General features: G+C 41.1%; 97 protein-coding genes, 1 tRNA gene, 3 pseudogenes and 1 CRISPR repeat array (2 of these 102 cut by a window edge). Of the genes and pseudogenes, 46 read left to right on the forward strand and 55 right to left on the reverse strand.

Going from position 1 to position 115343, the window contains the following annotated elements:
- Together CDG61_RS10670 and CDG61_RS10675 are read right to left on the reverse strand one after the other, a co-directional pair.
- Positions 1-1251 carry the 5' portion of an NCS2 family permease gene (locus CDG61_RS10670; RefSeq protein ID WP_087513865.1) on the reverse strand. Its footprint begins 72 nt before the window's first position, so 1251 of the gene's 1323 nt are visible here — the first part of the coding sequence; the start codon lies at positions 1249-1251; the stop codon falls past the left edge of the window.
- A 342-nt stretch (positions 1252-1593) separates the two neighbouring features.
- Complete coding sequence (locus tag CDG61_RS10675; RefSeq protein ID WP_087550906.1) at positions 1594-1827, reverse strand: hypothetical protein; 234 nt, start codon at positions 1825-1827, stop codon at positions 1594-1596.
- Positions 1828-2879: 1052 nt separating this feature from the next.
- Here CDG61_RS10675 and rpsF point away from each other — a divergent pair.
- The 4 genes from rpsF to dnaB all read left to right on the forward strand — a co-directional run bounded on the left by rpsF (position 2880) and on the right by dnaB (position 5611).
- Positions 2880-3266, forward strand: coding sequence for a 30S ribosomal protein S6 (gene rpsF / locus CDG61_RS10680; protein WP_087513863.1), 387 nt, complete (start codon positions 2880-2882; stop codon positions 3264-3266).
- An 11-nt stretch (positions 3267-3277) separates the two neighbouring features.
- Positions 3278-3505, forward strand: a complete 228-nt coding sequence (gene rpsR / locus CDG61_RS10685) for a 30S ribosomal protein S18 (RefSeq protein ID WP_087513862.1) — start codon at positions 3278-3280, stop codon at positions 3503-3505.
- 9 nt (positions 3506-3514) lie between these two features.
- Positions 3515-3961 carry a 50S ribosomal protein L9 gene (rplI, locus tag CDG61_RS10690; RefSeq protein ID WP_087513861.1) on the forward strand — a complete coding sequence of 149 codons (447 nt, stop codon included), beginning with the start codon at positions 3515-3517 and terminating at the stop codon, positions 3959-3961.
- A gap of 204 nt (positions 3962-4165) precedes the next feature.
- Positions 4166-5611 (forward strand): replicative DNA helicase, encoded by a 1446-nt coding sequence (dnaB, locus tag CDG61_RS10695; RefSeq protein ID WP_087550905.1) that lies wholly within the window; start codon positions 4166-4168, stop codon positions 5609-5611.
- A gap of 72 nt (positions 5612-5683) precedes the next feature.
- On the opposite strand, the gene CDG61_RS10700 is transcribed toward dnaB, so the two are convergent.
- Together CDG61_RS10700 and CDG61_RS10705 are read right to left on the reverse strand one after the other, a co-directional pair.
- Entirely contained in the window at positions 5684-6328 is a 645-nt protein-coding gene (locus tag CDG61_RS10700) for a hypothetical protein (RefSeq protein WP_416240686.1), read from the reverse strand.
- A gap of 8 nt (positions 6329-6336) precedes the next feature.
- Positions 6337-6756 carry a DUF4259 domain-containing protein gene (locus tag CDG61_RS10705; protein WP_087550903.1) on the reverse strand — a complete coding sequence of 140 codons (420 nt, stop codon included), beginning with the start codon at positions 6754-6756 and terminating at the stop codon, positions 6337-6339.
- Positions 6757-7025: 269 nt separating this feature from the next.
- Between CDG61_RS10705 and alr the strand changes: the two genes are divergently transcribed.
- A complete protein-coding gene (alr, locus tag CDG61_RS10710; protein ID WP_087551066.1) occupies positions 7026-8099 on the forward strand; it encodes an alanine racemase in 1074 nt (357 codons plus the stop codon).
- Positions 8100-8287: 188 nt separating this feature from the next.
- Here the strand turns inward: alr and CDG61_RS10715 are convergent, their stop codons facing one another.
- Genes CDG61_RS10715 through CDG61_RS10730 form a run of 4 tightly spaced genes read right to left on the reverse strand, consistent with a single transcriptional unit; the run spans position 8288 to position 11994 of the window.
- Positions 8288-9022, reverse strand: coding sequence for a proteasome-type protease (locus CDG61_RS10715; protein ID WP_087550902.1), 735 nt, complete (start codon positions 9020-9022; stop codon positions 8288-8290).
- Between the two features lie 18 nt (positions 9023-9040).
- Positions 9041-9820 (reverse strand): transglutaminase family protein, encoded by a 780-nt coding sequence (locus CDG61_RS10720; protein ID WP_087550901.1) that lies wholly within the window; start codon positions 9818-9820, stop codon positions 9041-9043.
- Positions 9808-10419, reverse strand: coding sequence for an alpha-E domain-containing protein (locus CDG61_RS10725; RefSeq protein ID WP_087513852.1), 612 nt, complete (start codon positions 10417-10419; stop codon positions 9808-9810). Before CDG61_RS10725 ends, CDG61_RS10720 begins: the two co-directional genes overlap by 13 nt.
- 21 nt (positions 10420-10440) lie before the next feature.
- Positions 10441-11994, reverse strand: a complete 1554-nt coding sequence (locus tag CDG61_RS10730; RefSeq protein WP_087550900.1) for a circularly permuted type 2 ATP-grasp protein — start codon at positions 11992-11994, stop codon at positions 10441-10443.
- 241 nt (positions 11995-12235) lie between these two features.
- Between CDG61_RS10730 and CDG61_RS10735 the strand changes: the two genes are divergently transcribed.
- Positions 12236-13243 (forward strand): helix-turn-helix transcriptional regulator, encoded by a 1008-nt coding sequence (locus tag CDG61_RS10735; protein ID WP_087550899.1) that lies wholly within the window; start codon positions 12236-12238, stop codon positions 13241-13243.
- A gap of 395 nt (positions 13244-13638) precedes the next feature.
- On the opposite strand, the gene mhpT is transcribed toward CDG61_RS10735, so the two are convergent.
- On the reverse strand, positions 13639-14844 hold the full coding sequence (mhpT, locus tag CDG61_RS10740) for a 3-(3-hydroxy-phenyl)propionate transporter MhpT (protein WP_087513892.1): 1206 nt from the start codon (positions 14842-14844) through the stop codon (positions 13639-13641).
- A 400-nt stretch (positions 14845-15244) separates the two neighbouring features.
- Here mhpT and CDG61_RS17575 point away from each other — a divergent pair, with 400 nt between their 5' ends.
- A complete protein-coding gene (locus CDG61_RS17575) occupies positions 15245-15505 on the forward strand; it encodes a hypothetical protein (protein ID WP_087550898.1) in 261 nt (86 codons plus the stop codon).
- A gap of 286 nt (positions 15506-15791) precedes the next feature.
- Here the strand turns inward: CDG61_RS17575 and CDG61_RS10750 are convergent, their stop codons facing one another.
- Together CDG61_RS10750 and mnmG are read right to left on the reverse strand one after the other, a co-directional pair.
- The gene (locus tag CDG61_RS10750) at positions 15792-16487 is read right to left on the reverse strand and encodes a hypothetical protein (protein WP_087550897.1); all 696 of its coding nucleotides are present in this window, start codon (positions 16485-16487) and stop codon (positions 15792-15794) included.
- A 548-nt stretch (positions 16488-17035) separates the two neighbouring features.
- The gene (mnmG, locus tag CDG61_RS10755) at positions 17036-18916 is read right to left on the reverse strand and encodes a tRNA uridine-5-carboxymethylaminomethyl(34) synthesis enzyme MnmG (RefSeq protein WP_087550896.1); all 1881 of its coding nucleotides are present in this window, start codon (positions 18914-18916) and stop codon (positions 17036-17038) included.
- Between the two features lie 233 nt (positions 18917-19149).
- Between mnmG and CDG61_RS10760 the strand changes: the two genes are divergently transcribed.
- The 8 genes from CDG61_RS10760 (at position 19150) to purD (ending at position 27170) form a co-directional block, all read left to right on the forward strand.
- Complete coding sequence (locus CDG61_RS10760; protein ID WP_087513848.1) at positions 19150-19503, forward strand: hypothetical protein; 354 nt, start codon at positions 19150-19152, stop codon at positions 19501-19503.
- Between the two features lie 151 nt (positions 19504-19654).
- Positions 19655-20536: a bile acid:sodium symporter family protein gene (locus tag CDG61_RS10765; RefSeq protein ID WP_087551065.1), complete on the forward strand. Its 882-nt coding sequence runs from the start codon at positions 19655-19657 to the stop codon at positions 20534-20536.
- Positions 20537-20636: 100 nt separating this feature from the next.
- Positions 20637-21524: a bile acid:sodium symporter family protein gene (locus CDG61_RS10770; protein ID WP_087550895.1), complete on the forward strand. Its 888-nt coding sequence runs from the start codon at positions 20637-20639 to the stop codon at positions 21522-21524.
- 105 nt (positions 21525-21629) lie between these two features.
- Positions 21630-22532, forward strand: coding sequence for a 50S ribosomal protein L11 methyltransferase (prmA, locus tag CDG61_RS10775; RefSeq protein ID WP_087550894.1), 903 nt, complete (start codon positions 21630-21632; stop codon positions 22530-22532).
- 23 nt (positions 22533-22555) lie between these two features.
- Positions 22556-23431: a DUF3426 domain-containing protein gene (locus CDG61_RS10780; protein WP_087550893.1), complete on the forward strand. Its 876-nt coding sequence runs from the start codon at positions 22556-22558 to the stop codon at positions 23429-23431.
- Between the two features lie 390 nt (positions 23432-23821).
- Positions 23822-24091: a DNA-binding transcriptional regulator Fis gene (gene fis / locus CDG61_RS10785; protein ID WP_001086304.1), complete on the forward strand. Its 270-nt coding sequence runs from the start codon at positions 23822-23824 to the stop codon at positions 24089-24091.
- 92 nt (positions 24092-24183) lie between these two features.
- Positions 24184-25758: a bifunctional phosphoribosylaminoimidazolecarboxamide formyltransferase/IMP cyclohydrolase gene (gene purH / locus CDG61_RS10790; RefSeq protein ID WP_087551064.1), complete on the forward strand. Its 1575-nt coding sequence runs from the start codon at positions 24184-24186 to the stop codon at positions 25756-25758.
- A 128-nt stretch (positions 25759-25886) separates the two neighbouring features.
- Positions 25887-27170 (forward strand): phosphoribosylamine--glycine ligase, encoded by a 1284-nt coding sequence (gene purD / locus CDG61_RS10795; protein ID WP_087550892.1) that lies wholly within the window; start codon positions 25887-25889, stop codon positions 27168-27170.
- A 45-nt stretch (positions 27171-27215) separates the two neighbouring features.
- Here the strand turns inward: purD and CDG61_RS10800 are convergent, their stop codons facing one another.
- Entirely contained in the window at positions 27216-28166 is a 951-nt protein-coding gene (locus CDG61_RS10800; RefSeq protein ID WP_087550891.1) for a DUF4062 domain-containing protein, read from the reverse strand.
- An 89-nt stretch (positions 28167-28255) separates the two neighbouring features.
- Here CDG61_RS10800 and CDG61_RS10805 point away from each other — a divergent pair, with 89 nt between their 5' ends.
- The 10 genes and pseudogenes from CDG61_RS10805 to CDG61_RS10850 all read left to right on the forward strand — a co-directional run bounded on the left by CDG61_RS10805 (position 28256) and on the right by CDG61_RS10850 (position 41232).
- Positions 28256-28810 carry a GNAT family N-acetyltransferase gene (locus tag CDG61_RS10805; RefSeq protein WP_087550890.1) on the forward strand — a complete coding sequence of 185 codons (555 nt, stop codon included), beginning with the start codon at positions 28256-28258 and terminating at the stop codon, positions 28808-28810.
- Positions 28797-29020: pseudogene (locus CDG61_RS10810) on the forward strand (phosphoribosylamine--glycine ligase); the annotation flags it as partial. The gene CDG61_RS10805 and the pseudogene CDG61_RS10810, both read left to right, overlap by 14 nt.
- Before the next feature lie 874 nt (positions 29021-29894).
- The gene (locus CDG61_RS10815; protein ID WP_087550889.1) at positions 29895-30770 is read left to right on the forward strand and encodes a MetQ/NlpA family ABC transporter substrate-binding protein; all 876 of its coding nucleotides are present in this window, start codon (positions 29895-29897) and stop codon (positions 30768-30770) included.
- 70 nt (positions 30771-30840) lie between these two features.
- Entirely contained in the window at positions 30841-31866 is a 1026-nt protein-coding gene (locus tag CDG61_RS10820) for a methionine ABC transporter ATP-binding protein (RefSeq protein ID WP_087550888.1), read from the forward strand.
- Positions 31863-32558: a methionine ABC transporter permease gene (locus CDG61_RS10825; RefSeq protein WP_087550887.1), complete on the forward strand. Its 696-nt coding sequence runs from the start codon at positions 31863-31865 to the stop codon at positions 32556-32558. Before CDG61_RS10820 ends, CDG61_RS10825 begins: the two co-directional genes overlap by 4 nt.
- Positions 32559-32812: 254 nt before the next feature.
- Entirely contained in the window at positions 32813-36385 is a 3573-nt protein-coding gene (dnaE, locus tag CDG61_RS10830) for a DNA polymerase III subunit alpha (protein ID WP_087550886.1), read from the forward strand.
- Between the two features lie 31 nt (positions 36386-36416).
- A complete protein-coding gene (locus CDG61_RS10835; protein ID WP_087550885.1) occupies positions 36417-37274 on the forward strand; it encodes an RNA methyltransferase in 858 nt (285 codons plus the stop codon).
- A complete protein-coding gene (cysE, locus tag CDG61_RS10840) occupies positions 37267-38076 on the forward strand; it encodes a serine O-acetyltransferase (RefSeq protein WP_087550884.1) in 810 nt (269 codons plus the stop codon). The genes CDG61_RS10835 and cysE overlap by 8 nt, the downstream gene beginning before the upstream one ends.
- Before the next feature lie 111 nt (positions 38077-38187).
- A complete protein-coding gene (locus tag CDG61_RS10845) occupies positions 38188-39105 on the forward strand; it encodes an ABUW_2363 family tetratricopeptide repeat lipoprotein (RefSeq protein WP_087550883.1) in 918 nt (305 codons plus the stop codon).
- Positions 39106-39225: 120 nt separating this feature from the next.
- On the forward strand, positions 39226-41232 hold the full coding sequence (locus CDG61_RS10850) for a lipase family alpha/beta hydrolase (RefSeq protein WP_416240687.1): 2007 nt from the start codon (positions 39226-39228) through the stop codon (positions 41230-41232).
- 66 nt (positions 41233-41298) lie between these two features.
- Here the strand turns inward: CDG61_RS10850 and CDG61_RS10855 are convergent, their stop codons facing one another.
- Positions 41299-42051: a TenA family transcriptional regulator gene (locus CDG61_RS10855; RefSeq protein WP_087550881.1), complete on the reverse strand. Its 753-nt coding sequence runs from the start codon at positions 42049-42051 to the stop codon at positions 41299-41301.
- 290 nt (positions 42052-42341) lie between these two features.
- Between CDG61_RS10855 and CDG61_RS10860 the strand changes: the two genes are divergently transcribed.
- Positions 42342-43547, forward strand: coding sequence for a GGDEF domain-containing protein (locus CDG61_RS10860; RefSeq protein WP_087550880.1), 1206 nt, complete (start codon positions 42342-42344; stop codon positions 43545-43547).
- Positions 43548-43714: 167 nt separating this feature from the next.
- On the opposite strand, the gene CDG61_RS10865 is transcribed toward CDG61_RS10860, so the two are convergent.
- A protein-coding gene (locus CDG61_RS10865; protein WP_223155595.1) for an IS3-like element ISAba14 family transposase occupies positions 43715-44847 on the reverse strand; the annotation gives its coding sequence in 2 pieces (ribosomal slippage) (positions 43715-44595 and positions 44595-44847; 1134 coding nt in all).
- A 242-nt stretch (positions 44848-45089) separates the two neighbouring features.
- Here CDG61_RS10865 and CDG61_RS10870 point away from each other — a divergent pair.
- Positions 45090-45677 (forward strand): DUF805 domain-containing protein, encoded by a 588-nt coding sequence (locus CDG61_RS10870; protein ID WP_087551666.1) that lies wholly within the window; start codon positions 45090-45092, stop codon positions 45675-45677.
- A gap of 91 nt (positions 45678-45768) precedes the next feature.
- Here CDG61_RS10870 and CDG61_RS10875 read toward each other — a convergent pair whose 3' ends face one another.
- The 4 genes from CDG61_RS10875 to CDG61_RS10890 all read right to left on the reverse strand — a co-directional run bounded on the left by CDG61_RS10875 (position 45769) and on the right by CDG61_RS10890 (position 51184).
- A complete protein-coding gene (locus CDG61_RS10875; RefSeq protein ID WP_087551667.1) occupies positions 45769-46872 on the reverse strand; it encodes a patatin-like phospholipase family protein in 1104 nt (367 codons plus the stop codon).
- Positions 46872-47753: a diguanylate cyclase regulator RdcB family protein gene (locus CDG61_RS10880; protein ID WP_087551668.1), complete on the reverse strand. Its 882-nt coding sequence runs from the start codon at positions 47751-47753 to the stop codon at positions 46872-46874. Before CDG61_RS10880 ends, CDG61_RS10875 begins: the two co-directional genes overlap by 1 nt.
- A 27-nt stretch (positions 47754-47780) precedes the next feature.
- Positions 47781-50195 (reverse strand): dynamin family protein, encoded by a 2415-nt coding sequence (locus CDG61_RS10885; protein WP_171405602.1) that lies wholly within the window; start codon positions 50193-50195, stop codon positions 47781-47783.
- A 101-nt stretch (positions 50196-50296) separates the two neighbouring features.
- A complete protein-coding gene (locus CDG61_RS10890; protein WP_087551670.1) occupies positions 50297-51184 on the reverse strand; it encodes a helix-turn-helix transcriptional regulator in 888 nt (295 codons plus the stop codon).
- A 1413-nt stretch (positions 51185-52597) separates the two neighbouring features.
- On the opposite strand from CDG61_RS10890, the gene mutS reads away from it, so the two are divergent.
- The 4 genes from mutS to CDG61_RS10915 all read left to right on the forward strand — a co-directional run bounded on the left by mutS (position 52598) and on the right by CDG61_RS10915 (position 57526).
- On the forward strand, positions 52598-55228 hold the full coding sequence (gene mutS, locus CDG61_RS10900; protein ID WP_087551672.1) for a DNA mismatch repair protein MutS: 2631 nt from the start codon (positions 52598-52600) through the stop codon (positions 55226-55228).
- Between the two features lie 325 nt (positions 55229-55553).
- The gene (gene fdxA, locus CDG61_RS10905) at positions 55554-55877 is read left to right on the forward strand and encodes a ferredoxin FdxA (protein WP_086197921.1); all 324 of its coding nucleotides are present in this window, start codon (positions 55554-55556) and stop codon (positions 55875-55877) included.
- Between the two features lie 130 nt (positions 55878-56007).
- Entirely contained in the window at positions 56008-56727 is a 720-nt protein-coding gene (locus tag CDG61_RS10910) for a D-Ala-D-Ala carboxypeptidase family metallohydrolase (RefSeq protein ID WP_087551673.1), read from the forward strand.
- Between the two features lie 133 nt (positions 56728-56860).
- Positions 56861-57526: an O-methyltransferase gene (locus CDG61_RS10915; protein ID WP_087551674.1), complete on the forward strand. Its 666-nt coding sequence runs from the start codon at positions 56861-56863 to the stop codon at positions 57524-57526.
- A gap of 159 nt (positions 57527-57685) precedes the next feature.
- Here CDG61_RS10915 and CDG61_RS10920 read toward each other — a convergent pair whose 3' ends face one another.
- The 13 genes and pseudogenes from CDG61_RS10920 to CDG61_RS17670 form a co-directional block, all read right to left on the reverse strand.
- Positions 57686-58528: a universal stress protein gene (locus CDG61_RS10920; protein ID WP_087512554.1), complete on the reverse strand. Its 843-nt coding sequence runs from the start codon at positions 58526-58528 to the stop codon at positions 57686-57688.
- Between the two features lie 120 nt (positions 58529-58648).
- Positions 58649-59266, reverse strand: a complete 618-nt coding sequence (locus CDG61_RS10925; protein ID WP_087551675.1) for an acyltransferase — start codon at positions 59264-59266, stop codon at positions 58649-58651.
- Positions 59259-59855 (reverse strand): IMPACT family protein, encoded by a 597-nt coding sequence (locus CDG61_RS10930; RefSeq protein ID WP_087551676.1) that lies wholly within the window; start codon positions 59853-59855, stop codon positions 59259-59261. The genes CDG61_RS10925 and CDG61_RS10930 overlap by 8 nt, the downstream gene beginning before the upstream one ends.
- 112 nt (positions 59856-59967) lie before the next feature.
- Positions 59968-61158, reverse strand: coding sequence for an HlyD family type I secretion periplasmic adaptor subunit (locus tag CDG61_RS10935; protein WP_087551677.1), 1191 nt, complete (start codon positions 61156-61158; stop codon positions 59968-59970).
- Positions 61155-63293, reverse strand: coding sequence for a type I secretion system permease/ATPase (locus CDG61_RS10940; protein ID WP_087551678.1), 2139 nt, complete (start codon positions 63291-63293; stop codon positions 61155-61157). Before CDG61_RS10940 ends, CDG61_RS10935 begins: the two co-directional genes overlap by 4 nt.
- A complete protein-coding gene (locus CDG61_RS10945; RefSeq protein WP_087551679.1) occupies positions 63290-64822 on the reverse strand; it encodes a TolC family protein in 1533 nt (510 codons plus the stop codon). The genes CDG61_RS10940 and CDG61_RS10945 overlap by 4 nt, the downstream gene beginning before the upstream one ends.
- A 147-nt stretch (positions 64823-64969) precedes the next feature.
- Complete coding sequence (gene lptB, locus CDG61_RS10950) at positions 64970-65716, reverse strand: LPS export ABC transporter ATP-binding protein (protein WP_087551680.1); 747 nt, start codon at positions 65714-65716, stop codon at positions 64970-64972.
- Positions 65716-66282, reverse strand: a complete 567-nt coding sequence (gene lptA, locus CDG61_RS10955) for a lipopolysaccharide transport periplasmic protein LptA (protein ID WP_087512547.1) — start codon at positions 66280-66282, stop codon at positions 65716-65718. The genes lptB and lptA overlap by 1 nt, the downstream gene beginning before the upstream one ends.
- Positions 66269-66814 (reverse strand): LPS export ABC transporter periplasmic protein LptC, encoded by a 546-nt coding sequence (gene lptC / locus CDG61_RS10960; protein ID WP_087512546.1) that lies wholly within the window; start codon positions 66812-66814, stop codon positions 66269-66271. Before lptC ends, lptA begins: the two co-directional genes overlap by 14 nt.
- Before the next feature lie 39 nt (positions 66815-66853).
- Positions 66854-67393, reverse strand: coding sequence for a KdsC family phosphatase (locus tag CDG61_RS10965; protein WP_087512545.1), 540 nt, complete (start codon positions 67391-67393; stop codon positions 66854-66856).
- Between the two features lie 3 nt (positions 67394-67396).
- Positions 67397-68374 (reverse strand): KpsF/GutQ family sugar-phosphate isomerase, encoded by a 978-nt coding sequence (locus CDG61_RS10970; protein WP_118847376.1) that lies wholly within the window; start codon positions 68372-68374, stop codon positions 67397-67399.
- 267 nt (positions 68375-68641) lie between these two features.
- The gene (locus CDG61_RS10975) at positions 68642-69466 is read right to left on the reverse strand and encodes a hypothetical protein (RefSeq protein ID WP_087551682.1); all 825 of its coding nucleotides are present in this window, start codon (positions 69464-69466) and stop codon (positions 68642-68644) included.
- Positions 69467-69649: pseudogene (locus tag CDG61_RS17670) on the reverse strand (hypothetical protein); the annotation flags it as partial. It abuts the gene before it with no gap.
- 160 nt (positions 69650-69809) lie between these two features.
- Between CDG61_RS17670 and cysS the strand changes: the two are divergent.
- Together cysS and CDG61_RS10990 are read left to right on the forward strand one after the other, a co-directional pair.
- The gene (gene cysS / locus CDG61_RS10985) at positions 69810-71231 is read left to right on the forward strand and encodes a cysteine--tRNA ligase (RefSeq protein ID WP_087551683.1); all 1422 of its coding nucleotides are present in this window, start codon (positions 69810-69812) and stop codon (positions 71229-71231) included.
- A 72-nt stretch (positions 71232-71303) separates the two neighbouring features.
- Positions 71304-71379, forward strand: a tRNA-Gly gene (locus CDG61_RS10990).
- Between the two features lie 156 nt (positions 71380-71535).
- Positions 71536-74385: direct repeats of the CRISPR family, unit length 28 nt; unit sequence TTTCTAAGCTGCCTACATGGCAGTGAAC.
- Between the two features lie 131 nt (positions 74386-74516).
- On the opposite strand, the gene cas6f is transcribed toward CDG61_RS10990, so the two are convergent.
- From cas6f to CDG61_RS11010, 4 genes are read right to left on the reverse strand one after another with little or no spacing between them, the layout of a single operon-like run.
- The gene (cas6f, locus tag CDG61_RS10995; protein WP_087551684.1) at positions 74517-75107 is read right to left on the reverse strand and encodes a type I-F CRISPR-associated endoribonuclease Cas6/Csy4; all 591 of its coding nucleotides are present in this window, start codon (positions 75105-75107) and stop codon (positions 74517-74519) included.
- 10 nt (positions 75108-75117) lie between these two features.
- Positions 75118-76128 carry a type I-Fv CRISPR-associated protein Cas5fv gene (cas5fv, locus tag CDG61_RS11000; RefSeq protein WP_087551685.1) on the reverse strand — a complete coding sequence of 337 codons (1011 nt, stop codon included), beginning with the start codon at positions 76126-76128 and terminating at the stop codon, positions 75118-75120.
- Positions 76129-76139: 11 nt separating this feature from the next.
- A complete protein-coding gene (gene cas7fv / locus CDG61_RS11005; protein ID WP_087551686.1) occupies positions 76140-77096 on the reverse strand; it encodes a type I-Fv CRISPR-associated protein Cas7fv in 957 nt (318 codons plus the stop codon).
- A gap of 1 nt (position 77097) precedes the next feature.
- Complete coding sequence (locus tag CDG61_RS11010; protein WP_228199567.1) at positions 77098-78825, reverse strand: DEAD/DEAH box helicase; 1728 nt, start codon at positions 78823-78825, stop codon at positions 77098-77100.
- Between the two features lie 62 nt (positions 78826-78887).
- On the opposite strand from CDG61_RS11010, the gene CDG61_RS11015 reads away from it, so the two are divergent.
- A protein-coding gene (locus CDG61_RS11015) for an IS3-like element ISAba14 family transposase (RefSeq protein WP_223155595.1) occupies positions 78888-80020 on the forward strand; the annotation gives its coding sequence in 2 pieces (ribosomal slippage) (positions 78888-79140 and positions 79140-80020; 1134 coding nt in all).
- 60 nt (positions 80021-80080) lie between these two features.
- Here CDG61_RS11015 and CDG61_RS11020 read toward each other — a convergent pair.
- From CDG61_RS11020 to CDG61_RS11040, 5 genes and pseudogenes are all read right to left on the reverse strand, one after another.
- Positions 80081-81355 (reverse strand): annotated as a pseudogene (locus CDG61_RS11020) (CRISPR-associated endonuclease Cas3''); the annotation flags it as partial.
- Positions 81352-82320 (reverse strand): type I-F CRISPR-associated endonuclease Cas1f, encoded by a 969-nt coding sequence (gene cas1f, locus CDG61_RS11025; RefSeq protein ID WP_087549199.1) that lies wholly within the window; start codon positions 82318-82320, stop codon positions 81352-81354. The gene cas1f and the pseudogene CDG61_RS11020, both read right to left, overlap by 4 nt.
- A gap of 137 nt (positions 82321-82457) precedes the next feature.
- Positions 82458-83930, reverse strand: a complete 1473-nt coding sequence (locus CDG61_RS11030; protein WP_087549200.1) for a sulfite reductase subunit alpha — start codon at positions 83928-83930, stop codon at positions 82458-82460.
- 5 nt (positions 83931-83935) lie between these two features.
- Positions 83936-84529, reverse strand: coding sequence for a PepSY-associated TM helix domain-containing protein (locus CDG61_RS11035; protein ID WP_087549201.1), 594 nt, complete (start codon positions 84527-84529; stop codon positions 83936-83938).
- A 28-nt stretch (positions 84530-84557) separates the two neighbouring features.
- A complete protein-coding gene (locus CDG61_RS11040; protein WP_087549202.1) occupies positions 84558-86111 on the reverse strand; it encodes a DUF2271 domain-containing protein in 1554 nt (517 codons plus the stop codon).
- 106 nt (positions 86112-86217) lie between these two features.
- Here CDG61_RS11040 and CDG61_RS11045 point away from each other — a divergent pair, with 106 nt between their 5' ends.
- Entirely contained in the window at positions 86218-87105 is an 888-nt protein-coding gene (locus CDG61_RS11045; RefSeq protein WP_087549203.1) for a DUF4198 domain-containing protein, read from the forward strand.
- Positions 87106-87176: 71 nt separating this feature from the next.
- On the opposite strand, the gene CDG61_RS11050 is transcribed toward CDG61_RS11045, so the two are convergent.
- The 3 genes from CDG61_RS11050 to CDG61_RS11060 form a co-directional block, all read right to left on the reverse strand.
- On the reverse strand, positions 87177-88676 hold the full coding sequence (locus CDG61_RS11050; RefSeq protein ID WP_087549204.1) for a succinate CoA transferase: 1500 nt from the start codon (positions 88674-88676) through the stop codon (positions 87177-87179).
- A 372-nt stretch (positions 88677-89048) separates the two neighbouring features.
- Entirely contained in the window at positions 89049-90224 is a 1176-nt protein-coding gene (locus tag CDG61_RS11055; protein ID WP_171405640.1) for a thiolase family protein, read from the reverse strand.
- Positions 90225-90517: 293 nt separating this feature from the next.
- Positions 90518-92299, reverse strand: a complete 1782-nt coding sequence (locus CDG61_RS11060; protein ID WP_087549206.1) for an acyl-CoA dehydrogenase C-terminal domain-containing protein — start codon at positions 92297-92299, stop codon at positions 90518-90520.
- Between the two features lie 567 nt (positions 92300-92866).
- Between CDG61_RS11060 and CDG61_RS11065 the strand changes: the two genes are divergently transcribed.
- Both CDG61_RS11065 and CDG61_RS11070 read left to right on the forward strand, forming a co-directional pair.
- Complete coding sequence (locus CDG61_RS11065) at positions 92867-93466, forward strand: TetR/AcrR family transcriptional regulator (protein WP_087512532.1); 600 nt, start codon at positions 92867-92869, stop codon at positions 93464-93466.
- A 143-nt stretch (positions 93467-93609) separates the two neighbouring features.
- Complete coding sequence (locus tag CDG61_RS11070) at positions 93610-95688, forward strand: TonB-dependent receptor plug domain-containing protein (protein ID WP_087549207.1); 2079 nt, start codon at positions 93610-93612, stop codon at positions 95686-95688.
- A 64-nt stretch (positions 95689-95752) separates the two neighbouring features.
- Here CDG61_RS11070 and CDG61_RS11075 read toward each other — a convergent pair whose 3' ends face one another.
- Positions 95753-96436 (reverse strand): class I SAM-dependent methyltransferase, encoded by a 684-nt coding sequence (locus tag CDG61_RS11075; RefSeq protein ID WP_087549208.1) that lies wholly within the window; start codon positions 96434-96436, stop codon positions 95753-95755.
- Between the two features lie 238 nt (positions 96437-96674).
- On the opposite strand from CDG61_RS11075, the gene CDG61_RS11080 reads away from it, so the two are divergent.
- On the forward strand, positions 96675-96971 hold the full coding sequence (locus CDG61_RS11080; RefSeq protein WP_087549209.1) for a hypothetical protein: 297 nt from the start codon (positions 96675-96677) through the stop codon (positions 96969-96971).
- Here CDG61_RS11080 and CDG61_RS11085 read toward each other — a convergent pair.
- The 3 genes from CDG61_RS11085 to hrpA form a co-directional block, all read right to left on the reverse strand.
- A complete protein-coding gene (locus tag CDG61_RS11085) occupies positions 96962-97747 on the reverse strand; it encodes a lysophospholipid acyltransferase family protein (protein ID WP_087549210.1) in 786 nt (261 codons plus the stop codon). The genes CDG61_RS11080 and CDG61_RS11085 overlap by 10 nt on opposite strands.
- A gap of 205 nt (positions 97748-97952) precedes the next feature.
- Complete coding sequence (locus tag CDG61_RS11090) at positions 97953-99068, reverse strand: beta-ketoacyl-ACP synthase III (protein WP_087549211.1); 1116 nt, start codon at positions 99066-99068, stop codon at positions 97953-97955.
- A 49-nt stretch (positions 99069-99117) separates the two neighbouring features.
- A complete protein-coding gene (gene hrpA, locus CDG61_RS11095) occupies positions 99118-103053 on the reverse strand; it encodes an ATP-dependent RNA helicase HrpA (RefSeq protein WP_087549621.1) in 3936 nt (1311 codons plus the stop codon).
- Positions 103054-103398: 345 nt separating this feature from the next.
- Here hrpA and ahpC point away from each other — a divergent pair, with 345 nt between their 5' ends.
- A complete protein-coding gene (gene ahpC, locus CDG61_RS11100) occupies positions 103399-103962 on the forward strand; it encodes an alkyl hydroperoxide reductase subunit C (RefSeq protein WP_087512526.1) in 564 nt (187 codons plus the stop codon).
- 87 nt (positions 103963-104049) lie between these two features.
- Here ahpC and CDG61_RS11105 read toward each other — a convergent pair whose 3' ends face one another.
- Positions 104050-104823, reverse strand: coding sequence for a glucose 1-dehydrogenase (locus tag CDG61_RS11105; RefSeq protein WP_087549212.1), 774 nt, complete (start codon positions 104821-104823; stop codon positions 104050-104052).
- 412 nt (positions 104824-105235) lie between these two features.
- On the opposite strand from CDG61_RS11105, the gene CDG61_RS11110 reads away from it, so the two are divergent.
- Positions 105236-105442 carry a KTSC domain-containing protein gene (locus CDG61_RS11110; protein WP_087512524.1) on the forward strand — a complete coding sequence of 69 codons (207 nt, stop codon included), beginning with the start codon at positions 105236-105238 and terminating at the stop codon, positions 105440-105442.
- A 56-nt stretch (positions 105443-105498) separates the two neighbouring features.
- Here CDG61_RS11110 and CDG61_RS11115 read toward each other — a convergent pair whose 3' ends face one another.
- The 6 genes from CDG61_RS11115 to CDG61_RS11140 form a co-directional block, all read right to left on the reverse strand.
- Positions 105499-106092, reverse strand: a complete 594-nt coding sequence (locus CDG61_RS11115) for an O-methyltransferase (protein WP_087549213.1) — start codon at positions 106090-106092, stop codon at positions 105499-105501.
- Positions 106093-106164: 72 nt separating this feature from the next.
- Positions 106165-106380, reverse strand: coding sequence for a DUF1653 domain-containing protein (locus CDG61_RS11120; RefSeq protein WP_087512522.1), 216 nt, complete (start codon positions 106378-106380; stop codon positions 106165-106167).
- 75 nt (positions 106381-106455) lie between these two features.
- On the reverse strand, positions 106456-106812 hold the full coding sequence (locus CDG61_RS11125) for a hypothetical protein (protein ID WP_087512521.1): 357 nt from the start codon (positions 106810-106812) through the stop codon (positions 106456-106458).
- Between the two features lie 38 nt (positions 106813-106850).
- On the reverse strand, positions 106851-107819 hold the full coding sequence (locus tag CDG61_RS11130; protein WP_087549214.1) for a hypothetical protein: 969 nt from the start codon (positions 107817-107819) through the stop codon (positions 106851-106853).
- A gap of 47 nt (positions 107820-107866) precedes the next feature.
- On the reverse strand, positions 107867-108274 hold the full coding sequence (locus CDG61_RS11135; protein ID WP_394357212.1) for a roadblock/LC7 domain-containing protein: 408 nt from the start codon (positions 108272-108274) through the stop codon (positions 107867-107869).
- A 1-nt stretch (position 108275) separates the two neighbouring features.
- Positions 108276-108833 (reverse strand): GTP-binding protein, encoded by a 558-nt coding sequence (locus CDG61_RS11140; RefSeq protein ID WP_087512519.1) that lies wholly within the window; start codon positions 108831-108833, stop codon positions 108276-108278.
- A gap of 671 nt (positions 108834-109504) precedes the next feature.
- Between CDG61_RS11140 and CDG61_RS11145 the strand changes: the two genes are divergently transcribed.
- The 5 genes from CDG61_RS11145 (at position 109505) to CDG61_RS11165 (ending at position 113726) form a co-directional block, all read left to right on the forward strand.
- Complete coding sequence (locus CDG61_RS11145; protein ID WP_087512518.1) at positions 109505-109849, forward strand: hypothetical protein; 345 nt, start codon at positions 109505-109507, stop codon at positions 109847-109849.
- A 256-nt stretch (positions 109850-110105) separates the two neighbouring features.
- Positions 110106-110807, forward strand: coding sequence for a VIT1/CCC1 transporter family protein (locus CDG61_RS11150; protein WP_087512517.1), 702 nt, complete (start codon positions 110106-110108; stop codon positions 110805-110807).
- A gap of 186 nt (positions 110808-110993) precedes the next feature.
- Positions 110994-112205: a YeeE/YedE family protein gene (locus tag CDG61_RS11155; RefSeq protein ID WP_087549215.1), complete on the forward strand. Its 1212-nt coding sequence runs from the start codon at positions 110994-110996 to the stop codon at positions 112203-112205.
- A gap of 185 nt (positions 112206-112390) precedes the next feature.
- Positions 112391-113434 (forward strand): NAD(P)H-dependent flavin oxidoreductase, encoded by a 1044-nt coding sequence (locus CDG61_RS11160; RefSeq protein ID WP_087549216.1) that lies wholly within the window; start codon positions 112391-112393, stop codon positions 113432-113434.
- 94 nt (positions 113435-113528) lie between these two features.
- The gene (locus tag CDG61_RS11165; protein WP_087549217.1) at positions 113529-113726 is read left to right on the forward strand and encodes a hypothetical protein; all 198 of its coding nucleotides are present in this window, start codon (positions 113529-113531) and stop codon (positions 113724-113726) included.
- A gap of 18 nt (positions 113727-113744) precedes the next feature.
- Here the strand turns inward: CDG61_RS11165 and dusB are convergent, their stop codons facing one another.
- Entirely contained in the window at positions 113745-114722 is a 978-nt protein-coding gene (gene dusB / locus CDG61_RS11170; protein ID WP_265936245.1) for a tRNA dihydrouridine synthase DusB, read from the reverse strand.
- A 447-nt stretch (positions 114723-115169) separates the two neighbouring features.
- Between dusB and CDG61_RS11175 the strand changes: the two genes are divergently transcribed.
- Positions 115170-115343, forward strand: the 5' end (the start) of a protein-coding gene (locus tag CDG61_RS11175; protein ID WP_087512512.1) for a DUF1615 domain-containing protein. 1032 nt of this gene lie beyond the right edge of the window; only the first 174 of its 1206 coding nucleotides appear in the window; the start codon lies at positions 115170-115172; its stop codon lies beyond the right edge, outside the window.

Consider the following 115343-nt stretch of genomic DNA (forward strand, 5'->3'; position numbering starts at 1 on the left):
AGCCTTACCAGTAAGGAGTTTAACCAGTGCATAGCTGATAAAACCCATCGCAATACCATCTGCAATAGAGTACGTAAATGGCATGAATACAATCGTCATAAATGCCGGAACTGCTTCAGTGATATCATCCCACTCAATATTGGTGATTCCTTGCAGCATCAGCACACCCACAAATAAAAGTGCAGGTGCAGTTGCAAAACCGGGTACAGACTGAGCAAGTGGCGCCAAAAACAGACAGGCAATAAACAGAATACCGACAACGACAGCGGTTAAACCTGTACGACCGCCTGCTGCAACACCTGCAGAAGATTCAATATATGGTGTTGTTGAAGATGTACCTAAAGCCGCACCCGCAACAATTGCACTTGAATCTGCAAACAATGCCTTTTTCAGACGTGGCAACTTACCGTCTTTCAGTAAACCCGCACGATGCGAAACACCAACCAATGTCCCTGTAGAGTCAAACAGATCCACCAGGAAAAATACAAAGATCACACCGATCAGACTTGCTTCAAACAGTCCTGTGAAATCCATCTGCATAAAAGTTGGTGCAATTGAAGGAATTTCCCCAACCACGCCTTTGAACTCATTGATTCCAAGCAATGTTGAAACTGCTGTAATGGCCAGGATACTGATAATGATAGCACCACGGATTTTGTAGTGATGCATCACCACCACCATAAAGAATCCAAGTAAAGCCAGGATCACCTTAGGATCTTTCAGATCCCCCAGTCCGACCAGTGTTGCAGGATTATCTACAATAATTCCTGCATTTTTCAGCGCAACCAGTGCCAGAAATAAGCCAATCCCACCGCCAATAGCAAATTTAAGTGACATCGGGATGGCATTGACAATTGCTTCACGGATCTTAAACATACTGATGGCAATAAATACCAGTCCTGAAACAAAAACTGCTGCCAGTGCAACCTGCCATTCCACGCCCATTCCCATACACACAGAATAGGTAAAATAAGCATTCAGCCCCATACCGGGTGCAAGTGCAATCGGATAATTTGCCACAATACCCATGACGAAACATCCGATCGCAGCAGCAAGACAGGTTGCTACAAAAACTGCGCCATGATCCATTCCTGTTTCAGAAAGAATCAAGGGGTTTACAATGATGATGTAGCACATCGTCAGAAAGGTTGTTAAACCTGCAAGAACTTCAGTTCTGAACGTGGTCTTGTTTTCACTTAGCTTGAATAAACGTTCAAGCAAACCAGTGGATGTTGGATTAGGAGTCGTCATGACCTAGCCCCTGTTAATGAATTTCCTGTTGAAAATACTGAAAAATACAAAATGCATTCCAGTAATTCACAAATAGATAGGCAATGTGAAGGCAAAAAATATGCCACAGCATCATAAAACTCTGTTTAAAATCCTGAGTGATCAAGAGCATATAAACAGTCGTGTATATTCAGATATAAACAAAAAAGCTGCATAACCTTTTATGCAGCTTCAGTCCATAAAATAAATCAGGATCTCCAGACCAGAGACCGACCTATTATTTGATTGGCAAATTATATCATACTGTTTTTTTTATTTTCAGAAATTAATCATCGGACTGACCGCAAACAGACAGAAGGAAACTCAGAGTTTTTTAGCCTCACCCATCAATGTTCCATTCGTTACGTTACTTGGCTGAGTTGAATCAATCTGAATAATTTTACGATTCGGATTGGACTCAATCTGCTGCAATGACTGTTTTGCATCACTGATGACCTGATTCATTTCTTTTTGCTGTTTAATGACTGACTGTTGATAGGCGATATACCCGACCAGACCAACAGCAGCAATAAAACTTATCGTTAAGGCCTTGCTCATGGTTGACAGCTTATGAATAAATTAAATGCAATATAACAAAAATCCAACCATTTATGTGATCTAAGTCACATTTATTTTATCAATACATCTGTGCCTTTTATTGCTAATTTAAATCAGTCATCAATCTGTAATGAATCACTCGACTGAATTTCGCAATCAGCCCATTATTTCTTTTGACAGCATGCCCGATCAGCACCGCACTCACTCATGCACTTAACAGCACTGATAATTTATAAATACAGGACAGAGCTTAAGTATTAAAAGTACAAGCTATGAATTGACTACAATTTAAAATACAAAGAATAAAAAAAATCCTATAACTTTGGGGAAAATTATAGGATTATTAAGACGGTTATTGGGGAATAACCGCAGTGCTCAAAAGAGTTTTTACTCTTCATGAAGCAATAATGTGACATAAGTCACATTATTGCAAGTATTTGTGATTTACCAACCTTGGAATTGATAGTTTTTAAGTCTTAAAAACTGAATTTTTAATTATGAATACCTCAAAAAATCTTACTTCCTTCAAAATCAATAAATAGAAAAACAGTATTATTTATCTTTTCAGTATTTTTAAATCACACCCAATTCGTTCAGATTCTGTCAAATTGTCCTGTATATCACCAGTCTGAATCACATCAGAAAATCAGTTTTGATACAGGGATCGAAACTTCCCTGAAACCCTCTGACATAGCCGACATGAAATTTCATTCTTTCCTGTATAAAGAAACAGTATGAGAAAAGAGGCTATTCCAAGCTGTGGATTGTATTCTCGCTGCGCCCGATTCAGTTTCACTCACATCTGACAGTTTTCAGGTTCAGTTCACGCTTATAAACAGCCGTTTAAGATTTTATCAATGAAGAATTAAAAACCAGATCCCCATCCTGAAACTACGAAAATATTTATTTGTTTTTAGAGCAGTATTTGCCTATAATGAGCCCTCGCAATTTTTGCGGCTCAATCTGTTGGCTGTTTTACAGCTGACTTCAGATTGTGACTCCTTGCTTCGTTCATTTTTGAATGGGGCTGTATAAACCGTAAGGAGCTGACAATGCGTCACTACGAAATCGTAATTCTGGTACACCCAGACCAAAGCGATCAAGTTGTGGGAATGGTAGAACGCTACATTTCTCACATCAAAGATGCTGAAGGTCAAATTCACCGTCTTGAAGACTGGGGTCGTCGCCAACTGGCTTACCCAATCAACAAAATTCACAAAGCTCACTACATTCTGATGAACATCGAATGTGGTCAGACTACGCTTGATGAACTTGAAGAACTGTTCCGTTATAACGACGCGATTCTTCGTAATGTTATCATCCGTCGTGAACACGCAATCACTGAAGAGTCTTTACTGGCTAAGAGTGCTGAAGAAAAACGCGCGCGTAAAGCTCAGCGTGAAGAAGCACAACAAGCTCAAGATTCTGTTGAAGCATAAGGAGAACATCAATGGCACGTTTTTACCGTCGTCGCAAGTTCTGCCGCTTTACAGCTGAGAACGTTACGTACATCGACTACAAAGATATCGACACTTTAAAACAGTACATCACTGAAAACGGCAAGATTGTTCCTAGCCGTATTACAGGTACTAAAGCTCGTTACCAGCGTCAGTTAGCACTTGCTATCAAACAAGCTCGCTTCCTTGCGCTGATTCCTTACACTGACAATCATAAGTGAGGTTGAGCCGTGGATATTATCTTATTACAACGCATTAAAAACCTTGGTAAATTAGGCGATAAAGTTTCAGTTAAAGCTGGTTACGGCCGTAACTTCCTTATCCCTCAAGGTAAAGCAGTTGCTGCTACTGAGTCTAACACTGCAGCTTTTGAAGCTCGTCGTGCTGAACTTGAGAAAGCTGAGGCTGAAGTTTTAGCTACTGCTCAGGCACGTGCTGACCAACTGAACGAAGTTAACATCGTGATCACTGCTAAAGCTGGTGACGAAGGTAAACTGTTCGGTTCTATCGGTACTCGCGATATCGCTGAAGCATTAACAAATGCTGGCCTTGTTGTTGACCGTGCTGAAGTTCGTTTACCGAACGGTGCACTTCGTCACACTGGCGAATTCAACATCGCAATTCAATTGCACCATGATGTTGCTGCTGAAGTTCTCGTTACTATCGTTTCTGAGTAATTTTCTGCAAAAAAAAGAGCATGCTTTCGCATGCTCTTTTTTTATTTCCATTTTTTATTTTTAATCTTTTCAGGTTGTTAATTTCCCCTGTTTTGCTTAAATCAGCTTATTCAACTTTCACCCCGTGCAAGAAGTTCATTTTTGGATTATGATAGGTCTCCGCAGACTTACTTTTTCTGTTTTATTTAAAAATCAAGGTCTTATATGTCTCAGGCTACTGCCACAGCTACAGCAAATACATTTAAAAATGATGCAAAGCCATCTGATAATGCTCAGTTGAAGGAATTTCGTACGCCCCCACATAATCTGGCTATAGAACAGGCAGTACTGGCTGCACTAATGACGGTTGCTGAATCCTATGAGCAGGTCAGCGACATACTCCAGGAAAATGATTTTTATGCGACCCGCCATAAATATATTTTCCGTGCCATTGATAAACTGGCAAAAGAAAACTCACCTTATGATGCCGTACTGGTCAATGACTGGCTGATCAAACAGAATCAGCTTGAGGCTGTAGGTGGTGAAGAATACCTGATGCAACTGATGGCAGATTCTCCATCCAGTTTTTATAATCTTGAAACCTATGCCTCTAAAATTAAAGAATTTTCAACCTTAAGAAATATGATCAAGGTCAGCACAGAAATCCTCCAGAATGCCTATGACACGAAAGGTCGTTCTGTCAGTGAAATCCTGGACCTGGCAGAAACCAATATTTTCCAGATTGCGGAACAGCACAACAACAATAAAAAAGATGCTGGCCCAAAAGCGATCAATACCGTTGTGGCTGATGTTTTTGATAAGTTGAATGAACTATCTCAGCTCGATGGCAACATTACCGGTCTGACCACTGGTTTCACCGAACTGGACAATAAAACATCGGGTATGCAAGCCGGTGATATGATCATCGTTGCAGCCCGTCCATCCATGGGTAAAACTACATTTGCCATGAATCTGGTGGAAAGTGTTCTATTCAACTGTAACCTGCCCGCACTCGTTTTCTCTATGGAGATGCCTGCAGACTCGATCGCCATGCGTTTAATCTCTGCCTACGGTAAAGTCCATCAGGGTCATTTACGTTCGGGTAAACTCGATGGTGATGAATGGTCCAAAGTGACTGGTACTATCCTGCAGTTACAGGAAAAGCATCTGTATATTGATGATTCATCTGCCCTGCCACCAACTGAATTACGTGCACGTGCACGACGTGTAGCCAAACAACACGGCGGTAAGTTGGGTTGTATCATGGTCGATTATCTTCAGTTGATGAAAGTTCCTGGCATGGGTGATAACCGTGTCGGTGAGATTGGTGAAATTTCACGAAGTTTAAAGGCACTGGCTAAAGAAATGCAGTGCCCTGTCATTGCACTGTCTCAGTTGAACCGTTCTTTGGAGAACCGTCCAAATAAACGCCCTGTCATGTCAGACTTACGTGAATCAGGTGCGATCGAGCAGGATGCCGATTTGATTATGTTTATTTACCGTGATGAGGTTTATAACAAAGAATCGAAAGAAGCAGGTACAGCAGAAATTATTATCGGTAAACAGCGTAACGGTCCAATTGGTACTGTGCGTTTAGCTTTTGAAGGTCAATATACCCGTTTCAGTAATTTATCCCCTGAATACTATGCGCAATATGATGATGAAGAGTAAGGGATTCCCTGCTCTTTGTTTCATAAGTGGGCTTTAATTTACCGTTTTATATTCAGGCTGATATTTTCAAAACTACGACTTAAACCAGTTGATCAGCCTTTCCCACCACAACTTCCAACCCGACATTGCTTGTGAATATTGAAGACGATTATTCATTTCAAGTGATGGAAATGCCTTATTTAACTGCTGACAGCCTGGATATTTTTGTTGCAGTTTTGCCAGATAATAAGCCTGATCATATTCTAAAAAACCATCCAGAATTCCTATGTCTTTCCGATTTCCCAAGGCACAATTCGAAGTTTGTTTATTCCACGCTAAAAATGGTGCAATCGGTTTTGAAATACTCAACTGATCATTCTCACAACTTAGTTCTGCAAATGAAGCGATCTGATATTGCTCAGATTTCCCACCATCAGGTACGTAAGCTAAACCAATAATTAAACTGTCTTTCGCAATATTTTGGCTCGAAAATGTACTGTGCCATTGTGTCGGTTTGGCATATTTAAACCCATCCAGCAATGAACGGAAAATAAATTGATCTGAACTGAGCTTTACAGCGAAATTTGAGCCGTCACTCGGCACTGCTTGAGAACTTTGGAAACGTGCAATAAATACATCATCCGCTGAGTGCGGCATACATGCCAAAACTGACTGCGTAAAAAATAATGCACACAATCCGATAGGATAAAAAATTTGTATCTTTAATTTATTGATCATATTCAAACTTAAGATGCATTTTTCAAAATTTCTTTCAGGTCATTTAAATTTTGCGTCCAAGCTTCATAATCATCTGAGTCTTGCCACAACTCATCCAGTTCAGAATTTTCCTGCGTCAAAATATCAATCACGATAATGGCTTTTTGAATCAAAGCAGTAGATGGTCGAGCATCTAATTGATCAATCCACTGACTCACACCATCCAAAAAATCCAGATCCTGTGTACCCTGTCCTGTGATTTGAGCCAATACTTCCGCTGCCGCATGGGCAATACTGCCATCGTCAGCATCAATAAAATCTTCATTTTTATCTGCAATGACCTGATCTAAAGCTTGCTCTATCACCACAAAGCCCGTGCTTTCCTCTAATTCAGCCGCCCAATCACAAGCAGTATCATTACCAAATGGTTCGTGTGACCATGCACCCATTTTCACTATCCATTCAAAATTATCATGTTTATAAAATGTACAATTTCTCAGCAAAGATAAAGCCTGAAATATTTACAAATTATTTATCAGTCACAAAAATTTTCGATCTTATATTTAATCATGATCAAAAACATAAATGTTGATGTTTATTTCAAATTGAACGGCATACAATAGCTAATATCGGAAAAATCCAATCCAATATTTCCAAAATGACGTGCAGCTTTGACTGCACGTTTATGTTTTTTAATCTTCCTGAAGGAGTACTCAGGGTGCGCCAAGCAACAGTTTATATTGACAGTAAAGCACTGCAATATAATTTAAACCGTGTTAAACAACTTGCCCCAACTGCTAAAATTGTCAGCATGGTCAAAGCCAATGCCTATGGACACGGCGTAAAAGACTGTTTAGCCGCCTTAGCTGAAACGGATGCGTTCGGCGTTGCCTGCCTTGAAGAAGCTTTAGAAATTCGTGCATTGGGCTATCAACAGCCGATTACCTTAATCGAAGGTATTTTCAGTGCCGATGAAATGGCTGTGGTGGTTGAAAATAACATTGAAGTCATCATCCATCAGCAAGAGCAACTGGACTGGTTGCGCACTCAAAAAGAGACATATATTGCCAAAGGCTTAAAAGTCTGGGTTAAACTCAACAGTGGCATGAATCGCTTAGGTTTTAAAGTCCCTGAAATTATTGATGTGATTCACGCACTCAAAGCAGATGGCTTTACTTGCGTACTTGCAATGCACTTTGCCAATGCCGATGCAGAAGATCATCCGCTCAATGAACAACAAAAAAATCAATTCTTAGATGTCAAAGAAGCCTGTGCTCCAATTATGGCTTCATGCTGTAACTCAGCTGCGATATTTAAATGGCCTGAATTAAATTTTGACTTTGTCCGTCCAGGCATCATGCTTTACGGTGCATCGCCTTTTGCGGACAAATCTGTCAATGACTTAGACATCAAACCTGTCATGACGTTTACTGCAGAAATTATTGCTTTAAATCATATCCAGGCGGGTGAATCGGTCGGTTATGGTTCAACATTTGTTGCAGACACTGAGATGGATATAGCCATTGTGTCTATTGGTTATGGGGATGGTTATCCACGTGCATTTCCAAAACAGAACTATGTTGCGATCAATGGTCAACCAACACCTGTAATTGGTCGTGTGGCAATGGATATGATCGCGATTGATGTCACAGGTTTAAATGCGCCTTTAGGTACAGAAGTTGAACTTTGGGGTAAAGATCGCTTAGTCGATGATGTAGCTGAAGCCAATGGTACGATTGGTTATGAATTGCTGTGTCGTATGAGTAATCGCCCTGCTCGTAAGCAAGTCTGAGCTTTATAATTTTTTAAGCCCCTCGTTCTAACCTTCTATAAAAAAGCCCCTCATCCTAACCTTCTCCCACAGGGAGAAGGGATTTCCAATATATTTTATAACTTATGTAAGGATGGGATTAAGTCCATTTCAAAGATTTTTTAAGTTGGCATAGCTCTCTAATTTATTGATAAAACAAATCATTCCACTCACTGAAAAAAATCATCATTCGGTTTTGGTAAATCTTGTAAACCTTTCTTCAAGGTTTCAGACCATTGCTTACTGATATTCTGAAAATAAGGCTCATCTTCATTGATTCTTTTTCCTTGTGGAATCACAAAAGAATCTTTTTGATAGACCAAAGTATCCAACGGCATGCCTACAGAAACATTGGAACGCAAGGTAGAATCAAAAGAAATTAAACTGCAACGTAAAGCTTCGTCTAAAGGCATGTCATAACTTAGAGCACGATCCAGAATCGGCTTACCATACTTACTTTCGCCAATCTGAAAATACGGCGTATCACTCGTCGCAGAAATGAAGTTCCCTTGTGGGTAAATATTATACAACTGCATTTCCTCGCCCTTGATCTGACCACCGACCAATAAACTACAGAAATAATTGCTTTGCTCCTGCGTATCTTCAGTTACATCTGCGATCACTTTACGCAGGATTTGCCCCACCAAACCTGCAACTTCAAACATGGTATTTACACCATATAGATTGGGCTCTTGTTTGAGTGCCAAATGATTTTGCAAATGCCCGATGACTGCTTGAGTTGTTGCCAAATTTCCAGACGTTTGAATGCAAATGAAACGCTCATTCTGCACCCCAAATGTATACAGTTTTCGATATACCGAAATATGATCTACACCTGCATTGGTTCGTGTGTCACTGATAAATACCAAACCTTGTTTGAGTCTTAATGCACAGCAATACGTCATAAGTTTTCTCTGTAAATGTCAGCAGGTCAGTACCTGTACAATCGACTGCATTGTCTCTGTACCACCCTTTTCACGTACACCCCTGATCGGAGCAACATCCCAGTAATCCCGACCCGTTGCCACATACACATGTACCTGAGGGCTAAAGATCTGATTGCTGATATCAAAACAATACCATGTGTCATTTAAATAAGCCTCTGCCCAGGCATGACTGGCAAGGTGCGTACTGTTATCCGCAAACAGATAGCCTGATACATATCTTGCAGGTATTCCCAGGGCTTTACACATAGCGATAAAGACATGACTGTGATCCTGACAGACCCCCTCTCTACGCTGAAATGCTTCTATTGCAGACGTACAGACCGAAGTCGCCTGAACCTTATACGGCATATACTGTAAAAGTGCCTGCGCCAGTTGTTTCAACTGATCCACGGTATTTTCCCTGACATATCTGTGTGCAAAACAGCGCATTTCAGCATCCGACTGTGTCATGGCAGTGGGCTGTAGAAATATGAATGGATTAAGACTGCACTGGGGCCCCTGCCCAGTTGCTGGATTCAGCTCAATCACGCCCTGAACCATAATGGTCATCTGCGAATAACTGTAACGCTGAACTGCCGTCAACCAAGGGTTGTGAAAGACATCCATCTGCTGCTGCCAGTCACCCGGTACACTGATATTCCAATGATGTACTTTCTGATGAGCATTGCTTACAGGCATCATTTTAATATACTGAATACTGTTGCAGGCAGTTTCACTGTACTGAAAATGCGTCTGGTGATTAATCATGAGTCGCATGTGCCCACCTCAAAAATATGCTGCAAACCATCACTCAACTGATAAAATCCCTTCAAATCCTGATGTCTTGTAAACTCAAGTAATGTTTCACTCAAGGCAACCCAGCCCACTGGTTTCATCAGTGCTGTAATCTGCTTCAGCTCCACAACAGTCTGCTCAATTTTCTGTTTCAGCCTGAGCTGTCGATCCAGCTGCTCAATGCATTGCCCCAGTTTAAAAAATAAAAATATTTCTTCAGACTCTGCTTCCATCACATCATGGCATTCATCCACAACATCACAGATATAAGCCGCATTTACGCAGGCATTTTTAATATTCTGATTCAGTTCAGCATAGGCTTTTGCAGAAATCAAACCCCTTAAATCCTGCACATTATCTTTTGCATACTGAAACTGCCAGCCAAAAGATGAAGGCTGTTCAGCATCCAGTACCAGTTCATTCAAAGATGATGCATCAAAAGCCGGCAAGCAGAAAGCATGAGCATAAAGCAATGCATCTTCATTGTTTTCAAAAGGAAATTGACTGCATAAATACTGGATACGTTTTAAATATCGCCCTAACCAAAAAATCTGTTGTGCATTACTGTTCAATAAAATCATCTTTCACTCCCGTATCAGCAGTTATGAATGCAATGGATCTATGACCCATGTGTCTTTTACACCACCGCCCTGCGAGGAGTTCACAACCAGGGAACCTGCCTGCATTGCCACCCTGGTCAGACCACCAGGGACAATTTCTGTCCGATAAGGAGAACTCAGAATAAATGGTCTGAGATCAATATGCCGTTCAGCAACTCCATAATCTGCAAGTGTCGGGCATACCGACAACTCGAGCGTAGGTTGAGCAATATATAAATGTGGATTTGCTCTGACTTTATCCCTGAACTGAGCAATCTGCCGTGGTGTGGACTGAGGACCGATCAGCATGCCATAGCCACCTGATCCCTGTGCCTCTTTGACAACCAACTGCTCCATATGTTCAAGCACATATTCCAGGTCTGCCTGCTCACGGCACTGCCATGTCGGTACATTTTTCAGTACTGGTTTTTCTGCCAGATAAAACTCAATCATCTTATCAACATAAGGATAAATGGATTTATCATCTGCAACGCCTGTTCCAGGAGCATTAGCAATCACGACATTATTCCGCAGATAAGCAGACATCAGACCTGGCACACCCAGTGTACTGTCTGAACGAAAGCTCAAAGGATCAAGAAAAGCATCATCCAACCTTCTATAAATTACATGGACTTGCTGTTTACCCCTGACTGTTTTGACATAAACCTTATCTTTTTCAACAAAAAGATCACGTGATGTCACCAAAGGGACATCCATTTCCCTTGCAAGGAATGAATGTTCATAATAAGCACTGTTAAAACGCCCCGGTGTCAGAACCACAATCAACGGACGATCAACTGCTGAGTTTTCAGCAAGAATTTCTTTTAACAGTTGTGGATACTGCTCAATCCCCTGAATCTGACTCTGCTGGCACAATTCCGGTAACAGCTGCTGACTGATTTTTCTGCTTTCAAGCATGTAGGATACGCCTGATGGTGTTCTGAGGTTGTCTTCCAGTACATAAAACTCACCATCTTTATTACGGATAATGTCTGTTCCACTGATCTGACTGTAAATTTTCCCTTTCAGCTGATGACCGCACATCTGGGGTAAAAAAGCCTCATGGGTCATGACCTGAAGTTCAGGAACAATGCCGGTTTTTAAAATCTCCTGCTGATGATAAATATCATGCAGAAACAGATTCAAGGCTTTTACCCGCTGTTCACAGCCACGTGCAATCATGTTCCATTGCTTACCGGCAATAATGCGCGGAATCACATCAAACGGAATCGTTCTTTCAGTGCCTTCCTGCTCACCATAAACAGTAAATGTAATCCCCTCATAAAGAAAATGATCCCTGGCTGCACGGTTCAGTAATGCCAGATCATCCAGGGTCTGGTCTCTCAGCCATCCCTCAATCCTGGCACGGCTTTCAGCAGGAATATGACTGTCATCATGCAGTTCATTAAAAAACTGAGATCTGAACTGAGTCATTAAATCATGTGTCTTTACCGATTCTGTAGATGAAATATTCCCTGTATTGACCACCCTTTCTTCTGCAACATTCCCTGTATAATTCTCCAGCACAGAATTTGTATCCCGATCTTCTTTTAGCATACAAACCTCGTCATTGTTGTATTGTACAATGGATTAAGCAATAACAGTGCCAGCTGAATGCTTATCGCCTTCTGATTATTTATTCACCAAAGTCGCATAGACTCAATGTAAGTTTTATTCAAAGATGTATCAAAATATAGCCCGTACTGGACACAAAAACTTGCCATTCTGGCCAGGTTTTCTTATTGTGTGGCTATCCCGTTTTTTACGATAAATTCAGCCATTTTTTGATTTTTAAATTATGTCAGCACAAGAAAAAGAAACATCCAACAGTCTCTACAGACAATGGCAAATTTTATCCCGTCTTTCTTCAGGAAAATGGACTGGTACACGTGAGCTTCAGGACACCCTGCAACGGGAAGGTATTGATATCAGCCTGCGTACCATTCAGCGTGATCTCAATCAGATTTCTCAGCGGTTTCCAATTGAAAGTAACAAGGAAGTCCCACAGGGATGGCGCTGGCGGGCAGATGCTCCGATTCAGAGCCTGCCTCATATGACCAGCTCACAGGCGGTTACTTTTATGATGGTGGAAGAACACCTGAAACATCTGCTTCCCCCAAGTCTGCTGGATGAAATGAATCCCTGGTTTGATCTTGCCCGTAGAAATCTGTCCACACAGAACAATGTCCGTCAGTGGATCAACCGTGTGCGGATTGTTCCTGCCAGTCAGCCTTTGATACCGCCGGTCGTGGAAAAAAATGCTCAGCAGTCCATTTACGAGGGACTTTTACAGGATAAGCAACTGGAATGTATTTATCAGGGACGCAACAGCCCTGAAGAAAAAACCTATATTCTTAACCCACTGGCACTGGTACAAAAAGGTGCAATTATTTATCTGATCTGTACCCGTCATGACAAAACGGATATTCAGACCTTTGCATTGCACCGATTTAAATCAGCCACTGTCATGAATACCCGTGCATTGCATCCTGTAAATTTTGACATAGACAGTTATATTGATTCGGGCGCATTAGGATTCCGAGTCGATTTCAGTAAAGCCACTGAAAATATTGAACTGAAACTTACTGTTGCAGAGTCTGATCTTGCTTATTTTGATGAAAGTCAGCTGAGCATGAATCAGAGTATTACCCGTCTGGATAATGGTCTGTATGAAGTAAAAGCACTGGTTCCGTTTACATTACAGCTGGTCTGGTGGTTACGCAGTTTTGGTAAAAAACTGATCCAGATTGAACCTGCTGAAGTTCATAATGCTGTGCATGAAGTTACGGCACAGACGACTGAATAAAAAAAGTCCCTTTACAGGGACTTTAGCAGTTTTCATATTCATCTTATTTTTGTTTTAGCACATTGACAAGGAAGGTCATGATTCATCTGGTGGATGTATTTTGCTCTTCTTATCCATCTCACTCCTTCTGAATCAAAACCTCACTGCATTCGTGAACACATGGAATAACATCGGCAAGCAAGTTCTGCTGTGTTATATCGGATGGATTTTTTAGTCATATTGCGGACTCCTCTCGTTGGCTATAAAGCTAATGTACAGACACTCAATCCACTTGTGAAATAAACAGTTTTGCAGAATAAATCTTATTTTCAGCTAAGAAGCCAAAAGAATTACAATATTCAGAATATAAAAAAGGACAGCATCTGCTGTCCTGAAAACTTCTGAGGATTAAATTTTTAGTCTTTTTTCGATGCTTTATAGCGGGATAATGCAGTTACAGCAACAGCTGACAGTAAAATACCCGGTGCACTGGCAACAAGAATACCTGTTGTCCCCAGCCCTAAAGCCAGAATCTTTCCTGTCAGCAATGGTCCTGTCATCGCACCCAGGCGACCCAGCGAAATTGCACTGCCGACACCTGTCACTTTACCCGCGGCTGAATAGAAGATTGGAGAAATACCATACAGAATGGACTGACCGCCTGTAGAGAAAATTCCGCCCATAACACCTGCAACAATAAGTACCGGAATAGAGGTTGTTGTAAACAGTGTAAATACTGAAATAAACAGACCTGTATAAATAATAACGGACATCTGCCACAGTTTCAGACGGTCAAGCAGATAACCAAAGGCAAGCGTACCAACCACAGCACCGACCTGAAAAACCAGCATGATGGTAAATGCCTGTTTCTTTTCAAGCCCCTGCTCCATCAGCAGATTTGGCAACCAGCTGATCAGAATATAATTGACCATCAGGGTAAAGAAAAAGCTGACCCACAAAGGCAAAGTCTGCTGATATTTCTTCTGTGAAAACAGAATCTCAGACATCCCTGGTACATCGCCTGTACCTTCGGTCACTGTCTGTTCTTTTCTTTTGTCTTTTAGAATAAATGCCATGAAAGGAATCAGAACAAGTGGTGTAATCCCACCGATCAGAAACAGTGTATGCCATGAAACATCCGGAAAGAAAATGCCCAGACCTGCAACAAAAATTGCGCCAACCGGTAAGCCACAGTACATCAGACTGTTCAGTTTTCCACGGTTTGCCTCTGTCGCCTCATCACCCACAACTGAAATCATGGTTGGCATCGCAGCCCCAAGTCCAAGCCCCGTGAAAAAACGTGAGAGATAAAGAATTTCTGTATTTGGCGCAATTGCACTCAGGCTGAAAAACAGACCGAAAATTGCAATCGACAGCATCAGGACTTTTTTCTGTCCCAGATAGTCTGCAATACGACCACCAAAGAATGCACCAAATAACATACCAAATACACCCAGGCTGAATACATAGCCCATCTGTACCTGGTCCAAGGAAAATGTCGCTGCAATTCCTTTCGCAGCAATACCGGGTGCCTGAAGGTCAAATCCTTCAAAGAATGCCACCCAGAAACACAAAAATACAGTAAGGAATTTTTGCATTTTTCCTGATTGTTGACTTGCCATAATCGAACTCCATTCATAAAGCGTATATACGGTCATACGCCATGGCATGGAGTGTCTGCCTAAATTCAGAGAATAAATACCACTACAATGGTCGGAATTACTTTTAGTTTTTTAAGCCCATTAAGACCTAAAACGTTGTATTACAATATTTCCAACATATCACTACTTAATAATAACTATAAAAACAATATCTTATATAGAAAAAACATTTTATTGATCGAATCATAGCTAAAATCAATAGTGATATATATTTTTATCTTCAAAAGACTTTATTCCTTATCATCACATTCATCCTACCTGCATCAAATACAAGTTCAAAATCTTTAATCTGGAAAAACCACTGTCCATTTGGCTCAAATCCATTATAATAAAATAATTATATTTTTTAATAAGTTATAAAATGAGTTTTACAGTACAGGAAGTCGCACAGCTTTTAAAACAAGCAAAAGAAAATGAAAAGCCTTATGTCTTTTTTACAGGTGCAGGTTGTTCAATCTCAGCTGGCGTCCCTTCCGCTACTGGTTTGATTGAAGAAATTCATACTCTGTTTCCAATCCAGGCTGTACGTTTGACTGTTTTCAATAATTCATTTCTCTCTAGAGATCCCTATTTCTTATCTTTCCATGGCCTTGCATTTTTCCTTGGAGGAATTACCGTCTGAGGATCGAACCAAATTGAAATATTTCCTCACTTGATTAGAGCTTAATTATAAGAGGAGCAATTCGTTGTACTATACATTTTGAATACAGGCTTCTTCATTTGGAAATTATATTGCTGAAGAAGCCTTTAAGAATAGCTTTGTGCAACAAAGCCATGAATAAGTAAAGAATAGATTAGCAACCTACTCTTTATTTAATTCACCAGTTATCCTATATATTTGAATAAAAGTTAGTAAACAATCACAGTCTTTCATATCAACATATGATTTCTAAACAACTTAAGAAGATTTAAATATTAGACAATTTATCTGAGAATTTGCTATAAAAAGTAAATGCTTCCCAAATATTCTCATCATTTGCATATCTAACTAAAGAAATAATTTGATCAAAGCTAAATTTATTTGATTTTTCAATAATTCTAAATACAATATTTTTAATAAAAATATTTGGATTAACAATATTAGCCTTACACCATTCGAATGATACCTCACTCGCACTCAATAATTTTTCAAAATATATTTTTTCAAGTGGATCATCAAAAAAATCTATTAAATTAATTATTGTAGAATCTGACAAATATACAATTTTTTCAAAAAAGAAGGCTCTAGCTATTAAATTATTATGGTGTAATCCTTTAACAAAAAGCTTGCCAAACAGGCTCTGATCTAAATTCAAAAAGATCGGTCTTACCAAATCGCACCACACTCTAAAATCATTCACTTTAGCAAGTTCATTAGCAATATTTTCTATAGTTTCATTTTTTTTCAACCTATCATCTGTCAGCTCACTTAATATACTTGAAATCATACGAGCTAACTCATTAGTATTATTCTCTCTTAATACAATTGCTAACCCCTCTATAGCGCTTTCATCATAATTTATTAAATCACTAATATCATTAGCAACACGACCCTGAGTACCACTACCATAAATTTGTTCTTTCAACAAATTTATGGTTTTTTCACAATTATTATTACTTAACATTTTCTATAACAACCTTATCTCGATATTTGAATTCTTTTATTAACAAAGTCTAACACCTCTCTTTCTCTTTTTAATCTATCAACATGAGTAATCCAACTTTCCACCAAATTTAAGTTTTTCACCATTCCATACTTTAATACTGTGCTCAATATAACCTTTAACTGTTTCTAAAGATTTTTTATCACAGCCTATTCAGAATATTATCCTTAACCTTATCGAGAGACCCATAGAGCCTTTCACCAGGCTCTGTCATCATTTCAGAAATATTTCTCAGAGGCTTTGTTGCATAAAGACTTTAAAGATAGGGCTTTCCTAAATTGCTCAAATTTAAGTGACAACTTGGGTATGCGGTCGGACTAATTCTGTAATTTTTTTAACACAGCTATGATGACTCATTTATCAACAGACAAAGACCTAGACAATGTCCACAATGAACATCAGTTCATTGAACTTTTAAATCACTTAAACTTAAAAGCAAAAGAGGAAGCAGAAAAGTAGCCTAAACCAAAAAAGCCTGCTTCCGCAGGCTTCCTCGATTTTTTTAAAACCTAAGCAGATTTTTTCGTTTGAGCATTCTTACGGATGGTAATCATCACCAACTGAACTGCCGCAGGTGTTACACCTGGAATACGGCTTGCCTGACCTAAAGTTTCAGGACGGACATCTTTCAGTTTCAGAGTAATTTCACGGGATAGACCTGAAACCACATCATAATCAAAATCTGCCGGAATACGTGTATCTTCCAGACGTTTCATCTGAGCAACGTCTTCCTGCTGACGGTTAATATAACCCGCATATTTCACCGCAATCTCGATCTGTTCACCCACAAATGCAGATACTTCAGAACCTGTCAGTTCAGCAATTTGAGCAAAACTGATATTCGGACGTTTCAACAGATCAATCGCAGAAGACTCTTTAGAAAGATCATCACCCGTCATTTCAACGAATTTTTTACCCATTGGATTGTTTGGTGCAGCCCAAAGGTGTTGTAAACGTGCTTTTTCAGTTTCTACTGCTTCCATTTTTTCACAATAAGAAGCCCAACGTTCATCGTCCACAAGACCCATTTCACGACCAATGGCTGTTAAACGCTGATCAGCATTGTCTTCACGAAGCATCAGACGGTATTCTGCACGAGAAGTAAACATGCGATACGGTTCTTTGGTACCAAGTGTAATCAGGTCATCAACAAGAACGCCCATATACGCTTCATCACGTTTTGGTGTCCACTGCTCCTGATCCCACGCACGGCGTGCAGCATTTAAACCAGCCAGTAAGCCCTGCGCACCCGCTTCTTCATAACCTGTGGTACCATTGATCTGACCAGCAAAATATAGGTTATTGATGGATTTCGTTTCCAAAGAGAATTTCAAAGATTGTGGGTTGAAATAATCATATTCAATTGCATAACCCGGACGAAGAATGTGCGCATTCTCCATACCACGGATTGAGCGAACCAGTTCAAACTGTACGTCAAAAGGTAAAGAAGTTGAAATACCGTTTGGATAAAGCTCATGCGTATCCAGACCTTCTGGCTCAAGGAATACCTGGTGAGAATCTTTGTCTGCAAAACGGTGAATCTTGTCTTCAATGGATGGACAGTAACGTGGACCAACCCCTTCAATCACACCAGTATACATTGGGGAACGATCCAGACCACCACGGATAATCTCATGCGTACGCTCATTGGTATGCGTGATGTAACAGTTCACCTGCTCAGGATGCATTGAAGCATCGCCCATAAATGACATGGTTGGCGATGGGAAATCACCAGGCTGTGGTGTCATTACAGAGAAATCAACAGAACGTGCGTCAATACGTGGTGGTGTACCTGTTTTTAAACGACCCACTGGCAGTTTCAGCTCACGTAGGCGTGCAGCAAGTGAAATTGATGGTGGATCACCGGCACGACCACCTGATGAATTATTTAGACCGACGTGGATTACACCACCGAGGAATGTACCCGTTGTCAGGACAACTGTTTTCGCATCAAAACGGATACCCATCTGTGTGACAACACCTTTGACGGTATCACCTTCAACGATCAGATCATCTGCTGCCTGCTGGAAAATATCCAGGTTTGCCTGATTTTCCAAAGTATCCCGAATAGCCGCTTTATAGCGGATACGGTCAGCTTGCGCACGTGTCGCACGTACTGCCGCGCCTTTACGTGAGTTCAGAATACGGAACTGAATACCGCCTTTGTCGGCAGCAAGTGCCATTGCACCGCCCAGGGCATCAATTTCACGTACCAGGTGAGATTTACCAATACCACCAATGGCCGGGTTACAGCTCATCTGCCCCAAAGTCTCAATGTTATGCGTCAGGAGCAACGTCTGTCGCCCCATACGCGCCGCAGCAAGTGCCGCTTCCGTACCAGCGTGACCGCCGCCGATAACAATGACATCGTAAACTTTAGGATAATGCATAGTGGTATAGAGAGATAAAAAAAGAATGACAGATCATTATAGCAAAAACCATCGAATAAGTTGACCCTGTCACTCAATTATCTTGTACTGACCGGACAAATCCGTTTCATGCCTTTTTATGTTACTGAAAGCCTGTGGTTGTTTACTGAAACAGCACTGGATTCAGATTGTTTTTTTCTGAGTCTTTTTTATTCTGAATAATGTGAATCTGAACAAACGAAAGGATTAACATGATGAATAAAATTTTCCCCGTTTCATTTCTGATGTGTGGTTTGCTGTTCAGTTCCTTTGCACTCCAGGCAAATGACAAAGTTGAAACCATTTATGACGCACAGAAGTTTCAGCAGGTCTGTAAAGGAAAAACCCAGGGAGATCAGGTCAGCTTTGCCTTCAGAGGAATTATCTGGAATGGCACATGTGAACCTCAGTTTTTTGCATCTTCCAGAAAAGCAGCCATCAAAGGTGATGAAGCCGAATTAAATTCAGTCTGTCAGAGCGACAGCAACACAAAATCAATCAATATAGAGGGACAGGAAATTAAAGGTAAATGTGCTTTAGGTTTTGTTCCCCCACAACCAAAGTCATAAAATAATGACCTGTTTCACTTAATTCTTTTCTCATGTGACTTAACCAATAAAGCAGTCATAAATATTTCATTTTATGACTGCTGCGTTTATTGCCAATGGTAAAAACGTCTATAAACTCTCAATAATCAAAGAAAAAATAATAAAGGTTCGCATGGGCACAGGTTTATTTACCTTTTTATTGCCAATTACGCTGGCCATCATGATGACGGGGTTGGGACTTGAACTGTCACCCAGGGATTTCATCAGGGTCAACCAGTATCCTAAGGCTATATTTCTGGCATTATTTTCACAGCAGATTTTACTGGTCATTATTGCGTTCCTGATCTGTGTCCTGTTGACATTGCCACCACTGCTGTCAGTAGGACTGATGCTACTCGCCGCGTCTCCAGGCGGTCCAACAGCCAATATGTTCAGCTATATATTTAAAGGCGATGTTGCCCTCAATATCAGCCTGACGGGGATCAACTCCCTGGTTTCCACCTTTACTATGCCTTTTATCGTCAGCCTTTCCATTGCCTATTTCTTAGGAGAAACCCAGGAAATGGCAATGCCTATTGAAAAAATAACCTTAATTTTCTTACTGATTATTGTACCTGTGTGCGTGGGTATGGCATTGCGGACATCCATGCCCGAATTTGCACAGAAAATGAATAAACCCATGCGGTATCTGTCCATCTGTTTTTTAGCAGGCTTATTTCTGTATGCCCTGTATCAGGAAAGAAGTAATGTACTGGAATATTTTTCTGAAATTGGGATAGCCACCGCCCTGTTCTGCTTCAGTGGACTGGTGACGGGTTATGTTGTCCCTCAGCTTGCAGGCGTACCCGACAAACAGGCTCGTGCCTGTGCATTTGAGGTCGGCATTCATAACACCACAGTCGCTATGGCGATTGCCCTGACCGTACTGAACAGCACAACCATTGCGGTTCCTGCGGCTATTTACTCCATTGTCATGTATGTATTTGCCACGATTTTCGGGTTCATTCTGACGAGTCATTCCAGCAATGAAATAATTTCTGAGGACAAGTTCTGAATTCTGTTCTATATTAAAATTACAAGCTTAAAAACTGAAAAAAATATACAGACTTCAACATAAAGTCTGCTTAATAGAACAAGGACAGGAGTTTGAACTGATGGATTCAGGAATCATTACAATATTATTACCTTTAGCCTTAGCTATTATTATGATTGGGCTTGGGCTGGAACTGACCCCAAAAGATTTTGCGCGGGTGACCAGACACCCTAAAGCTGTTCTGCTTGCACTGTTCTGCCAGCTGGTTCTACTGGTTGGAATTGCTTTTCTGCTCTGTAAAATACTGGCTTTACCGCCCGTACTGGCAGTAGGTTTAATGCTGCTCGCCGCTTCACCTGGGGGCAGTACAGCAAACCTGTTCAGCTATCTCTTTAAAGGCGATATTGCACTGAATATTACCTTAACAGCCATCAATTCAGTGATTGCAGCTGTTTCCCTCCCCCTGATTGTCAATCTTTCCATTCAGCATTTTATGAATGATGGTCAACAGATCACCTTACAGTTCAGTAAAATTCTTCAGGTTTTCAGCATCATTATTATCCCTGTCTGTATCGGGATGCTGATCCGGCATTTTGCCCCAAAATTTACGGAGAAAATGAACAAACCATTACGGATTTTTGCAGTGGTTTTCCTTGTATTAATCATTATTGGAGCGATTGCCAAAGAACGTCATCAGATTATGGAATACCTGACTCAGGTTGGTCTCGCAACTGTAATTTTCTGTTTATGCAGTCTGCTGATCGGCTACTTTGTTCCCCGTTTAGCAGGTATCAGCAGTACCCAGGCACGCGCATGTGCATTTGAGATCGGTATTCATAACAGTACACTGGCGATGACTATAGCACTGACGGTGATGGCAAGCTCCACCGCGGCAATGCCTGCTGCGGTCTATTCATTGTTCATGTATTTCTTTGCCGCAATTTTTGGTTTCCTGCTGAACAGGTTTGCGCCTGTCCAGCCAGCAACAGAGTCACAGCAGACTGCCTGAAGTCAGTTCTTTACATGATTAAGGCTTTCAGATGCGTTCCAGCAGTAGCCGTTCCGGTTACTGCTGGTTACAATAGCTTTTTAGAATCAGATTTAGGTTATTACCGTGAAGTGGTTACAAATTCATATTACAGTTGATCAGGCTCAGGTTGATTTTACTGAAACACTGCTCAGTTCACTTGGAGCAGTCAGTGTTACCCTGGATGATGCTGAAAATCAGGATCTGCTTGAACCACTTCCAGGTGAAACACCTCTTTGGAATAAAGTCATCGTGACGGGTATCTATGCCCAGGAAGACGATGAAACGATTGATGTTGCCTCACTGGAGACATTCATCCGTACTCAGCTCCCTACAGAGCCGATGCGCAGTGAATTTCTTGAAGACCAGGAATGGGAACGCACCTGGATGGATGCTTATGAGCCTATTCAGATTGGTGAAAAGTACTGGATCGTACCCGAATGGATGGAAGCACCTGAAGCAGATGCGGTCAATATCAAACTTGATCCAGGACTGGCATTCGGTACAGGTAATCACGCTTCGACATTCTTATGCCTGCAATGGTTAGGCAAAACTGATGTTAAAGATAAGATTGTGATTGATTACGGTTGTGGTTCAGGTATTTTAGGTGTTGCTGCACTGCTTCTGGGTGCTAAAAAAGTATATGCCACAGATATTGACCCACAGGCTGTACTGGCAACAAAACAGAATGCAGAACTGAATGGCGTACTTGAAAACTTATATGTAGGTCTTCCAGAAGAGTTCAATGCAGAGTTTAAAGCTAAACAGGCCGATATTCTGGTTGCAAATATTCTTGCCGGACCACTGATGTCACTTGCAGAAGAATTCTCAACTTTAATTAAATCTGAGGGTGAGTTCGCACTTGCAGGTGTAATAGAAGAGCAAGTTACTGATGTTACTGGTGTTTATTCTGAATTTTTTGATATAGTAGAGATCGAAAAGCGTGATGAAAACTGGTGCAGAATTTCTGGAAAACGCCAGCAATATTAATTTTTAGTTTTAAACAGTAAATTATGAGTGATAAACAAACCAAGTGCCCTGAATGTTCTACAGTATATAAAGTCTCTGTGGCTCAACTGACTGTTGCTCAGGGTATGGTTTGTTGTCCTAAATGTTCAGCAACATTCAATGCACTGACCAACCTGATCACGGTTGCAGGTACATCTGCTGAAAGTGCAGCTGCACAAAATGAACCACTGCCTGAGGACACCTTCAATACCGCTATTCTGCAAAGCCTTCAGAATGCACAGGACAATGAAAGTGAACATGTCCTGCTGTCCATTTTCGACCGCAAAGTTGAACACTCAAATATTGATCTGAAAACTTATCTGAACAACCTGAATTATTTTGGAACAGAACCGATTGGTAACTTCCCAACCCTGAATCTTTCAGATCACGAAGCTGAAGTCAAAAAACAGCATGGTCCTGCTTATTATATTATCTGGGCTACCATCAACTTTTTACTCGTCGGCTTACTGACCTTTCAGGTGCTTTGGTTCAACCCTAATTTTCTGAACAACAGCCCTGCACTCAGTGCAATTTTCAACAGTACCTGCCAGCTGGTCAACTGTAGAACGCTTGAAAAAACCTACAGCATGATTTCTACAAACCGGGTCAAAGTAAAGCGGGTCAGCAAAAATGAAGTTCAGTTTACCGGTGAACTGATCAACTATCATGAAAAAAGCCTTTTATTACCAAACCTGCAGGTCACACTCAAAGAACGTGGTGAAAGTATCGGTGTTTACACCCTGCATCCGCATCAGTACCTGGTCAAGAGTCTGAGTGGTATCCAGCGTATTCCTAAACACAGTCCATTTAAGTTTGAATTTAGCCTGCCCAAGGACCGTAAAGACTTCGATTCCTATACATTGGAAATCATTCACCCTTGATATTGAAAAAAACTATTAAAAATGTAAAAAAAATGTAAAAAAAGTGCAGTTTTCTTGCTCACTTTTTCTAAGACAATGGTATCATACGCGCCACGAAAGCTTTGTGCTGCGAACTCCCCGTTAATTTTCACAATAAACAGTCATGCTGATGCGCCTTATTTAATCAATGATGCGCACGAGTAGGATTTTTTGTTCTGAAATTGGTCGGTAACAAATATTTAACTATTGTTACGCTTATTTTTCGACCAAAGCGCTGAGTTGTGGCAAGCTAATGATTAAGTTTTAGAGCGCCCGTTTTAGGATCTAAAACGGAGTTCATTAAATTTTTAGACCATTTTTTTTACATATCACCTTTACCCAGGTGGTATCTGATTTTTCGGATTAATTCGCATGAATAGCAAATCTCCTATTTTTACTGCACAATCTGATGTCGCTCTTCGTATCCACGTAGATCGCGCAGTTCGTCATTACTTTGCTCAGTTGCAGGGCGAACAGCCTTCGCAGGTATACGACATGGTGCTGGCAGAAATGGAGAAACCACTTCTATCTGTAGTTCTTGAATATACTCGTGGCAACCAGACGCGTGCTGCGGAGATTCTCGGACTGAACCGCGGAACTTTACGTAAAAAGTTAAAAGCTCACGGTTTAATGAGTGAATAAATGATAAAATGCTCACGGCTTGCGTGGGCATTTTTTTTACCTACGTTTTAGCTATTTGTTAAATATCCAGACTTAAACTGTTGACGATGATCATGACTATTAAACGCGCTTTAATCTCTGTTTCTGATAAAACCGGGATCGTTGAATTTGCCCAGAACCTTGTTGCTCTTGGGGTGGAAATTTTATCTACAGGTGGTACATATAAGTTGCTTAAAGACAACAATGTGTCTGTAGTAGAAGTTTCAGAGCATACTGGCTTCCCTGAAATGATGGATGGTCGTGTAAAAACACTGCATCCAAAAATTCATGGTGGTATCCTGGCTCGTCGTGGCCTGGATGAAGCTGCAATGGCTGAACACAACATTGATGCGATTGATTTAGTTGTTGTTAACTTATATCCATTTGCTGCAACTGTTGCTAAACCGAACTGTTCACTGGCTGATGCAATTGAAAATATCGACATCGGTGGTCCAACAATGGTTCGTGCAGCTGCGAAAAACCATGCCTCTGTAGGTATCGTGGTAAATGCATCTGACTATGCAACTGTGGTTGAAGAGTTAAAAGCGAACGGTGCTTTATCTCATGCGACTCGTTTTGACCTTGCAGTAAAAGCATTTGAACATACTGCACAATATGACGGTATGATTGCTTCTTACTTAGGCGCTCGCGTAGGTAAAGAAGAAGGCGAAGCAGACAAATTTGCGCGTACTTTCAATACTCAACTGAACAAAGTTCAAGACCTTCGTTATGGTGAAAACCCGCATCAATCAGCTGCATTCTATGTAGAAGATACTGCGACTGAAGCGTCTGTTTCTACAGCGAAACAACTTCAAGGTAAAGAGCTGTCTTATAACAACATTGCAGATACAGATGCAGCACTTGAATGTGTGAAATCATTTGCAAAACCTGCTTGTGTGATCGTTAAACATGCAAACCCTTGTGGTGTTGCTGTTTCTCTAGATGGTATCCATGCTGCTTATGATCTTGCATACGCAACAGATCCTGAATCTGCATTTGGTGGCATCATTGCATTCAACCGTGAATTAGATGTTGCAACTGCGCAAGCGATTGTAGACCGTCAATTCGTTGAAGTGATCATTGCTCCAAGCATCGCTGATGGCGTACTTGAAGTGACTGGCGCGAAGAAAAATGTCCGTGTACTTGTATGTGGCGAACTTCCTGCAATCACTGAACGTAAAGCTCAACTTGATTACAAACGTGTAAACGGTGGTTTACTGGTTCAAGATCAAGACTTAGGCATGATCACTAAAGATGACCTTAAAGTTGTGACTAAACGTGCGCCAACTGAAGCAGAAATTGATGACTTAATCTTTGCCTGGAAAGTTGCGAAATACGTTAAATCAAACGCAATCGTTTATGCAAAAGGTCGTCAAACCATTGGTGTAGGCGCTGGTCAAATGAGCCGTGTAAACTCTGCTCGTATTGCTGCGATTAAAGCTGAACATGCAGGCTTAGTGGTTGAAGGTGCTGTAATGGCGTCTGATGCATTCTTCCCATTCCGTGATGGTATTGATAACGCTGCGAAAGCAGGTATCAAATGCATTATCCAACCGGGTGGTTCTATGCGTGATGAAGAAACCATTGCTGCTGCTGATGAAGCTGGTATTGCAATGGTATTCACGGGTATGCGTCATTTCCGTCACTAATTAATATATAAATCCTCCCTAGCCCTCCTTTAATAAAGGAGGGTTTTCTATATCATAATAGAACGAAGGGAGTCCCCCTTTCCAAAGGGGGATTTAGGGGGATTCTATTTCTGGAAGGATTTTTGATCATGAATATTTTAGTTTTGGGTAATGGCGGTCGTGAACATGCATTGGCATGGAAAATCGCCCAGGATAACAAAGTCGCAAAAGTATTTGTAGCACCGGGCAATGCAGGTTCTGCAACTGAAAATAAATGCGAAAATGTTGCCTTAAATATTTTAGACAATGCTGCGATCATCGACTTTGCAAAAAACAATGCAGTTGATTTAGTCATCGTGGGTCCTGAAGCACCGCTTGTAAATGGTGTGGTTGATGCATGTCGTGAAGCTGGCGTTAAAATCTGGGGTCCAACTCAGTTCGCTGCACAGCTTGAAGGCTCTAAAGCATTTGCGAAACACTTCCTTAAACGCCATAACATCCCTACTGCTTTCTATGATGTATTTACTGAAGTAGATACAGCGAAAGCCTTTGTTGAAAAAAATGGTGCACCGATCGTAATCAAGGCAGATGGTCTTGCTGCGGGTAAAGGTGTAATTGTTGCAATGACCAATCAAGAAGCATTCGATGCGATTGATGACATGCTGGCTGGCAACAAGTTTGGTGATGCAGGTTCTCGTGTAGTCATCGAAGAATTTCTTGCAGGTGAAGAAGCATCTTTCATTTGTATGATTGATGGCGATAACATCTTGCCGATGGCGACATCGCAAGACCACAAACGCATCTTTGAAGGCGACCAAGGTCCAAATACTGGCGGTATGGGTGCTTACTCTCCTGCTCCTGTTGTGACAGCGGATGTATTTGAAAAAACCATGCGTGAAGTGATGCGTCCAACTGTTGATGGTATGAAAGCAGATGGTCACGTTTATACAGGTTTCTTATATGCAGGCTTGATGATTGATGAACAAGGTCAACCGAAAGTGATCGAGTTCAACTGTCGTTTTGGTGATCCTGAAACTCAACCGATCATGATGCGTTTAAAATCATCTTTGGTGGATCTGGTTGAAGCAGGTATTGCAGGTAATTTACCTGCGGAAGCTGATTGGGATGAACGTAAAACTGTAGGTATCGTTTTAGCATCGAAAGGTTACCCTGAAACTTCAAGCAATGGCGATGTGATTTCAGGTTTAAATACTGAAATGGCAGATGCCAAAGTATTCCATGCAGGTACGAAAGCACTTGAGAATGGTGATATCGTGACTGCTGGCGGTCGTGTACTTTGTGTAACTGCTTTGGGTGATACGATTGGTGAAGCGCAAGCTAAAGCTTTGGAACTTTGCCAAAAAGTGACTTTTGATGGTGTTCAATACCGTAAAGATATTGGTTACCGTGCAATTGCGCGTGAAAATGCTTAATCGCATTTAAATCACGAAAACCCGCTTAGGCGGGTTTTTTTATACTTATAATTTATTTTTCACAATATATGCTAGTAGTTCCTTACCTTTATCAGTAATTGTCAGTTTACTCGCCGTACCCGTATTGGTTAGTTTCTGCTGTTGCATTAAATTATGAATTATTAAATGTGGCCCTAAATCATAAAAAATAAACATATCATACTCTGTAGAACTCATCGAATTATCCACACCAACAACGAGTTTCTTTTGACAACGCTTCAAAGCATCTAATATGGTTATTTCATCAGGGATGCTTACTCCTTCATTTTGTAATCGCTTTAAACTGACATTTTCTTGAGAAAATAACTGAATTAATTCCATCATTTCTTCTTCTGGGGTATTGTTATCAGTTTTCTTTCTTTTTAATAAAGTATTCTCTTGTTGTAGTGTTCGTATTTCTTGTTGCAAATCTAAAATTTGATCTAAATATTCTTTAGGGTTCTGTACAGAATCAGCTCTAATCCAACCAACCACCTGATTTTCTTTTTGTAATTGTCCAATACTTTCATGTACTGCTAATTTTATATCTTTATAATCTTCGAAGAAGGAACACATATATGATGTGACCTTAGTTTTAAAATCTTTCAATTTAGCTGGGTTATCGAGCTCTAAAACATCAGATCCAATTAATTTAACCTTTTCTTGAAGTGCCTTATCCTCCATGATTACAGCAAACAAAGGTTTGTTTTGTTGCAAAGCATAATTATATTCTAATTCTGTATAACTTAATCCTGATTCAGACTCGACAGAACCATAACGACCACCTAATATCAACATATAAATATCAGACTCATCAATCCATTTTTTAATAATGTCCCACTGACTTTTATTGGATGCTGTGAATAATTCCATTCCAGCAGGGATATGACTAGCTTTTAAAATAGCTTCCACAGCTGCTTGTCTTTCATCGATTAAGTCCAAATAGGTAGAGGAGATAAAAACTTGATATTTTTTCATAAGTAAACTAATCAATATAATTTACCTCTATTTTAGTAATATTACATATTTTTACAATCAGTGATTATTAAATCAGTTTAGATATTACGATGACTTATATTACAACCCATCGCCTGATCCTCCGCCAATGGCAAGACTCCGACACTACCCCATTTATCCAAATGTGTGCAGATGACGAGGTTATGCGATATTTCCCTAAAAAACTTGATGTTTCCGAAGCCACCGCTTTTCTGCAACGTATCCAAAATGACATTGAAAAACGTGATTGGGGCTTATTTGCCGTAGAGCTAAAAGCGACTGGTGAATTTATTGGATTTATCGGCTTACACGTACATCCACCTGAGTTTGAAATAGCCGACGCACCTGAAATTGGCTGGCGTTTACTACCCCAGTACTGGCATCAAGGTTATGCAACGGAAGGAGCTAAAGCGGTGTTAAAGCATGCTTTTAGAAACTTACGTATAGATCGCGTGATTTCATTGACTGCCTGCATCAACACACCATCCGAAGGTGTTATGCAAAGGCTCGGTATGGATAAAGTAAGAGAATTTGATCATCCATTTCTTTCAGCTGATCATCCATTACATCGTCATGTACTCTACGAAATGCATCGCGGTGATTTTCTGCATCACACATTTTGTTGATGCTAAAGTATTTCATATGGGTACTAAAGCCAATGAAAATGGCGACATCGTGACTGCTGGCGGTCGTGTACTGTCTGACTACCCTGTTAACACCATTGGTGAACGTAAGCTCTGGCTTTGGCACTTTGTCAGAAAGTAACTTTTGATGGTGTTCAGTACCCTAAAGATATTGTTTACCGTGCAATTGCTCATAAAAATTCTTATTTTTAATTAAGTCACTAAAACCCGCTTAGGCGGTTTTTTTCATTTAAGAGAAAGAATCGGTCAGTTAAGATTTATAAAGACTTAAGCTCAAAGCTGAAACTCAAAACAGGATTTCTGGATTCTGCATAAACTATCTATAGCTACCCATCATCAGATAATGCAACGCTCTGTAAGAAATTTTGAAAAAAAGACAGGATGGCTCATTCATTACTTAACCGGTATTTTCCGGACGTTGTTTTATTTAAAATTACAGCAGATAATTTATATTTAATCAGAGACTTATAAGCACCTTACCGTTTTCCATCAGTACGGTTCTCATACCCTTTTCTCATTATGCAGTTGGCTTCAGGCTTTGGCTTTTTTGCATCAAAAACACCTGCTCCTCTACTGAATATCCAAATCTGCCTGATCACTTATACAGCTTATGAAACAGGACTTTATTTCAGTTACTTGCTGTTCATCCATGATGATCTTTCAGCTCCAAGTACATTCTGAGATTCAACCCGATGCCTGCCAAACTGCTATATTCATAATTCAGATAGTAAATTCAAAAAAATTTATATATTCAATATAAGTAAATTCAGAGGATAAATTTGCTTCAATGTTTAATAAAAGCATTTGTTTTCTATATTCTTTTCTTTATAGTATTAAATTAGAACATTATTCACGTTAAAACATCTCAATAGAGCAACACTATTTATAATTAAATTTTATTGGTATGATAAACAAATCTTTAGAGTAAAATTTTCAAAAATACCTGAAAGCCGTTGTACTGCTGCATTCCAAGAGCATCAGATACTGCCTGTATTTCAGGACTCTGGAACCATTTTAAATTTAATGTAATGCAGACATTCCGGCATTTGCATTTCAGGACTTATACATGAAAAAGTTATTCAGCGTTTTGCTCAGTGCCTCTGTTCTGACTCTGTCAGCATGTGGTAAGCAGGAAGCCCCAAAAACTGAACAGGCAGCTGCACCTGCCGGTGAACTGACTACAGTTACTCTGGCATCAAGTGGTTCAGATACAGATATCTGGAACTACATCGCGACATTGCCTGAAACAAAACAGGCTGGTATTGAGCTGAAAGTTAAAAACTTTACTGATTATGTATCCATGAATACTGCTGTAGCAAACAAGGAAATTGATGCAAATGCATTCCAGTCCTACGCTTACATGGTTGCGTACAATGACAACAACAAAGATAAAGTTGCACCAATCGCAACGACATATCTTGAGCCAATGGGTATCTATTCAAGTAAAGTGAAAAAAGTTGAAGACTTTGCTACCGGTGCAACCATTGCGATTCCAAATGACGGTGCAAACGAATCCCGTGCGCTTTTGTTATTACAGTCTGCGGGTCTGGTAAAATTGAAGGCTGACTTTGACAATGTAAAAGGCACACCTGCTGATATTACTGAAAATAAAAAGAATATTGTGATCAAACCGATTCAGATGGCGACTGCTGTTCGTGCTAAAGATGAAGTGGATGCCATTGTTCTGGGTAATGTGCTTGCAATGGAAGGTGGTCTGAACGTGATCCGTGACTCTATCTATCATGAGCCGATTGACCAGTCGACCAAGATGAATGTCAACATTGTCGCTGTTGCTGATTCACGTAAAAATGATCCTGTACTGGAGAAACTGGGAACGCTTTACCATACTCCTGCTGTTGAAAAATACATTCAGGAGCACTTTGATGGTACAAAAGTGGATGTAAATAAACCTGTCAGCTATCTGACAGAATCAAAACAGTAATATAATTTCTTAAACAAAACAGGCAAAGTAACTTTGCCTGTTTTTTCATTTTTGTACAGTTTTTGACGATATGATTGAATTTAAAGACATTTCAAAACACTATGAGCTGAAAGGTCAGACCCTGCGCGCACTGGATAATATTAATCTAACGATTCCAGCCGGCAGTATTTTTGGCATTATTGGTTATAGTGGTGCCGGTAAAAGTACCTTAATCCGCCTGATTAATCTGCTTGAACGCCCAAACTCCGGTCAGGTAATCATTAATCAGCAGGATTTTACTGCGCTGAATGCACGTTCATTACGTCAGGAGCGTGCAGGAATCGGTATGATTTTCCAGCATTTCAACCTGTTGCAGACTAAAACGGTTGCGGCAAATATTGAAATGCCACTGAAACTGCTGGGTGTGGCTAGGGCTGAACGTGAAAAACGCCTGGATGAGTTGCTTGAGTTCATTGACCTGAAGCACAAGAAAGATGCTTATCCTGATGAACTGTCTGGTGGACAAAAACAGCGTGTCGGTATTGCCCGAGCACTGGCGAATCATCCTAAAATTCTGCTTTGTGATGAAGCAACCTCTGCTCTTGATCCACAGACGACCAAGTCTGTTCTGGAATTATTGAAAAAGATCAATAAAGAGCAAGGGATTACCATTGTCATGGTAACTCATGAAATGGATGTGATTGAATCTGTCTGTGACTATGTGGCTGTCATGGAGCAAGGTAAAGTGATTGAAACAGGAACTACCCTGGATATTTTCAGTCAGCCGCAGCATCCAACGACCAAAAATTTTATTCAGACTGTATTACAGCAGCAGCTGCCGGTCAGTATCCTGAATAATCTTGAAAATCAGAACCATAAAAGTATTTACAGCCTGCAGTTTCTTGGAACTTCAGCACAGGAAACCGTGGTTCAGGCTGCCATCAAACAGTTTGATATCAGCCTGAATATTTTATTTGCCAATATGACTGAAATTAATGGTTCTGTAATTGGGCAAATGTTCATTCAGCTTTTAGGCGATCCCGAAATTATTAAACAGACCATTGCGTTCTTTGAACAGAATGGCGTCAAAGTTGAACAGCCAGGAGTCAGCGCATGAGAGATCTGTTTGTTCAATGGCTGACTGAAATCACAGCTCCTTACTGGCACAGCCCGCTTTCAATCGATCAGTTTGTTACAGCTCTGCAGGAAACCTTTCACATGGTATTTTTTGCCATGCTGTTCGGTACACTCTGGGGATTCATTCAAGCAGTCATTTTACTGGTGACCCGCCCTGAAGGCATTATGCCCAACCGAGCTGTTTATCATTTACTGAACCCGATTGTAAATGCTCTGCGTTCACTGCCGTTCATTATTCTTCTGATCGCTGCGATTCCTCTGACTAAGTTTCTGGTGGGTACATCTATTGGGACATGGGCAGCCATTGTGCCATTAACGATTTATGTAGGACCCTATATTGGTCGTCTGATCGAGACTTCCCTGCTTGAAGTGAATGCAGGGATTGTTGAGTCTGCTCAGGCAATGGGTGCATCGCCGTTACAGATCATTTTTAAATTTATTATTCCAGAAGCACGCAGCTCACTGATTTTAAATCTGACCACTGCAACCATCAGCCTGATCGGGGCAACTGCAATGGCAGGTGCTGTTGGTGCAGGCGGTATTGGTGATCTTGCTATTTCTTATGGTTATCAACGCTTTGATACCAGTGTTGTCATTCTGACAGTTATAGTTCTGCTGATCCTGGTTCAACTGGTGCAGAGTCTCGGTGACTGGTTGTCTAAAATCAGATAAGCAAAACCTCATGATCAGTTCAAATGCCTTCAGTTCCTGGAGGCATTTTTATTTACACAGTCATTTTCTTTTGACTATAGGGAAGTCGAGCTATCCCGCAACTGTCTAAGCCCGCTGTAAACACAACACTTTAGGACTTTATATCTGCATTTTAAGTTCAGAATTATGCCACTTTCCCCAAGTGCTTAAATAATCACGTATGCAGATCTTTTTTGCGTGCTAAAATGTTCAGCAGTTTTTGCAAGGATTGATTTATGCAGTTTGTACATCTTGGTATTCATACAGAGTTTTCGATTACGGAATCAATCGTACGTGTGCCTGAATTAATTAAAACTGCCTCCAGTCAATCCATGCCGGCTCTGGCGATTACAGACCTGTCAAACCTTCATGCTGCAGTCAAGTTCTATAAAAAATGCATGGGTAACGGGATTAAACCCATTTTCGGAAGTACCATCCGCCTGAATGATGCTGAGCACAGGGCAACCCTGCTTGCCATGACCAATAAAGGCTGGCGCAGTCTGACGGAAATCGTTTCCCGTGGTTATATTGAAGGGCAGCAGCTTTCCATTCCATGTATTCAGAAAGACTGGATACTGGAACAGTCAGATGACATCATTGTACTGCTCGGTATGCACAGCGATGTCGGCAAAATGCTGTGCTCTGCCAATCCTCAGAAAGCTGAACCCTTACTTGAAGAATGGATTCATAAGTTTGGCAATCGGGTTTATCTGGCTTTAACCCGTACAGAGCGCCCGTTTGAAGAAGACTTTATTCAGGAAGCGGTGAAACTGGCAGCAAAATACAATATCGGTGTGGTTGCCCATAACGATGTGCACTTCCTCACGCGCGAGGACTACGAAGCGCATGAAGCCCGTGTCTGTATTGCTGATGGTTATGTACTGAATGACAGCCGCCGTCCAAAAACCTATAGTACAGAGCAGTATTTCAAAACAGCCGAAGAAATGATCGAGCTGTTTTCAGATATTCCAAGTGCTATAGAAAATACCGTCAATATTGCCAAACGTTGTAATGTAGCACTCCGACTGGGCTTCAACGATTTACCTGATTATCCAATTCCTGAAGGTCATACCATTGATACCTTCTTTGCGCATATTTCCGAAGAAGGTCTGGAAGAACGTTTAAATTTTCTGTATCCACCTGAAAAACGTGATGAAGACTGGGCTGAAATCCGTAAGCCTTATGACGAACGTCTGGCCTATGAAATTAACATCATTAATAAAATGGGCTTCCCAGGCTACTTCCTGATCGTTATGGACTTCATTGGCTGGTCTAAAAACAATGGGGTTCCGGTTGGACCAGGTCGTGGTTCAGGTGCAGGCTCACTGGTGGCATACAGTCTGAAAATTACAGACCTTGATCCCTTACGTTATGACTTACTTTTCGAACGTTTCTTAAACCCTGAACGTGTTTCGATGCCCGATTTCGACGTCGATTTCTGTATTGCAGGTCGTGATAAGGTCATTGACTACGTTGCACGTCACTATGGTCGGGATGCTGTCTCACAGATTGCAACATTCGGAACCATGGCGGCAAAAGGTGCAATTCGTGACGTTGCGCGGGTTTTAGGTAAATCTTATGGTCTGGCTGACCGTATTTCAAAAATGATTCCGACCAAGCCTTTAGGCTTAACCTTAGAGGAATCCATTGAAGCTGAGCCACAACTCAAAGACATTGTGACCAATCCTTCCAACCCAGATAATGATGATGCTTCTGAAATCTGGGAAATGGCACTCAAACTTGAAGGGATCACCCGAAATACAGGTAAACACGCTGGTGGTGTGGTAATCGCACCGACCAAAATTACTGACTATTCTGCGGTCATGTGTGAAGCCGATGGTACTGCACGTGTTGCACAGTTCGATAAAGACGATGTTGAAGCAGCCGGTCTGGTTAAATTCGACTTCCTGGGTCTGCGTAACTTAACCGTGATTGAAGATGCTGTACAGAACATCAACAAACGGATTCAAGCCGATCAGCCTTTGGATATTGCGCATATTCCTTTGGATGATGTTGATGCCTACTTAGTCTTTGCTGAAGCAAATACCACAGCGGTGTTCCAGTTTGAATCCGTCGGCATGAAAAAAATGCTGAAGGAAGCTAAACCAAGTAAATTCGAAGAAATTATTGCATTCGTATCTTTATACCGACCAGGTCCAATGGATCTGATTCCTGACTTTATTCACCGTATGCATGGCGGCGAGTTTGAATATCTGCACCCACTGCTTGAAGGTGTGCTCGAACCGACCTATGGGATTATGGTTTATCAGGAACAGGTGATGCAGGCAGCACAGTTCTGTGCAGGCTATACACTGGGTGGCGCGGACTTACTCCGTCGTGCCATGGGTAAAAAGAAAGTCGAGGAAATGGAGAAACAGCGTGCAACCTTTATTGAAGGTGCGGCGCTCAAAGATATTGATGCAAAAACAGCGAACCATATTTTCGACTATATGGAAAAATTCGCAGGTTATGGTTTTAACAAATCACATGCGGCAGCTTATGCACTGGTTGCCTATCAGACTGCCTGGTTAAAAGCGCATTACCCTTCAGAGTTTATGGCTGCGGTCATGTCTTCGGAAATGCAGAATACTGACAATATTGTATTTCTGATTGATGACTGCCGGATCAATGGTCTGGAAGTGCTTCCCCCTTCAGTCAATATGTCGTTCTACCAGTTCCATGCCAGCGATGCTCAGACCATTATCTATGGACTCGGCGCCATCAAAGGTGTGGGTGAACAGGCAATGCAGTCTGTGATTGACTCACGTCTGCATGATGGTCCATTTAAAGATCTGTTCGACTTCTGTCATCGGGTCGATCTGAAAAAAATCAACAAACGTACACTTGAAGCCCTGATCCGTGCAGGTGCGCTCGACTGTCTGGGTATTGAACGTTCGAGTCTGATGCTGCAGCTCCCAGAAGCTGTTCAGGCTGCTGACCAGGCACGTTCCAACCGTGAAACCGGAATCATGGATCTGTTTGGTGAAGTTGAAGAAGTTCAGCGGAAGCCTGCAAAACCAGTCAAACCATGGTCAGATGAAGTCCGTCTGAAAGGCGAAAAAGATACCCTGGGTTTATATCTGACAGGACATCCAATTGATGTATACCGCCCTGAACTCAAATCTTTCATTCCATGCCGTATCAATGAACTGACACCGACCCGACGTGGTGTGACGACTGTCTTTGCAGGACTGGTGGTGGACGTTGCAAACTTCCCGAACCGGATGATGATCACCCTGGATGATGGCACAGCCCGTATTGAGGTTTCAGCCAATCACGAACGCTTCCAGCGCTTCAAAGACATTCTGCAGAATGAAAAAGTCGTAGTGATTGAAGGTGAGATTTATGAGCGTGAAGGCTTTGACCGTCCTATGGGACGTCTGACCAAAGCATTCAGCCTGAATGAAATCCGTCAGAAACGTGCCTGCAACATTCAGATTAAACTGAATCATGAAACTGTTTCCAGATCACTGCGTAAGGAACTCCAGCCTATTTTGCAGCCCTTCTGCAATGTCGATATGTGTACACATATTCCTGTGATTTTACAGCTGGATTATCCCTATGCATCAGCCCAGTTACATATGGGTGTTCAATGGAATGTAGCACCACTCGATGACTTACTGATTAAACTTCGGGATTATTTCGGTAAGGAATCTCTGCATGTTGAATATCAGGTCAAATCCAAAGCAGCAAAAGCTGCAGATCATCAGCAAAGCAGACCTGCCTATATTCCCCCTCCTCCATCAGATATGAGTATGGATGAGGCAATGGATCTTTATCAGACTGAAGAAGTTTCTCAGTACTCCTGATAACCTGTTTAAAATAATGAGTAGATACATTATGAGTCATCAATTTGACAATGCTGCTGTCTCAGCACATCTCTCCCATGTGCGCATCGTTATGGTCAATACCACCCTGCCTGCCAACATCGGTAGTGCTCTGCGTGCAATGAAAACCATGGGCTTAAGTAAACTGGTGCTAGTTGAACCTAAAACGTATCCGCATCCGGATATTGATGCGCTGGCAGCTGGCGCAGCAGATCTGATTGAACAGATAGAAATTGTACCAACCCTTGAAGAAGCCATTAAAGACTGCCACCTGGTGTTTGGCACCAGTGCGCGAAGTCGGACGATTCCATGGCCACTGCTGGATGCACGTCCTGCCGCTGAAAAATCCCTCCAGGCGGTGGTACAGGACAAACAGGAAATTGCGATTATTTTTGGTCGTGAAGACCGCGGTCTGACCAATGAAGAACTGGCTATGGCAAACTATCATGTCACTATTCCTGTCAATTCAGACTATGGTGTGCTGAATGTCGCTCAGGCGATCCAGGTGATTTGTTATGAAATGCGAATGGCGGCTTTAAATTTTATTGATAAAATTGAAGATCCTGAAGCAACCATGCATGTGACTGAACAGGAATCCATGCACTGGGATGAACCTCTGGTGACGCATGCACAGATGGAACAGTTTTATCCGCACATTGAAAAAATGCTCGCTGACATCGAATTTATGGACCCACAAAATCCAAGACTGTTACCATTACGCTTACGTCGTCTTTTTGGTCGTATCCAGCTGGACAAAATGGAATATCATTTACTTCGGGGCATATTCAGCAGAGTTCAGGCTATGAATAACGGAACCTGGAAACAGTCCACTAAAAAATCAGCAGATAAGGAGAATCAGCCAGATGCTTAAACAGCTCAAGGAAGATATACAGGCTGTATTTGCCCGTGATCCTGCGGCAAGAAATACCCTGGAAGTACTGACGACCTATCCAGGTATTCATGCCTTAATGATGCATCGGGTAGCACATGAACTATGGAAAAAAGAATGTAAAGGCTCTGCCCGTCTGCTTTCATCTTTCAGTCGCTTCGCAACCGGTATTGAGATTCATCCTGGTGCAAAAATTGGACGCCGTTTTTTTATTGATCATGGTATGGGTGTGGTCATTGGGGAAACCGCTGAAATCGGCGATGATGTAACGCTTTATCACGGCGTTACACTGGGCGGCACGACATGGAACACCGGCAAACGTCATCCGACCCTTGAAGATGGTGTGGTTGTAGGCGCAGGTGCAAAAATCCTGGGGCCGTTCACTGTGGGTAAAAATGCAAAAGTCGGCTCCAATGCGGTTGTTACCAAAGCCGTTCCTGCTGACACCACCGCAGTTGGCAATCCAGCACGCTTTATTTCCAAAGATAAACCGAAGGATGATGTGGAAACACGTCGCCGCGATTATGCAGAAAGTATTGGCTTCCAGCCTTATGCCGCAACGCAGGACCAGTCTGATCCAATGCTTGAGGGTATGCGAGTGTTACTGGATCGTATTCAACATAATGAAAAACGTATGAATACGTTATGCCAGCGTTTATCGCTGCTTGACCCTACATTTAAAGTACAGCAGCAGAATGAACAGCCTTTCAGCCAGGAAGAGCTTAAAATCATTGAAGATGTCCGCCGTGAATGCGAAGCCCAGAGTCAGCAGTCTAAAGCCTGAACAAAACCTCAAATAAGTAACAAGCCCTGTCTTGCATGTTCGTCAGACTTTTTTTAGACTGACGGACAGGTTTTAAAACTTTTTTAAAAAAATGAAACGGATGAACACACTATGACACTTAAGCCACTGGCATTTGCTGTAGTTGCTGCGACATTACTGTCTGCATGTAGCTCTGCACCGATCAAACCCAATAACACAAAAAAAGATCCAATCGTTTTTACTGAACCAGATATTACTCCACCATTTTATGCTTTAAATCCATTTAATTACGATGCTCCACCTCTATTTGAAATCAACCTTCAGAAAGCGGCAGCTCAGCCTGTCACCAAAATGGTGGTGAGCAAATCAGATGATCCTTCAAAAACACTGACGCTGGATGTCAACCGCCTGATCATTCCAACTGTGAACAGCAAAGAACGCTCACTGAAATTTGCTGCACTTGCAGGTGAAAATGAAATTGATATTACAGAAATCGATGATTTTCTTCAGCTTGTAGAAGGTAAAGCACGTCATTATCCACCACGTTTTACTGAACGTCAGGAACGTAAGGGTTTTGAAGCAAAACTCAAAGAAGTTACTCAGCAGCTGGACACTCTGGCATCTAAAGACAATGCTTCATTTGATGTCTTAGTCCGTGCATTTAAAGCCAGTGTAATGGCACGTAACCTGGATTTAGGTTCTGTCTATACCACCAAGTCTCTGAACTATGCTCAGCGTATTCTGAAAATCAATAAAGAAGATGCTGAAGCAAACTTCTGGTTCGGTTTTGGTTTATCTGAAGGTGGTGGTCAGCGTGAAGCAATTCCTTATCTGGACAAAGCAATGAAAGCAGGTGTGCAGGAAGCTTACCTTTCAGCTGCCAACAACTACATTGCAATGGAACAGAAAAAGAACGCCATTCAGGTACTGAAAAACTATAAAATCAAATATCCTCAGGAAGCTGAAGTTGCAGACCGTCTGATTACTGAAATTGAAAAACAGGGTCGCTGGAATGTCTGGCAGGTACTGAACCCACCTAAAGCAAAATAAAACCTGAATCAAAAAAAAGACCGTCCAGTACGGTCTTTTTTAGCCTGTGAGAATTGAAAATTACTATTTTTACCGTATGCTTGATTAAAATTGGATAAATTCCGGAAATATAATTTATATATGCCAAATAACATGAATAAAATTATATGCCTAAGCATACTTTACGTTTCCGTACTGACAGGATGTCAGGTGGTCAGTGTTAAAAATCAGGCAATCAATGTCACGATCAGCAATGAACGTGAAAGTATCCTGACTCGGGATAAACTCAGTGAAGCCAGTCTCAATGTCCTCTCCATGACAGGCAGAGAAGCCAAAAGCTGTTCTGAAAAACCGGATGAATGTGTTTCATCATTAAAAGAAATCCGACAGATTCAGGATGAACAGCTGCTTTCAACTGCCAGTGAGCTTTATCTGTCAAAAGCACTGCTGCTTGAAAAATCTTCCAACTGCAAAATCAGCATACTCACGAAACATCAGTCTGCTGAAAAACAGCAGATACAGCAGCAACTCTATAACGATTGTCTGGATCAATCTTTGACCATGCTGGATAAAAGCATCCGGTACAGTTATGCCTATATGTTTAAAACCCAGCGTGCTCCTCAGGATCGTATTTTTGATAACAGACAGGTACAGATTCGGGATTTTTATAATCTGGCGATTGCCAAACTGGTTTCCACTTATACCTCCCGCTATAAACCGACTGAAGTCGCTGACACCATCGTCATAGGAAACAGTAAATATAAAATAGACTTCAGCAAATACCCGCAGTTACAGGGCAAAAAAATTGAGCAAATGATTTCGAGTTACAACCTGAACTTTTCAGGTTTACGCTCCATTAACCGTCGGGATGGTTTTGGCTCAGAATTTGTAGTCGTACTTCCCCACAGTACAGCACAACAACATGAAAAAGCTCAGTATATTATTGACCCTTTGAATCACAGATATCCTGGTGGACTCAACCCCAATATTCATCAGGCACAGTATCTGGCAACAACACTGACTGCAGAGCCTGCCCGGGCATCTACAGTGGATGAAATTTTAAATAACCCCGAATTTGAAATTAAAGTATACGATCCTTATAAATTTGAACAGATCAGCATTTCAGGAAAAAGCTATCCTCTTGCTGCCAACTTTTCCACACCTTATGGATTATGGCTGGCTGAAACCAATCTTGGGAAATATGCGTACTTAAGCCTGATAGACCGTGATGACAGGCTGACCATGCCGCACCTCTATATGCTCGAGCCCTATAATCCTGATAAAAAAGTGATCGTACTGGTTCATGGTCTTGCGAGCAGCCCAGAAGCCTGGATCAGGCTGACCAACGATATTATGGGTGACAAAGCACTGCGGGAACATTATCAGGTGTGGCAGGTTTTCTATTCCACCAATATGCCAATTATTGAAAGCCGTTTTCAGATCTATTCTGTCCTGACACAGGCATTCGGTCAGCTGAACAACGCTGAATCTGCAAAAAAAGATGCCGTACTGATTGGTCACAGTATGGGCGGCATTATTTCAAGACTGCTGGTCAGTGATGCTGATGTAACCGATAAAGCAATGAACTTAATGAACAACAGACAGTTGAACCGTTATCGAAAGCTGCCTATTGTGACGCAGCGGATGGTTATGAAGGATATTCCAAACTTCAGCCGTGCAATATTTGTATCAGCTCCACACCGCGGTACTGAATATGCTGACCGCTGGTTTACCCGAGCTGCCCGAAAAATCATCCGTCTGCCTGGTGCATTTCTCTCTGCAATTGGAGATACCTTACAGAATCAGAACCTTGATTTAAAAGAACTGGTACAACAGATTGATCATGGTCTGATTCAGAATGGACCAAGCGATTTAAGTCATGCGTCCAAATTTATGGAACTCACAGCCGATATCATGCCGTATAAAGGTATGACCTATCACTCCATTATGGGTAACATTACCAACAGTACTGATCCTGATATTATGACCGATGGCATTGTCCCCTATAAAAGTGCGCATCTGGATCAGGCAGTTTCTGAAAAAATCATTAAAGGTGGACACTCCATTCAGGAAACACCCGAAGCTGTGCTTGAACTGCGCCGTATTTTAAAACTGCACCTGGTTCAGCAAGGTCTGTACAAAGAGTAAAGGCTAAAGACAGCATTTACAGCGCCATAAAAAACCGAAGTCAGACTTCGGTTTTTTATTGAATATTTATCCCTGTTGAGCCTGTAATTTATAACAGTCATCCAGTGCGAGTTCATAATAAGCAAGCCCCTCACGTGCTGCATGAAATGCTTTCGTCTGCAGTTCAGGGCTGTGATTACACATTCTTTTAATCAGCTCTATCGCTTCATAAGGATGCAGGTCATCATAATGTGCATGCGCCCTTAACCATGCCAGCGAGCGTTTATTAATATTCACCTCAGGGTGTGACATATAACTTTTCACCCCTGCATAAACCTGCTTGCTCCAATCACCGGTTGCCCATTCTATGGCTAAATTGGTCGCCGCCAGGCATTCTGGCAATGTCGCTTTTAATCCCGTATGCCACAGAAAATGATTCACTGCATTCATTGCCGCTGGAGGTTGAACAGCATCCAGCTGTTCTACAGAAAGTCCAAAACCACCTGCCCAGTCTCTGTACCAGGTCAGATGCCTTTCTTCAACTTTAATGTTCTGGATCAGCCAGTCACGGGTTTCCGTCACCCCTGGCGAGGCAAAATCAGTAGCTCTGGATAAAGCCAGTGCCATGTAGGAAGGAAAATGAGCAACGAGCGGATAAAAATTCAGAAGCGCATATCGGAAACATTCAAGTTTCAGTTCACCAGATGCCATATCCCTGAAAAAGGGATGCTCACTGATTCTGTTTTTGAATGGTACAAGATCATCCCAGAATTTCTGCGACCATTCTGTATGAGGTGTTATGTCCAGTTCAGTGCCATAATGACGCAATGCAGTAGTCATATATCAATCCCTTTAAATTTTTATTTTAGTTTTATCAATTATTACAACAAACCACTATACAGGATGATTTCTGATTCAACTATATCCAGTCAGCTATGTTTGACGAAAAAACTGTCAGCTTTTCACAGTACCTTTGATTGTCAGTTTTTTTTCATATAGTGACTTGTTTATCCTTAAATTTATATGTAATAGTATGTAAAGATAACTGTCCAATAAACGCTTTAAAATACCAGCTGACAGATTATCAGAACTATAAGTAACTTTTGAATATGATAAAAATGTGAGCCAATATGAAACTGGAAGGTTCAAAGCTTTTAGACAGGACGCAGTTGAATGCACTGATAGCAAAGGGATTAAATTACGTCCATTTTTCGCCTGCGCTTGAACCTACCTATAGGCAACAGTATAAAAATGAAGCAGCATACGAGTTCCGTTTCCGTGGCCCGATCATCTTCTTTCTTTACGCTTTTCTCAGTTACGGTATTTTTCAGGTTTTACCTGATGGTGAAATCACTAAACAATGGTTTTCATACTACGGATGGGTTGGCATCATTATTCTCGGTGCATGGGTTCTATCTTTTTTTAAAACATTCAACCCTTACTTTGACCTGTATACCTGCCTGGGTTCTATTGGTGCGGTCGCCATTTCATTTATTATTATTCCTATTATTGGTAAAGAAAGTAACGATGCCCTGCTCCATGCTGCCATGATGTATGCCGTTGTGATTATTTACGGCTTTGTCGGCATGCGTTTTTATACGGCATTTATTGCTGGATGGGTCGGTGGTCTGATTGCCATTGTTGTTACTTTATGGCTGCATTTTGATATTGACTGGACCGCACTGAACCGTACTTATACCTTCAGCAGTATTCTGGGTATGTCACTTGCCTATGCCATAGACCGTCAGCACCGTGAAAATTATCTACAAAACTGTATTATTGCTCTGAATCAGCAGGAAATGACTCAACAGGCTGAGTTACTTGAACTGCTGTCACATCAGGATCCATTAACAGGTCTGGCAAACCGGCGTTATCTGAACGCCGTACTGGATAAAGAATGGCGATGGGCGGTCCGTTTTAAAAAACCCCTGACCGTCATGATGATTGATATTGATTATTTTAAAAATTATAACGACTCACTCGGACATGTCGCAGGTGACCGATGCCTGCAGCAGATTGCCACTGTTCTGAGTTCCATTGCTTCACGCAGTAAAGAATGTGCAGCGCGGTATGGCGGTGAAGAATTTATGCTGGTATTCCCTATGACCTCAACATTTGAAGCTAAACGGATAGCTGATCTGCTGATACAGCGGATAGTAGATCTTGAGATTCCTCACCCCTCCAGTAGTATTTCCAGTCAGGTTACCATCAGTCTGGGAATAGTCACGATTGTTCCTCAGATGAACGATCAACTGACTGAGTTTATCAACAAAGCTGACCAGACTTTATATGAAGCAAAAAGTCAAGGACGCAACCGCTATAAAATCGCATCATGAAACCCAACACCTGAGTTCAGGTGAATCAAAATTCATTAAATACACATAAATAATCTGTAAAGCTAGCTGTAAGATGTACTTATAAAGTACATCTTACACTTAGAACAGAGGTGGTCCCACTTGTTTGAACAACTAAAAGCGTATTTATAAGTGATATTCCGCTCTAGTTAAGCCACCTTGTTTTGTTGGGGTAGCTGATCATAGTAAAACTCATTTGGTGTCATTTTGTCTAGACTCGAATGAGGTCGTTTCAAATTATAAAACTCAAAATATGCACTTAATTGCTTTTTCGCATCTGTGACACTGCTATAAGCTTTGAGATACACCTCTTCATATTTAACGCTCCGCCATAATCGTTCAACCATCACATTATCTACCCATCGACCTTTACCATCCATACTGATTTGAATGCCATTTGATTTCAATACATCAATAAATGCATCACTGGTAAACTGGCTGCCTTGGTCTGTATTAAATATTTCAGGTCGACCATATTTTTCAATCGCTTCATTTAAAGCCGAAATACAAAAATCCACCTCCATACTAATCGATACTCTATGCGCAAGTACCTTGCGGCTATGCCAATCAATCACAGCACATAAATAAACAAAGCCTTTTGCCATAGGGATATACGTTATATCCGTAGACCACACTTGATTACTGCGCTGAATAGCCAATCCTTTGAGCAGATATGGATATTTACGGTGAGCTTGATTAGCCTGGCTTAAATTTGGTTTGCAATATAACGCCTGAATACCCATTTTCTTCATTAAAGTACGTGTATGACGTCGTCCTATATGATGTCCTTGACGATTCAACAAATCACGCATCATACGACTGCCTGCAAAAGGATATTGCATATGTAATTCATCAATACATCGCATCAGCTTCAGATCTGATGCACTCACAGGTTTTGGGCGATAGTAATAACAACCACGGGAGACTTTCAGCAGCTTAGCTTGCTTAGATACTGAAATCTGAAGTGAGTCGTCGATTAACTTTTGTGGTTGAAGCGGCCCAGTTTCTTCAACACACCTTCTAAAAAATCAATTTCTAATGCCTGCTCACCGATTTTTGCATGTAGTTTTTTTAGATCGATGGGTGGTTCTGTTGGAGCTTTTGATTGATCGAAAGCTTGCGAGGAAGCTGAGATCAATTGATTTTTCCAGTCAATAATTTGGTTTTGATGAACATCAAACTCAGCACTCAATTCAGCAAGTGTTTTTTCTGCTTTAATCGCAGCAAGTGCTACCTTAGCTTTAAAATCATTTGAATGATTTCTTCTTGGTCTACGTGCCATAAAATACTCCATATATTGATGTTTATAACATCATTTGAGGAGCAGAATATCACTTATAGGAGTTGTTCAAATTTACGGATCCATCTCTGAACTATTTATTCACTTTTTGATGGGGCGGTATTGAGTATAAGTATTTTCATAAGATTTTTATCTATTTTCAATAAAGGACACAACCTGTCTCCCCTATATTGCAATATAGCCTCACAAAACAAGAAAACTAACTTGTTCAATTGGAGCTATATATGAAAGGCACTATTTTAGATTTTTCAGTTCAAACCAATACTGGGGTAATTTCAGGGGATGATTCCACTCGCTATCACTTTGCAGGGAGCGAGTGGAAAGAATCTACCGTACCGCAACGTGGTATGAAAGTAGATTTTGATCTTAACAATTTAAACCAAGCTGTTGCTATTTATAAGGCTTTAACCAATAGCCCTACTTCTTCAAATACCCTTAGCACAGAAAAATCAGAAGAAAACTATAATCTTTTTGATTGGTTTCTGAAATGTTTAAAAAATTATGCCAATTTAAGTGGTCGAGCTAGGCGTAAGGAGTATTGGTTCTTCCGTTTAACCGTATTTTTATTGGTTATTGCAACAACCATTATTGACGCAATATTAGGTACAGAAGTTATTTTTACAGGTTTTTTTATTCTGGCAACACTTATCCCTGACTTGGCTGTATCTATACGCCGTTTACATGATACAGGTCGCTCAGGTTGGTGGTTACTGATCAGCTGTATTCCATTGATTGGGATTATCCTGTTAATTATCTGGTTCGCTAAAGAAGGAGAGCCTGAACCAAATCTTTATGGTAATTCACCTAAATAATTGCTCAGTAACGAATATCAGAAATTAAAAAATTCTCCTTAATAAGAACTATTGAGGAGAATTTTATTTTGTAGCATATTGTAATAGCAAATTAATTTTTTCTTCTAATTTTCGCCATCATTTCCTGCATCCGTTCAGAACTACTTAACATCGTTTTTTCAGCTTGCTGCTGTTCTTGCATTGTAGTCCTTAAATAATTGCTATTATCCAAAGCCTCTTTAATTTTACCAATACATGCAACTGTATCAGTATAACCTTGTTCAATCCATTCATTGATCCGACTAGCATCAAACGCTAATAAATCTTTTACTCCATCTCGACTAATCTCTTTTTGTGGGCGAATTTCCACCACAGCTGTATCAGGAAAATTATGCCTATCCCATAAAGAGCCATCAGATAAATGACTAACAATCACTAAATTACAACCTGCCTCAACTAATGGTGTAATCGGTGTATTACCTTGTACTGTTTTCCACCCACCCTGTCCACCATCTGTATAAAAATGATCACCTACTTTCTGGCTTTCATAGAGTAATGGTAAAGCAGCCGAAGCCATTAACGCATTTTTCCAATCCTGCTCTGAAAACTGCTGTAAGCAAAAGAACTCTGATGGGAGTGTATCTTTTATATCCAGCATTGCAGCAATACACCCCACAAGATCAATCAGCCCACCATTACTTTTATAAACAGAAACATATAATGGCGTTCCACGTTGTAAATCCTGCCAGTTGAGATACTCATCAATCAGCGCTGTAAGTGGTGAATTATCCAATACACTATCTTTACCACCCAACTTTTCTTCAAGGCTTTTCAAAAATTCAGGATAAATATCAAACTGTTTTAATAAACCCTTTACACTGCGATAAGCAATATAAGGCAAAACATTTGTCACATTTAAACGTAAACCAAAACTTGCCAACAGTACTAGATATGAAGGTACAAATAAATTTTTGGACTGAAATTTAAGTGGTGATTGCTGGCTTAAAGTTTGCCATACTCTATTTAAATGCTCATATCCTTGTTGCATGGAATGACTGGCTGCTAATAAAGAACCATTTAATGCACCTATACTCGCCCCTGCAATTGCATCAGCTTGGATACCATACTCTGCAAGTGCCTTTACAACACCCACATGATAAGCGCCTTTTGCACCACCACCTGATAGGACTAAACCTGTTTTAATTAATTTTTCCATTATCTCACCCCAAACATTTCGTTTAATGAATGGCTGGCTAGTTTTTCAGCCGTTAAAATACGAGGTAAATATAAGGAAAGCTGTTCAGGCTGCTGTGAAGCAAAATAATTTAATGGCATTTTATCTATATCAGTCCAATCCCCCATATAAGCATATGTTTCTTTTAAATCAGAGTTAAATTCAATACTTTGTTTAGCCCATTGTAATGGGTGTAAAAAGTCATTTTTCCCTATGCTCATATCCTTTTGCAAACATTGTATTGCTTCTAAACGAATACGCTGTTTTAAATCCTGAATGGATTTCTTTGCTTCATTTTTGAGATGATATTTTTGATAATATTCACCAAAATCTCCCCAATAGAGTCGCTCTAAGATCGTATAAAGTCTTAATAGTGGAGATACCTGATCAAACTCATGTGCTTCCCATTGTTTAAATAACAAGGTAATTTGTCTTTCTGCTTTATTCTCTGCTTCAAGCAAAGATACTCGTTGATCTAATCTGTCACAACGACCATGCAGATTTACAGATAACTCTTCTAATAAATATCGAGTCTCTATACTAAATCCTGCTAAATCCGTTACGGCATCCTGAACCTCAGTAATTTTTTGATTAGCAAGTTGAATCGCTGAAAAACCTAATGTTAGTTCTTTGGTTAAACTATTCAACCATTCAAAAGCAGCGTCTAAACCAGTGGTTAAATTCTGATTAATTTGTTGCTGACGTTTTGCCCCAACACCTGTAAAACTATCCACTAGGCGAGCAACCTTACCTAATCTAGTCGATTGAACTCTGACATGATCTTGCGAAACTTGGATACTATTTGCAATTTCAATGACAAATTTATCTGCCAAACATGGCAATAGTTGTGATACTTCTTTCATTTCAGCAATCCTCTTAAAGGCTGTGATTTAAATCACAGCCTTTTGCTTATATTCTGCCTCACAGCCTTTTTTTAGCTCTTCCAATCGCTCCAATACATTTTTCGTAGGTTGCTGAACACCCTCAATTTTTGCTCTTAGTTGATCTTGCTCCAACTTACTTTTTTCTTTATCTTTTTTACTCTGCTCAATGTCGCCACTTAAATGTTTAACTGTTTCGCTAAAAGCAGCAAAAAATTGGCTCGATGTATTTTGCAGAGGAATATTGATGTCCTTATTAATCGACTGATTCAAGGCAGTTTTATTATTCACAAAGTTTTGACTGACCTCAGTTTTAATGACTTTCATGTCAATTTTATATTCTTTAACTTTATAATCATATTCCTCATATCCCCAATCATTATTTAGCTTACTACCAAACCAACGACTAACACCTGAAAACATTCCTGTTTTTTGTCGTAACCCTGTTTTTGTTGCTTCACTTTCAATTAAAGCATTATTCATCAACCGAGCTGGTGATAAATTTAAGGCAAGATTTTTACGAGGAGGCAAGTTAAAATTAAGCCCTTTAAATCCACTTTCCTGTAAGTGACTTGCAAGTTTCTTTAACTCATCATTTGCTTTTACAATGATATTATGTTGAAAGTTATCTTCAAATTTATCAAGCAATGTTTTTAATTGCTTTTCAATATCTGCATTCATGTTTTTACTTTCAACATCAATTAAATTTGCAATACCTTTCACAAACTCAAGTGCTTGCTCTTTATGATCACCAAAGTTAATCACTTCACTATTTTTTTCTATTTTTACATTTCTTCTTACTTCGTCTGTTACGCTTTTTACCATGCCGAATAGTAACTTTCCCAAACCAGAATCCCTTTTGACTGGTTTCTGTTCATCTGCTTTTAAGCCATCCACAATCATATTGGCATTTAATACTTCTTTATCTAATTTTCCTTGTATCTCGGAAAATTTATTATTTAAAATAGTATTTAAGCCTTTGGCAAAGTCATCCCTATCTTTCTTTAAAGAGGCTTCTGCCTCTCTTTCTGCATTTTTAATTTGGTTAAGACTATGATCTAAATCTTTAATCAATTTATTCAGTTTTTGAGGATCAGCATCTAACCCTTGTCCACGTAGTTCAAGAACATTATTAATTTTATCTGCAAGATCAGATAATTTATCTACAGCCGATTCCACAGTAATAATAGCTGCATTATCATGAGCAGTTTTAATAATTCCCTCTAATGGTTCACTAAATTTAGAATCTGACCACAAATCTTCAATTGCATCAGCAATGTTTTCAGGAGTACGTTTAGACTCTCGGCGTAACCCTGCTTCATCATAAAAATCCTCTACCCAAGGGAACTTTTCACTAGAAGGTAGAGAACCATCTTCTAAAAGTTCATGTTTTGCACAATTTGCTAAATAGCCATATCGAGCTGAAACAGGGTAAACTCGATTTTGTTCTATTAATTTCTCCGTCAAATTTTCAACCAATTTTTTAACAGCATTCTCATCTAATCCATTTCTATCGTTATTATCAAACTTATTGACTAAAGCATAAATTCGATCTTTTGCAGTTTCTGCAATTTTAACCAATTGTTCGATGACTTCTTTTTCAGCTTTTGATTTAAATTGCGTATAATCCACAACTGCGATAACAGCTGATGCTTTTTTTAGCTGATCTTCTAACATATTGAGTAAGCGATCAGCTTGTCCTGCTTCATTTGGTCCTGGGGTATCCAACAGGATTAAACGACCTTTTTTATCATCTACCTCTTTTAAATGGCTAAACTCAATATCAATAATTGGTAATTGATCAACCTCTTTATATTTATCAAATGGGAACTCTAAATTAAACTCTGGAGCAATCCGCACCAAATCATTTATAGATTTTAAAAATTCAAAAATTTCTTCTGCACCTTCGGCTTGATTAATGATTTTTTCTTTTCGTTGAATACGTTCAATCAATGGATATAAATCCTCATCGTTTTTTAATTTTTGTACAGCTTTAGCATTAGCCTTAATATTTTTATCCAAATTTTTAATGAGTTGATTTAATGGTGCTTGAGCTTGTTCAGTAAAAATCAGTTTGGGTTGCTTTTGACCTTTGGTATGACGGATAAGCGTTGGAATTGCAGTCATAGGTGCATTACGATTCGGCAGAATCTCAGTTCCAACAATAGCATTAATCGTGGTTGATTTACCTGCTTTCATTGTACCAACCACAGCCAAAACCATTTCCAGTTGTTGTAGCTTATGTGCTTCACCATCTAACACTTCAATATATTTCAATGCAGAATCCTGATCTAAAGTTTTTTCTGCCTTTTGATCTGCCTGCTCAAGTAGTCCTGTATCCAGCATTTGCTTCAAAAGAACTTTTTCAAGTTCAACGATAGCTAAAGCCTCTTCCTGTAAAATATCTATTTTTGCACGATTCATTACTGTTCCCCCGATTAAGGATATAAAATTTAAATTTTTCAACCCAATCATTGAATATTATTCAATCAATAAGTTTTGTGACATTAATCATTGGATAATATTCAATTTAAATAATCTCGTAATTCATTTTCCATCTCATCCTGTAAATGTTCAGGACTCACAATTTTGATGTGCGGAATCCAATAACGGACTAAAGGCAAAAGTTGGGTGTGATGCGCAATCCGACTGGATATAATAAGCCCACCATCATTCAAGGATTTTATAATATTTTGCTCAGGTAATAGAGAACGCTGTTTAAAATGCAATGCTACATCAGTATGAACAGTTAAAATAACCTCAAACTTTTCCTGCCCAAACCAGATACTCTCTTCATCTTCAAGTTGCTTAATAATCTCTTGGTTAGGCGCAAACCCAAATAATTCATGAGGGTGGGTCGATAATTTAATCCGACTTAAACGATAGGCACGAAGTACATTCTTACGCACTGCTGCCAAATACCAACAGCCATGATGATGGACGAGTTTATAAGGCTCGACTACACGAGGCTCACCTTTATATAAAAAGCCAATTTGTTGATGCTGGCGAATAGCTCGCCCAAAGACCTCAAACAAAGTCTCAAATTGTGAAGCATCTTCAACAAAGTATCCCTTGGCATCATAAACACGGTTATCCAGCAACTCACGGATAAACGACATATCAAGATTAGGATATAGATGTTGAATCCCTGAAATTCGAGCAAAGGTTTGTATATCTTTAAGTTTTAACCTACCTAAATACATTGGATCTAAATAGAAATATCGTCCCTCATGATGAATTGGTAATTGACAACTTTCCAATCGTATCAGATCGCGTCGAATTGTCTTGGAATGGACACTGTATATTTCTGCCAGCATCTTTACAGCCAGTTTTTCCCCAGAATTCAACCTCGTTAAAATATCTATCAAACGATTGGCTAAAGTCTCATTTTTTTTGTTTGTAGCTTTTTCCATAACAACCTGCGGCTTTCATTTATTACGTTGCAATCATTATTCATTCATCAAGTGACAGGTTGTGTATACATTTCACCCATTTGCTTGAATTATTTAAAAAATTCACTTCTTTTTTTGAAAAACGAGAAATATATCATAAATATACCTAATGACAAGAAGTATCAATACAGAAAGAATGTTTGCCTTATGGATCAGCTTAAAAACCAATGTAAGCCACAGAATTTCACCATTCAAAGTCTTGCCACACATATGGTACGACTAAACTTATTTGTTGCAAAAGTAGAATAAAGCGAACGTCGTTGAGTTTTTATATTACACTGCTCCTGGAATTGATTCCCATGCGGGTATCGACCTGATTCTTAAATACTCACTTTCAGATTCTCTTTCTCATAACTAACTCCCACCTATCCTAATACTCCACAAGGACAGGTTGTGTCCCTTTTTTAGAATGAAACAAAAAATAAGGCTCTAGACCAACAGAATAGTTTAATAGGTGCTGATAAAAATGGAGACTTTAACTTGAAAAAATATAAATACTCATCAGAATTTTACCATGAGAAAAAAACAAAAAATTTACACGACACTGTTTATAGCAGAAGCTATAAAAGCGATTGAAGCCAATAAGAGTAATGTTTCAGAAACAGCAAGATAACTTGGAATACCTACATCCAGACAATCTGAGGGATGATTATACTTAACCGTGTTGAAAGATATTTATACAAGAACAGATTCTGAGCTATAGCCTGACTGAATATATGGTCGCACAACCTGTCTGTAATACATTAAGTATGACTATTCCGAATTAAAATCCCCAAAAAGTCTAATTACTTAGACAGAGGCAGTCAATATTACGGCCATAAATATTGTAATATGATTGAAAAAATAGCTTTCAAGATTCAATGAATAAAAATTGACTATTACGACAATATAACCATTGAGATTTTTTGGAATATACTCAAAAAAAATTAGTTCATCATTGCAATTATAAAAATAGGAAAAAATATAAATATTATAACATACATTGAGCCATTTTATAATTATCAGTGAATTCAAAAAGGATTGGATTTTAAAACACCAAATCAAATGACAAAAGATTTTATAAGTTAGTTGCCTAGAACCTCTCAAATCGAAGTCGCCTAATTTTTCAACATATATCATTATATCCCCTTGTTATTTATTCCCCCATTAATATCAGCAACCCTTTTTGTGAATACGCATTGATTTTTTTAGAATGATATATCTAAGAGCCTACGAATAACGCTCATACGCTTTTGCTTCAATTCTGACACAGAAAAAAGTACACTAAAATGTATACTTTTATCCTGAATTGAATCAGATTTATCCAAATATGGTTAAAACTGATCAGACAGTTAAACCTTCAAAACATATTTATTATTTAAAGACTTAGCATACATGAATAGCACAGAAACAATGGCTGATCTTTCCTCCCATACCCCTATGATGCAGCAATACCTCAAAGTGAAAATGCAGCATCCGCACTCATTAATGTTTTATCGTATGGGTGACTTCTATGAACTGTTCTTTGAAGATGCACATAAGGCTGCAAAACTGCTTGGCATTACTCTGACACACAGAGGAAAAGCAAATGGCGAGCCTATTCCTATGGCTGGTGTTCCCTTTCATGCTGCTGAAGGTTATCTGGCGCGACTGGTCAAAAAAGGCGAAACCGTTGTTATCTGTGAACAGCTGGGTGAAGTCACAGGAAAAGGACCTGTCGAACGGGGTGTCGTCAGAATTATTACACCTGGCACACTGACAGATGATGCTTTACTTACATCACATCAGTCCTCCAATCTGGTTGCTTTATGTTTCCATCAGAATCAGGTCGGTATAGCACTACTGGATCTGAGTGCAGGTATTTTTAAAGTCCAGCAGCTGGAATCAAAGCCTGAACAGCTTGTGATTGAACTTTCCCGCCTGATGCCAAGCGAAATTGTCATTGATGAAAATATCGTTGATCCCAATATTATTTCAGATATTCAGAAACAGCTGGACTGCCCTGTATCCAAACGTCCAAATGTCGATTTCAACCTGAATAATGCTCAAAAAACACTGTGCAATCAGTTGGGTGTATCAACCTTGTCTGGCTTTGGCATTGATCATTTTCCTTTAGCAAAAGCAGCTGCTGCCGCTTTGATTCATTATGCCCGTGAAACACAGCGGACGGCTTTGCCACATATCCGCTCCATTCAGCTGGAACAGAGCAGTGACTTTATCGCTCTGGACCCTGTGACCCGACGCAATCTGGAACTGACTGAACCACTGTTTGAACATGGCACATCGCTGTTTGAACTGATCAACGACTGTCAGACGGCTATGGGTGGTCGTCTGCTCAGCAGAACACTGATGCAGCCATTACGTGATACCAAAATACTGGATACACGGCTGGATGCCACGACTGCCCTGATTAAAGGATTTCATGAGTCTCCTCTGCGTGATGTTCTCAAGGAAATAGGCGATATTGAACGTGTCCTAAGCCGTGTTGCTTTAGGCAGCGCCCGTCCACGGGATCTGGTGCAACTGCGTCAGGCATGTGCCCAGCTGCCCGTACTGAGACAGGCTCTTCAGCCTGTTCTGAGTACTTCTCAGACAGGGCTGCTGTATCAGCTGAATGAAGAACTGGGGGATTTCCACGGCTTACATCAGCACCTGCTTTCTGCAATTGTAGAAAACCCACCTGTATTACTTCGTGATGGCAATGTAATTGCAGAAGGTTTTGACAGTGAACTGGATGAATTACGCAAAATACGTGATCATGCAGGTCAGTTCCTGATTGATCTTGAAATTCAGGAACGTGAAAATACCGGTATCAATACGCTCAAAATCGGTTATAACCGAGTCAGTGGTTACTATATAGAACTGACACGCGCTCAGGCAGAACAGGCTCCAGACCACTATATCCGCAGGCAGACCCTGAAAAATGCTGAACGCTACATCACACCAGAACTGAAATCTTTTGAAGACAAAGTCCTGTCCAGTGAATCACGGGCGCTGGCTCGCGAAAAAATTCTGTTTGAACTGCTGCTGAATGAACTGCGCGATGATATTGGTAATCTGCAGATGATGAGCAGTGCCATTGCTCAGCTGGATATGATTGCCAATTTTGCACATCAGGCAAGACTGCGTAACTGGTGCAGACCCGAATTCAGTCCTGAAACCGGAGTTAAAATTACTGCCGGCAGACATCCTGTTGTTGAAGCTCTGAGCAAAACCACATTTACACCAAACGATACTACGCTGGATTATAACCATCGGATGGTGATTATTACCGGTCCGAATATGGGCGGTAAATCGACATTTATGCGTCAGACGGCACTGATTACCCTGCTTGCATACTGTGGCAGTCATGTTCCTGCTCAGTCAGTACGACTGGGTCCGATTGACCGGATTTTTACCCGTATCGGTTCTGCTGATGACCTTTCCACAGGAAAATCCACGTTTATGGTGGAAATGACGGAAACCTCTCAGATCCTGCACCATGCCACCAGCCAGTCACTGGTGCTGATGGATGAAGTTGGACGTGGTACCAGTACCTATGATGGTCTGTCTCTGGCATGGGCATGTGTGCTCGACCTGAGCCGGCGCATCAAATGTTTATGTCTGTTTGCTACACATTATTTTGAACTGACTGAACTGGGCAAAGAATCCGGCATTGATAACTATCATGTCACTGCCAAAGAACTGAACGGCAATCTGATTCTGTTGCACAAAGTCCAGCAGGGTCCAGCCAGTCAGAGTCATGGTTTACAGGTTGCCAAGCTGGCAGGCATTCCTGCTTCTGTGATTAAAGAAGCACAGAACCGACTGAAAATCCTGGAAAAACAGCAGCATCAGCATTTGAATCATGCAGTTCAGAATGATCTGTTTTCTGAACCTCATGAACCTCAAATTGTGGAACGTATCATTGAAACTGAAAAAGCATCCCCTGCGCTCGATGCGCTGGAACTTCTGAATATCGATGATCTTTCACCACGGCAAGCCCTTGAGCAGCTGTATACATTAAAGGAACTGCTGAAATCCTGAAAATAAAAAAGACCCTGTTATCTGCAGGGTCTTTTTTTATTTATAAATACTGAAAGGAAGCTCATGTAACTGCTTTTCTTTAAAAATGTTTTGTATATGCATTTTTTATATAAATAAAAATATTCTTTGCTTTTTCAGACAACTTTCATGAAAAATCGGGCTATAGTGGATAAAAATTGTGCGGATTGCTCTGCTCAACCATAAATAAAACTGATTCAGCAGGAACTCGTATATTAATTATCAATAAAAGGAATTGTTAGTTCTGTGTGTTTTCCCTAAAATACGTCATTATCAATTAGAACCATATTTTTAGGTAGCTGTCGCCATGACCTTTGTTGTCACTGAAAATTGTATTAAATGTAAATATCAGGACTGTGTAGAAGTTTGTCCAGTTGACTGTTTCTACGAAGGTCCTAACTTCCTGGTGATCAACCCGGATGAATGTATTGACTGTGCGCTTTGTGAGCCTGAATGTCCTGCCAATGCCATTTTCTCTGAAGATGAACTGCCTGAAGGTCAGGAAGTGTTTATTGAACTGAATGCTGACCTGTCTCAAAAATGGCCGAACATCACACAGATTGGTGACCAGCCTGCTGACCGTGAAGAATGGAACGGTAAAACAGACAAACTCCAGTATCTGGAAAAATAATTAAAAAAAGATCAGCACCTGCTGATCTTTTTTTATACCTAAAACACACATTTGATTGCAATATTTCCAGATTTTCTACAAAGATTTCGATTAGAATAGCGGGAATATTGATAAATACCTGATTTGCATAATGAAGCATTTTTTGAAGGCTATGCTGACTCTCAGCATCGTTCCTGCCATTATGATTGGTTGTACAACCTCTCCTCAAAAAGGCAAAACGATTTCGACGCCGAATGGAAAGCGCATATTTATTCCTCAGGAACAGGTGATCTACAACCGCCCTGTTCCTCCAAAAATAATTCCATATTCCTATAATGCCTGGGTTCAGGTCAGTGATAACTTACGTCAGATCCGTGAGTATGAAAACTTCCTTGAACGCAATGGTGTGGGCAACATCGTTCCTGCATTCGAATTATTACGTACTGCCCGCGACTGGCAGAAATGCGGCCGTTCCCAGTATATGATTCCTAGCCGTGAACTGTGGGCAAACCAGGTTCCGACACTGCGTGTATTCAAATACCTGGTGGCAGCAAAAGTACTGACCGATTTTGAAGTGACTTCGGTTTATCGCGACCTACCTTTAAATCAGTGTGCTGGTGGTGCAGGTTCTTCACGCCATCTGTTCAACTCTGCAATTGATTTCAGGATTGGGCCGCAGTTTCCACAACCTGAAGATTATGCATTTATTGAAAATACCAAATTCCGTCTGTGCCAGTTCTGGGCTCAGCATGGTCAAAGCCTGAATATGGGACTTGGATTATATGTTTCGGGACAGATTCATATTGATACGCAGGGTTACCGCACCTGGGGTCCTGATCTGAGTCGGAATTCATCCATGTGTAATTACTGATAATGTTAAATTTAAAAAGAGACCTTTGGGTCTCTTTTTTGTGCAGTGCAATTTCATCAAAACTGACAGTAAAAATTGCACTCTGAACGGAAAGGTATAAAATGCTCAGCATCGCAACAAAGGTAAATGAATCATGCAACAAATGTGGACAGATATTGATCAATACATCGAGTCACATTTAATTCCAGAAGACCCTGTTCTACTGCAGACCCTGAAAAATACAGATGACAGAGGTTATCCAGATCACCTTGCTGTTGCAGCGAACCAGGGTATGCTTTTACAGATGCTGATTCAGATGAATAACTGCAAACGTGTACTCGAACTCGGCACTTTTGCTGCATACAGCACGATGTGGCTTGCCAGAGCACTTCCTGACGATGGCTATATTCTGACCATAGAAGGACGTGACACACATGCTGCACTGGGTCAGGAAAATATTGATAATGCTGAACTGAAACAGCAGATTGAACTCAAAGTTGGTCGCGCTGCTGATATCATGCGTGCTCTGCCTGAAGATACTGAGGCTTTTGACTTCATTTTCATTGATGCCGATAAACAGAGCTATCCTGAATATCTTGAACTGAGTCTGAAACTGTCGCATTCAGGTACAGTGATTTTCCTGGACAATGTTATCCGTGCAGGTGCCATTCTGGAAGACAGCAATCATAAGCCAAGTATTGAAGGAATTCGTGACATGTTCAGTGCCATGCAGAATCATCCAGCAATCCTTTCCTGTACCGCACTGCAGACTGTTGGCAGTAAAGGTCATGACGGTTTTGCTTTAGCTATTGTGAAATAAAAACCTGAGCCGGATAAAAAACACTCATATCCAGTAATTTTTTTAATTTTAGACACTTAGATATACTGTCCATATAGTTATCCACATATTATGAGGATAACTATGAACAGAAGAGCATCAGTATAGATAATTTACTCTAATCAATACTGAACACTATATCTATTTGACCACCAGTAATGGAACCAGGGAATTTCGGAAAATCGTCGTGGTGATACTCCCCAGGAAGAACTGGTGAATTTTACTGTGGCTGAATGCGCCGAGCACTATTAACTGTATACCATGTTCCCGCTGATAATCCAGGATATTTTCCGCAACATCTCCATATCGGTATTCCACCACCACATCCAGTCCTGCATTTTTCAGATACTGAGAAGGTTCATTCAGTATTTCAGGATGATCACCCACATACAGTAAATGGCACTGCAACAGTTTCAGCAGATCACTCTGTGCAATGCGTTTCATCATCTGCACACAGGTCGGTGAATATTCATAGGCGAAAATGAATCGTGTCGGTGGCTTAAAGGTTTCTCCAACCGTCATCACAATACAGTTGGCACCACGGATAAAGTTTTCAACGTTACTGCCAAGTGATTTATTTTTTTCAGCCGATTTTTCCCCAACACGACCAATAACAACAATATCATCCTCTTTCAGTACATTGAAACTTTGCTCAAGAAAGTCACCTTTCTCCTGAAGATGTGTTGTATCCAGGTCATATTTTTCTTTGATCAGGGATGAAATGTGATCCAGCAGATTATTACTGTAGCCCAGTGCCAGTTCACTCTGTTTCTGCTCTAGTTCCGCCAGCTCTTTGAGCAGCATGGCATTACTCTCAAAACCAATGACGCCACTGATCTCCCCAAGATGATAGCTGGCCGGATAATAATCCAGCACCTGCAACAGGACGAGCTCCCTATGGGTTTGTGTTGCAATCCAGGCGGCTGCTTCTGCCAGTGCATTAATGCATGGAGAAGAATCAATACATGCAATTACCCGCTTCATTTTCGCCTCTCTTTCGCCACATCAGGCTTTCAGGTCTCTTATGTTTTTAACTTATCACAGTTAAAAAAAGGATTGCACACATTTATGTAATTAATCACATAAAAAAATTATGGATTAAAGTTATTCCCTGAAACGGATAAATCGGGCTGGATTCCCTGCCACAATATTTTTTGCTTCAACATCATGGGTCACCATACTGTTCATGCCCACCACGGCATAATCATGTACAGTCACTCCGTCTTTAATACCGACATGAGCACCCAGCCAGACATCACAACCGATCTCAATGCCTCTGGAACGGACAGGCTGACAGTACACAGGCTGTTCCAGATCCATCCCATGATCAAAAGCATACAGATGGCAATAAGCTGCTATACGTGCCTGATTGCCTATTTTAATTCCTGCCCGTCCACCATCCAGGATGCAGTGATGATTCAGTGCGACTTCACTGCCAATATCGAGCGGTCCATGCAGAGTACAATCAGCTGCAATAAAGGTATTATCTCCGATTGTGATTTTTCTGCCTGGTTCTGCAAAAATATGAGCCAGTGGTGAAATAAAACAGTTCTCACCAATTTCAACAGTTTCCATGGACATCAGATACTGCTGATACTCATTCTGCCATTGCTCAGCCCAGACTCTGTTTTTCTCTTTCAAGCTGTAATACAGCCACGGCATATAGTTCAGGCGGTGCTTATGCTGCTCTCTGTATTTCAGTAATGGATCGCTTTCAGACATTTTCTTCTTCCACTATTTTTAACTGTGCCCGTCCACGACTGATATCCTGAATTTTAACGGCAAGTGTTTCAATCTGATGTAACTGCACCAAAGCCGTTACACACACGCCATCCGCAGTATATTCTTCACTGAATTCGATCTGCTGACTGTTTAATTCATACTGAAAAATTGACCATTCAGAAAACAGACACTGAAACCAGACTTTCTTTTTTTCAATCAGTTCAATTTTTTCTGCCAGCAGCAGACATTGCCCTGCACATCCACCATAAGCTCTGACCAGCCCACCTGTACCGAGCTTTATGCCACCATACCAGCGGTTTACCAGCACCAGAACATTGGTCAGCTCATTCCCTTCAATGGTTGCCAGGATTGGACGCCCCGCTGTCCCAGATGGCTCACCATCATCATTAAAACGGACATTGTGCCCAATTTTCCATGCCCAGCACTGATGCGTGGTTGAAATATCACGATACTCATCCAGAAACTCTCTAACGGCTTCCTCGTTTTCTACAGGGACAGCAAAAGCCTGGAAACGGCTTTTTTTTATATCTTCTTCAAAACTGACCAAAGAGGAAATCGTGTATGGCATATAAACTGGTATCTGACCTGAATAACAGAATTATACCCTGAGGTCTGTATATCCACCATCAAAGCATAAAAAAACCTCCTTTGAAGGAGGTTTTTATTTACTGTTAAAAGAATTAACGTTCGCGTAATGCTTCACGTGCTTTGTTAAATGGTTTGATCAGATAATCCAGTACCGTTTTTTCACCTGTTCTGATATCTACTGTTGCCACCATACCTGGCGTGATACTGAAGTGTTTGCCCGCTTTATTCACCAGTTTATCTGAATCTGTACGGATATAGACCCGATAATAAAACTGATCCTGCTTCACTTCATCACGGATGGTATCCGGTGAAATAACAGTAACATGTCCTCTCAAGCCACCAAAAATGGAATAATCATAAGCCGTAATTTTCACCAGAGCTTTCTGACCTGGGCGGATAAATGCAATATCACGCGGTGAAATCCGAGCCTCGATCAGTAACTGATCATCCAGCGGTACAATGGTCATCAGCTTGCCATTCTGAGGAACGACACCGCCAATTGTCATGACATCAACTTCTTTCACCACACCTCGTACAGGTGATTTAAACACTGTACGACTTAATGTGTCGGACTTCCCCCGAACAACCTGTTGATTAGTCTCAACATCCGTATTTGCTTTGGAAAGTTCTTCCCGTGATTTTACATAATACTGGTTACGGATATCATTCATCTGATTACGTAATTCATTTGCCTGACGCTTCAGACGCAGAACCTCAACCTCACTGGCAGCACCTTTGGCAACCAGTGGTTCCGTCATTTTCAGTTCCTGTTCAACCAGTGACAAAGCCTGTTGCAGACCTGCTGTAGACTGATCAAGATTTGCACGGCGCGAGTTGTACAGCGCTGTTTCTTCCTGAACCAGTTTTTTGTCTGCCATGACTTCTGGCGGAAAATTTAAGGCTGTTCCATTCACTTCAGCTCTTAAACGGGCAGATGTTGCTTTGGATGCAATCAGTAAAGACTCCGTTTCACCAACATTGGATTCAAACCGTGTCGGGTCGAGTTGCGCAAGCACCTGTCCTTTCTGAACAATTTCGCCTTCTCTGACATTCAGTTTGGTCAGAATACCACCGTCAAAAGACTGTACAACCTGCTCTTTTGAAGTGGGTACAACCTTACCTGTCCCTTTGGAAACTTCTTCCAGCTTAAACAACCATGCCCAGGTCAGCAGAGCCACAAGCCCAATACCAATAATCCAGATAAACATGCTTGATCTGGGTAATGGTGGTTCCAGCTCAGTGACTTTCATTCCACGGCTTATTTCTTTTTTCTGTTCGCTCATGATGAAGCCCCCGAATCTTTTTGTTGCTGTGGCTGGTTCTGATTCAGAATCTGCTCTTTAGGTCCATCCATGACAATTTTACCGTCATTGACCACCAGTATGCGGTCAACCAGCTCCAGTACTGCTCTGCGGTGTGTTGCCACAATAAGTGTCCGGTTTCCAAGCCATGTTTTTAAATGCTGAATCAACTGCTGTTCTGAAACATCATCTATGGCAGCGGTAGGTTCATCCAGCAACAGAATATTGGGTTGTCTTAACAGCAGTCTTGAAAGAATCAGTGCCTGGCGCTGACCACCTGAAAAACCAATACCACCTTCCAGAATAATATGGTCCAGTCCCTCTTTTTTCTCCTGAACAAAACTCAATGCACCCGTAATGGACAGTACTTTCAGAATTTCTTCATCAGTTGCAAGAGGCGCACCCAAAGTCAGGTTTTCCCTGACCGTTCCATAGAACAGATAGGCATTCTGATTCAGCAGCCCCATATCACGGCGCACATCTGAAGGATCAATCAAAGAAAGATCAACACCATCCAGTTTCACCTTACCCTGGGTTGGGAACTGCATACCAGACAACAACTGCAGAAGAGTCGATTTACCTGCACCATTGCGTCCGAGAATCGCAATTTTTTCACCAGGTTTAATCATCAGCTTACCAATGGCAATACCGTAACGTGAGTCATCTTCTGAATATTTAAATGCGACACTGGTTAACTCATATTCACCGTTCAGCACAGGTTTATGAATCAGGTGTGCCCGATCAGGCTGATCCACGGGTCTTTTCATCAGCTCATCAAGACTCATTTTCGCAACTTTTGCCTGCTGAATACGTCCAAGCACCCCTGCCAGCTGTGAAATCGGTCCAAGCATACGTGATGATAAAATTGAACAGGCTACCAGCGCACCGGTAGACATTTCACCTTTCATTACGGCATAACTACCGACCAGTACCACAACCGCAAATGTCAGACCCTGCAGTTTCTGTGTCCATGCTGTCAGTACACCCACAATTTTACGCTGACGCATTGCGATATCAGCAGAAATTTCATTCATATGATTCCACTGATTCTGAAATTTAGCTTCCGCACGTAAAAGTTTAATGTCTTCGATACCCTGAACAGACTCAACAAGCATGGCATTACGTATCGAGCTTTCCCGCATACCTTCATTTGCCAAACGGGCTAAAGGCTTCTGTACCAGAATACCAGGGATGATCATCAAAGGAATTACAGCAACTACAACCCAGAAGACATGCCCACCAATGACCCAGAAAATGGCAAGAAACAGCAGGAAAAATGGCAGATCAGCCAAAGCTGTAATCGTGGTTGAGGTCACCAGTTCACGCACACCTTCAAGCTCACGGATCTGAGAAATAAATGTCCCTGTAGACTTTGAACGCTCATTGTTTTTAATCCGAAGCGCATGCCCAAAGACTCGATCTGAAATCCGCAGATCTGCACGCTTTCCAATAATATCTGACAGATAAATACGGGCAACCCTGAGAGAAAACTCAAAGATCGCAGCAATCAACACACCTGAAAACAGAACCCATAGGGTTGGAATGGACTGAGCCGGAATAACCCGGTCATAGACATTCATGGAGAATACAACCGTCGCCAGCGCCAGAATATTTGCCAGCATGGATGCAAACATAATGTCGATATAACGGCGCCAGTCCCTCAGTACAATGTCCCAGAACCAGCTGGACTCATAAGGTTTGATGTATTCATCCACACGAGCATCAGGAACAGATTTTTCTGGACGGATAATATAAACCGAGCTGACGTTCTGTGAGAGTTCATCCAGCGTCAGGGTCTGATTCAGCCCCTGATCGCCACTGAACTGTAAACTCACATTACCGTCTATATCCAGTTTATCGACAACAGCGACCTGACCATCCTTAAATTCAGCGACAATGGGCAATCTCCACGGATTGACCTGATCCACACTGAAATCAACTTTACGGGCACTCATCCCCATCTGACGGGTCATCAGGGACATAATATCATCGGTACTCTGATTAGGATTCCAGTCCAGCTGCAAACGGATACGTTCTTCGGATGCTTCTATGCGATAATGTTTCGCAATCGTTAAAACTGCCTGTAACCAGGGTTGATAATTTATTGTATTGTTCATGGCTGTATCTCAAACCCCTGGATCGAAATATTATTAAGGTCATAGACATCTCGTGAACGCCCTGTCACTGCAATATATTTGATAATTGCGGCATACATGTCATAACGGGCATTTTCAATTTCAGATGCTGAACTGTGAATGGTCTGCTCCGCAGTCAGCAGATCCACAGCAGAGCGTGTACCCAGCTTATACTGCTCCTGATACAGCTCTTTGGTCCGGATTGCGGTCTGCTTACGGGCAACAAGAACACTCATCTGCCGCTGTTTATTTTCAATTTCTTCTCTGAGTAAACGGACTTCATCCTGTACATCCAGATAGACTGCATTCACCTCAGCCTTTGCGGCTTCTTCGGCATAACTGGCTGCACGGGTCTGCGAGGAAACTGCTCCACCCTGATAAAAACTGCTGGATGCTTCAAGCATAATGGAACTATAGAAGCCATCATCTTCGTTGTTGTTTGGATTGACACCATTAACAGCCTGGCTGAGTGAACCTTTTAAATTCAGGGTCGGATAACTGCTGAGTTTAACCTGTTTTTTCTGAAACTTAGCCACTTCAACAGAAGCCTGGGCCGCGATCATTTTTGGAATACGATTAAATTCAGGGTCCTGATACAGTGCAGATTGCTGCACAATACGGTCAGGAATATTCCATCCAACATTACTGACATCGTAGCCGAGTAAAGTTTTCAGCTTCTGTTTATACTGATTCAGTAAATTCTGCTGAACAATCAGATTGGACTGTGCCGCTTCAAGATTGGACTGTGCCTGCACAGGATCTGCCTGCGTACTGATACCCGCTTTTGCCCGTAAATTTGCAATTTCAGCAATTCTGGAAATACCATCAATCTGTTGCTGTGCAATCTGCGTGATCTTTTTATACCGCTCGGTATTCACAATCGCACTGGCAGTCTGCAGTGCTACATCATCCAGGCTGACCAGCACCAGTGCCTGTTCAGATGCCAGTTTTGCTTCCTGAACATCCACAGCACTGCGGATTTTACCAAAGTCATAGACCATCTGAGTAGCCGTAATATTGAAGAGCTGTCTGCCGCGCTCACCACGGGTTAAATCAGCCGTACTCACCCCACCTGAAATCTGTGGGTAATATCCTGCTTTTGCAACATCAATATTTGCACCCTGCGCTGCAAGAGTTGAAAGACTGCGTGTAACATCTGGACTGCGCTGCAAAGCTCTCAGAATGGATTCATTAAAACTGAGCTGAGGAGCTCGCTGTACATTGACCGTCCTGGAGTTCTGATCCAGAACCGGAAAATTTCCTGTCAGAACAGGCAGATCATCCACTCGTGAAGTATCGACCTGAAAATTACTGAGTTTCTGAATATTTGCCTGATTGACATTTTTCACAGGCTTAGGCGCAAGTAACTGCGATGCTCCTGTTTTAATGGAATCCACAATACCCTTTGTGGTTTCAGCATGCAGCATCTGTAGAGGTACAATGCAGATAAGGCATTGAATCCCTTTAGTGACACTGAATCTCAGTTCCCGTATTTGATATTTTTTTTGCATGTTTTAACTTGATATCATGTTATTCTGGTATTTTAACGTTTTTATTCACAAATAATTGTTTTTTTGCGAACTATACGTCATTTTAATTCTAAAGTATTTTCACGATCATGTATTCATTAATACATGATCGTCAGGGCTTATACAAGATTAAACGGTGAAATCTTCACCTAAATAAACCTGCCGAACTGTTTCATTTTCAAGAATTTCCTGTGGAGACCCCTCAGCAATCACCGCACCTTCACTGACAATATACGCATGCTCACAGATTGCCAGTGTTTCCCTTACGTTATGATCTGTAATCAGTACGCCAATTCCACGGTCTTTCAGTGTACGGATGATATCTTTAATGTCACCCACTGAAATTGGATCGACACCTGCAAAGGGTTCGTCCAGCAGCATAAATTTAGGATCGGCTGCCAGTGCACGCGCAATTTCAGCACGTCGACGCTCACCACCTGACACACTCATACCCAGAGAATCTTTAATATGGGTAATTTTAAAATCGGCAAGCAGCTCTTCCAGTCTTTGCTGCCTTTGCTGTTTATTCAGATCTTTTCTTGTTTCAAGAATGGACATGATGTTATCAGCAATGGTCAGCTTTCTGAAAATGGAAGCTTCCTGTGGCAGATATCCAATACCTTTTCGGGCACGCTCATGCATCGCCAGATCAGACAGATCAAGATCATCCAGCCGTATCTCACCTTTATCCATCCGGACCAGACCGACCACCATATAGAAACTGGTTGTTTTTCCTGCACCGTTAGGTCCAAGTAAACCTACAATCTGACCGCTCTGCATTTTGAATGAAACATCTTTAACCACCCAGCGTTTACTGTAGTTTTTCGCAAGATGCCTGATACACAGGGTCTGTACCTGTTTCTGAGTCTGCTCCATCAGTCACGGGCTCCCGGGAAAGATTTTTTACTGGATGGCGGAATAACAATTTTTACACGACCAGCGGATGAACCTGTACTGTTCGGTGTACCCGTTGCTTCAATATCGCCTTTATTCATGCTGTAGCGTAAACTGTTCCCTTGAATACTTGCGCCATCCTGTTGCAGTAATGCATTGCCCACCAGTGTAAGAATGCCTGTTTCTGCGTTATACACAATTTTCTGCGCCTGTCCTTTTGCCAGACCTTTTGCCTGGTCAGTTTTCTGCTGAAAACGTGCTGGACTGCCGGTTGCAGTGATGACACTGATTTCTTTGTTACTGTTCAGATTCGCAACAATGGAGTTTGCCTGAAGCTTCATAGTTCCCTGTTCAATGATGACATTACCTGTATATGTGGTAATCCCTGTTTTTTCATTAAACGTCGCACGGTCAGCAACCAGTGAAACTGGTTCATTACGGTCTGATGGCACTGCAAAAGCCATTGAAGCTGTCAGTGCAGTCAGTCCGGTCAGCATTATCTGTTTAAGGAAAGTTCTGGCAAAACTTTGTTGATTATTTAGGTTCATACTTTCCTCGAATATTAAAAAATTCGTATTGACCATCATTTAAACTGGCTTTCAACCCCTGGCTGACAAATTCTGCCTGTGGCGAATGGACGGTTACCTGACTTTCTGTTTCAAGCTCCCGTGTTTTAGGCAATACGGTCAGCTCATCTGTCAGAAACTCCATTTTTCCCTGTTGCATTAATCTGACAACAACAACCTGATCAGACAGAATCACTTTTTCATTGTCATTAAACCCTTTTGCAGTTCTGGCAAAAAAAGTCGAATCCACGGCTCCATCTTTATACATGGAAGCATTCAGATTCTTCAGACTGGACGTCTTCTGCTGCATGTCCTGCTCAAGTTTATCCACCTGAGCACGCACATGCAGATCTCCATTTTCATCGGTCTGCGTAAGATTTATTTTCTCTGCTGAATACGTCATGTTTCTGGCAGAATCCACGTCAAGCTTCTTACCTTTACCACTGTAATAGTAATATCCACCACTTACAGCAGCAATGGCAATTGCCGTTACATATATAATCTTTGTATCCATAAGCGTGGTGCCAGACTCAAACCTTTGATAGATGAACAATTAATGTGGGATTGCGATGTACTTTTCAAGTAACTCTTCGTAAACACCTTTTGATTTCAGAATCATGTCACATATTTCACGGACAGCACCCCGTCCACCATAAGCCTGCGTGACAAGGTCTGCACGACGGCGAACTTCCACATGACCATTCGGTACGGTCACTTTCATGCCTGCAACTGCAAATGCTGACAGATCAGGCCAGTCATCTCCCATATACAGACAGTCTTCAGGTTTTAAACCCAGCTGAGCACACGCTTCTCTTAATGCTGTGCCTTTGTCTTCACGTCCCTGAAAAACCAGATCCACCCCCAGATCAGACATACGTTTTTCAACAATTTTGCTGCTTCGACCCGTAATAATAATGACCTTGACACCTGCCTGCTGAACCAGTTTCATGCCCAGTCCATCACGGATATCAAAAGATTTTATTTCATCACCACTGTTGGTCAGTGTGACAAAACCATCGCTGAGTATGCCGTCCACATCCAGAACGAGAGCTTCAATATGACGTGCCTGTTCAAGTAAAACATAAGAAGCCATGAATCAGTTTACTCCAGCCTGTATCAGATCATGCATGCTGATCACGCCAATCACTTTGTTTGCGTCATCAACCACAATAAATTGGTTAATTTTCTTTTCGTTCATTTTTTCCAGTGCCTCAACTGCCCGAGCTTCCTGGGAAATGGTAGACGGATTTTTCACCATTACTTCCGCAACAGGCAGGTTGACATCAAAGCCTTGCTGACGGTCAATCAGACGACGTAAATCACCATCGGTAAAAATGCCCTGTAAGGTATCATTTTTATCTACAATTGTGGTCAAACCGAGTCTTTTGTTGGAGATTTCGTACAGAACTTTGTTCATTGGTGTATCTGGAGAAACTTTTGGAAGTTCATCACCTGTATGCATTAAGTGCTTCACATGCAGTAACAGACGTTTACCCAGTGCGCCTGCTGGATGTGACATTGCAAAATCATCTGCAGTAAAGCCACGGGCTTCAAGTAAAGCAACAGCCAGTGCATCTCCCAGTGCCAGCGTCGCTGTAGTACTGGAAGTCGGTGCCAGACCCAGTGGGCAGGCTTCCTGAATATTACCCAGAGTTAAAGCAACATCTGCATTCTGTGGCATAGGACCTTTGTCATCACCACTGATAGTAATTAAAGGAACTTCCAGATGCTTGATCAGCGGCATCAGCATCATGATTTCATCACTTTTGCCTGAGTTGGAAATGGCGATCAGCACATCGCCGCGAACCAGCATTCCCAGGTCACCATGACCTGCTTCACCCGGATGCATAAAAAATGACGGTGTTCCTGTAGAAGCAAAAGTCGCTGCCATTTTACGACCGATATGCCCTGACTTCCCCATACCTGTAACAACAAGGCGACCATTGCATTGCAGGATAATTTCACAGGCTTTGGTAAAACGTTCATCAATCTGATGTGCCAGCACTTCCAGGGCATGCTGCTCTATGGAGAGTGTTTCAATGGCAACTTTCTGAAAATCAATCTGATTCGGTATATTTGGAGGATTCAAAGTCGGTTTACCTTAACTTCATGAGAGCGGTGTGCTCTGAAAGCAAAAAATAATTTTCGCAATTTTATCATACCTGTGCAAATAGCACGTTTCCAAATGTGTAAGTTTTCACGATTTATACAGAATTTCTATCTAGATGGAGAATTTTGACTACCAATTGAAGGAGTCAGAAAGGCGTTGATTATTAATGGAGCCTGATGCGTCGGAAAAAGAGCTTTGGAACCTCATCAGGTAAAATTAAGTGCAAATCTGCTAGTCCAGCATCTTATTTATAAACAATTTATTAACTTCTTCTTCTGACACCCTTTTTATTAACTTCCAATCCTTTAAATTACTTCTTTGAAAAGTAACCTTTATAAGTATTTTCATTTTTGGTTCAAGAGTCCAGGTCATTGAACACTTTCTTGCTAAATCAACCTCTGAATGCGAACATGTAATATAAGTTACAATTTTATTTTCATTTTTATTTACATATAAATCATCAGTATTATTATATCCAGAAAAATTCACCCAAATGGGATGAGGGCTATATTTTTCAAGCCCATATTCTATTATATTTGCAGATACATATTTATAGTGAAAATTATATTTATCCTCCTCATCTTTAGGTTTTTTATTTATATCTTCCAAATACCTTAAATATGCTTTTGTTAAATCACCTGTCTCATCAAACCTAACTCCAGATCTCACCCCTATATATATCCATTTATTATTTGGGTCACTTTGTTCCGCATCATATTGTTTTACTGGGGCTTGTGGTGCCTTATAATATCTCATTAATGGTGCACCTGTTGTATATTTCATAATAATTTCAAAACTAGTAACAACAGATTGATAATTTCGTGATGGAGGTTTATAACCTTTGTAGCGATTTTCACGTTTTAGTAAAGGAGAATCTTCATATTCTAACCATCTTACTTCTTCACCCAAATTAACTGGTTTTCCTGCCAGACTTCCAACTCGATAAGGTAATCCATACGGCCCCATTGGTGCTTTAAATTCAGGCTCTTTACTTTGTTCACAACCTGTCAAACAACAAAAGATTGCAAGCCATATTACTGTGTGAATTTTATTCATTTAGCTACCATTATTTTTCTTTAATAGAATCGCTGGTCTAACTTTTTCCACTTCACCAAACGAAGAAAAAGTCTGATTCACTTAGTTCACCACACCTGCAATCTGTTCCATATACTGCATAAGTTCAGATGTCTTTTCCGCTTGAACCAACTTGACTGAGCGTGATGGATCAAAGCCATCGAACTACTAATTTGAAACCGATGATTTTGATTATTAAATCGTTTTAAGAAAATAACAATCCATTATTTTCCTAAAACACCATCTTTATTTTTATTTTAACTTTATGAACAAAAGTGCTTAGGTTAAGATGAGTCACCCTTATACAGAAGCACTTAGAAGACCTATGCAACCATTCGTTCTTTATAATTCAGAACAACGTAAAAAAGTTGAATTTGTTCCACGTAAAGAAGGACAGATCGACATGTATGTCTGCGGTATGACCGTTTATGATTACTGTCATATTGGGCATGCACGTGTCATGGTTGCATTTGACTATATTATCCGCTTCCTGCGCAGTCAGGGCTGGAACGTCAGATATGTACGTAATATTACTGACATTGATGACAAAATCATTGCCCGTGCCAACGAAAATAGTGAAACCATTACAGCATTGACTGATCGCTTCATCAAAGCCATGAATGATGATGCCGCACGTTTAGGTTGTGCTGAACCTGATGAAGCACCACGTGCAACAGATTATATTGACCAGATGCAGGACATGATTGGCAACCTGGTGAATAAAGGTACTGCATATCCATCTACAAATGGTGATGTGTATTTTGAAGTTGAAAAATTTGCAAAATATGGTCGCCTTTCAGGTCGTAAACTTGAAGATATGCAGGCAGGCGCATCTGAACGTGTTGATGTGGAAGTTGAGAAAAAACATCCTTTTGACTTTGTCCTGTGGAAACATGCCAAAGAAAATGAACCATCGTGGGCATCCCCTTGGGGTAATGGTCGTCCGGGCTGGCATATTGAATGTTCTGCCATGTCCACCTGCTGCTTAGGCAATCACTTTGATATTCATGGTGGTGGTTCAGACTTAACTTTCCCGCACCATGAAAATGAAATTGCGCAATCAGAGGCATCTACAGGCGAACAGTATGTAAATTACTGGATGCATGTCGGTTTCATCAATGTCGATGGTGAAAAAATGTCTAAATCTTTAGGCAATTTCTTTACTATCCGTGATGTGATGGAAAAATTCCACCCTGAAGTGATCCGTTATTTCATCGTATCATCACACTATCGCAGTCCTGTGAACTTCTCTGACGTTGCCCTGAAAGAAGCGAAGAATGCCCTGACCCGTTTTTATCACGCATTTAAAGCGTATGAACAGGTGTATGGCAATCAAACTGCTGAAACTGTAGATGAAACTTTAGTTGAGCGTTTCAATACAGCGATGCGTGATGATTTCAATACATCTGAAGCACTTGCTGTGCTGTTTGAAGTGATTAAAGAACTGAACCGTGCTGTAAAAGAAGAAAATGCTGAACAGTCTGCAATTTACTACTCTACTTTACGTTACCTCAGCAATATTCTTGGCTTAGGTCAGCATCATGTAGATGACTTCTTAAAATCTGATATTGGGCAGGAAGCTTTAGGTCTAACTGAAGAACAGATTGCAGATCTGATTCAACAGCGTGTTGATGCTAAGAAAGCCAAAGATTTTGCTCAGGCAGATGGCATTCGTCAGTCTCTGCTTGATCAGGGTGTGGTGCTGGAAGATACCCGTCAAGGTACAATCTGGCGTCGTGCTGATTAATTCAGCAATTAAATGTAATTTGCATGACCGAGTGTTGACAGTTCAGTTAAATTCTCTATAATGCGTCCTATTGCGGGAATAGCTCAGTTGGTAGAGCATAACCTTGCCAAGGTTGGGGTCGGGAGTTCGAGTCTCCTTTCCCGCTCCAGAATATGAAAAGCCCTGATTGAAAGATCGGGGCTTTTTTATGTCTGCTGCTTCGACATCATTCTTTTTTACCCATAAGCAAACTACTTTATAGAAACATAAAAATTTAAAGTACTTTACTGTGGGCAATACTCTCCCCTGTTTAATATTTGTTGAGTATCTAAGCTGCCTACATAGCAGTGAACACAATCTTTTTAACGCTGAGTTTAGCTGGACATTTCTAAGCTGCCTACATGGCAGTGAACAAAACTTATAAGAATGTTAAAGATGCTTATGATTTCTAAGCTGCCTACATGGCAGTGAACTGCGCGGGGCAGATGTAACCGATTCTGGAAATTTTCTAAGCTGCCTACATGGCAGTGAACTACGGATTTTATCGCTATCCGCAGAATTAATATTTCTAAGCTGCCTACATGGCAGTGAACGGAATATTAACTAAATCAGAGCAAAAGAAACATTTCTAAGCTGCCTACATGGCAGTGAACTTTACAAATATTTACAATTATTTTCATAAATTTTTCTAAGCTGCCTACATGGCAGTGAACATGTGGACTGGGGCAACATGCAGGACGGCTTATTTCTAAGCTGCCTACATGGCAGTGAACGTAGTCCTAAAATCCATTCATTTAAGCTCAATTTTCTAAGCTGCCTACATGGCAGTGAACACCATAATGAGTCCGGCACATCGTCATAATACTTTCTAAGCTGCCTACATGGCAGTGAACCAAAAAACGACAAAGCCAATGACTGATAATGATTTCTAAGCTGCCTACATGGCAGTGAACAATTGTATGCAATGTAGCGTGCTGATCGTCCTTTTCTAAGCTGCCTACATGGCAGTGAACGAACACTGGTAATCGGTGAAAATTATTTTGTCTTTCTAAGCTGCCTACATGGCAGTGAACTGGTTTACCTGAAAACGATATTGTCCGCACCAATTTCTAAGCTGCCTACATGGCAGTGAACTGTCCGCTTACAGAAACGCTCTGCAGCATCACTTTCTAAGCTGCCTACATGGCAGTGAACACGTACTGCGCCAGGAACCTGAACAGCATTCACTTTCTAAGCTGCCTACATGGCAGTGAACCACACCGAATCAAATGAGATTTTATTTGATAATTTCTAAGCTGCCTACATGGCAGTGAACAGTTGGCTGAACGTGCAGAGTAAAAAATGGGTTTTCTAAGCTGCCTACATGGCAGTGAACATTCTGTGCCTGATAGTGGGATTAAATATCCATTTCTAAGCTGCCTACATGGCAGTGAACACTTATGAATTTGGGCACTTGCATCATTCAGATTTCTAAGCTGCCTACATGGCAGTGAACATTTTAATGCTACTCAGGCTGCAATTAGAGCTTTTCTAAGCTGCCTACATGGCAGTGAACATATTCTGAATGATTTAACGCCTGAAATGGATTTTCTAAGCTGCCTACATGGCAGTGAACCAATACAAAGTAATTAAGCAAAATTTATGAGATTTCTAAGCTGCCTACATGGCAGTGAACTTGCTGCCTTGTATAGAACACCGCGAACCGTCTTTCTAAGCTGCCTACATGGCAGTGAACGTGCGATATTCTGCAATCTAGCCCATACACCTTTTCTAAGCTGCCTACATGGCAGTGAACGGGCAGTTTGTAAGTGGTGCTTATCATGAGCATTTCTAAGCTGCCTACATGGCAGTGAACATCAGCAGAATAGAATAGAAACAATTGAAATATTTCTAAGCTGCCTACATGGCAGTGAACATTTATCAGTATCCACTTGAACGCCTTTAATCTTTCTAAGCTGCCTACATGGCAGTGAACGTGGGTATGACCGCCCGAAAGTGGGCAATTTTTTTCTAAGCTGCCTACATGGCAGTGAACTTATCGCAATTGACCCGGAAGCAGAGACCGAATTTCTAAGCTGCCTACATGGCAGTGAACGAACAGCAGAAATGCTGAAATTGTGTCTCAGTTTTCTAAGCTGCCTACATGGCAGTGAACCAAATATACTTAACAGTAAAATTGATATAGTTTTTCTAAGCTGCCTACATGGCAGTGAACAACTGTTAAACAGGATTTAAGCAAATGAGCAATTTCTAAGCTGCCTACATGGCAGTGAACTAAAGATGCTCCACCACGCCCACCAACATACATTTCTAAGCTGCCTACATGGCAGTGAACCAATCGTTTTACAGTGAAGTCATCATGAACAATTTCTAAGCTGCCTACATGGCAGTGAACAAATGACTGCATAACCAACATGCAAGTCGATATTTCTAAGCTGCCTACATGGCAGTGAACCGCAAGAGGAAAGTCTGCAGATGGTTCAGCAATTTCTAAGCTGCCTACATGGCAGTGAACAGGGTTCATTTGCTGTTCAGTCTGAGTTATCATTTCTAAGCTGCCTACATGGCAGTGAACATATTGTTGAAAATGGTAGCTTGTTCTGGGTATTTCTAAGCTGCCTACATGGCAGTGAACTTTTGCTGTCAAATCCGGTATTGGTGCTCCGCTTTCTAAGCTGCCTACATGGCAGTGAACTCCGCAACAGTTGCTAGATTCTGCATTTCTTTTTTCTAAGCTGCCTACATGGCAGTGAACGTGATGTTGAATCTCAGAAGAAATTCGCAGAATTTCTAAGCTGCCTACATGGCAGTGAACTGGCTTGGAGCAACAAAGTATAAACTATACAATTTCTAAGCTGCCTACATGGCAGTGAACCTGCTGCGAATGTCACACCATATATGCCTAATTTTCTAAGCTGCCTACATGGCAGTGAACTATTCGTGGTAATGCCCATAACTCAAATACATTTTCTAAGCTGCCTACATGGCAGTGAACCCTGTTTTTGATGAAAATAATGATCCTGTCATTTTCTAAGCTGCCTACATGGCAGTGAACATTAAAATGAACGAATTAAGAAAGAAGTTTGATTTCTAAGCTGCCTACATGGCAGTGAACAGCTTAAATGCTTCAGCTCTCACAGTGACAACTTTCTAAGCTGCCTACATGGCAGTGAACAGTAATTTTACTGCAAAAAATAAAGTTATAACAGTGAGTTAAACCTTAAAACCTATAAAAGACCCAAGCTTTAGCCCACGTTTATAACTTATTGATTTTATTAAACTGTTAAAGAGTGAAAAAATATTGGGTTAAAATTCAGGTACAGTCGACACTGAACTTAAACCATAAGTGCTAAAAACCTGAGTTTCAGATTTTGTCGCAGATTTCTTTTCGATAAACAGTTTAAAGCTTTTGTCAGACGTTAAACTTTTCATTTGAATATAAGGCAAGTCTGTAGTCGTGACCACATTGCTATAACGAGCCAACGCTTCATCAAAACCAATATCGCCACGTTTCACACGATGACGTGCCAACCGCTCAGCATTGGTTTTGACCTGTTTACGACTATAGGTTGCATAACCTGAAATTTTAGCTTCAGGTACTTCTCGAATAGATGTGATATGCAAATAATCAGTTAAACGCTCCAACCACTTAGAAATGTTTAATTTCTCTAGATCTGCCTGAGTTTCAGCGAAAAGACGGATTTTTTCACCTAAAAATCCAACACTCTTTTCAGCATTAAAGCGGTATTGCGGAAAAGATAGTCCAATATTGACTTTGTTATCAGCATCTTTGATTTCGGCAAATGAGATATGCAACTGCGTATAGATACGTGACCATAATTCATAAGGTGAAAAATCATCATTTTTCATCAAAGTCACTTCAATATAATATTTCATTCAAATGACCTCATCGAATATAGCTAACATACGCAAGCCCTTTTTTACCCAAGTAAAAAGAGGATACGCCTGCATCTTCAATCTTTTCTTCTAAATCCCTCGCTTGTTCTTTAGAAATATTCAGATTGATAATGAGTTGTCCGCTTGCCTTACTCAAAATCGAAACTACTTCCCCCTCACCTTTTTTCTTCTCTTTCAATAAAAATGGATTTCCCCAAATTAACTTTTTACTGCCCGTCGTGTAACGATCCATAAAGTCTTTTTTAGTAAATCCACGTTTTGAAATGCCACTTAGACCACCACTTTTGGTTAAGGCACTAGAAAGGTCATATTCTTTAGACAATCGTTCAATTTGCAAATATAAAGCCGAAGCATATAAGCTAATTAAAGGTAACTGTTCTTTGGCATTGAGATAATTCACATCATCAAATTTACTTTGCAAAATATCCAAAGCATCCTTTACTGAATCAACAGCATCAATTACTTTTTCAGCACTCAGTAACTCAATCTGATTACATACTGTAATTGGGTCAAGCTCAATATCAGTTTGAGTTTGATATTTTTCATCACAAATAAATTGAGCAACTTCATCTAAATCTAGCCAAAGAATGCCCCACAATTCAGAAGAATATTCCGACTTAAATGCAGGATCATTTGCTTTAATCATTCCTGTGAAAGAGTTCTGATCTGTGCTTCCAGATATATTACGGATATAAACCATTTCATTACTGATCGTGGATTTATCGATAATATCTTCATCTTTCAGGATTTTTTCGATCTCTGAAAAGTAATATTCTTTATCTTGACGCGCTTGATAAAGCTTTCGTTGTTCACCAATTAATCGGTTTAAAACCCCCATCACTGTATCTTTAGACACATCACGCTTTTTATAATTTCCCGCTTGTTTCAATGTTGTCATTGATGCGATGAAATTACGCCCTCCTTTCGGTAATGGTTCATTATTTGAACCATCTAAAAAAGAGTTACGCCATGAGGATTCATATTCAATAATAATCTGCATCACTCACCTCATTATTGCGCTTCAAAATAAACCGCATAATCTGTTTGAGGTTCAGGGTTTACTTGATCAGGATGACGTATAATACGCATCATTTTATTGCTATCGTTATAATCGACTTCCAAAGTATCCACACACATATAGCCTTTGGCTTGTTTGATGACTAATTCTTGAAGCATATTTAGCGTTTCATTGACTAGGATATCAATCGCCGTGTTATCCAATAAAATCCCGACTTCCCCCTCATTAAAAATCGTACCTTTACGCACATAATTTTTATGGAAAATTGCTTTCGGTTCTTTGGTTGGATCTAAACTTTTAATAAAGTTTTGTACAGTTTCAGCAATCTTTTCACCTTCACCTTCCTTAATCAGCATAGATGCACGGTCAAATTTTTTATCTAGTGAAATAAATTGCAGTTGCTCAATACTTATTGAACCAGAAGCAATATATTCAGTATCACCAAAAGTAGATTTTGAGAAAAATGATGTACTATCACGCTCGCCTGCTTGACCAAACTGTTCGAAATTTCCATTTCCCAATGTTTCAGTAAAGTCAGTAATGAGCAGTGGACTAGTCCGTTTGCATTGACTTGACGGTACAACATAGCCACGAATTAAACCTGTGATTGATGCCAAAACATCAATCAAATTCTTATCTTTAGCAAAATGTAAATCAAATGACTGATCGCGAAATAAGTGATGACGAATACAATTCTGGCTTATATACAGTGGAGTTCCATTTGGATCTCGATAATCAAAATTAATATCCGAAGGATCTTTTTTTAATTTATATCCTTTCTCACTTTCTTTTCCTGTTAAATTGGTATACCCACGTAATTTTGGCAAGGTGTGATTATCAATAATACGCCCATCACTCTGTAAAGTAGTTGGACCATTCCAATTCACAACCCCATAACCATACGCTGTGATTTTAAAGTCTACGCTTTTCACGCCAGTTACTTTAGCCATGTTATTTCCCCTCTTGTTTTGTTGTTAAAAACTTTAATTTATCTAATGATATTGAGCCTATTGGCTGTTGATCTGTGACTGCGTAATAGATTGCTTCAGGATGTCGAACACCTGTTCCACCCACTTTATTGAGATCATCTTCGATATAACTTAAATACAATGGATAATCTGCATCTCGTGCATAATTTTCCAATACAGCACAACGAGCTTGTTGTTTTTTCTCAGGAATCCCTTTGACTGGATGTGTCGAATCGACATTACCATGCTTCTGTGCAATAAAGGTGATCAATCCTAAATCTCTGATAATATTTAAAGATTCGGTCAGATTGTCATATTCAGTTGTATCGTCCAAAGGTGGTGTATAAGCATATTCATTTTCAAAAATAGGTTGTTTAAAATCATTTAAATTTAAAACAGCCAATTGCACAAAACGACTGTCACCACGTAATGAATTTTTACTGATCTTAGACTTTTTCTCAGCCGTTTTAGACTTCATGACTTTAGTCGGTTCAGTGACTTTTTTATTCAGTAAATCAATGCTTTTCTTTAAAGCCTTATCCATATCCTGAATAACAGCAGACTCATCATTCAACTGCGCTTGATGTGCGTAAAATTCACGATAAAGCGTATATAACTCAGCAATCTTAAAGACTTTTCCATTTAAACGATCTTGCAAAAAGTCATACCATGCTTTTGTGGTTTGCAAGCTATTTAATTGATTTAAAAAGTAAGCCAATGAACCCTTACAACTACCATTTTTGACATTTTCAGTAATCGCAAGCTGTAAAATATTCACCGCATCATTTTCACCAAAACGATCTAAACGCCCCATACGCTGTAGCATATTTTCAGGTGAAGTCATTTCACTCAACATATGTTGACTGGTGATATTTAAAGAGGCTTGAACAATAGGACCACTTCTTAAAACAGCATACTTTTGTGAGCCATTCTTTTTAAACGAATCAAAGACTTCGTCAAACCACACCTTTTTATCACTGCGCTTATATTTAGAGTGAAATAACACACTATTTTCATGATCTTTCTGATAAATAAAACCAAGTTGTGCAGTTTGTGCTGTATTGGAAATAATAAAAGTTTGATCCGAATAAGTTTGATAAAATGGATTCCCTTCAATCATAGATTCATCATAGTCAATAAAATCAATTTGATACTGACTTTGGTTAAATGATTCCATTTCTTTAACTTGGCAATAATCACTTTTATCATCGATATTAAAATTTAAAATATTTTCCAAATAATAATAATGTGGCGTTGCCGAAACCAATAAAGTATTTTTCTCATAACGTTTACGCATATTCTTATTAGCAATGAGTTCTGCAAATAACAGATTAAAAATTTCCATGCCGATATATTCATGATATTCATCAAAAACCACATGTGCATCCATGAAAGGCAATAAACTATTGACATTGGTATGCGTTACAATCGAACCTAAAATTTGGTCAATTGTGGTAACAACGACATCACCCGAAAAAGGTTTTGGTTCATTGAGCGTCTTACCGTTTTCATGAATATATTTAAATTCACCTGTCAAAATTTCAACTTTTGCATCAGGTAAATAATCCTGTGTTAATTCTTCAAAAATTCCTTGGCAGACTTGCACACGTGGACATACCCAAATAATTTTCTTGGCATCTTTCAGTCTTGCCCATTCCAAAGCAATTTTGGTTTTACCACAACCCAGAGATGGATCCGTAAATTTGAACAACTCCTATAAGTGATATTCTGCTCCTCAAATGATGTTATAAACATCAATATATGGAGTATTTTATGGCACGTAGACCAAGAAGAAATCATTCAAATGATTTTAAAGCTAAGGTAGCACTTGCTGCGATTAAAGCAGAAAAAACACTTGCTGAATTGAGTGCTGAGTTTGATGTTCATCAAAACCAAATTATTGACTGGAAAAATCAATTGATCTCAGCTTCCTCGCAAGCTTTCGATCAATCAAAAGCTCCAACAGAACCACCCATCGATCTAAAAAAACTACATGCAAAAATCGGTGAGCAGGCATTAGAAATTGATTTTTTAGAAGGTGTGTTGAAGAAACTGGGCCGCTTCAACCACAAAAGTTAATCGACGACTCACTTCAGATTTCAGTATCTAAGCAAGCTAAGCTGCTGAAAGTCTCCCGTGGTTGTTATTACTATCGCCCAAAACCTGTGAGTGCATCAGATCTGAAGCTGATGCGATGTATTGATGAATTACATATGCAATATCCTTTTGCAGGCAGTCGTATGATGCGTGATTTGTTGAATCGTCAAGGACATCATATAGGACGACGTCATACACGTACTTTAATGAAGAAAATGGGTATTCAGGCGTTATATTGCAAACCAAATTTAAGCCAGGCTAATCAAGCTCACCGTAAATATCCATATCTGCTCAAAGGATTGGCTATTCAGCGCAGTAATCAAGTGTGGTCTACGGATATAACGTATATCCCTATGGCAAAAGGCTTTGTTTATTTATGTGCTGTGATTGATTGGCATAGCCGCAAGGTACTTGCGCATAGAGTATCGATTAGTATGGAGGTGGATTTTTGTATTTCGGCTTTAAATGAAGCGATTGAAAAATATGGTCGACCTGAAATATTTAATACAGACCAAGGCAGCCAGTTTACCAGTGATGCATTTATTGATGTATTGAAATCAAATGGCATTCAAATCAGTATGGATGGTAAAGGTCGATGGGTAGATAATGTGATGGTTGAACGATTATGGCGGAGCGTTAAATATGAAGAGGTGTATCTCAAAGCTTATAGCAGTGTCACAGATGCGAAAAAGCAATTAAGTGCATATTTTGAGTTTTATAATTTGAAACGACCTCATTCGAGTCTAGACAAAATGACACCAAATGAGTTTTACTATGATCAGCTACCCCAACAAAACAAGGTGGCTTAACTAGAGCGGAATATCACTTATAAATACGCTTTTAGTTGTTCAAACAAGTGGGACCACCTCTCCCGCAGGACCTGCAAGCACAGCAATATCACGTAAATCCGCAAGTTCTTGTGCAACTTGATTCTGCTTTTGTGTTCTTTCACTATCAGGGAATTTCGTTGCTACATTTTTCAAATGTTCTGCTAAATCAGATAAAATTTCCTGATCTTCCAACAATTCATCCAAACGTTTTTCAGCAATAAAATCCACCAAATCTTGCGCTGTTTGCTTAGATACAATTCGATCAGCACTGATCACACAAGCACGTAATAAATTATGCTGTGCATTAGTTTGAATTTTACCTGTCAATACATCCGTTGAATCTGTACTTGCATAAGATTTAAAATCGGGAAAGCTTCGACTTTTGAACATATATTCAAAATTTTCAATCAATCCTGTGCTGTCCTCGTCACTCCAAGGTAAATGTTGTTCTATTAACTCCATCGAATTGAAATGTTTAGCGATTCCATTTATGCGCTTAATAACATGGGTACTATTTTTAATCAACACTGCAAATTGTTCTGCACCAATATTCTTAATTAAATATTCATACGCCTTATAACTGCCTGTAAAATCATCATTTTGACGATACGGCTTCGCATGATGCCAATACAAAACATGTTGAATACTTTCTTTCTGACGATTATTTAAATTTTTACATTGCTGTTCTAAAAGATTAAATATTAACAATGAAATTTCATTATGACGTGGATGTTTATCAAACGTGAATTTTACATCAATATGTTGACCATCTTCCTCAGGATCTTTTTGCTTTCCCTTTTTCACCCAATCCTGAAAATGTGGGTCTAACTTTCCTAGATCATGTAAACATCCTGCCAAAAATGCCACTTTGGAAAGATTATCAGATTCGTCATTATCTACAACTTTTTTAAACAATTGCTGTGCTAAATAGCCAATTGCAAATGAATGCTCAGCCAAAGGTTGTAATTGTGTATTTGCGTAAAATTCATCTTTCTTTGCTTTCATTGTCATTACATCCATAAATACTTCTTTTTGGGTACTATTCACAGGAACAATTCCCTCTGAATTAAACTTATTCCGATTCCCCACCACCCACAGCAACTCGCTTCTACGTCGTCCACGTATCCAATGACAACTCACCGCAGTGCTTTTGGTCACGGATTTACGAAGTAGCTTTTTCACCGCAACCAAACCATCTTCCGTAATCACGGTTTGCCATGTGTTATCCCCGATCCGATCTGCAAAGGCATCGAGTACACGACGAGTACGAGGTATCGCTTTCTTTTCACACTGGGAAATGAATGTCACGATCATAATGCATCTCCATCCGCATCATGATTTTTGCAAGCTTGCGATTTCACCTGATCGAACATAAAGTCAAGACAGCGATGTTCGGTAAATTTCTGCAACACTTGCTGACGAAATTCTTGCTCCGTCATCTTTTCTTTGGCGCAGATAAACGCATACGGCAGAACCACAGCATCCTTAATTAAATCTGCTACATCAAAAACCAATGCCCCTCGGCGGGTTTTACCATGCATCACCGCAAAGCCATGTGGAATCCCTAAAACCCAAAGTGTGGTTGCAGCGAGTCCATACGCTAAATAATTGCCATGATTAAGAAAGTCATTGGCTAAATCCCCCTGTTCAGGATTACGGCTAAAATCTTTAGAACCTGTACGTGTTACTGCAATTTTATACAGCTGTTTGGTGGTCGCAGCTTCAGTAAGCAATAAGTCACCGACTTTATTTAAATTTGGAATTTTCTTTTCAAAGCCATTTAATGCATTTTGAATATCCAGATCCTCTAGATAAAATCCTTCAGCCTTTAAGTCCCGATCTTTATCCCAAATTTTTCGGATAAATTCGATCCGTGCGAGCTGAAATTGCTTAGCAACTTCTAAACGCTTTTGATCATCAAACCAGAATTGCATCCATCCCTGCATATACTCCGTGGGTCTATATTCACTTTGCGGCGTCATCCATTCGATTTCACAGCCCATAAACAATGGCGTTCCGCCACCGCCACAAAACCCGACCAATACCCCTGCACTTGCGAGCATTCGCATGGCTGCCTGAGTGATGGACGTACCTGTGCCAAGCATCACTACCGTAGTATTGGCAATGGGAATATTCCAGTATTGATTTTCGTTTTTAGCTTCGGTCAGATACAGCACCCGACCATCTTTTTGCATAACACGGGCGTGTTCAAGGTAGTAAATATTGGCGCGTTTAGAATGTAATATTGCTTTTAGATCAGAGGGGTTGAGCTGTTCCATTTTTATATAATTTATAATGAGTTAAGAACAGTATAATCAGAAAAATTAAAAGCAACAGTCAGACCAATGAATAAAGCGACAATAGATGTCGCCTTATAGAATCCTGAAATGACTGCCTTTAAAAGGACCTATTCATCTCAATACACATCCCTTTTATAACGTTTTTGCTGTTTAAGATCGTTCACTAAATCAGCTCCAAGAATGCTGATTAAAGTATCATCTACAGCCTGCCCCATACCTTTTATACTGCCACAGACATAAATACACGCACCCTGCTCAACCATCTGCTTCAAAAGTTCTGACCGGGTATTCAGTACATCCTGAACATATTTCAGCGAGTTTCCATCACGTGAAAACACCAGGTCCAGTTCTGTCAGCACACCATTACTCTGCCATTGTTGCAGCTGCATCTGAAACAATGAATCAGTCAGCTTATTACGCTCACCAAAAATCAGCCAGTTGCGAAAAGATAGTGATTGTTGCTGCTGATGCAGATGAGCCATCAAACCTGCAATACCAGATCCATTACCAATCAGGATACAGGGCTTCTGATCAGATTCAGCCTGAAATGATGGATTGATCCGAATCCGTACATCAGCAAACTGTCCCTGCCCAATTCCCTGTGTGAGCCAGCCCGAACCCAGCCCCAGACCAGTCTCTGTTATTTCCTGACGCACGACCAGTTCAATTTTTTTCTGCTCAGGGATGCTGGCTATTGAATAATCACGTGATGATAAGTTTTCAAAACGCTTAGTCCAATTGGGAAAAGATTCATTCCGGTACTGTTCAGGATGCTGTCGTAAGTTCTTAAACTGCAGTTTATCTACGCTGTCTATAGAGACAGGCTGTTCGTATCTGTTCAGAAATTTTTCAATTTCTGTCACAGTATTGGCACAACGTAATTCAAGAATATCACCGGCTTGCCATTGCAGTTCTTCGGAAGAAAACTCAAGATGATACAAGGGATTGCCCTGACTGCCTGCATTCAGTAATTCACGTTTCTGCAACTGAACAGACGTCCATTCCTTTTCTTTGTTTAAATTTCCAAGTTCATGACGTGTCTGCTGTTCAAGACAATGAGTCCATACATTCAGCGTCGTCTGAGCCTGCTGATCCACGCAGATCATGTCAAATAAAGGCTGTGCTTTCTGATCCTGCAACCAGCTGTTCAGACGCTGTCCAAACCGACAGAAATCAGGATAGCGACTGTCTCCAAAAGCCAACACTGCATAAGACAGATGAACGAGATCATATTTTTGACTCATAAAAGTCTGCACAAAATTCTGAGCTGTATCTGGCGCATCACCCTCACCATAGGTACTGACCATCCACAGTACTTTATGAGCGGTATGCAAATGACTTTCTGTCAGAAACTGGATATCCATACATTGCACCTGCTCTCCAACGCTTTGTAGCTTCTGAGCGGTCTGCTGTGCAAAATTTTCAGTATTTCCAGACTGGCTTGCATAAACAATCAGATATTCAGCAGAATCCTGTTCTGTCTGAACAGCTTTTCTTTTATTCTGAAAAATCAGCAGAAATATAATGATCAGGAATATGCACAGCAGTATCGCCAGACTGACGAGTACAATCACAACGGCTTGAGTCATACTGTTCAGCCTATTGCCAGCCAGACCAGTAACATCAGTACCGCCAGGCTTGCTGCCGTCAGCGTCAGATGCGTCACCAGTCGGGTTTTTATGCTGATAAACAGAATATAACCCGCCAGTGAAAGTGCAATGATCAGAACCGCGCTCAGGTCAATCAGCCAACTCCAGGCTGTACCTGAGTTTTTCCCTCTGTGCAGGTCATTGATCAGGGACACTGTAGATGCAGGTTTAGTGGTAATTTCAACTTCACCGGTATCCATCATCGCCCAGATGTCAGTTGAACCCGCAGGACTTTCAAGACGGATCATCACCTCATTATCCATGACTTCACTGCTCAGATAACGTCCGGTCAGCGTGGCTTTCTGCCGTACAATTTTCAGTAATTCAGATGATGGATTTTCTTCAGCTTTCAGCTGAGCCAAAGCAGTTTCAGGTATCTGAATGGTCTGGGTATTTTCCTCTTTTGCAGATTCAAACCATTCCGGATGATTCAGAAACAATCCTGTCAATGAGAAAAAAATCAGCACAATAAATGCAAATGCAGACAACCAGCCATGCACATAACGTGCATGGCGGTAAAAATCTCGACGTTGGTACACTATTTCGACCTTAATTCAGTCAGAAGTATCAGTTTACTTTCTGGAAATTCATTTTCACTGTGCCAATCTCAGTCTGTGCAGGCAGCACCTGACTTGCACCTTTTGCTTTTACGTCCAGGTCTATGGTCTGATAAGAATGATCACCATGTTCACGTGAAGTCTCTACATGAATCTGGTAATGCCCTGCAGCAACCGCTTTGCCTGTATCATCCTTGCCATCCCATGCCAGTTTATACTGACCTGGCTGTCTGGATGGTTTCGCCACGGCATCCAGTTGTGCCATCTGACGACCATATCGTCTCCACCAGACATAGTTGGAGTTAATCCATTTTTCATCTTTACCCCAGACCGCCAGTGTCCGCACCAGTTTTTTAGATGAATCCGTCACCCATACAGATACATAAGGCGCACGGTATTTTTCCACATCCAATTTTGGAATGACCAGTTCCACAATTGCCTGATATCCTGCTGGCCATTTTGCCGATGCAGCACTCGCCACGGTCAGCATTTCCGCCTGATCTGTCCGCTGCAACAGACTGCTCCAGCCTGAACTCTGATAAGTCTGCCCATTTGACATGGTCAGCTGTGCTTCATAACCGATCAGGGATTCAATCAACTCAAGTCCTTCAGCAGGTGTCATGGCTGCCAGAGCTGTTGCAAGCGCATCTGCATCTGCTGCACAGGTTCCAACCACCACACATTGTTCCACCTGCTGTAAAGGTAAACCTGTCTGAGGGTTCATTAAATGTGACTGACCTGCAAGTGTACGGTAGCCTTTGCCACTGAATGCCACTGCCTGATCATTCAGACTGAGTACCTGTGTCGGTACAGCGAGGTCATGGTGATTAAAGGCATCCTGCACCCCAATGCTCCAGCCTGATTTCTGAGGTGCATTTCCCCATACACGGATATCACCGCCAATATCAACCAGCAGTCCCTGAAGCGCAGGAACTTTCTGACGTGCTGCAACCAGTGCACGGTCAATAATATAACCCTTGGCATAAGCATCAGGTGCAAGTTTCAGACCGTCCTGCATGTTCACAGTACGGTTTTCAGCATTCAGTTGCAGTGTATTATTTTTTAAATGCTGCACAATCTGATCACGGGTAGCTGCATCAGGCTCAACCACACCCTGTGTTTTCTCCCATACCGCAATCAGCTGCCCCAGTCGCGCATCAAAAGCACCGCAGGTTTTATCACGCCAGTTTTCACAGGCTGCAATCACTTCAAACAGTTCTGGAGAAACCTGTTTTCCTCTGCTGCTGTTGAGTGCAGAAATTTCACTGTCCTCACGCCATACGGACAGTTTCTGATCCAGCTGCGCAATTTCAGCCCGAATGGCATCCATCGCCTGTTTCGCTTCCTGACGTGATACACCGTTGACCACCACATCAAGTGATGTCCCTAAAATATGATCCTGATGAAAGTGATGCGTCAGTTGTTTCTGCAGCTCAGTGCTTTCAGGAGCATTTACAGATGCAGCATTCAGACTGAAAGGAGCAATCAGGGTCAGAGCCATCATTAATGGGGTAAGACGGAATGCAGAACGGATTGGATAAAACTTAGGGGGATTGGATGACATCCTGATTCTCCAGAATATTTTTTCTAAATATTATTGATAATGATAGTGGTTATCAAGTAGATTAGCACGCAATAATTGGAAAAAATGAACCCTGGAGAATTCTGCAATGAACAACTGGTTGAAAATCGCACTGCTCACTTCACTCCCTGTATTGAGTCATGCTCACACCATGAGCCCTTATCTGTTGCCAGAGGTTTTTGATACAGCATCAGCGCAGAATATCAGTTTCCAGAGTGCCATTACCATCGAAAAGTTTTTTGTTCCAGGTAACAACTTCAAAACGACTTATATTGTAACTGAACCCAATGGTGCTCAGAAAGCAGTCAGCCCTGCAGCTTCTCTGAAACGTTTTTCAATTGCAGAATTTGATCTTCCTGCTGAGGGTACATACCGTATCCGTACTCAGGATGCTGAAGGCAACAGTGGCAAATATGCGCTTGTAGATGGTCGCTGGTTACGTGTCCGTCCAGCACGTCCACCAATGCCACAGAACACTTCAGCAGCTAAACCAGCTGAAACTGCACCGAAAGCACCTGCAACCAGTCAGCCACCGCGTGTTATTTCAGCGGACCAGGTTCCTGCAAATGCGCAGACCATGGAAGTAAAAAATACGTTCATTGCTGAAAGTTTTGTCACCAAAGGCAAACCGTCACCTGTACCTGCTCCGACTGGTAAAGGACTTGAATTTAAATTACTGACACATCCAAATGAACTGTATGCAGGCGAATCCCTGAAAATTCAGGCATTGATGAATGGCAAAGCAATTCCTGGACTCGAAGTGGATGTCTTCAAGGGTGCAAGCAGCTATGAGCCGAATGCTAAACGTGAACAGCCTCATGTAAAAACCAATGCCAAAGGTGAAACTGAGATCAAATTTGAACAGTCTGGCATTTATCTGATTACAGCAGCTTATCCTGAAGCGAGCGTAGACAATACCAAGAAACCTCAGCCTGAAGTATTTACCTATGGTCTGACTGTTGAAGTGTCTGAATAAATATTCACACCATTGAAATATCAACAATAAAAAAATCCCCACGATTGGGGATTTTTTATAACCGGCAATAATCAAGCAAACTTCATACTACCCGTTTCTTCAAACTGTGCATGCCAAGCCAACGCCTCACGTAACACATGTGGAGTCTGACCACCCAATGCACAGGCACGATTAAAATAATTCAACAAATCAGCTTTATAGCTCGGATGCGCACATTTCTCGATAATTTTCAAAGCACGCTCACGTGGTGCAAGCCCACGCAAATCCGCCAAACCCTGCTCTGTCACCAATACATCAATATCATGTTCAGCATGATCACAATGACTCACCATCGGAACTACAGACGAAATTGCACCACCTTTGGCAATGGATTTGGTCACGAAAATGGCTAAATGCGCATGACGGGTAAAATCACCTGAACCACCAATGCCATTCATCATTTTCGTACCCGTCACATGAGTAGAGTTGACATTGCCATAGATATCGAACTCAAGTGCCGTATTAATCGCAATAATCCCTAAACGGCGAATAATTTCAGGGTTATTCGATAACTCCTGTGGACGCATCACGATTTTGTCTTTGTATTGTTCAAAATTATTCATTACACGCTTGGCACAATCATCTGACAAGGTCATTGAGCAACCTGAAGCAAACTTCATTTTCCCTGAATCAATCAACTGGAATGTACAGTCCTGTAGAACCTCAGAATACATTTCCAGATCATGAAAATTAGAATGTTCAAAACCTGCAAAAACAGCATTGGCAATCGAACCCACACCTGACTGTAGCGGTCCTAAATTTTCAGGCAAACGCCCCACAGCGACTTCATTTTCAAAGAAGTGAACCAAATGTTTGGCAATCGCTAAAGTTTCATCGTCCGCCTCATCCATTTTAAATGAAGTATCAGGCAGATCATTGATCACAATCGCTGAGATTTTGCCAGGATCGACATTGATACCGATAGTTCCGATTCGATCACCCGCTTGAGTCAGTGGAATCGGATCACGGTTGGGACGTGCTTTGGGCACATAAATGTCATGCACACCTTCAAGTACAGGGCTGATGGTATTATCAATTTCAACAATGACGTGATCTGCCATTTCAACAAAGTTTGCAGAGTTGCCACATGAACCTGTCGGAATGATTTGTCCATCTTCTGTAATTGCAGTTGCAGCGATCACAGCGACATTAATTTTTGGTAGATTTTTATGACGAATATTATCGGCAAGTTCTGACAAATGCTGATCAATATACATCACCTCGCCATTGTTAATGGCTTTACGCAATGTCGGATCGGCTTGATAAGGATAACGACGTTCCAAAGCATGTGCATCACTCAAACGACCATCAATACGATTTCCCAGACTCGCACCTGTTGCCAAAGTAATTTTCATCGGATGATTTTGCGCATTATCCGCCAAAGCCAGCGGTACAGTTTTCGCTTCCCCTGCACCACCAAAGCCACTCATTCCCACTACATCACCATCTTGAATGAGTTCAATTGCCTTTTCTACAGACATGACTTTCTCGTGCAAAGCAGCACAGCGAATACGCTCTAAACCGTTAATCATTTCAAAAATCTCAAAAAATATATCTAAAAACAGCTAAAAATTAAAAATACAGCATGCAACGATCCGACACCCTTGCGCACAAGAATGTTGGTCTATCCTGAATGATTGAATCGAAAATCAGTAACTAAACCGTTTCATTCACTTTGAATTAAAATATTGTCTGAACCATCCCAGACTTTTCACCGTATTGATTACTGTGAGGTGGCATGGATGCCACCGTTGAGCAACAATACAGGGACGTACTGCTTGCTCAACAAAAGATTTTTGTTACTTTTCATCTTTGAAAAGTAAGACATTGCCTGCGCGTCGTATGTTGAACATACATTCACACTCTGCGGCTGTACCCAATGGTTCAATCAGCATATTTAAAAATTAAATCAGTTCTACAGCAATCGCAGTCGCTTCACCGCCACCGATACACAATGATGCGATACCCTTTTTACCGCCTGTGCGTTTTAGAGCATGAATCAACGTCACGATAATACGAGAACCAGACGATCCGAGTGGATGACCGAGCGCACATGCCCCACCATTGATATTGACTTTCGCAGGGTCTAAATTAAAGCCGTCAATTGCGAGCATCGCCACCATAGCAAAGGCTTCGTTCACTTCCCAAAGATCAACATCTTCAACCGCCCAACCTGTTTGCTTCAACACTTTGTCAATTGCGCCTACAGGTGCAATCGTGAACTCAGATGGATGCTGTGAATTGGTTGCGTATGCCACAACTTTGGCTAGCGGTTTTAAGCCACGCTCTGCTGCAATTTCTTCTGAAGTCACAACAAGTGCTGATGCACCATCAGAAATAGAGCTCGCATTGGCAGCAGTGATTGTGCCGTCTTTTTTAAATGCAGGACGTAAAGTTGGAATTTTGTCTGCTTTGGCATTTAAAGGTTGTTCATCCTGTTCAACAACCACATCACCTTTACGAGATGATACGGTAACAGGTACGATTTCCGCTTTGAAATAGCCATTATTCACTGCTTCAACCGCTTTGTTTAAAGAGCTGATTGCATATGCATCCTGCTGTTCACGGGTATAGCCTTTTTTATCTGCCATTTCCTGTGCAAGGATTCCCATCGACAAACCGGTTTCAGCATCTTCCAGACCTTCCTGAAACATGTGATCTGTGACTTTACCATGTCCCATGCGATAGCCTGCACGTGCTTTATCGAGTAAATACGGTGCATTGGACATTGACTCCATACCACCTGCAACGACGATATTTGCAGAACCTGCTTTGATTGCATCGGCTGCCTGCATCACCGCTTTCATACCCGAACCACAAATCTTATTGATTGTGGTTGCACCTGTGGTATCAGGCAAACCCGCCTGACGCATCGCCTGACGTGCAGGACCTTGCTTTAATCCCGCAGGAAGTACGCAGCCAAAAATCACTTCATCAATATCGGTTGGTTGTAAATCTGCACGTGCAACTGCTTCTTTAATTGCCACTGCACCTAAGTCAGGTGCTGTACATGCCGATAATGCACCCTGAAAACCGCCCATTGCGGTACGTACTGCTTCTACAATCACGATCATTGTTATCTACCTGTTCCATCTATTTTCAATCTTGTTGTGAATTTTGAGTCAGCAGACTGACTCAAAACTGTCCATAATTCATCTTGAATCATGTTTGAATAAATTTCTGTAAACACTGATGAATGCATTACATTGGTAATGATGTTCCCTCTCCTTTCAGGAGAGGGCTAGGGAGAGGTATATTTATGTAAAATCCCCCCTCATCCTAACCTTCTCCCTGAACCATATATGGCGCAAGAGAAGGAACTCTCATTACAAATTTTATAATCCACCCAGCACATACTTCAGCTAAAAACTCATCAAGCCTGCGCTGTAAAATAATCCTCAGGCAACTGCATCACCAACTCAGCCCCCGCCTGAATACGCTGAACACGTGCAGCCAGATCAGGAAGCACCTTCGCCACATAATACTGCGCCAGAACCAACTTATTCTGATAGAAACTTTCAGGTTTCGCCTGAGCTGCCTGCGCAATACGTGCAAACATATACGTGAAGCTCAACAAACCAACAGCATGTAAATAATCTACTGCCACAGCATTCGAGAAATCAGGATTAGACTTCGCTTGTGCAATAATAAACTGCGTCAATGCTTCAACCTGATGACACACATCCAAAGTTGCCGCTTTAATGCTTAAAGCATCATCCATAGACGCTGCAAACTCACGGATCTCCGCAATATATTCCGCAATAAAAGTACCATTCGACTTAATGGTTTTACGACCAATCAGATCAATCGCCTGAACGCCATTGGTACCTTCGTAAATCTGTGAAATACGTAAGTCACGAATACACTGTTCCATGCCCCATTCACGGATATAACCATGACCACCGAAACACATTTGCGCTTCCAGTGCAGAATCCAAAGCCTTATCCGTTAAATAAGCTTTGGCAATCGGTGTTAATAACGCGACACGATCATTAGCCTTACGCACCGCTTCAGCATCATTCGAGAACTTAGTAATATCCAGTTGCTGACCGACATAGACGGCAAATGCACGGGATGCTTCATTATTGGCACGTACATTCAACAACATACGGCGCACATCACCATGAACCAAGATTGAATCCGCAGGCTTTTCTGGAGATTTCACACCAGTCGCTGAACGCCCCTGTAAACGATCTGTCGCATATTGTGCTGCATTTTGATAAGCGTATTCTGATGCACCAATACCCTGAATACCCATCGACAAACGCTCATAGTTCATCATGATAAACATCGCAGCCAGACCTTGATTTTCCTTACCAACAAGGAAACCTTTGGCTGCATCAAAATTCATCACACAAGTTGCTGAACCTTTAATACCCATTTTATGTTCAATCGAACCAGCACCTAAGGTATTACGCTCACCCAAAGAGCCGTCGTTATTGACTAAAAATTTCGGCACGATAAACAGTGAAATACCACGTGAACCTGCAGGGGCATCAGGCGTTTTCGCTAAAACAAGGTGAATAATATTTTCACAAAGATCATGCTCACCACTGGTAATAAAGATTTTTGTTCCCGTGATGTTATAAGAACCATCTGCATTTGGCTCAGCTTTGGTTTTGATAATGCCTAGATCAGTTCCAGAATGTGGCTCAGTCAGGCACATTGTTCCTGACCATTCACCTGTATAGAATTTTGGTAAATAGGTTGCTTTCTGTTCTTCTGATGCAGCTTGGTCAATCGCCATGCCTGCGCCCACAGTCAAAAGTGGATACAGCATAAATGATGGATTGGTACTCCAGATCATTTCATCGGCAAGCACTGTCAGCATTTTGGGCATGCCCTGACCGCCAAAGGATTCATTTGCGCCTAAACCGACCCAACCACCATCTGCAAACTGCTGAAATGCTTCTTTAAAACCTTTAGGCGTTGTCACCACACCTTGGTTGAACTGCGCACCGCCGTCTTCATCTGCTGAGCGGTTTAAATCCAGAATGACATTTTTCGAAAATTTCGCCATTTCTTCCAAAATTGCATTTGCAGTTGCCATGTCCAGATGCGCCAGATTTTCATTGTTCTGCCAGAATTTTTCAGCATGGAACACATCATTCAAAATGAAGTCCATATCTTTTAAAGGCGCATTATAAATCGGCATATATGTATTCCTTGATATCACTTTGCTGGCAGCAAAGCTGGTTTTTAACTGTTCGTTGCTCACTCTTCAGAAGTGGTTTTGTCCACTGCGCAATATGCCCATTATTCTGAACAGACGCTTTCTAAAACCTGGGACAATCGATTTCATTTCAATGATCGAAGTGAAGTCCGAATGATCCAGTAACTTCTGGATTCACTGACCATTCAATGGTTGTTCTGACAAATAAAAGACTATTCCTTTTTCAGATCTGAACCGTAAAATCTGATATTTAAAATCATTCCACATTTGCTTTTCTGACAGCGTGTTTTTTACATGACTGATGCTGAACACCTCTGTTATGAGCAAAAAGACAATAAAATAATTTTTCTCAAATTGGAATTTTATTCCATTTTCCTGACCTCACTGGTTCACATTTCTTGACTTTTATTTTGCCCTGTGTTTTCTGTTATTTATCACGTATCAATCATGGTCTGAGCACTTTTTCTGCACGACCAATGTGCTATTTTTTATTTTGTCATTCTGACTTAAACTGGTCAGGTTTTCTGTGGTCTGCTTTGGAACTTTGAAATGAATTCAGTACGCCAGCAAAATTTTCTGATCCGTAAAGAGAAAATTTTAACTATGGCTGAAACGCTGTTACTGGACAATAACCAGGATATCACCCTGGGTGAACTGGCATCTGAGCTGGATATCGCAAAAGGAACCATTTACAAGCACTTTAAAAGTAAAAATCAGCTGTATCTGGAACTGATCATTTTAAATGAACGTCGCCTGCTGGAAATTTCAAGAAAGCATAACGATGACATCAAAACCTATGTCTCCCAGTACATGCTGTACAACATGCTGAATTCCAACCGTACTATTCTGCTGCATGTGATTGAAGAGCGTCTGACCAATAACGAAAAGAAACTGAATGAACTTTTTGAAGAGCTTTATCAGGTTCGTGAAGCCCGAATTCTGGAAATACGTGACATGTTTGGAGAACATCTGAAGTCTTTGAACAGTATCATGTCCATCCGTGATTACCTGTCCTATATATGGACGGTCACTTACGGTGCTTCCCTGTTACTGAACTCTACGCATTATCAGAAATCCATCGGTTCACGGGAACGTCTGATCCGTCTTTATGTAAATCAGGCATTGATGATTCCTGATAAACTCTCCTGATCTGAACGGGCTTTTCATAAAAAACAGTGCTCCCATCCCCCTCATGGCTGAATAAAAATAAATTCAGTTTTGCTGTTTCCCGCAAATTTTCTCCATAATTGTGGTTTATGCTTACGCAAAATTACATACCTGGATGGGTAAAAATGAAGCGTATTTCTTCATGGAAGTTAAGCACCTTAAGTTTAGCGATTGTGGCTGTCAGCATGTCTGTAACAGCAGATGATAATATTTCAGATACACAAGTACAAAATACAGCCACTGACCCTGCTAAAACTGAAGCTGCTCAACTGAAAACGCTCAAATTCACAGCTCAGGCAACCACTCCCAAAGACCCAGATATCAGCGCTATAGCCAAAACTGTTGTTACCCGCGAGGAAATGCTTCAGTACGGTGATCAGTCTGTGAATGATGCACTGCGACGGGCAGCCGGCTTTCAGATGCCATCGCCTGGTCAGGGTCCACGTGGTAACAGTGGGGCATCCGGTATGCGTTTTCGTGGAGGTGGTGCGCCTGTTTTCCTGATCAATGGTGAAGCTGTCCAGGGCGGACCCCGTGGTGGTATGTCCATTGTGGATACCCTGACACCCGAAATGATTGAACGTATTGAAATCACGAAGCAACCCAGCGTTGCCCATGCTTCCGTCGCATCTTCTGCTGTTATCAATATTATTTTAAAAGAACCCCTTGATGATGCAGGTTTAAACGGTACGGTTAAAGTCGGTTATGGTTTTGCAGAATCTGATCAGAAAGAAGAAGAACGTAAAAACCTGAGTGTACAGGCAGATGGTCGTACTGGTCCGTGGCTCTACAGTATTTCAGCCAATCAGATGTGGAATGATTCGGTTTCAGTTTCGGAAACACTCAGCCAGGGACAAAACCAGCAGCAGAAGCGAGTGAGTGAACGGGACTCATTTATGCTGTCCCCTCGCCTTGAATATGAACTGGATGACCAGCAGAAACTGGTTGCTGAACTGTTTTATCGGAACAGTAAAAATGACAGTACGCAAAATACGCAGCTACAGCATGATACCAATGACAGTATCCGCCTGAATACCCGTTACGAGCGCAAAGACAAAACAGGTTCAGACAAAATCCGTTTCTCTGCTGAAAACCAGAATGAAACAGAAAAAACCCGCTCAGTAAATTATTCATCCATTATTGATGAAAGCATTGATGAATACGGACTTGCTTATGACGGTGTCCGTAAACTGAATGATCGACTCCAGTTTAAATTTGGTGCGGACAGCAGAACCAGTGAACTGGACAGCAATGTAGCTGACACCCTGGACGAACAACGCTACGCCTTATACGCAGAAGGCAGCTGGAAATTCAGTGATCGCCAAACCATTACCCTGGGTGCCCGTCAGGAATGGCTGAACCGCTCCGGACTGGTCGATTACAGTGATCAGCAGTTAAGCCCCGTACTGGCACACAGATTTGATCTGACAGATCAGTGGTCCATTCAGACCAATATCAGTCAGGCATTTAAAAGCCCAAAAACAGATAATCTGTTACCGACCGTGTCGGTTTCAACCAGTTCAGATGCCGGCAGCCTGAACAATCCTGACCGCGGTGGCAATCCTTATCTAAAGCCTGAAAAAATTACCGCTGTAGAGTCCACACTGGGGTTCAACACTGCTTCAGGAGGTGTCAATTTCACAGCTTTTCATCGGGAAATAGATGACTACATTGAAAAAGTCATTCAGCAGGAAGGTTCCCGTTTTGTCGAACGCCCTCAGAATCAGAACAATGCCACCACTTATGGCGTTGAACTTTCTGGTCGCTATGCTCTGAAACAGACAGAAAAAGGACATTCCTTTATGCTGAATGGACAGCTTTCAACTGTGCGGGCGAAAATTGAAGAAGATAATCATACTGAACGACTGGTGAGTGATGTTGCACCTTATACCGCAAGCACAGGATTATCTTATAATTATCAGCCGTGGAAGCTTTCAACCGCCATCAATCTGAATTATGTGCCGGCATTCAGCCGCAAACTGGATAATCAGTCCTATATCCGTTCCAGCAACGAGCGCTTCAATATTGATATCAGCGCAACCCGACGTTTTGCCGATGGATGGGCTACAACGCTGAGTGCCCGCAATATTTTAAGCACAGATTATAAGGAACGTCTGAACAGTACGGTTGATGGCAGTCTGTTTGAATCCCGCACAAACCAGGCGATACCAAGCGTTCTGCTTTCTGTGGAAAAGAAATTCTAAGCTGAGGATGCGACCTGTAATTCTGTCATCGGTCGCATTTTTTAGATTCAAAACCGTACAGAATTTATTTATCTGCCCTGAATCCAGTGTAACTCAGAAACTGAGTATAGGAAGATACGGTTCTGAAACCGCATGTTTTAAGCACTGTGACATAGTGCTCAGCACTGATTAATTCAAAATCATGTTGAAGCCGTTCAAGCATTTTCTGACTCTGCACCTGAGTCAGTCCATTTTTACAGCAAAAATTCTGCAATATTTTTAAATCTGTACTGCGTTCCGTTTTCATCAGATCATAAGTCAGCAAAACCGCCTGTGGTTTCAGTACAGTATAGATATCCTTAAAGAACTGTTCTTTTGAAGTTTCTGGAACAAAATGAGCCACCAGGATGACTAAAGCAGCATCAAACTGCGCCGAATGCATCAGCTCATTTAAAACGGAAGTATCACCCTGCAAAAAACTGACCTGCTCTGCTCCAGTCACACCACTTAGACGCTCCCGCGCTTTATTGATCATGGTCAATGATGGATCAATCGCGGTATATCTCCATTCAGGGTGCTGTTTTAACAGTAAAGACAGTTCATAGCCTGTACCACAGCCCACAATCAGAATATGAACATCAGAAATCTGCAGTTCAGTTTCCAGAATTGCGGTCACCTGAGCATGTACCTGCTCATATCCTGGAATCAGTTTCCGGATATGATCATCATAACCATCCACCACCTGTTCACTGTGAAAATCTTTCGCCATTTTATCCCTGTCCAGTTTTGTGATCTGTATCACCTTGATTATATGAACCGCAAAACATTTATCCACTTATTTATTTTTCGTCGATCGTGCATGTCAAGTCATTGCCACACATCATTATTTTATACATTCAGCCATACTCAATGCTAGAATATCGGCTTTAAAAAAATACATAAACAATAAATCCGGGCAGCACTTATTTCTGTCCAAAGAAAAATTATACTGAACAAGGGGACTGAATATGAACTCCAGACATTGCCAGGATGCCATGTTGCTGCATGCCATCAACCGCATTCTGCTTAAAGAATGGGACCCACTGGGGATTAAAAACAGACCATTCATGCGCGATGAATATGAAGAATATTTGCCCAGAATTTTTGAATTACTTTGTGAAAATGCTGAAAGCTCAGATATATTTGAATACTTGTGGCGGGTTGAAACAAAAGTCCTTGAGTTACAGGGTGATAAAACTCACACACTGAATATAGCCAAAGCACTGAAGCAGCTACAGGCTGAACACAACCTGACTCAGCGCTGAAACTCAGGATGATGCTGTGCTCTATAGGTTTTTAAATCTTCAAGCCCCGTATATATATCCAGCTGAATCCGACTGCGTAACTGCTGCAATCCATTCAGATCCTGTACATGCATCAGGCTTTTTCGGGGAAGAAACTTAAAATAAAAAGGAATCCGTTTCGGAATGATATTTCCAGGAATGGACGGAATCATTTCACCCTGACGCAATAAACGACCAACTTCTGGATAACTCAGTAATTTCTGAAACCATTTTTTCTGAAGCAGTGCATTGACATCATATTTCAGATCAAATGCTTCATCTCCACCCAGTGCTGCAAACGGAGTAATATCGTACTCATATTCCTGAGCAAGTTTAAGAAAACCGTAACGCTCTTTCCAGATCAGCTGGTATTCCTCACCTTTACGTTTAATCACCTCACGCCCACCACCTGGAAAAACCAGAATGGAATATCCCTGTTTCATCGCCTGACGGGCATATTCCTGAACACCGTCTATACCACCCACTTTTTTCACCATTTCACGCCAAAGCGGAATGCGAAAATGAATATGGTCTGCCAGGCTGACAACCGCAATTTTATGTTCCGTAAACAGATAATCTATAAGTACAGGTGAATCAAGTACACCATATACCTTGTGATTACCGACATACATCGCGGGACGGTCAGGCTGTAAAAGCTCTGTACCCAGAAAAACTGGTCGGAAATAATAGCGTTGTAAAACACTGATCATTTTTATAATTTTTGAATTGTGCTGAATTTTTAATTCTTTTTGGGTCATGTTGTATCCCTAAAAAACAATCAATTATAAATTTCATCATTCAATTCTTGTCGATAATGAAAGTTCCTTCTCTTGCGCCATATATGGCTCAGGGAGAAGGCTAGGATGAGGCGGCTTATTAAATAAAATCCTCTCCCTAACCCTCTCCTTAAAAAGGAGAGGGAACTTTTCATTGCGTAACCACTTGTGTAAGCAAATACTATTTTTAAACTACATGCTTCTGTACAAGAATGGAACCAACCGAATAACCAGCACCAAATGAACACAGGACACCATATTCACCATCATTGACCTGATCGGCTGTGCGGTGCAGTGCAATGATCACACCTGCAGAAGATGTATTGGCAAACTCATCCAGAATAATTGGAACCAGTGCAGGATCAGCTTCGGCAGCCTGTTTACCCACCACCAGTTTCAGAATCAGTTCATTCATGTTCGCATTTGCCTGATGCAACCAGAAGCGTTTCACCTGTTCAGGCTGAATCTGATTTTTTTCAAGCTGTGCTGTAATCATTTTAGCAACGAGCGGACAGACTTCCTTAAAGACTTTACGGCCATCCTGACGGAACTGCTTATCATCACGTGAAGTCAGCTCAGAACCGTTCAGGAAACCGAAGTTATTACGGATGTTGTTTGAGAACTGGGTAAATAACTTCGTATCCAGAATTTCAAAACCTGCTTTGGTTTCTGTTTCTTCAATAATCGAGGCTGTTGCCACATCACCAAAAATAAAGTGACAGTCACGTGAGCGGTAGTCTGTGTGACCTGATGTAATTTCAACATTGACCAGTAAAACACGGCGTGCACCTGTTTTTACTGCATCATAAGCCTGTTTAAGACCGAAAGTTGCAGCAGAACAAGCGACATTCATATCGTATGCATAGCCCTGAATACCAAGCTCAGTCTGGATTTCAACAGCAACCGCAGGATAAGCGCGCTGCATGTTTGAACAGGCAAGAATCACAACATCTATATCTTCTGCAGTCACACCTGCATTTTCCATCGCCTGTTTTGCTGCTATCACACCCCATTCAGCCTGAATGGAGAGTTCATCATCAGAACGTTCAGCAAGACGTGGACGCAGACGCTGTGGGTCAAGGATACCTGTTTTTTCAATGACATAACGACGCTGTACGCCTGATGCCTTTTCAATAAATTCGGCGCTTGAACCACGGCGGGCTTCTATTTCACCCGCTTCAATTTTTTCAGCATTTTCGCTGTTAAACTGTTCCACATAAGCATTTAAACTTTGTACCAATTCTTCATTGGTAATCACTTCTTCAGGATGGTATAGACCAGTACCTGTAATACGGATGCCCATGTAAAACTCCTTTTACCTGCCAGGTTAATTCATAACAATTAAATCTATTTTAACCGATTCCAAGCTTTTCCCATACCTTTTGCAGTCTGGTTGGGGAAATTGGCATCTTTGTTTTCATTGGCTGAGAAAACAGGGAAATTCTCAGTTCTTCCACCATGAAATATAAGTCTTTTAATTTTGGATCATTTTTGAACTTAAACAGCTTATCCATCCATGAATCCACTTCTTTAATCGCAGCGTCATCACGCTTCAGATTATTCGGTAATCGGTCCAGACGCAACAGTACCGCTTTCAGATATCGCGGATATTCCTGCCAGATATCAATCTGACGGGTATAGGCAAAATCTGCAAGACTCATCAGATCAAGCTGATCCTCAATATCATCCATATTTCGACCAAATACATCCTGATTCAGCATCAACAGCTGCTGACGGATTTCCTGCCACTGAATAAATATCTCACTGATGGTTTTTAAGGCTTCCTGTCCATGAGACAGATAGGTCTTTTTCACCTCGCCCACCAGTGCTGTAAATTCAGCAGCATTTACCGGCAGTTTCTGTACAGACATCTGCAATGTTGCATAAATTAAAATCTGTTCCAGCTGTGCTTTATCACCCAGTGGCGAATATGCCAGTGCCAGCTGTTTTGAAATCTGTTTCTTTAACTGTCGGATCAGATCACCAAGCTGCATGTGTACCAGCCTGATCACCCCTTCTCTGTGCTGACGGATCGCTTCTTCCCGGTCATTGAAAGTCTGAATGACAATACCTGACTCATCTTTCGTCTCCAGTTTTCTGAATGCTTTCACTGGAACAAGCGCCTGATACTGCTTGACCATCACACCGGTCACTTCATGCGATGCTTCAAAAGTAAACTGCTCAGGGAACGTCTGAAATTCACCTTTCAGCTGTTTGACAGGACTGTGTGTTTCTGTCCGGCAACGGGCTTTTAACTCAGATGGGTCACGCCCTTTTTCAATTATGTGCCCTTTTGCATCCACAACCTTAATAAAAGGCAACAGATACTGTTCAACCCGTTCAAAGGAGAAATCTTTTTCAGAAATCTGCTCACCACGAAGCTGAAAAGCCAGATAACTGAAAATATGCTGATTCAGATGCTGAGCATCCACAGCTTTGATCAACCTGCGGGCAGTATCTGGAACAGGAACCAGATTACGGCGTTTATCTTTAGGCAGCGTTTTCAGTAATGCCTCAATCAGATCCTGACGCCAGCCTGGAATCCCCCATGACCAGATATTTTCATCCAGCTGAGCTAAAGCCTGAACAGGAACAGTCACCGTAGCTCCGTCTTCATCATGTGCTGGATCGAAACGGTAGGTTGCTGCCAGTCTCAACTCACCATTTCGTAACCAGTCTGGAAACTGCTGTGTAGTCGGACGGTCATTCATCCATAAAGCGTCATCATCGACATACAAATATCGGGGATTTTTTGCTTCTGTGGTTGCGCGCCAGTCCTCAAAACTGCGACGGCTTGCAATTTCTTCAGGAACTTTTGCCGCATAAAACTGATAAATTGTTTCTTCATCCACAACCAGATCACGCCGGCGTAACTTGTCTTCTACCCGCTCCACTTCTTCAAGTTTCAGCAGGTTATGCTTTAAAAATGCAGGTGTGGTTCCAAGGTTTCCCGTGGTCAGCGCATCTCTGAGGAAAATTTCATGAGCAGTAGCCTGATCCACTTTTTCATAATTAATTTTTCTTTTTGGTTCAATAATCAGACCAAACAGTGATATCTGATCATAGGCATTGACCACGCCAGGTTTTTTCGACCAGTGCGGCTCAAAATAATGATGTTTTAATAAATCCGGTGCCGCCAGTAAAATCCATTCAGGTTCAATTTTTGCCATGGTCCGCAGATAAACCTGAGAGGTCTCAACCATTTCAAAAGCCATCACCCACGGCGTATTGGTTTTATGCAGAGTGGATGCAGGAAAAATACGGGCTTTTTGCTGACGGACAGCCATAAAGACATTTCGCTCATCCGTTTTATTGGCAATAAAAGACAGCAACCCTGTCAGCAATGCTCTGTGCAGATTTTCATAACTTGCTTTCTTTTCATTGAATGAAAGTTTCAAGCCCTGAGCCAGATCAAGCAGCTGTTCATGTGTTTTTTTCCATTCACGAAGTCGAAGCCAACTCAGAAAATGCTGTTTAGCAAAATTCCTACGTTTGTTTTCGCTCATGGTTTCACGGTTTTCGTGCAAGGTTTCCCACAGTTTTAAATAAAACAGAAAGTCAGAATCTGCTTCACGGAACAGTGCATGCTTCTGATCTGCCTGCATCTGTTTATCAGCAGGTCTTTCCCGTGGGTCCTGAACGGCCAGCGCCGCAACAATAATCAGGATTTCATTCAGCACACCAAAATGTGCGCCACCTATAATCATCCTTGCCAGTCGTGGGTCAATCGGCATTTTTGCCATCTGCTGACCAATGCGGGTGAGTTCGCCTTTAGATAAATCGCCCTTATTGCCTTTTTTAGAGGGTAAATGAGCAGGTTTTTCTAAATTTGGTTCCTGGTTTTTTGATGCTGATTCATCGTGAATCGCGCCAAGTTCAACCAGCAGTTTCCGACCATCGTTCACCAGTCTGTGATCAGGTGGCTCAATGAAATCAAAGTCTTCAAGCGTACCCAACCCCAGGCTTGCCATCTGTAAAATAACCGATGCCAGGTTGGTTCGTTTAATTTCAGGTTCTGTAAATTCAGGACGACTCTGAAAATCTTCCTCACTGTACAGACGGATACAGACACCAGGAGCAATACGTCCACAACGTCCTTTACGCTGATTCGCTGCTGCCTGAGAAACCGCTTCAATCGGTAAACGCTGAACCCTGGAACGATAGTTATATCGGGATATACGGGCAAATCCACTGTCAATCACATAGCGGATATTCGGCACTGTCAGTGCTGTTTCAGCGACGTTTGTTGCAATAATAATCCGTCGTCCACCACCTGATGGATTAAATATTTTTTCCTGTTCGGACAGCGCCAGTCGTGCATATAAAGGCAGCACTTCAGTATGACGGGGACCAAATTTCTGTAAGGTTTCCTGGAGTTCCCGAATTTCCTGTTCAGTACTGGCAAAAACCAGAATATCTGCATGTTCAGGATGACCTTTACTCTGTGCATCGTGAAAACATTCCTCCACCGCTGAAACAACAGCCCGTGGCAGATTTTCTTCAAAATCATCAAACTCATCGTCATCACTGCCACCAATGCTCAGCTCAGAGATCGGACGGTAACGGACTTCTACGGGGTAACTGCGCCCTTCAACTTCGAAAACAGGGGCATCATTGAAATACTGACTGAAACGGTTCACATCCAGTGTTGCAGAGGTAATGATCACTTTCAGATCCTTACGACGCGGCAGCAACTGTTTCAGATACCCCATAATAAAATCAATATTTAAGGAACGCTCGTGCGCCTCATCAATAATAATGGTGTCATATTTTAATAAATAACGGTCATTGACCAGTTCAGCCAGCAGAATTCCGTCCGTCATCAGACGCACGATGGAATCATTTGAACCCTGCTCATTAAAACGGACTTTAAATGAAATGGACTCTCCGAGTTTTTCTCCCACTTCCTCTGCAATCCGCTTTGACACACTTCTGGCAGCAAGACGGCGTGGCTGAGTATGACCAATCAGTCCCGTCAGACCACGCCCTGCAAGCATGGCAATCTGAGGCAGCTGAGTCGTTTTACCCGAACCCGTTTCACCGGCAACGATAATGACCTGATTCTGCTGGATCGCCTCAATCAGCCTGTCTGCATACTGAGTGACGGGCAAATCCTGATTCAGCTTTATGGTCGGTAAACTTGCGAATCTTTTTTTGACCTGATGACTGGATTTTTCAAACAGCGCCTGATACTGCTCGCTGTTTTCATCGGTAGATTTTCTGAGACGATTTAAACGATGGCGATCACGCACCATAACGAGCTTATCTACATTTAAATCACACTGCACAGAATTCATACCTGATCAAATACTGAAACGACCTATTTTACGCTGTAATCCCCCTGAGCGGAAGAACATGCATTTTGTTTAATTTTAACTTTTTTGCATTTTACCCTTGAATTTTAAGACCAAAGGCATCATGTTCTTTATCAGGTCGAACAACAGATGCTTCTGTCATTCAGACATCATAATTCTGATGCTAAATGGACAGAATAATCTGTCAGTGCTGAAAGTTGATACATTTCACAATTCGGTTTTTCCGATACTGTTAATGTAAAAATACCATTTCAGCAATAACAAAAAGTTCGATACCCTATTGGAAATTAAATACAAACCTCAATCATGGAGATAATGATGAGCTTAATTAATACTGAAGTTAAACCATTCAGCACTACTGCATTCCAGAACGGTCAGTTCATCGAAGTTACTGAAGCTGATCTTAAAGGCAAATGGTCTGTTGTTTTCTTCTATCCTGCTGACTTCACTTTTGTTTGCCCAACTGAGCTTGGTGACCTTGCAGACAACTATGCTGAATTCCAGAAATTAGGCGTTGAAATCTACTCTGTTTCTACAGACACTCACTTCACTCACAAAGCTTGGCATGATTCTTCTGAAGAAATCAAAAAAATCCAGTATGTAATGGTTGGTGATGCAAACTGGACTCTTGCTAAAAACTTTGACGTTCTGATCGAATCTGCTGGTCTTGCTGACCGTGGTACTTTCGTTATCGATCCAGAAGGTAAAATCCAGATCGTTGAAATCAACGCTGGTGGTATCGGTCGTGATGCTCAGGAACTTCTTCGTAAAGTTAAAGCAGCTCAGTATGTACACGCTCACCCAGGTGAAGTATGTCCTGCTAAATGGAAAGAAGGCGATGCAACTCTTGCTCCTTCAATCGACTTAGTTGGTAAAATCTAATTTTATAATTAGATCATACTGATTGAAAAACCACGCTTTTCAGCGTGGTTTTTTTATATCAGTTTTCAGATGACTGAATGTATGCCACTAATCCAGAGTCTGAACACCTCCACCGTTCACAAAAATCGTCTGCCCACTGACCCAGGACGACACTGGCGAAGCAAAATACAGCATTGCACCTGCAATATCTTCTGCAGTACCTAAACGTTTAATCGGTGTATGTTCCAGCATTTTCTTTTCTATTTCAGGTGTCAGCACACTGGCCAGAGCAACGGTACGGGTTGCCCCCGGTCCAACGGCATTGACTCTGATTTCAGGTCCAAAATCAAACGCCAGGTTTGCAACCATATGATTCACTGCTGCTTTTGATCCACCGTATCCGCTCATATTCGGAGAAGCATTTTTACTGGACATGGAAGATGTGAACACAATTGAACCATAACCTGATTTTTTCATATGCGGTGCGCACAACTGACCCAGACGCCAGCCACTGAATACATTTAAATCAAAATCCCGCTTAATATCATCGACACTGATTTTAAATGGATTTTCACGCCCACCACCGCCACCACCTGCATTATTGATCAGGATATTCACGGTACCAAAAGTACTGACCGTTAAATCCACTAGATCAACCAGGCTTTGATCTTCTAAAATATTACATTTCACAGCCAGAGATTTCTGACCATTTTTTTCCAGCTCATCCACAAGTTGTTGTGCTTTTTCCAGATTCAGATCCGCAATAACAACCGTCGCTCCAGCTTCAGCCAGAAGTAATGCAGTCGCTTTACCTATTCCATCCGCACCGCCGGTCACGATTGCGACTTTATCCGTCAGGGAAAACAATTCATTAATTTTCATACTCTAACCTTTTATAAGTGATATCAGACCAGAAACAGAACATCATATTTATCATATATTTTTTCAATATATGAGTTTCAGACTCATAAACCGTTACACTACTGAAAAGCATATAGTCCAGTCAGTGTTTTTAATTAAAAACAACAGGAAAAATCCAGCAAATAAAAAGGACTGATTAAAACCAGACTGAGATATAAGCAATTTTACTGATCACCTCAGCAGACTGTCTCAGCCAGAAATCCCTTTTACTTTCCACCCTCTTATACAATATGCAAAAACTGGATATACATAGTTAAAAATCAATGTGATAAATTACAAATCTGCAACACTGTCCCGCATGTAAATCAACTAATTTCAAAGCATGCAGAAAATGATTTTCTGTAAAATAATCAAAAAAATAAGGGGGTTGCTTATGGGAACAGCGTTAACTGTGACATCCTGGAAATACAGTACGACTTCACGGTATTTAAAAATTTTTTATAATAATGGTTCTGGTGAGCTGTATCATCCAGTGCCCGAATTCATTTATGACAACTTACTCCGCTGTAGTGATAAAACAGCCTTTATTCATAAATATTTAGAATATAACCTGCACTTTAACCGCATTACGATTGAATAAATCTTTTCGTTTTCATTGAACAGAATCAGGGGAATATTCCCTGATTCTTATACAGACTATTCGGTATACGTCACCATGAACAGTCCTGCGCCAATCGGCAAAGTTGCTGTCATAAACGATCTGTTCTGTTTCACTTCACAGATAAAGTTTTTAACTTCTGCAGCATGTGAAATCACATTATCCACGATAAGCACCGCCCCTGAATGACTGATCATATTTTTCAGAAAAGGCCAGTAATCCATATAGGTATGACGCTCTGCGTCCAGTAAAATCAGATCGTACTGCTCTGTACTGGATTCAAGATAATCTTTGGCATCGCCAGTCCAGAAATCAATCACCTGACCCACATTCAACTCTTCAGCATAGCTTTTTGCCTGAGCTGTTCTGTCTGGATCAATCTCCAGTGTTGTGACTTTAGCACCCGTAACAAGAGCAGCATCTGCAAGCCACAGCGTTGAATATCCAGTCGATGTACCTATTTCGAGTATTTTTTTAGACTGTTGAATACGGATCAGCATCGCTAGGTACTGAGCCGATTCAGTTTCAATATTCCGATAACGCTTTATCCGGTCAGACTGTGTTGCATCAAACTGAATAAAACTTTGATAAAGCTCATTTACACGCTGAGTAAATTCAGGACTTAAACTCATAAACAACTCCATGCCATATTCAACATTGATTCATTATTATGCAAAATCAAAGGGTCATTCCTGTGACAGCTTTCAGGTCTTCTGAATCAATCTGAAACGGGGAACCACTTCACCATTTTCAAGCTGTACAGTTTCAGCGAACATCTGCAATGGTCTGACCCACATCGAGTAATCACCATACAGACACTGATAAACCACCAGTTTTTCTTCTGTTTCACTGTGAGTGGCGACATGAAAAACCTGATACAGTTTCCCCTTATAGTGCTGATAAATACCCTGAGCGATCATGCATCGTTTCCTTTAAGACCATTCTGTCACTATAACATTCAATCATAAAAAAACTGCCTTACGGCGGTTTTTAACTTAAGAAAAATCAAGTTCTTTTTCGAAAGCTTTCAGCTCATACCGAGCCATTGCCAGGTTTGATTTTGAACGGTCAAGTACCAGATACAGGAACAGTGCTTCATTTGTATCAAGTGGACGGATCAGATGGTACTGCTTACCCAGTGTGATCAGAATGTCTTCGATATTGTCATCCAGCTGAAGTGCTTTTGCTACTTTACGCTTTGAACGGACAACTTCAGTATTCCCTGCTGCTGCAAGCTCCAGATCAATTCCACTCCCCTGAGTAGCAAGTGCAAGACCACTGTCACTGTCAATCAGTGCTGCTGCAACAAAACCGTCAATTGAACTGAGCGTATCCAGTGTTATACGTGCCATATTTTTCTCCTAGAGCATAATCAATGTTATATAAAAACTTAAAGTCCAAGTTTTTTACGCAATTTGCCAAAAAAGCTGCGAATTGCATGATGTTCCTCAGCTGAATTCTTTTCAGCTGATACCCGAAATTTTGCGTCTTCTGCGCGAATGCTTTTCCCCATATTCAAAAGCTGCGCAACTGCCACAAATCTGCCAACCCGCTCTGCTGAAAGATTTAAAGCCTGATGCACATCTTTGAGATTTGCACCCAGCGAAAAACAGCTCGCGATTTTCAGCAGTTCGCGGCGTTGCAGTCCTTTTTCAAATTGTGGCCACATTTCCAGTCTGAAACTCTCACTTAAAGGAATTTCATTCAGGCGTATTTCTGAAGACTGCATTAACATCTGCCACAACCATATTTTCAGATCCTGAGCATGCTGATTACGGGTAATATCAAGCACCTGTTGTCCAGTTGCATAAGACTGGTTCAAAGTCATATTCAGTGAGCGACCATTGTGTTCCTGAACAGGCCAGACCCGCTCTGTCATACAGTCCACCAGCGCAATTGGACCATAGGTATCAAAAAGCTGAATATAGCCATTTCTGGGCAGAAAAATTTCATGGAAAACATTTTCCAGCCCCTGAATCCCTTTTTCTCCCTGTAAAATCTCTAGGCTTGATACCTGCCTTGAAACAGGTTCATAATCAAAAAACAGCGACTGTAATGCTGCTCTCAGATCATCCGTCTGGAGTATGGGATAAAATAAAGTATCCCCTTGCAACTGACCACCGGACTCATTACTTCTGACCAGTTTAAAAACCACAGGTTTCTGCTGCTCTATAATCTTCTGAATATTATGTGAGTCATAAAAAGCTTCATTAATTAAAAACAGATCAATATTTGGCTCAGACAGACCTGCCCAGTACACCTGCACACCAGCAGGCAATGCAGATTTAATGGAAATTTTAAACTGATCCTGAATACTCAAACTTAAACCGAATACCGCAATATTCAAAATATGTTTCATTTTTCAACCATAGCTATTGGCGTTCAGCATATCTGCTGGATGCTGAATTATTTAATGCGGGAAAGCAATTCAGCTTCCTTTTTCATATAAAACAACAACTGCCCAATCAGAACATCTGTTGACGCACTGGCAACCATCGCCATGGGATACTGAGGATGATCCACCGCTGTCAGTACAACCTTGCCATTGTCTGCATCAAGGGTGATGGTATTACATCCAGACAGACTGATTTCTGCAATAAAAGCAGAAACCATGGCTAAAATTGAGCTGCTGACAGCTGCAATTTTCCCTGTATTTTCAAGGTTTTTTTTCGTAGCCAGTGCAAGCTCAAAACCATCTGACGTACACAGCATGACAAAATTAATACCACTGACTGAATTCAACAGTTCAGTCAGATGCTCTTTTCCGAGCCTGGAAATATGTTCTGGGACCTGGCGTGATTCCATTAAATTCATTTTAAACTCCTGCGGACTTCTGCCCGAACTGAGTATTGATCTCAACTGATGCAATCAGGGTTTCAATCATGAGCAAAACATCATCCCGATTACGGGCATCCACTGCATACAGAGGAAAATGCAGATCACGAATCAGCATCCAGTCACGATATATTTTCAGAACCTGATCATCCTTTTCATCCAGATGAGTGATTCCAATGACAATATTATTGCCATAAGCTCTGAATGCATCGAGATAAAACTCAAGATCCTGTAAACGCTCAGTCCGTGAATGATCAATTAAAATGACTGTGCCCAAAGCCCCTTTACACACAATGGACCACATAAAATTAAATCTGTCCTGACCTGGCGTGCCATACAGACCTATTTTGATACCATCTTCGAGGCAAATTTCCCCATAATCAATTCCAACCGTTGTCAGATATTTAGTATGTGATTCAACGTCTGTATTACGTGCTTCTGTTGAAACCACATCAATATCGGATAACACTTTAATGGCAGCAGACTTACCTGCTCCCATTGTTCCCCCAAAGGCAATTTTATATTGCTGAAAAATCACTTAAGAAACTCAATTTTTTAAAAAATAATGATTAAGTTCACATAAATATGAACAAATGCAATGTACACTGATTTTATTAAATATCTAATATTTATTATATATTTATACCAATCAATAAATTTACGGCATTTTTCCGCTGAAAACTTGATGCCTGATGAATTGTTAACTTTTGTAATTAATCGTTTTTTTATATAAGTAAAATTTTAATGTTCAAATATCATACTTTCCTACTAACAAGAATTTTTCTATATTTATCAGTGATAATTATCTTATAGAACCAGTTGAAATGATCAAACCACCTGAAACAGGTTAAAAAATCATCCTATACAGGGATTATTTATTCTTTTTTATTTATCTAAATAATGAACTGAAATAATATTCATCTGGACAGACCACTGATCAGGAAAAGCGGATACATCCATCATCCACCCAAAAAATTCATGAAATATTCACCGCTTCATTCTCAATCACAGATATATAACCTAAGCTCCATAGCGATATTCAGGAAAGCAATACAAAAATTTAAGTCATGTGAAGTACAGACATACGGCATTCTTTTTTAATCTAAAAATTACATTTCATTAACAATTTTTGATCTTTTTCTGTTCATTTTTTCCGTTATATTCCATATATCCGCATACTGTGGAGATGAAAATAAAAGGAAAATGAAAATGAATAAACTACTTATTGCTTTAAGTCTGGCTGCCACCGTTGCTCTTGTAGGCTGTAATAAAGACAAAGCGCCTGAAACGGGTGCAACTACAGGTGAGCATCTTGAAAATGCTGCTACACAAGCTGGTGAAGATGTGAAAAATGCAACTGCTGATGCTGCCAATGCAACTGCAACAGCTGTTGATAATGCTGCTGACTCAGCGGTTCAGGCTGCTGACAATGCCGCGGCTCATGCTGAAAATGCTGCTGCACATGCAACTGATGCTGCGAAAAATGCAACCGCTGCAACTGCTGCTGCAGTTGAACAGGGTGCTGCAGATGTAAAAGAAAAAGCTCAGCAATAATATAAAAAGCCTTCATCCTGGGATGGAGGCTTTTTATTGCCTGCTGAATCCTGCCTGCCGATAACGGATTATTTTTCTTTTTTAATATTCAACTGGGACACCAGAATCAAAAACACTTCGCCATAGCTTAATTGAACGAATAACTGTATTATTTTTAATAATATTTCTGATGCAGCTTTAAGTCTGCATCCTGCCTGAAAACAGATCATCACACAAACAGTCATCACCAGACTTCGTTATAAAGGACAGCTTTACAATGAGTTACTCCCACCATCAGGAAAAGCATTATATCCACCGTACCGGATGGTTACGTGCAGCTGTACTGGGAGCTAATGATGGCATTATTTCAGTCACCAGTTTAATCATGGGGATGGCTGCCAGTGGTGCATCCACTCATACCCTGCTGGTCACCTGCATTGCGGGATTAATTTCCGGTGCAACTTCCATGGCAGCAGGAGAATACATTTCTGTAAAGTCACAGGTCGATATTGAAAAAGCAGACCTGCATATGGAAGCCCGCGAACTTGAAAAAAATCCTGGGCATGAACTCAAAGAACTGACCCATATTTATACCCTGCGTGGCTTAACTCCAGAACTGGCACATGAGGTTGCTGTTCAGCTGACAGCCAAGGATGCACTTGAAGCACATGCCCGTGATGAGATAGGCATACATGAAAATACTGCTGCAAATCCTGTTCAGGCAGCAGGCTCCTCAGCACTTGCATTTTCACTGGGCGCACTGTTTCCAATGTGCTCTATACTGCTCAGTCCAGATCAGTATATTTCCACGGTTGTTATGATTGTTGGCATACTGTCCTTAGCAACACTGGGTGGTCTGTCTAGCTATTTTGCAGGAACATCCATTTTCAGAGGCAGTGCAAGAGTCACCCTATGGGGCATTCTTGCCATGGCATTTGCCAGCTGGATTGGCTCTCTCTTTAATGTCACGCCTGTTTAGCTCTTTATCGAGTGAATAAACAGCAAAATGTTTGAATTTTTAAATGAAATTTAAATCACTTTTACCAATATAAATTATAAGAAATACTCAGTTAAATTTTTAATATTCTATGTATTTACATAATATATGACGATCAGATTGAATTAAAATATCGACACATTATTTGTTTAGATTTACTTTAATTTCATGTCTGTAATTACCGAAAAAACCAGCCGACCCAGCACCACCGTCTGGGTTGCTTTACTGTTGCTGTCTGTTGGAACAATAAGTGCTTACAGCCTGGTAGGTATCAACCAGGCACTGCTGTTTTTAATTGGCGGTGCACTGGGAATGACCCTGTATCATGCATCCTTTGGCTTTACCTCCAGCTGGCGGGTATTTATTAAAGAACGCCGAGGTCGTGGTCTGCGTGCACAGATGATTATGCTTGCACTTGCGGTACTTCTGTTCTTCCCTGCACTCAGCGCAGGAGAGCTATTTGGCAACCCTGTAAAAGGTAATGTCAGTCCTGTTTCCATGTCTGTTGCCATTGGTGCTTTCATTTTTGGTATAGGGATGCAACTCGGTGGTGGCTGTGCTTCAGGCACACTTTATACTGTAGGCGGTGGCAGTGCCCGCATGGTGGTGACCTTACTTTTCTTCTGTCTGGGGTCTGTGATTGCAACATCGCACCTGGACTGGTGGTTCAATCTGCCCCACCTGGCTCCCATTTCAGTGATTGATCAGTTCGGAGCTGCTCCTGCCATATTACTGAACTTAATCCTGTTTGCAGTCATTGCTTTTATTACTGTAAAAATGGAAAAGAAACGCCACGGTTCACTTGAAACCGTCAGTGCATCTCAGATTCATGGCTGGAAACGCTTTCTGCAAGGTCCCTGGCCACTCATTTTGGGCGGTATTATTCTAACCCTATTGAACTTTGCAACACTTGCACTGGCAGGAAAGCCCTGGGGTGTCACATCTGCACTGGCATTATGGGGAGCAAAAGCGGTCAGTACGGTGGGCATAGATGTCAGCAGCTGGCACTACTGGCAACATGCAGGCAATGCAAAAGCACTGAACAGTCCTTTATGGCAGGATGTAACATCCATGATGAACTTCGGCATTATGCTGGGTGCATTACTGGCTGCAAGCCTGGCAGGTAAATTTGCACCTAATCTGAATATTCCAAAACGCTCTCTGATTGCTGCTGTCATCGGTGGCTTACTGTTGGGATATGGTGCCCGTCTCGCTTATGGCTGTAATATCGGTGCATATTTCAGTGGTATTGCTTCAGGCAGTTTACACGGCTGGTTATGGCTGATCTGCGCATTTACCGGCAATAGCTTTGGTGTAAAGTTACGACCTTTCTTCTTTCCAGGTGAAAAACCACAACCTGAAAAACTCAGCTCCTGCTGATCAGTTTTATTGAGTTAACAGACTGAAATATACTCAGTCTGTTAACTGCTATCTGTACACTTCCATCCAACAAACCCACGTTCTGCCAATGTTTCGGTATAAATATTAAAAAACGAAATAGCGAATATAATTTGCCAAAGCCTGCACTCTTAGGCAAAGTGATAATGAACTAAGGGAGCCTGATCATGTCTATACTTCAACTACTTGGAATTAAACATCCTGTTCTACTGGCACCAATGGCTGGGGTTTCCACACCTGAGCTTGCAGCAGAAGTTTCCAATCAGGGCGGTTTAGGCTCACTCGGATTGGGTGCAGCATCTGTTGAAGCAGCCAGAAAACAGATTACTGAGACGAAATCTCTGACAGATGCACCTTTTCAGGTTAATTTTTTCTGTCATGAAAGTGTTGAACAGAATCCACAGATCACTCAACAGTGGATCAAGAGTTTCAGCCCATTATTTGAAAAATTCAATGCTGCTGTACCTGAAAATCTGAACTGTATTTACCCAAGTTTTAAAGACAATGATGACTTTCTGAACCTGGTACTGGAAACCTCTCCCCAGGCAGTCAGTTTTCATTTTGGAATTCCTCATCCACACCAGATTCAGGCACTGAAAGCAGCCGGTATTATCACCATGGTCTCTGCAACAAATATTGCTGAAGCCAGAATGATTGAACAGGCAGGTATTGATATCATTATTGCCCAGGGCATTGAAGCTGGTGGTCATCGTGGGATTTTCAATGAATCCTATGACAGTGCAGTTCAGACCGCTGACCTTGTTCGGCTCTGTAAAAAATACTGCAGCATTCCTGTTGTTGCAGCCGGAGGCATTATGAATGGTCAACAGGCACGCCTGATGCTTCAGACAGGAGCGGATGCGGTACAGATGGGCACTGCATTTGTTCAGTGCAAATCATCTGCTGTAAATGACGCATACAGAAAAGCCCTGTTCAGCAAACCCGCCACACAGATTACTGCCAGTATTTCGGGACGCCCTGCACGAGGTATTATCAATCACTGGCACTGCGATATAGATCAGCCAGATCGTCTGGCTGTACCTGCCTATCCATATGCCTATGATCTGGGTAAACAGCTGCATGCAGCAGCAAGTAAAGTTGGTGATTCAGGTTATGGTGCATTCTGGGCAGGCACAAATGTTGCTCAGATCAGAGACATGGATGCCAGAGACCTGATGAATCAGTTAATACTTGAAATGAATCTCACCTGAACCGGTCACAATATCCCCAGTTCTGGGGATATATTTTGCATCATATCCCCTGTAATTTGCCTCATAATTATTTAACTTTTTAAGTTGTACAATTATGGGGATTGCATTACTTTGCCTGGTGCTGATTGGCTTTTCAGTCGACAGCGTACAGCATTATCAGGCTGAAAAAATTACGAAAAATAAAACTGTCACTCAGGCTGAACATTCAGAAAAAAATCAGCCGGATCAGAATCAAGTTACAGCGGAAACAACTGAAACACTGCAAAGCATGGTTATTACCAAAAGTAAGTAACCTTCTTTAAATCAGGAACTACTTTGTGTCCAGCAGATTGACCTGTTCAATCTGAACATCACTCATGATTTCACCATGTGCCAGCAACTGATTAAAATAGTCTTCCACTACTTTAAACTGTGCTGTTGTACTTTCAACTTTATACATATTCTGACGGAATTCATTGCTGCTGCGCAGCCCTTTGGTATACCAGGCAATATGTTTTCTGGAGATTCTGCAACCTGAGTATTCACCATAAAACTCATACAGCTCAGATAAATGCCCAAGCAGGACATCTTTCACTTCCTGTATGGAAGGTGCTGCCAGGTGTTCTCCGGTTTGCAGATAATGCCCAATTTCACGAAAAATCCACGGACGCCCCTGTGCAGCACGACCAATCATAATTGCATCTGCACCCGTATAATCCAGTACATATTTTGCTTTTTCAGGGCTGTCAATATCACCGTTAGCAATCACAGGAATTGCAATATGCTGCTTCACTTCTTTAATCAATGAATAACGCGCAGTATTCAGGTACATATCTTCACGGGTACGCCCATGCAGTGCTAAAGCAGCAATCCCTGCTTCTTCTGCACGCTTTGCAACCCGCATAATATTTTCATGACCATTTAAAAAACCGAGACGGGTTTTCAGTGTTACAGGGACATCCACTGCTGCAACTACGGCATCCAGAATACGTGCAACCAAATCTTCATCTTTTAAAAGAGCAGAGCCTGCCAATTTGTTACAGACTTTTTTGGCAGGACAACCCATATTGATATCTACAATCTGAGCGCCATTCGCAACCTGATAACGCGCTGCTTCAGCAAGATCAGCCGGTTCAGAACCTGCAATCTGAGCTGAGATCGGAGCAATTTCACCATCAAAATTTGCGCGGTACAGACTTTTTTTACTCATACGCAAGGTTTTGTCTGAGGTCATCATTTCACTGACAGCATGACCTGCACCAAAATACTTGCACAGCGTTCTGAATGGTCTGTCGGTCACGCCTGCCATGGGCGCGACCCAAAGTTTTCTATCAATTGATCTGTCAAACAATTCATTGATTACACTGTGTTGACTCAATTCAGTCGCCTCATTTAACTTTGCCTGATTGTTTCATTTCCAGCATCATGGTGCATGACCGCTTTTACGCGCTCAGTGACTGGAGAGATAAAACAGATGAATAGATGCAGCCGGTACTGCAACAAGGTGCGTATTTTAGTAAATTCAGCTGAAAATATCCATTCGCTCACTCTGTCTTATCGAGACTACAGGTATAACGGGCTCTGAAAAGCCTGATCAGCAACGACAGCTATATATGCTATATATACAGAACAGCCAGCCAAATCATTTGACAGATTCTGCCATGCAATATACATATATATTCTGAACTTTTATTGCCGGCATAGTATACTCCGTCTGCACTTTTGGCTCATTTATTTAGGAACGGTTTTTCACAGCATGAAAAAAAGTTTTTTGACAGGCTCTCTGAAATCTCTATCAATTCTGTCATTGTCCATTGGAATTACAGCCTGTGGTGATAATTCCTGGTGGTCTAAAAATAATGAGCCAACACTTGAAAGTGAACAGATCCGTAAACTGATTCCTGCACGGGTCAGTGATCGTCCGTCCTGG

The sequence above is a fragment of the Acinetobacter sp. WCHAc010052 genome, from assembly GCF_002165295.2.
Taxonomy (GTDB): domain Bacteria; phylum Pseudomonadota; class Gammaproteobacteria; order Pseudomonadales; family Moraxellaceae; genus Acinetobacter; species Acinetobacter chinensis.

What these genes read in the sequence shown, in the direction of transcription:
- fis (WP_001086304.1), top strand. Translation starts at nt 23,822, where the DNA reads ATGAATAGCAAATCTCCTATTTTTACTGCACAATCTGATGTCGCTCTT.
- CDG61_RS10765 (WP_087551065.1), top strand. Translation starts at nt 19,655, where the DNA reads ATGGGCACAGGTTTATTTACCTTTTTATTGCCAATTACGCTGGCCATC.
- CDG61_RS10860 (WP_087550880.1), top strand. Translation starts at nt 42,342, where the DNA reads ATGAAACTGGAAGGTTCAAAGCTTTTAGACAGGACGCAGTTGAATGCA.
- purH (WP_087551064.1), top strand. Translation starts at nt 24,184, where the DNA reads ATGACTATTAAACGCGCTTTAATCTCTGTTTCTGATAAAACCGGGATC.
- CDG61_RS10850 (WP_416240687.1), top strand. Translation starts at nt 39,226, where the DNA reads ATGCCAAATAACATGAATAAAATTATATGCCTAAGCATACTTTACGTT.
- CDG61_RS10805 (WP_087550890.1), top strand. Translation starts at nt 28,256, where the DNA reads ATGACTTATATTACAACCCATCGCCTGATCCTCCGCCAATGGCAAGAC.
- CDG61_RS10915 (WP_087551674.1), top strand. Translation starts at nt 56,861, where the DNA reads ATGCAACAAATGTGGACAGATATTGATCAATACATCGAGTCACATTTA.
- CDG61_RS10835 (WP_087550885.1), top strand. Translation starts at nt 36,417, where the DNA reads ATGAGTCATCAATTTGACAATGCTGCTGTCTCAGCACATCTCTCCCAT.
- purD (WP_087550892.1), top strand. Translation starts at nt 25,887, where the DNA reads ATGAATATTTTAGTTTTGGGTAATGGCGGTCGTGAACATGCATTGGCA.
- CDG61_RS11150 (WP_087512517.1), top strand. Translation starts at nt 110,106, where the DNA reads ATGAGTTACTCCCACCATCAGGAAAAGCATTATATCCACCGTACCGGA.
- CDG61_RS10910 (WP_087551673.1), top strand. Translation starts at nt 56,008, where the DNA reads ATGAAGCATTTTTTGAAGGCTATGCTGACTCTCAGCATCGTTCCTGCC.
- CDG61_RS11105 (WP_087549212.1), bottom strand. Translation starts at nt 104,823, where the DNA reads ATGAAAATTAATGAATTGTTTTCCCTGACGGATAAAGTCGCAATCGTG.
- mutS (WP_087551672.1), top strand. Translation starts at nt 52,598, where the DNA reads ATGAATAGCACAGAAACAATGGCTGATCTTTCCTCCCATACCCCTATG.
- CDG61_RS11135 (WP_394357212.1), bottom strand. Translation starts at nt 108,274, where the DNA reads ATGAATTTAATGGAATCACGCCAGGTCCCAGAACATATTTCCAGGCTC.
- cas7fv (WP_087551686.1), bottom strand. Translation starts at nt 77,096, where the DNA reads ATGGCTAAAGTAACTGGCGTGAAAAGCGTAGACTTTAAAATCACAGCG.
- CDG61_RS11030 (WP_087549200.1), bottom strand. Translation starts at nt 83,930, where the DNA reads ATGACTCAAGCCGTTGTGATTGTACTCGTCAGTCTGGCGATACTGCTG.
- CDG61_RS17575 (WP_087550898.1), top strand. Translation starts at nt 15,245, where the DNA reads ATGAGTTTTACAGTACAGGAAGTCGCACAGCTTTTAAAACAAGCAAAA.
- cas6f (WP_087551684.1), bottom strand. Translation starts at nt 75,107, where the DNA reads ATGAAATATTATATTGAAGTGACTTTGATGAAAAATGATGATTTTTCA.
- mnmG (WP_087550896.1), bottom strand. Translation starts at nt 18,916, where the DNA reads ATGCATTATCCTAAAGTTTACGATGTCATTGTTATCGGCGGCGGTCAC.
- CDG61_RS10870 (WP_087551666.1), top strand. Translation starts at nt 45,090, where the DNA reads ATGAAAGGCACTATTTTAGATTTTTCAGTTCAAACCAATACTGGGGTA.
- cas1f (WP_087549199.1), bottom strand. Translation starts at nt 82,320, where the DNA reads ATGGAACAGCTCAACCCCTCTGATCTAAAAGCAATATTACATTCTAAA.
- cysS (WP_087551683.1), top strand. Translation starts at nt 69,810, where the DNA reads ATGCAACCATTCGTTCTTTATAATTCAGAACAACGTAAAAAAGTTGAA.
- CDG61_RS11080 (WP_087549209.1), top strand. Translation starts at nt 96,675, where the DNA reads ATGAACTCCAGACATTGCCAGGATGCCATGTTGCTGCATGCCATCAAC.
- fdxA (WP_086197921.1), top strand. Translation starts at nt 55,554, where the DNA reads ATGACCTTTGTTGTCACTGAAAATTGTATTAAATGTAAATATCAGGAC.
- dnaB (WP_087550905.1), top strand. Translation starts at nt 4,166, where the DNA reads ATGTCTCAGGCTACTGCCACAGCTACAGCAAATACATTTAAAAATGAT.
- CDG61_RS10845 (WP_087550883.1), top strand. Translation starts at nt 38,188, where the DNA reads ATGACACTTAAGCCACTGGCATTTGCTGTAGTTGCTGCGACATTACTG.
- CDG61_RS11120 (WP_087512522.1), bottom strand. Translation starts at nt 106,380, where the DNA reads ATGATCGCTCAGGGTATTTATCAGCACTATAAGGGGAAACTGTATCAG.
- CDG61_RS10700 (WP_416240686.1), bottom strand. Translation starts at nt 6,328, where the DNA reads ATGATCAATAAATTAAAGATACAAATTTTTTATCCTATCGGATTGTGT.
- CDG61_RS10780 (WP_087550893.1), top strand. Translation starts at nt 22,556, where the DNA reads ATGAGTGATAAACAAACCAAGTGCCCTGAATGTTCTACAGTATATAAA.
- CDG61_RS11060 (WP_087549206.1), bottom strand. Translation starts at nt 92,299, where the DNA reads ATGCCGATTTATAATGCGCCTTTAAAAGATATGGACTTCATTTTGAAT.
- lptC (WP_087512546.1), bottom strand. Translation starts at nt 66,814, where the DNA reads ATGGATACAAAGATTATATATGTAACGGCAATTGCCATTGCTGCTGTA.
- CDG61_RS11070 (WP_087549207.1), top strand. Translation starts at nt 93,610, where the DNA reads ATGAAGCGTATTTCTTCATGGAAGTTAAGCACCTTAAGTTTAGCGATT.
- CDG61_RS10880 (WP_087551668.1), bottom strand. Translation starts at nt 47,753, where the DNA reads ATGAAAGAAGTATCACAACTATTGCCATGTTTGGCAGATAAATTTGTC.
- CDG61_RS10885 (WP_171405602.1), bottom strand. Translation starts at nt 50,195, where the DNA reads ATGAATCGTGCAAAAATAGATATTTTACAGGAAGAGGCTTTAGCTATC.
- CDG61_RS11040 (WP_087549202.1), bottom strand. Translation starts at nt 86,111, where the DNA reads ATGTCATCCAATCCCCCTAAGTTTTATCCAATCCGTTCTGCATTCCGT.
- CDG61_RS11125 (WP_087512521.1), bottom strand. Translation starts at nt 106,812, where the DNA reads ATGGCACGTATAACACTGGATACGCTCAGTTCAATTGACGGTTTTGTT.
- CDG61_RS11085 (WP_087549210.1), bottom strand. Translation starts at nt 97,747, where the DNA reads ATGACCCAAAAAGAATTAAAAATTCAGCACAATTCAAAAATTATAAAA.
- CDG61_RS10675 (WP_087550906.1), bottom strand. Translation starts at nt 1,827, where the DNA reads ATGAGCAAGGCCTTAACGATAAGTTTTATTGCTGCTGTTGGTCTGGTC.
- CDG61_RS11110 (WP_087512524.1), top strand. Translation starts at nt 105,236, where the DNA reads ATGGGAACAGCGTTAACTGTGACATCCTGGAAATACAGTACGACTTCA.
- CDG61_RS10735 (WP_087550899.1), top strand. Translation starts at nt 12,236, where the DNA reads ATGTCAGCACAAGAAAAAGAAACATCCAACAGTCTCTACAGACAATGG.
- CDG61_RS10715 (WP_087550902.1), bottom strand. Translation starts at nt 9,022, where the DNA reads ATGACGTATTGCTGTGCATTAAGACTCAAACAAGGTTTGGTATTTATC.
- CDG61_RS10750 (WP_087550897.1), bottom strand. Translation starts at nt 16,487, where the DNA reads ATGTTAAGTAATAATAATTGTGAAAAAACCATAAATTTGTTGAAAGAA.
- dusB (WP_265936245.1), bottom strand. Translation starts at nt 114,722, where the DNA reads ATGGCAGGCGTGACCGACAGACCATTCAGAACGCTGTGCAAGTATTTT.
- CDG61_RS11065 (WP_087512532.1), top strand. Translation starts at nt 92,867, where the DNA reads ATGAATTCAGTACGCCAGCAAAATTTTCTGATCCGTAAAGAGAAAATT.
- CDG61_RS11045 (WP_087549203.1), top strand. Translation starts at nt 86,218, where the DNA reads ATGAACAACTGGTTGAAAATCGCACTGCTCACTTCACTCCCTGTATTG.
- CDG61_RS10965 (WP_087512545.1), bottom strand. Translation starts at nt 67,393, where the DNA reads ATGGCTTCTTATGTTTTACTTGAACAGGCACGTCATATTGAAGCTCTC.
- CDG61_RS10705 (WP_087550903.1), bottom strand. Translation starts at nt 6,756, where the DNA reads ATGGGTGCATGGTCACACGAACCATTTGGTAATGATACTGCTTGTGAT.
- CDG61_RS11050 (WP_087549204.1), bottom strand. Translation starts at nt 88,676, where the DNA reads ATGATTAACGGTTTAGAGCGTATTCGCTGTGCTGCTTTGCACGAGAAA.
- CDG61_RS10975 (WP_087551682.1), bottom strand. Translation starts at nt 69,466, where the DNA reads ATGAATAAAATTCACACAGTAATATGGCTTGCAATCTTTTGTTGTTTG.
- CDG61_RS10730 (WP_087550900.1), bottom strand. Translation starts at nt 11,994, where the DNA reads ATGCTAAAAGAAGATCGGGATACAAATTCTGTGCTGGAGAATTATACA.
- CDG61_RS10820 (WP_087550888.1), top strand. Translation starts at nt 30,841, where the DNA reads ATGATTGAATTTAAAGACATTTCAAAACACTATGAGCTGAAAGGTCAG.
- CDG61_RS10720 (WP_087550901.1), bottom strand. Translation starts at nt 9,820, where the DNA reads ATGCGACTCATGATTAATCACCAGACGCATTTTCAGTACAGTGAAACT.
- cysE (WP_087550884.1), top strand. Translation starts at nt 37,267, where the DNA reads ATGCTTAAACAGCTCAAGGAAGATATACAGGCTGTATTTGCCCGTGAT.
- CDG61_RS10945 (WP_087551679.1), bottom strand. Translation starts at nt 64,822, where the DNA reads ATGCAAAAAAAATATCAAATACGGGAACTGAGATTCAGTGTCACTAAA.
- CDG61_RS11090 (WP_087549211.1), bottom strand. Translation starts at nt 99,068, where the DNA reads ATGGGCATCCGTATTACAGGTACTGGTCTATACCATCCTGAAGAAGTG.
- CDG61_RS10920 (WP_087512554.1), bottom strand. Translation starts at nt 58,528, where the DNA reads ATGAAGCGGGTAATTGCATGTATTGATTCTTCTCCATGCATTAATGCA.
- CDG61_RS11130 (WP_087549214.1), bottom strand. Translation starts at nt 107,819, where the DNA reads ATGAAACATATTTTGAATATTGCGGTATTCGGTTTAAGTTTGAGTATT.
- CDG61_RS10770 (WP_087550895.1), top strand. Translation starts at nt 20,637, where the DNA reads ATGGATTCAGGAATCATTACAATATTATTACCTTTAGCCTTAGCTATT.
- CDG61_RS10940 (WP_087551678.1), bottom strand. Translation starts at nt 63,293, where the DNA reads ATGAACAATACAATAAATTATCAACCCTGGTTACAGGCAGTTTTAACG.
- CDG61_RS11165 (WP_087549217.1), top strand. Translation starts at nt 113,529, where the DNA reads ATGGGGATTGCATTACTTTGCCTGGTGCTGATTGGCTTTTCAGTCGAC.
- CDG61_RS10725 (WP_087513852.1), bottom strand. Translation starts at nt 10,419, where the DNA reads ATGATTTTATTGAACAGTAATGCACAACAGATTTTTTGGTTAGGGCGA.
- CDG61_RS10890 (WP_087551670.1), bottom strand. Translation starts at nt 51,184, where the DNA reads ATGGAAAAAGCTACAAACAAAAAAAATGAGACTTTAGCCAATCGTTTG.
- CDG61_RS10800 (WP_087550891.1), bottom strand. Translation starts at nt 28,166, where the DNA reads ATGAAAAAATATCAAGTTTTTATCTCCTCTACCTATTTGGACTTAATC.
- mhpT (WP_087513892.1), bottom strand. Translation starts at nt 14,844, where the DNA reads ATGGCAAGTCAACAATCAGGAAAAATGCAAAAATTCCTTACTGTATTT.
- CDG61_RS10935 (WP_087551677.1), bottom strand. Translation starts at nt 61,158, where the DNA reads ATGAGCGAACAGAAAAAAGAAATAAGCCGTGGAATGAAAGTCACTGAG.
- ahpC (WP_087512526.1), top strand. Translation starts at nt 103,399, where the DNA reads ATGAGCTTAATTAATACTGAAGTTAAACCATTCAGCACTACTGCATTC.
- lptA (WP_087512547.1), bottom strand. Translation starts at nt 66,282, where the DNA reads ATGAACCTAAATAATCAACAAAGTTTTGCCAGAACTTTCCTTAAACAG.
- lptB (WP_087551680.1), bottom strand. Translation starts at nt 65,716, where the DNA reads ATGGAGCAGACTCAGAAACAGGTACAGACCCTGTGTATCAGGCATCTT.
- CDG61_RS11145 (WP_087512518.1), top strand. Translation starts at nt 109,505, where the DNA reads ATGAATAAACTACTTATTGCTTTAAGTCTGGCTGCCACCGTTGCTCTT.
- CDG61_RS10855 (WP_087550881.1), bottom strand. Translation starts at nt 42,051, where the DNA reads ATGACTACTGCATTGCGTCATTATGGCACTGAACTGGACATAACACCT.
- CDG61_RS10930 (WP_087551676.1), bottom strand. Translation starts at nt 59,855, where the DNA reads ATGCCATACACGATTTCCTCTTTGGTCAGTTTTGAAGAAGATATAAAA.
- CDG61_RS11155 (WP_087549215.1), top strand. Translation starts at nt 110,994, where the DNA reads ATGTCTGTAATTACCGAAAAAACCAGCCGACCCAGCACCACCGTCTGG.
- cas5fv (WP_087551685.1), bottom strand. Translation starts at nt 76,128, where the DNA reads ATGCAGATTATTATTGAATATGAATCCTCATGGCGTAACTCTTTTTTA.
- CDG61_RS11115 (WP_087549213.1), bottom strand. Translation starts at nt 106,092, where the DNA reads ATGAGTTTAAGTCCTGAATTTACTCAGCGTGTAAATGAGCTTTATCAA.
- CDG61_RS11160 (WP_087549216.1), top strand. Translation starts at nt 112,391, where the DNA reads ATGTCTATACTTCAACTACTTGGAATTAAACATCCTGTTCTACTGGCA.
- CDG61_RS10875 (WP_087551667.1), bottom strand. Translation starts at nt 46,872, where the DNA reads ATGGAAAAATTAATTAAAACAGGTTTAGTCCTATCAGGTGGTGGTGCA.
- CDG61_RS11075 (WP_087549208.1), bottom strand. Translation starts at nt 96,436, where the DNA reads ATGGCGAAAGATTTTCACAGTGAACAGGTGGTGGATGGTTATGATGAT.
- rpsF (WP_087513863.1), top strand. Translation starts at nt 2,880, where the DNA reads ATGCGTCACTACGAAATCGTAATTCTGGTACACCCAGACCAAAGCGAT.
- CDG61_RS10925 (WP_087551675.1), bottom strand. Translation starts at nt 59,266, where the DNA reads ATGTCTGAAAGCGATCCATTACTGAAATACAGAGAGCAGCATAAGCAC.
- CDG61_RS10760 (WP_087513848.1), top strand. Translation starts at nt 19,150, where the DNA reads ATGAATAAAATTTTCCCCGTTTCATTTCTGATGTGTGGTTTGCTGTTC.
- CDG61_RS10815 (WP_087550889.1), top strand. Translation starts at nt 29,895, where the DNA reads ATGAAAAAGTTATTCAGCGTTTTGCTCAGTGCCTCTGTTCTGACTCTG.
- dnaE (WP_087550886.1), top strand. Translation starts at nt 32,813, where the DNA reads ATGCAGTTTGTACATCTTGGTATTCATACAGAGTTTTCGATTACGGAA.
- CDG61_RS10825 (WP_087550887.1), top strand. Translation starts at nt 31,863, where the DNA reads ATGAGAGATCTGTTTGTTCAATGGCTGACTGAAATCACAGCTCCTTAC.
- rpsR (WP_087513862.1), top strand. Translation starts at nt 3,278, where the DNA reads ATGGCACGTTTTTACCGTCGTCGCAAGTTCTGCCGCTTTACAGCTGAG.